At 60.2% G+C, this 113,326-nt stretch carries 101 protein-coding genes, 4 tRNA genes, 3 rRNA genes, 2 pseudogenes and 1 riboswitch (2 of these 111 running past the window's edge); of the genes and pseudogenes, 60 read left to right on the top strand and 50 right to left on the bottom strand.

The window, feature by feature from the left end; all coding sequences use genetic code 11:
• On the bottom strand, positions 1 to 476 hold the 5' end (the start) of the coding sequence (locus J3P95_RS21370; RefSeq protein ID WP_434579757.1) for an AAA family ATPase. It extends 1,081 nt beyond the left edge of the window; the window shows 476 of its 1,557 coding nt (coding positions 1–476); its start codon is at positions 474 to 476; the stop codon falls past the left edge of the window.
• A 129-nt stretch (positions 477 to 605) separates the two neighbouring features.
• On the opposite strand from J3P95_RS21370, the gene mrcB reads away from it, so the two are divergent.
• From mrcB to J3P95_RS21355, 3 genes are read left to right on the top strand one after another with little or no spacing between them, the layout of a single operon-like run.
• On the top strand, positions 606 to 2,924 hold the full coding sequence (mrcB, locus tag J3P95_RS21365; RefSeq protein WP_186613140.1) for a penicillin-binding protein 1B: 2,319 nt from the start codon (positions 606 to 608) through the stop codon (positions 2,922 to 2,924).
• A gap of 16 nt (positions 2,925 to 2,940) precedes the next feature.
• Positions 2,941 to 3,660, top strand: coding sequence for a hypothetical protein (locus J3P95_RS21360; protein WP_186613142.1), 720 nt, complete (start codon positions 2,941 to 2,943; stop codon positions 3,658 to 3,660).
• Positions 3,660 to 3,989 carry a YqcC family protein gene (locus tag J3P95_RS21355; protein WP_434558650.1) on the top strand — a complete coding sequence of 110 codons (330 nt, stop codon included), beginning with the start codon at positions 3,660 to 3,662 and terminating at the stop codon, positions 3,987 to 3,989. The genes J3P95_RS21360 and J3P95_RS21355 overlap by 1 nt, the downstream gene beginning before the upstream one ends.
• A 6-nt stretch (positions 3,990 to 3,995) precedes the next feature.
• On the opposite strand, the gene J3P95_RS21350 is transcribed toward J3P95_RS21355, so the two are convergent.
• The gene (locus tag J3P95_RS21350; protein WP_434558649.1) at positions 3,996 to 4,418 is read right to left on the bottom strand and encodes a DUF4124 domain-containing protein; all 423 of its coding nucleotides are present in this window, start codon (positions 4,416 to 4,418) and stop codon (positions 3,996 to 3,998) included.
• A 400-nt stretch (positions 4,419 to 4,818) separates the two neighbouring features.
• On the opposite strand from J3P95_RS21350, the gene J3P95_RS21345 reads away from it, so the two are divergent.
• The 14 genes from J3P95_RS21345 (at position 4,819) to J3P95_RS21280 (ending at position 20,289) form a co-directional block, all read left to right on the top strand.
• Complete coding sequence (locus J3P95_RS21345; protein WP_434558648.1) at positions 4,819 to 6,543, top strand: acetolactate synthase 3 large subunit; 1,725 nt, start codon at positions 4,819 to 4,821, stop codon at positions 6,541 to 6,543.
• Between the two features lie 2 nt (positions 6,544 to 6,545).
• Complete coding sequence (gene ilvN / locus J3P95_RS21340) at positions 6,546 to 7,037, top strand: acetolactate synthase small subunit (protein WP_003176102.1); 492 nt, start codon at positions 6,546 to 6,548, stop codon at positions 7,035 to 7,037.
• A 48-nt stretch (positions 7,038 to 7,085) separates the two neighbouring features.
• Positions 7,086 to 8,102 carry a ketol-acid reductoisomerase gene (gene ilvC / locus J3P95_RS21335; protein ID WP_003185459.1) on the top strand — a complete coding sequence of 339 codons (1,017 nt, stop codon included), beginning with the start codon at positions 7,086 to 7,088 and terminating at the stop codon, positions 8,100 to 8,102.
• Positions 8,103 to 8,246: 144 nt separating this feature from the next.
• Complete coding sequence (gene pssA / locus J3P95_RS21330) at positions 8,247 to 9,092, top strand: CDP-diacylglycerol--serine O-phosphatidyltransferase (RefSeq protein ID WP_186613151.1); 846 nt, start codon at positions 8,247 to 8,249, stop codon at positions 9,090 to 9,092.
• A 74-nt stretch (positions 9,093 to 9,166) separates the two neighbouring features.
• Entirely contained in the window at positions 9,167 to 10,180 is a 1,014-nt protein-coding gene (gene msrP / locus J3P95_RS21325; RefSeq protein WP_186613153.1) for a protein-methionine-sulfoxide reductase catalytic subunit MsrP, read from the top strand.
• Positions 10,180 to 10,803 carry a protein-methionine-sulfoxide reductase heme-binding subunit MsrQ gene (gene msrQ / locus J3P95_RS21320; RefSeq protein WP_434579761.1) on the top strand — a complete coding sequence of 208 codons (624 nt, stop codon included), beginning with the start codon at positions 10,180 to 10,182 and terminating at the stop codon, positions 10,801 to 10,803. The genes msrP and msrQ overlap by 1 nt, the downstream gene beginning before the upstream one ends.
• 539 nt (positions 10,804 to 11,342) lie before the next feature.
• Positions 11,343 to 12,879: ribosomal RNA gene (locus J3P95_RS21315) — 16S ribosomal RNA — on the top strand.
• 123 nt (positions 12,880 to 13,002) lie between these two features.
• Positions 13,003 to 13,079: transfer RNA gene (locus J3P95_RS21310), tRNA-Ile, on the top strand.
• 10 nt (positions 13,080 to 13,089) lie between these two features.
• Positions 13,090 to 13,165: transfer RNA gene (locus J3P95_RS21305), tRNA-Ala, on the top strand.
• Positions 13,166 to 13,407: 242 nt separating this feature from the next.
• A 23S ribosomal RNA gene (locus tag J3P95_RS21300) occupies positions 13,408 to 16,299 on the top strand.
• 160 nt (positions 16,300 to 16,459) lie between these two features.
• Positions 16,460 to 16,575, top strand: a 5S ribosomal RNA gene (rrf, locus tag J3P95_RS21295).
• Together the 16S, 23S and 5S rRNA genes with 2 tRNA genes alongside form the textbook arrangement of a ribosomal RNA operon.
• 148 nt (positions 16,576 to 16,723) lie before the next feature.
• On the top strand, positions 16,724 to 17,383 hold the full coding sequence (locus J3P95_RS21290) for a paraquat-inducible protein A (protein WP_434579763.1): 660 nt from the start codon (positions 16,724 to 16,726) through the stop codon (positions 17,381 to 17,383).
• Positions 17,370 to 17,993 (top strand): paraquat-inducible protein A, encoded by a 624-nt coding sequence (locus J3P95_RS21285; protein WP_434558643.1) that lies wholly within the window; start codon positions 17,370 to 17,372, stop codon positions 17,991 to 17,993. The genes J3P95_RS21290 and J3P95_RS21285 overlap by 14 nt, the downstream gene beginning before the upstream one ends.
• Positions 17,986 to 20,289, top strand: a complete 2,304-nt coding sequence (locus J3P95_RS21280) for an MlaD family protein (protein WP_434558642.1) — start codon at positions 17,986 to 17,988, stop codon at positions 20,287 to 20,289. Before J3P95_RS21285 ends, J3P95_RS21280 begins: the two co-directional genes overlap by 8 nt.
• Positions 20,290 to 20,388: 99 nt before the next feature.
• Here the strand turns inward: J3P95_RS21280 and mksF are convergent, their stop codons facing one another.
• Genes mksF through mksB form a run of 3 tightly spaced genes read right to left on the bottom strand, consistent with a single transcriptional unit; the run spans position 20,389 to position 25,197 of the window.
• Positions 20,389 to 23,229, bottom strand: a complete 2,841-nt coding sequence (gene mksF, locus J3P95_RS21275) for an Mks condensin complex protein MksF (protein ID WP_434579766.1) — start codon at positions 23,227 to 23,229, stop codon at positions 20,389 to 20,391.
• Positions 23,226 to 23,927: an Mks condensin complex protein MksE gene (mksE, locus tag J3P95_RS21270; RefSeq protein WP_434579768.1), complete on the bottom strand. Its 702-nt coding sequence runs from the start codon at positions 23,925 to 23,927 to the stop codon at positions 23,226 to 23,228. The genes mksF and mksE overlap by 4 nt, the downstream gene beginning before the upstream one ends.
• The gene (gene mksB / locus J3P95_RS21265) at positions 23,917 to 25,197 is read right to left on the bottom strand and encodes an Mks condensin complex protein MksB (RefSeq protein WP_434558640.1); all 1,281 of its coding nucleotides are present in this window, start codon (positions 25,195 to 25,197) and stop codon (positions 23,917 to 23,919) included. The genes mksE and mksB overlap by 11 nt, the downstream gene beginning before the upstream one ends.
• Positions 25,198 to 25,418: 221 nt before the next feature.
• On the opposite strand from mksB, the gene J3P95_RS21260 reads away from it, so the two are divergent.
• Positions 25,419 to 26,159 carry an energy transducer TonB gene (locus J3P95_RS21260; RefSeq protein WP_434581159.1) on the top strand — a complete coding sequence of 247 codons (741 nt, stop codon included), beginning with the start codon at positions 25,419 to 25,421 and terminating at the stop codon, positions 26,157 to 26,159.
• Positions 26,152 to 26,604 carry a ribosomal protein S18-alanine N-acetyltransferase gene (rimI, locus tag J3P95_RS21255; RefSeq protein WP_434579770.1) on the top strand — a complete coding sequence of 151 codons (453 nt, stop codon included), beginning with the start codon at positions 26,152 to 26,154 and terminating at the stop codon, positions 26,602 to 26,604. The genes J3P95_RS21260 and rimI overlap by 8 nt, the downstream gene beginning before the upstream one ends.
• Before the next feature lie 63 nt (positions 26,605 to 26,667).
• On the opposite strand, the gene J3P95_RS21250 is transcribed toward rimI, so the two are convergent.
• Positions 26,668 to 27,084: a serine kinase/phosphatase gene (locus tag J3P95_RS21250; RefSeq protein WP_434558637.1), complete on the bottom strand. Its 417-nt coding sequence runs from the start codon at positions 27,082 to 27,084 to the stop codon at positions 26,668 to 26,670.
• 133 nt (positions 27,085 to 27,217) lie between these two features.
• Between J3P95_RS21250 and can the strand changes: the two genes are divergently transcribed.
• Positions 27,218 to 27,862: a carbonate dehydratase gene (gene can, locus J3P95_RS21245; protein ID WP_434579773.1), complete on the top strand. Its 645-nt coding sequence runs from the start codon at positions 27,218 to 27,220 to the stop codon at positions 27,860 to 27,862.
• 10 nt (positions 27,863 to 27,872) lie between these two features.
• Here can and J3P95_RS21240 read toward each other — a convergent pair whose 3' ends face one another.
• From J3P95_RS21240 to J3P95_RS21230, 3 genes are all read right to left on the bottom strand, one after another.
• Positions 27,873 to 28,400, bottom strand: a complete 528-nt coding sequence (locus J3P95_RS21240) for a lysine methyltransferase (RefSeq protein WP_434579775.1) — start codon at positions 28,398 to 28,400, stop codon at positions 27,873 to 27,875.
• Positions 28,401 to 28,574: 174 nt separating this feature from the next.
• Complete coding sequence (locus J3P95_RS21235) at positions 28,575 to 29,735, bottom strand: hypothetical protein (RefSeq protein ID WP_434579777.1); 1,161 nt, start codon at positions 29,733 to 29,735, stop codon at positions 28,575 to 28,577.
• 112 nt (positions 29,736 to 29,847) lie between these two features.
• A complete protein-coding gene (locus tag J3P95_RS21230) occupies positions 29,848 to 31,266 on the bottom strand; it encodes a short-chain fatty acid transporter (protein WP_434579779.1) in 1,419 nt (472 codons plus the stop codon).
• A gap of 173 nt (positions 31,267 to 31,439) precedes the next feature.
• On the opposite strand from J3P95_RS21230, the pseudogene J3P95_RS21225 reads away from it, so the two are divergent.
• The 4 genes and pseudogenes from J3P95_RS21225 to J3P95_RS21210 form a co-directional block, all read left to right on the top strand.
• A pseudogene (locus J3P95_RS21225) lies at positions 31,440 to 32,264 on the top strand (PAS domain-containing protein); the annotation flags it as partial.
• A 108-nt stretch (positions 32,265 to 32,372) separates the two neighbouring features.
• On the top strand, positions 32,373 to 32,804 hold the full coding sequence (locus J3P95_RS21220) for a methyl-accepting chemotaxis protein (protein WP_434626703.1): 432 nt from the start codon (positions 32,373 to 32,375) through the stop codon (positions 32,802 to 32,804).
• A gap of 89 nt (positions 32,805 to 32,893) precedes the next feature.
• Entirely contained in the window at positions 32,894 to 33,448 is a 555-nt protein-coding gene (locus J3P95_RS21215) for a DUF2975 domain-containing protein (RefSeq protein WP_434579781.1), read from the top strand.
• A gap of 7 nt (positions 33,449 to 33,455) precedes the next feature.
• Positions 33,456 to 33,689 carry a helix-turn-helix domain-containing protein gene (locus J3P95_RS21210; RefSeq protein ID WP_434579783.1) on the top strand — a complete coding sequence of 78 codons (234 nt, stop codon included), beginning with the start codon at positions 33,456 to 33,458 and terminating at the stop codon, positions 33,687 to 33,689.
• On the opposite strand, the gene ggt is transcribed toward J3P95_RS21210, so the two are convergent.
• The 3 genes from ggt to J3P95_RS21195 all read right to left on the bottom strand — a co-directional run bounded on the left by ggt (position 33,671) and on the right by J3P95_RS21195 (position 37,951).
• Positions 33,671 to 35,524: a gamma-glutamyltransferase gene (ggt, locus tag J3P95_RS21205; RefSeq protein ID WP_434626102.1), complete on the bottom strand. Its 1,854-nt coding sequence runs from the start codon at positions 35,522 to 35,524 to the stop codon at positions 33,671 to 33,673. The genes J3P95_RS21210 and ggt overlap by 19 nt on opposite strands.
• A 189-nt stretch (positions 35,525 to 35,713) precedes the next feature.
• Positions 35,714 to 35,790, bottom strand: a tRNA-Met gene (locus J3P95_RS21200).
• Positions 35,791 to 35,893: 103 nt separating this feature from the next.
• Positions 35,894 to 37,951 (bottom strand): methyl-accepting chemotaxis protein, encoded by a 2,058-nt coding sequence (locus J3P95_RS21195; protein ID WP_434579787.1) that lies wholly within the window; start codon positions 37,949 to 37,951, stop codon positions 35,894 to 35,896.
• Between the two features lie 332 nt (positions 37,952 to 38,283).
• Here J3P95_RS21195 and J3P95_RS21190 point away from each other — a divergent pair, with 332 nt between their 5' ends.
• Positions 38,284 to 39,501 (top strand): MFS transporter, encoded by a 1,218-nt coding sequence (locus tag J3P95_RS21190; RefSeq protein ID WP_434558631.1) that lies wholly within the window; start codon positions 38,284 to 38,286, stop codon positions 39,499 to 39,501.
• Positions 39,502 to 39,670: 169 nt separating this feature from the next.
• The gene (locus tag J3P95_RS21185) at positions 39,671 to 41,740 is read left to right on the top strand and encodes a calcium-binding protein (protein ID WP_434579789.1); all 2,070 of its coding nucleotides are present in this window, start codon (positions 39,671 to 39,673) and stop codon (positions 41,738 to 41,740) included.
• Between the two features lie 49 nt (positions 41,741 to 41,789).
• On the opposite strand, the gene ychF is transcribed toward J3P95_RS21185, so the two are convergent.
• From ychF to J3P95_RS21145, 8 genes are all read right to left on the bottom strand, one after another.
• On the bottom strand, positions 41,790 to 42,890 hold the full coding sequence (gene ychF / locus J3P95_RS21180) for a redox-regulated ATPase YchF (RefSeq protein ID WP_434558629.1): 1,101 nt from the start codon (positions 42,888 to 42,890) through the stop codon (positions 41,790 to 41,792).
• Positions 42,891 to 42,911: 21 nt separating this feature from the next.
• Positions 42,912 to 43,496, bottom strand: coding sequence for an aminoacyl-tRNA hydrolase (gene pth, locus J3P95_RS21175; RefSeq protein WP_003185374.1), 585 nt, complete (start codon positions 43,494 to 43,496; stop codon positions 42,912 to 42,914).
• A gap of 167 nt (positions 43,497 to 43,663) precedes the next feature.
• Positions 43,664 to 44,269 (bottom strand): 50S ribosomal protein L25/general stress protein Ctc, encoded by a 606-nt coding sequence (locus tag J3P95_RS21170; RefSeq protein ID WP_434558628.1) that lies wholly within the window; start codon positions 44,267 to 44,269, stop codon positions 43,664 to 43,666.
• A 140-nt stretch (positions 44,270 to 44,409) separates the two neighbouring features.
• Complete coding sequence (locus tag J3P95_RS21165) at positions 44,410 to 45,351, bottom strand: ribose-phosphate pyrophosphokinase (protein WP_003171603.1); 942 nt, start codon at positions 45,349 to 45,351, stop codon at positions 44,410 to 44,412.
• Between the two features lie 47 nt (positions 45,352 to 45,398).
• Positions 45,399 to 45,473: transfer RNA gene (locus J3P95_RS21160), tRNA-Gln, on the bottom strand.
• 37 nt (positions 45,474 to 45,510) lie between these two features.
• Positions 45,511 to 46,362 carry a 4-(cytidine 5'-diphospho)-2-C-methyl-D-erythritol kinase gene (gene ispE, locus J3P95_RS21155; protein ID WP_434579792.1) on the bottom strand — a complete coding sequence of 284 codons (852 nt, stop codon included), beginning with the start codon at positions 46,360 to 46,362 and terminating at the stop codon, positions 45,511 to 45,513.
• Between the two features lies 1 nt (position 46,363).
• Entirely contained in the window at positions 46,364 to 46,981 is a 618-nt protein-coding gene (lolB, locus tag J3P95_RS21150) for a lipoprotein insertase outer membrane protein LolB (RefSeq protein ID WP_434558626.1), read from the bottom strand.
• Positions 46,982 to 46,985: 4 nt separating this feature from the next.
• Positions 46,986 to 48,710: a tetratricopeptide repeat protein gene (locus J3P95_RS21145; RefSeq protein ID WP_434579794.1), complete on the bottom strand. Its 1,725-nt coding sequence runs from the start codon at positions 48,708 to 48,710 to the stop codon at positions 46,986 to 46,988.
• A 181-nt stretch (positions 48,711 to 48,891) separates the two neighbouring features.
• Between J3P95_RS21145 and hemA the strand changes: the two genes are divergently transcribed.
• The 6 genes from hemA to J3P95_RS21115 all read left to right on the top strand — a co-directional run bounded on the left by hemA (position 48,892) and on the right by J3P95_RS21115 (position 54,272).
• Entirely contained in the window at positions 48,892 to 50,181 is a 1,290-nt protein-coding gene (gene hemA / locus J3P95_RS21140) for a glutamyl-tRNA reductase (protein WP_186634526.1), read from the top strand.
• The gene (prfA, locus tag J3P95_RS21135; RefSeq protein WP_186612423.1) at positions 50,178 to 51,260 is read left to right on the top strand and encodes a peptide chain release factor 1; all 1,083 of its coding nucleotides are present in this window, start codon (positions 50,178 to 50,180) and stop codon (positions 51,258 to 51,260) included. Before hemA ends, prfA begins: the two co-directional genes overlap by 4 nt.
• Before the next feature lie 14 nt (positions 51,261 to 51,274).
• A complete protein-coding gene (gene prmC / locus J3P95_RS21130) occupies positions 51,275 to 52,105 on the top strand; it encodes a peptide chain release factor N(5)-glutamine methyltransferase (protein WP_434579797.1) in 831 nt (276 codons plus the stop codon).
• Positions 52,099 to 52,854 carry a molybdopterin-synthase adenylyltransferase MoeB gene (locus J3P95_RS21125; RefSeq protein WP_434558622.1) on the top strand — a complete coding sequence of 252 codons (756 nt, stop codon included), beginning with the start codon at positions 52,099 to 52,101 and terminating at the stop codon, positions 52,852 to 52,854. Before prmC ends, J3P95_RS21125 begins: the two co-directional genes overlap by 7 nt.
• Complete coding sequence (murI, locus tag J3P95_RS21120; protein WP_434558621.1) at positions 52,847 to 53,638, top strand: glutamate racemase; 792 nt, start codon at positions 52,847 to 52,849, stop codon at positions 53,636 to 53,638. Before J3P95_RS21125 ends, murI begins: the two co-directional genes overlap by 8 nt.
• 115 nt (positions 53,639 to 53,753) lie before the next feature.
• Complete coding sequence (locus J3P95_RS21115; protein ID WP_434558620.1) at positions 53,754 to 54,272, top strand: acyloxyacyl hydrolase; 519 nt, start codon at positions 53,754 to 53,756, stop codon at positions 54,270 to 54,272.
• 46 nt (positions 54,273 to 54,318) lie between these two features.
• On the opposite strand, the gene J3P95_RS21110 is transcribed toward J3P95_RS21115, so the two are convergent.
• The 6 genes from J3P95_RS21110 to J3P95_RS21085 form a co-directional block, all read right to left on the bottom strand.
• Positions 54,319 to 54,624, bottom strand: coding sequence for a YkgJ family cysteine cluster protein (locus J3P95_RS21110; RefSeq protein ID WP_186634544.1), 306 nt, complete (start codon positions 54,622 to 54,624; stop codon positions 54,319 to 54,321).
• Between the two features lie 28 nt (positions 54,625 to 54,652).
• Positions 54,653 to 55,408 carry an SDR family NAD(P)-dependent oxidoreductase gene (locus J3P95_RS21105; protein WP_434558619.1) on the bottom strand — a complete coding sequence of 252 codons (756 nt, stop codon included), beginning with the start codon at positions 55,406 to 55,408 and terminating at the stop codon, positions 54,653 to 54,655.
• Between the two features lie 148 nt (positions 55,409 to 55,556).
• Positions 55,557 to 56,987, bottom strand: a complete 1,431-nt coding sequence (phrB, locus tag J3P95_RS21100) for a deoxyribodipyrimidine photo-lyase (RefSeq protein WP_434579801.1) — start codon at positions 56,985 to 56,987, stop codon at positions 55,557 to 55,559.
• Positions 56,988 to 56,995: 8 nt separating this feature from the next.
• Complete coding sequence (locus J3P95_RS21095) at positions 56,996 to 57,934, bottom strand: MerR family transcriptional regulator (RefSeq protein WP_434579803.1); 939 nt, start codon at positions 57,932 to 57,934, stop codon at positions 56,996 to 56,998.
• On the bottom strand, positions 57,934 to 58,896 hold the full coding sequence (locus J3P95_RS21090) for a YbgA family protein (RefSeq protein WP_434558616.1): 963 nt from the start codon (positions 58,894 to 58,896) through the stop codon (positions 57,934 to 57,936). The genes J3P95_RS21095 and J3P95_RS21090 overlap by 1 nt, the downstream gene beginning before the upstream one ends.
• 173 nt (positions 58,897 to 59,069) lie before the next feature.
• The gene (locus J3P95_RS21085; protein ID WP_434558615.1) at positions 59,070 to 60,056 is read right to left on the bottom strand and encodes an NAD(P)/FAD-dependent oxidoreductase; all 987 of its coding nucleotides are present in this window, start codon (positions 60,054 to 60,056) and stop codon (positions 59,070 to 59,072) included.
• A gap of 197 nt (positions 60,057 to 60,253) precedes the next feature.
• Between J3P95_RS21085 and J3P95_RS21080 the strand changes: the two genes are divergently transcribed.
• Both J3P95_RS21080 and hemH read left to right on the top strand, forming a co-directional pair.
• Positions 60,254 to 61,153 (top strand): TIGR01777 family oxidoreductase, encoded by a 900-nt coding sequence (locus J3P95_RS21080; RefSeq protein WP_434558614.1) that lies wholly within the window; start codon positions 60,254 to 60,256, stop codon positions 61,151 to 61,153.
• Between the two features lie 13 nt (positions 61,154 to 61,166).
• Positions 61,167 to 62,192 carry a ferrochelatase gene (hemH, locus tag J3P95_RS21075; RefSeq protein ID WP_434558613.1) on the top strand — a complete coding sequence of 342 codons (1,026 nt, stop codon included), beginning with the start codon at positions 61,167 to 61,169 and terminating at the stop codon, positions 62,190 to 62,192.
• 54 nt (positions 62,193 to 62,246) lie between these two features.
• Here the strand turns inward: hemH and J3P95_RS21070 are convergent, their stop codons facing one another.
• Both J3P95_RS21070 and upp read right to left on the bottom strand, forming a co-directional pair.
• On the bottom strand, positions 62,247 to 63,521 hold the full coding sequence (locus J3P95_RS21070; RefSeq protein ID WP_434558612.1) for a uracil-xanthine permease family protein: 1,275 nt from the start codon (positions 63,519 to 63,521) through the stop codon (positions 62,247 to 62,249).
• Positions 63,522 to 63,523: 2 nt separating this feature from the next.
• Entirely contained in the window at positions 63,524 to 64,162 is a 639-nt protein-coding gene (gene upp, locus J3P95_RS21065) for a uracil phosphoribosyltransferase (RefSeq protein ID WP_434579807.1), read from the bottom strand.
• Between the two features lie 162 nt (positions 64,163 to 64,324).
• On the opposite strand from upp, the gene J3P95_RS21060 reads away from it, so the two are divergent.
• The gene (locus tag J3P95_RS21060; RefSeq protein WP_434558611.1) at positions 64,325 to 64,882 is read left to right on the top strand and encodes a hypoxanthine-guanine phosphoribosyltransferase; all 558 of its coding nucleotides are present in this window, start codon (positions 64,325 to 64,327) and stop codon (positions 64,880 to 64,882) included.
• Between the two features lie 5 nt (positions 64,883 to 64,887).
• Positions 64,888 to 65,361 carry a WbuC family cupin fold metalloprotein gene (locus J3P95_RS21055; protein ID WP_434558610.1) on the top strand — a complete coding sequence of 158 codons (474 nt, stop codon included), beginning with the start codon at positions 64,888 to 64,890 and terminating at the stop codon, positions 65,359 to 65,361.
• Here J3P95_RS21055 and dauA read toward each other — a convergent pair.
• Entirely contained in the window at positions 65,358 to 67,073 is a 1,716-nt protein-coding gene (gene dauA / locus J3P95_RS21050; RefSeq protein WP_434558609.1) for a C4-dicarboxylic acid transporter DauA, read from the bottom strand. The two genes, J3P95_RS21055 and dauA, sit on opposite strands and share 4 nt — an antisense overlap.
• 301 nt (positions 67,074 to 67,374) lie before the next feature.
• On the opposite strand from dauA, the gene J3P95_RS21045 reads away from it, so the two are divergent.
• Both J3P95_RS21045 and J3P95_RS21040 read left to right on the top strand, forming a co-directional pair.
• Positions 67,375 to 67,860: a hypothetical protein gene (locus J3P95_RS21045; protein ID WP_434579810.1), complete on the top strand. Its 486-nt coding sequence runs from the start codon at positions 67,375 to 67,377 to the stop codon at positions 67,858 to 67,860.
• Positions 67,861 to 67,921: 61 nt separating this feature from the next.
• Positions 67,922 to 68,209, top strand: coding sequence for a PA4642 family protein (locus tag J3P95_RS21040; protein ID WP_434579812.1), 288 nt, complete (start codon positions 67,922 to 67,924; stop codon positions 68,207 to 68,209).
• A gap of 113 nt (positions 68,210 to 68,322) precedes the next feature.
• On the opposite strand, the gene mqo is transcribed toward J3P95_RS21040, so the two are convergent.
• Positions 68,323 to 69,831, bottom strand: coding sequence for a malate dehydrogenase (quinone) (mqo, locus tag J3P95_RS21035; protein ID WP_434579814.1), 1,509 nt, complete (start codon positions 69,829 to 69,831; stop codon positions 68,323 to 68,325).
• Between the two features lie 734 nt (positions 69,832 to 70,565).
• Positions 70,566 to 70,799 (bottom strand): hypothetical protein, encoded by a 234-nt coding sequence (locus tag J3P95_RS21030; protein WP_434558605.1) that lies wholly within the window; start codon positions 70,797 to 70,799, stop codon positions 70,566 to 70,568.
• Between the two features lie 206 nt (positions 70,800 to 71,005).
• Here J3P95_RS21030 and J3P95_RS21025 point away from each other — a divergent pair, with 206 nt between their 5' ends.
• Complete coding sequence (locus J3P95_RS21025; protein ID WP_186612372.1) at positions 71,006 to 71,590, top strand: YajG family lipoprotein; 585 nt, start codon at positions 71,006 to 71,008, stop codon at positions 71,588 to 71,590.
• Between the two features lie 53 nt (positions 71,591 to 71,643).
• Here J3P95_RS21025 and J3P95_RS21020 read toward each other — a convergent pair whose 3' ends face one another.
• Positions 71,644 to 71,850: a hypothetical protein gene (locus J3P95_RS21020; protein WP_046063543.1), complete on the bottom strand. Its 207-nt coding sequence runs from the start codon at positions 71,848 to 71,850 to the stop codon at positions 71,644 to 71,646.
• A gap of 217 nt (positions 71,851 to 72,067) precedes the next feature.
• Between J3P95_RS21020 and J3P95_RS21015 the strand changes: the two genes are divergently transcribed.
• Positions 72,068 to 72,349, top strand: a complete 282-nt coding sequence (locus J3P95_RS21015; RefSeq protein ID WP_434558604.1) for a hypothetical protein — start codon at positions 72,068 to 72,070, stop codon at positions 72,347 to 72,349.
• Between the two features lie 4 nt (positions 72,350 to 72,353).
• Here J3P95_RS21015 and J3P95_RS21010 read toward each other — a convergent pair whose 3' ends face one another.
• On the bottom strand, positions 72,354 to 73,520 hold the full coding sequence (locus J3P95_RS21010) for a 1-acyl-sn-glycerol-3-phosphate acyltransferase (protein WP_434579817.1): 1,167 nt from the start codon (positions 73,518 to 73,520) through the stop codon (positions 72,354 to 72,356).
• Between the two features lie 138 nt (positions 73,521 to 73,658).
• Here J3P95_RS21010 and J3P95_RS21005 point away from each other — a divergent pair, with 138 nt between their 5' ends.
• From J3P95_RS21005 to J3P95_RS20995, 3 genes are read left to right on the top strand one after another with little or no spacing between them, the layout of a single operon-like run.
• Complete coding sequence (locus tag J3P95_RS21005; protein WP_434558602.1) at positions 73,659 to 73,841, top strand: CPXCG motif-containing cysteine-rich protein; 183 nt, start codon at positions 73,659 to 73,661, stop codon at positions 73,839 to 73,841.
• A gap of 10 nt (positions 73,842 to 73,851) precedes the next feature.
• Positions 73,852 to 74,112 carry a putative signal transducing protein gene (locus J3P95_RS21000; protein ID WP_434579819.1) on the top strand — a complete coding sequence of 87 codons (261 nt, stop codon included), beginning with the start codon at positions 73,852 to 73,854 and terminating at the stop codon, positions 74,110 to 74,112.
• A gap of 36 nt (positions 74,113 to 74,148) precedes the next feature.
• Positions 74,149 to 74,772: an SOS response-associated peptidase gene (locus J3P95_RS20995; RefSeq protein WP_434579821.1), complete on the top strand. Its 624-nt coding sequence runs from the start codon at positions 74,149 to 74,151 to the stop codon at positions 74,770 to 74,772.
• A 16-nt stretch (positions 74,773 to 74,788) separates the two neighbouring features.
• Here the strand turns inward: J3P95_RS20995 and J3P95_RS20990 are convergent, their stop codons facing one another.
• Positions 74,789 to 75,532 (bottom strand): methyl-accepting chemotaxis protein, encoded by a 744-nt coding sequence (locus J3P95_RS20990; protein WP_434626700.1) that lies wholly within the window; start codon positions 75,530 to 75,532, stop codon positions 74,789 to 74,791.
• Between the two features lie 114 nt (positions 75,533 to 75,646).
• Positions 75,647 to 75,841 (bottom strand): annotated as a pseudogene (locus J3P95_RS20985) (HAMP domain-containing protein); the annotation flags it as partial.
• Positions 75,842 to 77,145: 1,304 nt separating this feature from the next.
• Between J3P95_RS20985 and J3P95_RS20980 the strand changes: the two are divergent.
• Complete coding sequence (locus tag J3P95_RS20980) at positions 77,146 to 77,961, top strand: M48 family metallopeptidase (RefSeq protein WP_434579823.1); 816 nt, start codon at positions 77,146 to 77,148, stop codon at positions 77,959 to 77,961.
• Positions 77,962 to 78,068: 107 nt separating this feature from the next.
• Here the strand turns inward: J3P95_RS20980 and J3P95_RS20975 are convergent, their stop codons facing one another.
• The 3 genes from J3P95_RS20975 to J3P95_RS20965 all read right to left on the bottom strand — a co-directional run bounded on the left by J3P95_RS20975 (position 78,069) and on the right by J3P95_RS20965 (position 80,896).
• Positions 78,069 to 78,635 carry a TMEM165/GDT1 family protein gene (locus J3P95_RS20975; protein WP_434558599.1) on the bottom strand — a complete coding sequence of 189 codons (567 nt, stop codon included), beginning with the start codon at positions 78,633 to 78,635 and terminating at the stop codon, positions 78,069 to 78,071.
• A 90-nt stretch (positions 78,636 to 78,725) separates the two neighbouring features.
• Positions 78,726 to 78,847, bottom strand: a riboswitch (yybP-ykoY riboswitch).
• Positions 78,848 to 78,898: 51 nt separating this feature from the next.
• Entirely contained in the window at positions 78,899 to 79,897 is a 999-nt protein-coding gene (locus tag J3P95_RS20970) for a methyltransferase (protein ID WP_434579826.1), read from the bottom strand.
• 33 nt (positions 79,898 to 79,930) lie between these two features.
• Positions 79,931 to 80,896 (bottom strand): 2-hydroxyacid dehydrogenase, encoded by a 966-nt coding sequence (locus J3P95_RS20965; RefSeq protein WP_434579828.1) that lies wholly within the window; start codon positions 80,894 to 80,896, stop codon positions 79,931 to 79,933.
• A gap of 125 nt (positions 80,897 to 81,021) precedes the next feature.
• Here J3P95_RS20965 and J3P95_RS20960 point away from each other — a divergent pair, with 125 nt between their 5' ends.
• The 6 genes from J3P95_RS20960 (at position 81,022) to J3P95_RS20935 (ending at position 90,515) form a co-directional block, all read left to right on the top strand.
• Positions 81,022 to 81,651, top strand: a complete 630-nt coding sequence (locus J3P95_RS20960) for a LysE family translocator (RefSeq protein ID WP_186612361.1) — start codon at positions 81,022 to 81,024, stop codon at positions 81,649 to 81,651.
• Between the two features lie 145 nt (positions 81,652 to 81,796).
• Positions 81,797 to 83,479 carry a fatty acid--CoA ligase gene (locus J3P95_RS20955; RefSeq protein WP_434579830.1) on the top strand — a complete coding sequence of 561 codons (1,683 nt, stop codon included), beginning with the start codon at positions 81,797 to 81,799 and terminating at the stop codon, positions 83,477 to 83,479.
• 287 nt (positions 83,480 to 83,766) lie between these two features.
• On the top strand, positions 83,767 to 85,623 hold the full coding sequence (locus J3P95_RS20950) for a DUF1302 domain-containing protein (RefSeq protein ID WP_434558594.1): 1,857 nt from the start codon (positions 83,767 to 83,769) through the stop codon (positions 85,621 to 85,623).
• Between the two features lie 24 nt (positions 85,624 to 85,647).
• Complete coding sequence (locus J3P95_RS20945; protein WP_434558593.1) at positions 85,648 to 87,012, top strand: DUF1329 domain-containing protein; 1,365 nt, start codon at positions 85,648 to 85,650, stop codon at positions 87,010 to 87,012.
• 198 nt (positions 87,013 to 87,210) lie between these two features.
• Positions 87,211 to 89,946, top strand: coding sequence for a LuxR C-terminal-related transcriptional regulator (locus tag J3P95_RS20940; RefSeq protein WP_434558592.1), 2,736 nt, complete (start codon positions 87,211 to 87,213; stop codon positions 89,944 to 89,946).
• Between the two features lie 68 nt (positions 89,947 to 90,014).
• Positions 90,015 to 90,515, top strand: a complete 501-nt coding sequence (locus tag J3P95_RS20935) for a methylated-DNA--[protein]-cysteine S-methyltransferase (protein WP_434558591.1) — start codon at positions 90,015 to 90,017, stop codon at positions 90,513 to 90,515.
• Between the two features lie 27 nt (positions 90,516 to 90,542).
• On the opposite strand, the gene J3P95_RS20930 is transcribed toward J3P95_RS20935, so the two are convergent.
• The 6 genes from J3P95_RS20930 to J3P95_RS20905 form a co-directional block, all read right to left on the bottom strand.
• Positions 90,543 to 92,450, bottom strand: a complete 1,908-nt coding sequence (locus J3P95_RS20930) for an alkaline phosphatase D family protein (protein WP_434579835.1) — start codon at positions 92,448 to 92,450, stop codon at positions 90,543 to 90,545.
• Between the two features lie 141 nt (positions 92,451 to 92,591).
• Positions 92,592 to 93,875 (bottom strand): C4-dicarboxylate TRAP transporter large permease protein DctM, encoded by a 1,284-nt coding sequence (gene dctM, locus J3P95_RS20925; RefSeq protein ID WP_434558589.1) that lies wholly within the window; start codon positions 93,873 to 93,875, stop codon positions 92,592 to 92,594.
• Positions 93,872 to 94,504: a TRAP transporter small permease gene (locus tag J3P95_RS20920; protein WP_434558588.1), complete on the bottom strand. Its 633-nt coding sequence runs from the start codon at positions 94,502 to 94,504 to the stop codon at positions 93,872 to 93,874. Before J3P95_RS20920 ends, dctM begins: the two co-directional genes overlap by 4 nt.
• A gap of 66 nt (positions 94,505 to 94,570) precedes the next feature.
• A complete protein-coding gene (gene dctP / locus J3P95_RS20915) occupies positions 94,571 to 95,566 on the bottom strand; it encodes a C4-dicarboxylate TRAP substrate-binding protein DctP (RefSeq protein WP_434558587.1) in 996 nt (331 codons plus the stop codon).
• A 127-nt stretch (positions 95,567 to 95,693) separates the two neighbouring features.
• Positions 95,694 to 96,689, bottom strand: a complete 996-nt coding sequence (locus tag J3P95_RS20910) for a TRAP transporter substrate-binding protein (RefSeq protein WP_434579838.1) — start codon at positions 96,687 to 96,689, stop codon at positions 95,694 to 95,696.
• A gap of 102 nt (positions 96,690 to 96,791) precedes the next feature.
• On the bottom strand, positions 96,792 to 97,208 hold the full coding sequence (locus J3P95_RS20905) for a VOC family protein (protein WP_434579840.1): 417 nt from the start codon (positions 97,206 to 97,208) through the stop codon (positions 96,792 to 96,794).
• Between the two features lie 259 nt (positions 97,209 to 97,467).
• Here J3P95_RS20905 and J3P95_RS20900 point away from each other — a divergent pair, with 259 nt between their 5' ends.
• From J3P95_RS20900 to J3P95_RS20870, 7 genes are all read left to right on the top strand, one after another.
• On the top strand, positions 97,468 to 98,622 hold the full coding sequence (locus J3P95_RS20900) for a mandelate racemase family protein (protein ID WP_434558584.1): 1,155 nt from the start codon (positions 97,468 to 97,470) through the stop codon (positions 98,620 to 98,622).
• A 71-nt stretch (positions 98,623 to 98,693) separates the two neighbouring features.
• Positions 98,694 to 100,316 (top strand): ABC transporter substrate-binding protein, encoded by a 1,623-nt coding sequence (locus tag J3P95_RS20895; protein ID WP_434558583.1) that lies wholly within the window; start codon positions 98,694 to 98,696, stop codon positions 100,314 to 100,316.
• Between the two features lie 34 nt (positions 100,317 to 100,350).
• Entirely contained in the window at positions 100,351 to 101,388 is a 1,038-nt protein-coding gene (locus J3P95_RS20890; RefSeq protein WP_434558582.1) for an ABC transporter permease, read from the top strand.
• A complete protein-coding gene (locus J3P95_RS20885; protein ID WP_186644044.1) occupies positions 101,388 to 102,296 on the top strand; it encodes an ABC transporter permease in 909 nt (302 codons plus the stop codon). The genes J3P95_RS20890 and J3P95_RS20885 overlap by 1 nt, the downstream gene beginning before the upstream one ends.
• Before the next feature lie 10 nt (positions 102,297 to 102,306).
• On the top strand, positions 102,307 to 103,146 hold the full coding sequence (locus J3P95_RS20880; RefSeq protein WP_434558581.1) for an ABC transporter ATP-binding protein: 840 nt from the start codon (positions 102,307 to 102,309) through the stop codon (positions 103,144 to 103,146).
• A gap of 10 nt (positions 103,147 to 103,156) precedes the next feature.
• Positions 103,157 to 103,924, top strand: a complete 768-nt coding sequence (locus J3P95_RS20875) for an ABC transporter ATP-binding protein (protein ID WP_434558580.1) — start codon at positions 103,157 to 103,159, stop codon at positions 103,922 to 103,924.
• Between the two features lie 130 nt (positions 103,925 to 104,054).
• Positions 104,055 to 104,777: an oligogalacturonate-specific porin KdgM family protein gene (locus J3P95_RS20870; protein WP_434558579.1), complete on the top strand. Its 723-nt coding sequence runs from the start codon at positions 104,055 to 104,057 to the stop codon at positions 104,775 to 104,777.
• A 3-nt stretch (positions 104,778 to 104,780) separates the two neighbouring features.
• Here J3P95_RS20870 and J3P95_RS20865 read toward each other — a convergent pair whose 3' ends face one another.
• A complete protein-coding gene (locus J3P95_RS20865) occupies positions 104,781 to 105,524 on the bottom strand; it encodes a FadR/GntR family transcriptional regulator (RefSeq protein ID WP_434558578.1) in 744 nt (247 codons plus the stop codon).
• A gap of 96 nt (positions 105,525 to 105,620) precedes the next feature.
• On the opposite strand from J3P95_RS20865, the gene J3P95_RS20860 reads away from it, so the two are divergent.
• Entirely contained in the window at positions 105,621 to 106,334 is a 714-nt protein-coding gene (locus J3P95_RS20860; RefSeq protein ID WP_434558577.1) for a FadR/GntR family transcriptional regulator, read from the top strand.
• Positions 106,335 to 106,557: 223 nt separating this feature from the next.
• On the opposite strand, the gene J3P95_RS20855 is transcribed toward J3P95_RS20860, so the two are convergent.
• Genes J3P95_RS20855 through J3P95_RS20840 form a run of 4 tightly spaced genes read right to left on the bottom strand, consistent with a single transcriptional unit; the run spans position 106,558 to position 108,389 of the window.
• Entirely contained in the window at positions 106,558 to 106,836 is a 279-nt protein-coding gene (locus J3P95_RS20855; protein ID WP_434558576.1) for a DUF7683 domain-containing protein, read from the bottom strand.
• Positions 106,837 to 106,865: 29 nt separating this feature from the next.
• A complete protein-coding gene (locus J3P95_RS20850) occupies positions 106,866 to 107,105 on the bottom strand; it encodes a pyocin S6 family toxin immunity protein (protein WP_434558575.1) in 240 nt (79 codons plus the stop codon).
• 7 nt (positions 107,106 to 107,112) lie between these two features.
• The gene (locus J3P95_RS20845) at positions 107,113 to 107,817 is read right to left on the bottom strand and encodes an S-type pyocin domain-containing protein (protein WP_434579845.1); all 705 of its coding nucleotides are present in this window, start codon (positions 107,815 to 107,817) and stop codon (positions 107,113 to 107,115) included.
• A complete protein-coding gene (locus J3P95_RS20840) occupies positions 107,772 to 108,389 on the bottom strand; it encodes a hypothetical protein (RefSeq protein ID WP_434579847.1) in 618 nt (205 codons plus the stop codon). The genes J3P95_RS20845 and J3P95_RS20840 overlap by 46 nt, the downstream gene beginning before the upstream one ends.
• Before the next feature lie 167 nt (positions 108,390 to 108,556).
• Between J3P95_RS20840 and J3P95_RS20835 the strand changes: the two genes are divergently transcribed.
• Positions 108,557 to 109,102, top strand: a complete 546-nt coding sequence (locus J3P95_RS20835) for a DUF4256 domain-containing protein (protein WP_434579849.1) — start codon at positions 108,557 to 108,559, stop codon at positions 109,100 to 109,102.
• A 171-nt stretch (positions 109,103 to 109,273) separates the two neighbouring features.
• Here the strand turns inward: J3P95_RS20835 and J3P95_RS20830 are convergent, their stop codons facing one another.
• On the bottom strand, positions 109,274 to 110,776 hold the full coding sequence (locus J3P95_RS20830) for a DUF6630 family protein (protein ID WP_434579850.1): 1,503 nt from the start codon (positions 110,774 to 110,776) through the stop codon (positions 109,274 to 109,276).
• Between the two features lie 350 nt (positions 110,777 to 111,126).
• Here J3P95_RS20830 and J3P95_RS20825 point away from each other — a divergent pair, with 350 nt between their 5' ends.
• Positions 111,127 to 113,326: the 5' portion of a filamentous hemagglutinin N-terminal domain-containing protein gene (locus tag J3P95_RS20825; protein ID WP_434579852.1), read on the top strand. 3,908 nt of this gene lie beyond the right edge of the window; only the first 2,200 of its 6,108 coding nucleotides appear in the window; its start codon is at positions 111,127 to 111,129; its stop codon lies beyond the right edge, outside the window.

Here is a 113,326-nt window from a genome sequence, read left to right as displayed (position 1 = left end):
ATGACGCTGTCCGGTGTACCTGCGGCGTTATCGGTGGGCACCTTGGGCGTCGAGAGGTGGAACTGGGCAATCTGCGCGGCCATTTCGTCGATATGCGCAGTGGTCAGCTCGCCGTTGGCCTGCAGCGTGCTGAGCAATTGACTCTGTGGGAACTGACGCATCTTCAGGGCGTATTCGATGGCCGGGCCGTCACCGCCCAGGCTTGGCGCTTCGGCGCTGCCGGTAATAGGCAGCACTTCCAGGTACAGATCCTGGGTCAAGCGCTGGTTCAGGCGCAACTCTTCGTCACAGAAATGCTTGCGTGCCTCGAGGCTGGTGAAATCAAGGAAGCCGAAGTTGACCGGCTTCTTGAATTTGTAAGCGTAGGGCCCCGTGAGCAATACCCAGGAAATATGGGTCTCGATGACCTGGAACCCTTCGACGGGATGCGTGAAAAGGGCGGGGTTTTGCAGGGCAACGATCAGTGATTGGCTCACGGGCGATCCTTCAGAGTCTGGAAAAATTCAAGGCCGTCATTATGGCGGCAAGCGGCGCTAACGCAAACCGGATGACCTGTGTGGTTGGGCTCATGTTGAAGCGCAGCAAAGTGCGTATAATCCGCCGCCATGACTCGTACCCGATCCCCCCGCACCCCTAAAAAACCACCCGCCAGCCGCTTGCGGCCTTGGCTGGGCTGGGCCCTTAAACTCGGCCTGGTGGGCCTCGTCGTGCTCGCCGGTTTTGCCGTTTACCTTGACGCCGTGGTCCAGGAGAAATTCTCCGGCAAGCGCTGGACCATACCGGCCAAGGTCTACGCTCGGCCGCTGGAGCTGTTTGTCGGACAAAAGCTGAGCCGGGATGATTTCCTGACCGAACTTGATGCTTTGGGTTATCGCCGTGAAAGCGTTGCCAATGGCCCGGGCGCGGCCTCGATCAATGGCAATACCGTCGACCTCAACACTCGCGGCTTCCAGTTTTATGAAGGGATGGAGCAGGCGCAACCAGTGCGGGTGCGCTTCTCCGGCGACTACGTGGCGGCGTTGACCGGCGCCAACAACGCCAAGCTGTCCGTGGTGCGCCTTGAGCCGCTATTGATTGGCGGCTTGTACCCCAAGAACCTCGAAGACCGGATCCTGATCAAGATCGACCAGGTGCCGCCGTTCTTGCTCGAGACCCTGATCGCTGTCGAGGACCGGGATTTCTATCATCACTTTGGCGTATCGCCCAAGTCGATTGCGCGGGCTGTCTGGGTCAATACGTCCGCCGGCCACATGCGCCAGGGCGGTAGTACGCTGACGCAACAGCTGGTCAAGAACTTCTACCTGACCAACGAGCGCAGCCTGACCCGAAAGCTGACCGAAGCCATGATGGCGCTGTTGCTGGAGCTGCACTACAGCAAGCCGGAAATTCTCGAGGCTTACCTCAATGAAGTGTTCGTCGGCCAGGACGGCCAGCGCGCGGTGCACGGTTTCGGCCTGGCCAGCCAGTTCTTCTTCAGCCAGCCGCTGTCCGAGCTCAAGCTGCACCAGGTGGCGTTGCTGGTCGGCATGGTCAAGGGGCCATCTTCCTACAACCCGCGTCGCAATCCGGAACGTGCCCTCGAGCGACGCAACCTGGTGCTCGACCTGTTGCAGCAACAAGGCGTGGCGACAGCCGAGCAGGTCGAGGCAGCGAAAAAGATGCCGCTGGGCGTGACCAAGCGCGGCAGCCTGGCGGACAGCTCGTTTCCCGGTTTCATGGACCTGGTCAAGCGTCAGCTGCGCGAAGACTACCGTGACGAAGACTTGACCGAAGAAGGCCTGCGGATCTTCACCAGTTTCGACCCGATCCTGCAGATGAAGGCCGAGGCTTCGGTCAACGATACCTTCAAGCGATTGGCGGGGCGCAAGGGCTCCGATGAAGTCGAAGCCGCCATGGTGGTGACCAACCCGGAAACCGGCGAAGTCCAGGCGATGATCGGCAGCCGACAGGCCAGTTATGCTGGCTTCAACCGGGCATTGGACGCCGTGCGCCCGATCGGCTCGTTGATCAAGCCGGCGGTTTATCTGACCGCCCTGGAAAAACCGAGCCAATACACGCTGACCAGTTGGCTGTCCGACGAGTCATTCTCGATCAAGGGCGCGGACGGTCAGGTCTGGACGCCACAAAACTATGATCGTCGTCCCCACGGAACGGTGTTCCTGTATCAGGGACTGGCGCATTCGTACAACCTCTCGACCGCTCGGCTCGGGCTGGAAGTTGGCGTGCCAAACGTGCTCAAGACCTTGGCGCGCCTGGGGGTGACTCGCGAGTTCCCGGCGTTCCCATCGATGCTGTTGGGGGCCGGCGGCCTGACTCCGATTGAAGTGGCCGCCATGTACCAGACCCTGGCCAACGGCGGCTTCAATACCCCGATGCGCGGTATTCGCAGTGTGCTCACCGCTGACGGCGAGCCACTCAAGCGATATCCGTTCCAGGTCCAGCAGCGCTTCGATCCTGCTTCCATTTACCTGATCCAGAGCGCCATGCAGCGCGTCATGCGTGAAGGCACCGGCAGCTCGGTCTACAACGTGCTTCCGCGAACCCTGACGCTGGCGGGCAAGACCGGCACCAGTAACGATTCGCGCGACAGTTGGTTCGCCGGGTTCAGCCAGGATTTGCTGGCGGTGGTCTGGCTTGGACGCGACGATAACGGCAAGACGCCGTTCACCGGCGCCACCGGTGCGTTGCAGGTGTGGACCAGTTTCATGCGCAAGGCCGATCCGTTGCCGCTGGATATGCCGCAGCCGGACAACATCGTCCAGGCCTGGGTCGATTCGCGCACCGGACAAGGTTCCGACGCCAATTGCCCGGGCGCCGTCCAGATGCCGTATATTCGCGGCAGCGAACCGCCGCCCGGCCCAGCATGCGGCGGTCAGAATCCCGCCGAATCGGTGATGGATTGGGTCAAGGACTGGATGAATTAAGCAAAGAGGGTTTCAAGTGAACAAGTGGTTGATTCCAGCGGTAACCGCCGTGGCTTTGCTCAGTGGCTGCTCTACCGTACAACGCGGTTCGATTCCGGTAGTCGACTCCGGCACCGCCGTGTCCAATAGCGAGCGCGTCTCGGCCAACGGTGGTTTCCGTCAAACGACGGTGAAGCGGCCAGTGCAGGGCCAGACGCAGGCGATCCCGCAAGGCGACACGGGTGTCGTGGTGATGGTGCCCGGTGGCGGTGCGACAACTTCGGCGCCGATCAGCAGCGCGCCGATTACCCCAGGCCCTATCACGCCGGGGCCTATCGAAACCTCGCCGATCGACCAGGGCAGCTACAACATGCCGTCGACGCCGAGCAGCATTCCTTCGGCCAGTTCGGGTGGTTTGTCAGCCGATGAGCAACTGGACGGCCCGGTGTTGGCACTGTTGACCACCGCTCAACAGCAGCAGGCCGGAGGTGACCTCAATGGCGCTTCTTCCAGCCTCGAGCGCGCCCAGCGTGTAGCGCCGCGTGAACCTCAGGTCCTTTATCGACTGGCGCAGGTGCGCATGGCCCAGGGTGATGCGCCGCAAGCCGAACAACTGGCCCGTCGCGGCCTGACATTCTCCAGCGGTCGCCCGGCACTTCAGGCAAGTCTTTGGGAGCTGATTGCCCAGGCTCGCGAGAAGCAAGGCGATTCCGCAGGCGCGGCATTGGCTCGCCAGAAGGCCAAGGTTTCACTCTGATGGACGTGCGTTTTCCCCAGATCGCCGATCAATTGCTGCTGATTGAGCGTGAACTGCGTGTCCAGGGTTGGTGGAGCGATGTTTCCCCCTCGGCCGAGGCGCTGGCGAGTGTCGAGCCGTTCGCGGTCGATACCTTGGACTTCGAGCAATGGCTGCAATGGATCTTCTTGCCGCGGATGAAGGCTATCCTCGAAAACGACCTGCCGCTGCCCAATGCCTCAGGCATCCTGGCCATGGCGGAAATGGTCTATGCGCAGCGGCCAGGGCAGGGCGTCGAATTGCAGCGACTGTTGGCGCAGTTCGACCAGTTGATCAGTGACGCCAGCTGACTGCCTTTATTGGCAGTGTTCTTCGACCTGGGTACGGGTCTCATCGATGCGCTGGCGCCGTTCTTCATCAGTGAGGCGGCGCATTTCGCCTTCCACGTCCTCCCGCACCCTGGGGTTGTTCTGCAGTTGCGCCAGGTTGGTCCGGGCTTGCTCGCAGAACGCCTTGAGTTGGGCTTCCTGTTCCTCGACTTGCTGTTTCACCTGTTGGTCGATGGCTTTCTGGTCGCCGATTACCCCGCCCGACGCGGGCGCCGGTGGTTTGGGCGCCGGAGGGGAAGATTTGCCCACCGTCGTGGCCTGCACCCCTTCGGGCGGCTGGGCGCCAAAGTGCGTAACGCCTTGGTTATCCACCCATTTATAGATCTGGCCGGCCATGCTCATCGAGCTCAGGCCAACCAGCAGGCTGGCCATCAATAACATCATTCGCATGCTGTTTCCTTGTCCTGGGTTGCGCAATTGAAGCTAACAGAGTAGCCGTTTAAAGGTTTTTTCTTGCGTTCTCATGTGCTTACTTCAATAAAGCACATTGACGACTTGACTTGCAGAGGGCGAAACAGAAGAATCCAAAGTCCGCTGTAGAGGGACTGCCAGAAGCAGACCCACTCGGCAGATCATGAGGCGCACATCCGCGCCGACCTGTTACACCCGCAACGCGTTACCTCGCGCTGGGTGGGAAAGGCCCGCAACACTTGGGACGATCCCAATACTTGCTCAGTCAGTGCTGACGTAGTCGGCGACCACCGTCGCTCATGCTCTGCCGAGAAGTAAACCTATTAAGACCCGTCCCCTTTTCGTGGGTCGGTATTCTGGCGTTTTAGAGGTGAACAACGTGGAGCTTTTATCTGGCGGTGAGATGCTCGTCCGCTTCTTGCGTGACGAAGGCGTCAAGTATATCTACGGGTACCCCGGTGGTGCTCTTCTTCATGTCTACGATGCCCTGTTCAAAGAACCGGAAGTGACCCACATCCTGGTTCGTCATGAGCAAGCGGCCACCCACATGGCTGACGGCTACGCCCGTGCCACCGGCAAGGCCGGCGTGGTTCTGGTGACATCCGGCCCTGGCGCCACGAACGCTATTACCGGTATTGCCACGGCCTACATGGACTCGATTCCCATGGTGATCATTTCCGGCCAGGTGCCTAGCACCATGGTGGGTACCGACGCGTTCCAGGAAACCGACATGATCGGTATCTCCCGGCCAATCGTGAAGCACAGCTTCATGATCAAGCATGCGTCGGAAATCCCGGAAGTCATGAAGAAAGCTTTCTACCTGGCCGAGTCCGGTCGACCAGGCCCGGTCGTGGTCGACGTGCCGAAAGACATGACCAACCCGGCCGAGAAGTTCGAATACATCTACCCGAAAAAAGCCAAGCTGCGCTCTTACAGCCCGGCCGTACGTGGTCACTCGGGGCAAATCCGCAAGGCTGCAGAAATGCTCCTGGCGGCCAAGCGCCCCGTGCTTTATGCCGGTGGTGGTGTAATTCTCGGCGGTGGCTCCGCGCCGCTGACCGAGTTGGCAAAGATGCTCAACCTGCCGGTCACCAACACGCTGATGGGGCTTGGCGCCTACCCGGGCACCGATCGTCAGTTCATCGGTATGCTCGGCATGCATGGCAGCTACACCGCCAACCTGGCGATGCACCATGCCGATGTGATCCTGGCGGTTGGCGCGCGCTTCGATGACCGTGTCATCAACGGCCCGGCGAAATTCTGCCCGAATGCCAAGATCATCCACATCGACATCGACCCGGCGTCGATCTCCAAGACCATCAAGGCAGATGTGCCGATTGTCGGTCCGGTAGAGAGCGTCCTGACCGAGATGGTCGCCATCCTCAAGGAAATCGGCGAGGCCCCGAACAAGGAGTCCGTAGCCGCCTGGTGGAAGCAGGTTGATGAGTGGCGTGGCGATCGAGGCCTGTTCCCTTACGACAAGGGCGACGGCAGCGTGATCAAGCCGCAAACCGTCATCGAGACCCTGTGCGAAGTGACCAATGGCGATGCCTTCGTGACCTCCGACGTGGGTCAGCACCAGATGTTCGCGGCGCAATATTACAAGTTCAACAAACCCAACCGTTGGATCAACTCCGGCGGCCTGGGCACCATGGGCTTCGGCTTCCCGGCGGCCATGGGCGTGAAGTTGAGCTTTCCGGACAGCGATGTCGCCTGCGTCACGGGCGAAGGCAGCATCCAGATGAATATCCAGGAACTGTCGACCTGCCTGCAGTACGGTTTGCCAGTGAAAATCGTCAACCTGAACAACGGTGTGCTGGGAATGGTTCGCCAGTGGCAGGACATGAGCTACGGCAGTCGTCATTCGCATTCCTACATGGAATCGTTGCCGGACTTCGTCAAGCTGGTCGAAGCCTATGGTCACGTGGGTATCCGTATCACCGACCTGAAAGATTTGAAATCCGGGCTTGAAGAAGCATTTGCGATGAAGGATCGCCTGGTATTCCTCGACATCAAGGTCGATACCAGCGAGCACGTCTACCCGATGCAGATCAAAGACGGCTCCATGCGTGATATGTGGCTGAGCAAGACGGAGCGTACCTAATCATGCGACACATTATTTCCTTGCTTCTGGAAAACGAACCGGGTGCGCTGTCTCGTGTTGTGGGCCTGTTCTCGCAGCGCAACTACAACATCGAAAGCCTGACCGTGGCACCGACGGAGGACCCGACCTTGTCGCGCCTGACGTTGACCACCGTAGGTCACGATGAGGTCATCGAGCAGATCACCAAGAACCTGAACAAGCTGATCGAGGTGGTCAAGCTGGTGGACCTGTCGGAAAGCGCTCACATCGAGCGTGAACTGATGCTGGTCAAGGTCAAGGCCACCGGCGCCCAACGCGCCGAGATCAAACGTACTACCGATATTTATCGTGGGCAGATCGTCGATGTCAGCGCCAGCGTCTATACCGTTCAACTGACCGGTACCAGCGACAAGCTCGACAGCTTCATCCAATCGATCGGCACTGCCTCGATTCTCGAAACCGTACGCAGTGGCGTCACCGGGATTGCCCGTGGCGACAAAGTACTGAGCATCTAATAAACCAAATTAGCGAATGGCCTGAACGGCCGGATATAGGGGAAATTCATGAAAGTTTTCTACGATAAAGACTGCGACCTGTCGATCATCCAGGGCAAGAAAGTCGCCATCATCGGCTACGGTTCCCAAGGTCACGCCCAGGCGTGCAACCTGAAGGATTCCGGCGTTGACGTGACTGTCGGCCTGCGTAAAGGCTCGGCCACCGTTGCCAAGGCCGAGGCCCATGGCCTGAAAGTCACCGACGTGGCCTCTGCCGTTGCCGCTGCCGACCTGGTCATGATCCTGACCCCGGACGAGTTCCAGTCCGCCCTGTACAAGAACGAAATCGAGCCGAACATCAAGAAGGGCGCCACCCTGGCCTTCTCCCACGGCTTCGCGATCCACTACAACCAAGTCGTGCCACGTGCCGACCTCGACGTGATCATGATCGCGCCGAAAGCTCCGGGCCACACCGTACGTTCCGAGTTCGTCAAGGGCGGCGGTATCCCTGACCTGATCGCGATCTACCAGGACGCCTCGGGCAACGCCAAGAATGTAGCCTTGTCCTACGCTGCCGGTGTCGGTGGCGGTCGTACCGGCATCATCGAAACCACTTTCAAAGACGAGACTGAAACCGACCTGTTCGGCGAACAAGCCGTTCTGTGCGGTGGTACCGTCGAGCTGGTCAAGGCCGGTTTCGAAACCCTGGTCGAAGCGGGCTACGCGCCAGAAATGGCTTACTTCGAGTGCCTGCACGAACTGAAGCTCATCGTCGACCTCATGTACGAAGGCGGTATCGCCAACATGAACTACTCGATCTCCAACAACGCCGAATACGGCGAGTACGTGACCGGTCCGGAAGTCATCAACGCCGAGTCCCGCCAGGCGATGCGCAACGCCCTGAAACGCATTCAGGACGGCGAATACGCCAAGATGTTCATCAGCGAAGGCGCCACCGGCTATCCTTCGATGACCGCCAAGCGTCGCAACAACGCCGCTCACGGCATCGAAATCATTGGTGAGCAACTGCGCTCCATGATGCCGTGGATCGGTGCCAACAAGATCGTCGACAAAGCCAAGAACTGAGTCGCGAGGTTGTTTGAAGAAACGCGGCCCAGGCCGCGTTTTTTCGTTTGGGCATCGGCTTCTGGTATAAAGCTGCATCGTTTGCGGCCGAACCGTCGGCCCAGGCACCTGTCGAATTTTTCACACCGTTGTAAGGTATTGTCCATGAGCGAACGTCCCGACGAGCCGAACCAGGCTCCTGACGCCGAAAGCCTGTTGCCTATCGACGAGCATGTCGAAGAAGGCCATGACGCTGAAGGCCGTAAGGTCCGGCATCGTGGCATCTATCTGCTGCCGAACCTGTTCACCACCGCGAACCTGTTCGCCGGTTTCTATTCCATCATCAGTTCCATGAGCGCCCAGGCCGCCTTGAGCGCTGGTGACAGCGCAGGGGCGAGCCGTTACTTCGCGTTCGCCGCCATTGCGATATTTGTCGCCATGGTGCTTGATGGCCTGGACGGGCGCGTGGCCCGCATGACCAACACCCAGAGCGCATTTGGCGCCGAATACGATTCGCTGTCCGACATGGTTGCGTTCGGTGTCGCCCCGGCCTTGCTGGCGTTTGGTTGGGCCCTGGGCGACATGGGCAAGGTCGGCTGGATGGTTGCCTTCATCTATGTCGCCGGTGCTGCACTGCGCCTGGCGCGTTTCAACACCCAGGTCGGCACCGCCGACAAGCGTTACTTCATTGGTCTTGCCAGTCCGGCGGCGGCGGGTGTCGTGGCGGGGGTGGTCTGGGCATTCAGCGATTTTGGCATCCAGGGGTCGAAGATGTCCTTCCTGGTGGCTTTATTGGTCGCGGCGGCGGGGATGCTGATGGTCAGTAACATCAAGTACAACAGCTTCAAGGAGCTCGATCTCAAGGGGCGCGTGCCGTTCGTGGCGATCCTGGCGGTGGTGTTGGTCTTTGCCGTGGTATTCAGTGATCCACCGCGTATCTTGTTGTTGGTATTCCTCGCCTATGCGGCTTCCGGCCCGGTGCAATATTTGCTGCGTCTTCGCCGACGCTAAATGTTGCCTTAATGTAATTTCACCCATACTCCGCAGTCTATTGGTGCATCTGCCCCCAACGCTGCGGAGTCGTCATGCTGATCAAGATCCCCAAGTCGTCCGACTGTCGCGAGTCGGACGTCACGCCTGAATCGATCTATCTTTCCCGTCGCCAGATGCTCGGTGCAACCATGGCGGGTCTCGCCGTGAGCAGCTTGCCGCAGTGGGCCAGCGCTGCCGATGCGGCGCGTTATGCCGATGTCGAGCCCGGCAAGGCGCCGTCCTGGTTAGCCGAGAAACTTACTTCTACCCAATGGGGCGCTGTGACGGTCAAGGATGAACCGATCACGCCGTTCAAGGATGCCACCCACTACAACAATTTCTATGAGTTCGGGACCGATAAGGGTGATCCGGCGGCCAATGCTGGATCGCTGCAAACCGAGCCCTGGAGCGTGGTTGTGGACGGTGAGGTAAGCAAGCCGGGGCGCTATGGGTTGGAAGACTTCATGAAGCCTTATCAGTTGGAGGAACGGATTTACCGACTGCGCTGTGTCGAGGCCTGGTCGATGGTTATTCCTTGGGTCGGCTTCCCCATCTCCGCATTGCTCAAGCAAGTCGAGCCTACATCCAGCGCCAAGTACATTCGCTTCGAAACCTTGCAGGACCCCAAGGTCATGCCGGGGCAGCGTTCAGGCTTCGCGTTAATCGACTGGCCATACGTAGAAGGCCTGCGATTGGACGAGGCAATGAACCCGTTGGCTATCCTGGCGGTTGGCATGTACGGGCGGGAGTTGCCGAACCAGAACGGCGCGCCCCTGCGGTTGGTGGTTCCATGGAAGTACGGTTTCAAAAGCGTGAAGTCCATTGTGCGCATCAGTTTGGTGAGCGAGCAGCCGAAGACCACGTGGCAAAGCATTGCGTCTGACGAGTACGGCTTCTATGCCAACGTCAATCCAACAGTCGATCATCCGCGCTGGACCCAGGCGCGCGAACGTCGTCTGCCGAGCGGGCTGCTCCGTCCCAATGTCCGCGATACGTTGATGTTCAACGGCTATCAGGATGAAGTCGCTTCTTTATATGCAGGGATGGATCTGAGGAAGGACTACTGATGCGTTTTCCAGCCTGGCGAATCAGCGTTTTCATCGCGGTGGCGGTCTGGCCTTTGTTCTGGCTTTACGAGGCCTTGATGAATGCGTTGGGTCCTGACCCGGGCAAAGTGCTGGTGGATCGACTCGGGTTGGGGACGCTGATTTTGTTGTTAGTCACCTTGAGCATGACGCCGTTGCAGAAGTTGACGGGGTGGGCGGGGTGGATCGCGGTCAGACGCCAGTCGGGGTTGTGGTGCTTCGCTTATGTTGTGCTGCATTTGAGCGGGTATGCGGCGTTCATACTAGGTTTCGATTGGTCGCAGTTGGGAGTCGAACTGAGTAAGCGGCCTTACATCATCGTTGGGGCGCTTGGGTTCCTCGGTTTGCTGGTGTTGGCGGTCACCTCCAATCGTTATAGCCAGCGGCGACTGGGTGTCCGCTGGAAGAAATTGCATCGCCTGGTTTATCCAATCCTAGGGCTTGGGTTACTGCATATGCTGTGGATCGTGCGTGCGGACCTCAAGGAGTGGGCGATATACGCCTTGATAGGAGCCTTGCTATTAGTGTTGAGGCTCCCTTCGGTTACGCGCCGGATCCCGCGTTTGCTGGGTAAGAAAGTCCCTTCTGCAATAAAAGCGAAATAAAGGGTTGACGGCAAATCCTGGGTGTCTATAATTCGCCCCACTTCCGGCGCAGTCGAAACGAAAAACTCCTTGAGTTTCAATGAGTTAAGTAGGTTTCGATGTGAGCGTGCTTCAGTTCATCGAGGCATGGAAGGAGCGGGTAGAGCGGCGTTGTTTGGCTCTATCGGCGGTTCGATCTTCTCGGTCGAAAGCGGAGAAAAAGAGGTGTTGACAGCAGCGACTAACGCTGTAGAATTCGCCTCCCGCTAACGAGAGATCGGAAGCGCAAGTGGTTGAAGTTGATAAGGAAACTTTGAAAACTTCTAAAAATAACCGCTTGACAGATACACGAGGCGCTGTAGAATGCGCGCCTCGGTTGAGACGAAAGACTCAGCCAACCGCTCTTTAACAACTGAATCAAGCAATTCGTGTGGGTGCTTGTGGAGTCAGACTGCTAGTCAACAGATTATCAGCATCACAAGTTACTCCGCGAGAAATCAAAGATGTAACCAACGATTGCTGAGCCAAGTTTAGGGTTTTCTCAAAACCCAAAGATGTTTGAACTGAAGAGTTTGATCATGGCTCAGATTGAACGCTGGCGGCAGGCCTAACACATGCAAGTCGAGCGGTAGAGAGGTGCTTGCACCTCTTGAGAGCGGCGGACGGGTGAGTAATGCCTAGGAATCTGCCTGGTAGTGGGGGATAACGCTCGGAAACGGACGCTAATACCGCATACGTCCTACGGGAGAAAGCAGGGGACCTTCGGGCCTTGCGCTATCAGATGAGCCTAGGTCGGATTAGCTAGTTGGTGGGGTAATGGCTCACCAAGGCGACGATCCGTAACTGGTCTGAGAGGATGATCAGTCACACTGGAACTGAGACACGGTCCAGACTCCTACGGGAGGCAGCAGTGGGGAATATTGGACAATGGGCGAAAGCCTGATCCAGCCATGCCGCGTGTGTGAAGAAGGTCTTCGGATTGTAAAGCACTTTAAGTTGGGAGGAAGGGCATTAACCTAATACGTTGGTGTCTTGACGTTACCGACAGAATAAGCACCGGCTAACTCTGTGCCAGCAGCCGCGGTAATACAGAGGGTGCAAGCGTTAATCGGAATTACTGGGCGTAAAGCGCGCGTAGGTGGTTCGTTAAGTTGGATGTGAAATCCCCGGGCTCAACCTGGGAACTGCATTCAAAACTGTCGAGCTAGAGTATGGTAGAGGGTGGTGGAATTTCCTGTGTAGCGGTGAAATGCGTAGATATAGGAAGGAACACCAGTGGCGAAGGCGACCACCTGGACTGATACTGACACTGAGGTGCGAAAGCGTGGGGAGCAAACAGGATTAGATACCCTGGTAGTCCACGCCGTAAACGATGTCAACTAGCCGTTGGGAGCCTTGAGCTCTTAGTGGCGCAGCTAACGCATTAAGTTGACCGCCTGGGGAGTACGGCCGCAAGGTTAAAACTCAAATGAATTGACGGGGGCCCGCACAAGCGGTGGAGCATGTGGTTTAATTCGAAGCAACGCGAAGAACCTTACCAGGCCTTGACATCCAATGAACTTTCCAGAGATGGATTGGTGCCTTCGGGAACATTGAGACAGGTGCTGCATGGCTGTCGTCAGCTCGTGTCGTGAGATGTTGGGTTAAGTCCCGTAACGAGCGCAACCCTTGTCCTTAGTTACCAGCACGTTATGGTGGGCACTCTAAGGAGACTGCCGGTGACAAACCGGAGGAAGGTGGGGATGACGTCAAGTCATCATGGCCCTTACGGCCTGGGCTACACACGTGCTACAATGGTCGGTACAGAGGGTTGCCAAGCCGCGAGGTGGAGCTAATCCCACAAAACCGATCGTAGTCCGGATCGCAGTCTGCAACTCGACTGCGTGAAGTCGGAATCGCTAGTAATCGCGAATCAGAATGTCGCGGTGAATACGTTCCCGGGCCTTGTACACACCGCCCGTCACACCATGGGAGTGGGTTGCACCAGAAGTAGCTAGTCTAACCTTCGGGAGGACGGTTACCACGGTGTGATTCATGACTGGGGTGAAGTCGTAACAAGGTAGCCGTAGGGGAACCTGCGGCTGGATCACCTCCTTAATCGACGACCGCAGCTGCTCCATGAGCTCCCACACGAATTGCTTGATTCATTGAAGAAGACGATAGAAGCAGCTTTAAGCTCCAAGCTGATAGCTCACAGCTAACAGTTACAAGCTCGAAATTGGGTCTGTAGCTCAGTTGGTTAGAGCGCACCCCTGATAAGGGTGAGGTCGGCAGTTCGAATCTGCCCAGACCCACCAATTTTGTAATGGGGCCATAGCTCAGCTGGGAGAGCGCCTGCCTTGCACGCAGGAGGTCAGCGGTTCGATCCCGCTTGGCTCCACCATAAACTGCTTCTGAAAGCTTAGAAATGAGCATTCCATCGACGTGATGGTGAATGTTGATTTCTAGTCTTTTGATTAGATCGTTCTTTAAAAATTTGGGTATGTGATAGAAAGATAGACTGGACGTTACTTTCACTGGTAACGGATCAGGCTAAGGTAAAATTTGTGAGTTCTCTTAGTTGAGGAATTCGAATTTTCGGCGAATGTCGTCTTCACAGTATAACCAGATTGCTTGGGGTTATATGGTCAAGTGAAGAAGCGCATACGGTGGATGCCTTGGCAGTCAGAGGCGATGAAAGACGTGGTAGCCTGCGAAAAGCTTCGGGGAGTCGGCAAACAGACTGTGATCCGGAGATGTCTGAATGGGGGAACCCAGCCATCATAAGATGGTTATCTTGTACTGAATACATAGGTGCAAGAGGCGAACCAGGGGAACTGAAACATCTAAGTACCCTGAGGAAAAGAAATCAACCGAGATTCCCTTAGTAGTGGCGAGCGAACGGGGACTAGCCCTTAAGCTTCTTTGATTTTAGCGGAACGCTCTGGAAAGTGCGGCCATAGTGGGTGATAGCCCTGTACGCGAAAGGATCTTAGAAGTGAAATCGAGTAGGACGGAGCACGAGAAACTTTGTCTGAATATGGGGGGACCATCCTCCAAGGCTAAATACTACTGACTGACCGATAGTGAACTAGTACCGTGAGGGAAAGGCGAAAAGAACCCCGGAGAGGGGAGTGAAATAGATCCTGAAACCGTATGCGTACAAGCAGTGGGAGCCCACTTTGTTGGGTGACTGCGTACCTTTTGTATAATGGGTCAGCGACTTATTTTCAGTGGCGAGCTTAACCGAATAGGGGAGGCGTAGCGAAAGCGAGTCTTAATAGGGCGTCTAGTCGCTGGGAATAGACCCGAAACCGGGCGATCTATCCATGGGCAGGTTGAAGGTTGGGTAACACTAACTGGAGGACCGAACCGACTACCGTTGAAAAGTTAGCGGATGACCTGTGGATCGGAGTGAAAGGCTAATCAAGCTCGGAGATAGCTGGTTCTCCTCGAAAGCTATTTAGGTAGCGCCTCATGTATCACTGTAGGGGGTAGAGCACTGTTTCGGCTAGGGGGTCATCCCGACTTACCAAACCGATGCAAACTCCGAATACCTACAAGTGCCGAGCATGGGAGACACACGGCGGGTGCTAACGTCCGTCGTGAAAAGGGAAACAACCCAGACCGTCAGCTAAGGTCCCAAAGTTATGGTTAAGTGGGAAACGATGTGGGAAGGCTTAGACAGCTAGGAGGTTGGCTTAGAAGCAGCCACCCTTTAAAGAAAGCGTAATAGCTCACTAGTCGAGTCGGCCTGCGCGGAAGATGTAACGGGGCTCAAACCATACACCGAAGCTACGGGTATCACGTAAGTGATGCGGTAGAGGAGCGTTCTGTAAGCCTGTGAAGGTGAGTTGAGAAGCTTGCTGGAGGTATCAGAAGTGCGAATGCTGACATGAGTAACGACAATGGGTGTGAAAAACACCCACGCCGAAAGACCAAGGTTTCCTGCGCAACGTTAATCGACGCAGGGTTAGTCGGTCCCTAAGGCGAGGCTGAAAAGCGTAGTCGATGGAAAACAGGTTAATATTCCTGTACTTCTGGTTATTGCGATGGAGGGACGGAGAAGGCTAGGCCAGCTTGGCGTTGGTTGTCCAAGTTTAAGGTGGTAGGCTGAGATCTTAGGTAAATCCGGGATCTTAAGGCCGAGAGCTGATGACGAGTTACCCTTTGGGTGACGAAGTGGTTGATGCCATGCTTCCAAGAAAAGCTTCTAAGCTTCAGGTAACCAGGAACCGTACCCCAAACCGACACAGGTGGTTGGGTAGAGAATACCAAGGCGCTTGAGAGAACTCGGGTGAAGGAACTAGGCAAAATGGCACCGTAACTTCGGGAGAAGGTGCGCCGGTGAGGGTCAAGCACTTGCTGCGTAAGCCCACGCCGGTCGAAGATACCAGGCCGCTGCGACTGTTTATTAAAAACACAGCACTCTGCAAACACGAAAGTGGACGTATAGGGTGTGACGCCTGCCCGGTGCCGGAAGGTTAATTGATGGGGTTAGCTAACGCGAAGCTCTTGATCGAAGCCCCGGTAAACGGCGGCCGTAACTATAACGGTCCTAAGGTAGCGAAATTCCTTGTCGGGTAAGTTCCGACCTGCACGAATGGCGTAACGATGGCGGCGCTGTCTCCACCCGAGACTCAGTGAAATTGAAATCGCTGTGAAGATGCAGTGTATCCGCGGCTAGACGGAAAGACCCCGTGAACCTTTACTATAGCTTTGCACTGGACTTTGAATTTGCTTGTGTAGGATAGGTGGGAGGCTTTGAAGCGTGGACGCCAGTTCGCGTGGAGCCAACCTTGAAATACCACCCTGGCAACTTTGAGGTTCTAACTCAGGTCCGTTATCCGGATCGAGGACAGTGTATGGTGGGTAGTTTGACTGGGGCGGTCTCCTCCTAAAGAGTAACGGAGGAGTACGAAGGTGCGCTCAGACCGGTCGGAAATCGGTCGTAGAGTATAAAGGCAAAAGCGCGCTTGACTGCGAGACAGACACGTCGAGCAGGTACGAAAGTAGGTCTTAGTGATCCGGTGGTTCTGTATGGAAGGGCCATCGCTCAACGGATAAAAGGTACTCCGGGGATAACAGGCTGATACCGCCCAAGAGTTCATATCGACGGCGGTGTTTGGCACCTCGATGTCGGCTCATCACATCCTGGGGCTGAAGCCGGTCCCAAGGGTATGGCTGTTCGCCATTTAAAGTGGTACGCGAGCTGGGTTTAGAACGTCGTGAGACAGTTCGGTCCCTATCTGCCGTGGACGTTTGAGATTTGAGAGGGGCTGCTCCTAGTACGAGAGGACCGGAGTGGACGAACCTCTGGTGTTCCGGTTGTCACGCCAGTGGCATTGCCGGGTAGCTATGTTCGGGAAAGATAACCGCTGAAAGCATCTAAGCGGGAAACTTGCCTCAAGATGAGATCTCACTGGGACCTTGAGTCCCCTGAAGGGCCGTCGAAGACTACGACGTTGATAGGCAGGGTGTGTAAGCGCTGTGAGGCGTTGAGCTAACCTGTACTAATTGCCCGTGAGGCTTGACCATATAACACCCAAGCAATTTGCTGATCCTGCTCGCAGGGCGCCAGATTGCGGTGTGTGAAGACGAAACGAACCGAAAGTTCGAATCTCACAAAACACCGAAGCTATCACATACCCAATTTGCTGAAGCGAGGCCAGCCGGCCACGACTCGGTACCCGAATTTCTTGACGACCATAGAGCATTGGAACCACCTGATCCCATCCCGAACTCAGCAGTGAAACGATGCATCGCCGATGGTAGTGTGGGGTTTCCCCATGTGAGAGTAGGTCATCGTCAAGATTAAATTCCGAAACCCCTATCTGCTGATGCAGGTAGGGGTTTTGTTTTGCCCGCTATAAAAAGCTGCTAACACTCATGATAAATTTGCACAGTTATTTTGGAGCTGGAGCACTAGAATAGCCCCAACTTAGTTGAGCCAGAGCGCTTTATGCCCGATCCGTCAGACATTGATAGGTTGTCAGATCTACCCCTGAGCGATCTGGTGGCGTGTCATGAGTGCGACCTGTTGATGCGCAAGCCTCGGCTGGCCTATGGCGAAAAAGCCGAATGCCCTCGGTGTGGATACGAGCTCTACGCTCACCGGCACAATGTGGTGGAGCGTAGCCTGGCCCTGGTGATCGCCGCTTTGCTGCTATTTGTGCCAGCGAACTTTTTACCCATCATGCAGCTCAATCTGCTCGGGCAGTCCTCTGAAGACACCGTTTGGAGCGGCGTGGTCGGTTTGTTTGATACCGGTATGCAAGGCGTGTCCGTGGTGGTGTTCCTGTGCAGCATGGCTATTCCACTGCTCAAGTTGCTTTGCCAATTGATTGTGTTGCTGACTATTCGCTGGAATATCGGACGAAGCTACGGCCTGCTGTTGTATCGCATTTATCATCATTTAAGGGACTGGGGGATGCTCGAGGTTTATCTCATGGGCGTGCTGGTTGCTATCGTCAAGCTCGCAGACATGGCGGCGGTTACCGTGGGGCTGGGCCTGGTGTGCTTTGTCAGTTTGTTGCTGGTTCAGGTCTGGCTGGAAGTGGTGATGTCACCCCATCAGGTATGGCAGGCGTTATCAGGAGAAGACGCCCATGCGAGCGATTGATGCGGGCATCCTGGTCTGTACCGAATGCCATGAATTGAATCGACAGGACGCAGACGCTGGCAAGCAGGCCTGTACCCGTTGCGGCGCACGAATCCACCCCCGTCGCCCCAACAGTCTCATGCGGACCTGGGCATTGTTGATCACGGCGGCGATTCTCTACATTCCTGCCAATATGCTGCCAATCATGACGATCAACTCGCTCGGTCAGGGAGCGCCAAGCACCATCATGGCCGGCGTGATCGAGTTGGTTCAGCACGGCATGATTCCCATCGCAGCAGTGGTGTTCATCGCCAGTATCCTTGTGCCGACCTTCAAGTTGGTGGGCATCGCCTTGTTGTTGTTTTCCGTGCAACGGCACCAACCCATGTCCGCGCGACAACGCATCCTCATGTACCGCTTCATCGAGTTCATCGGCCGCTGGTCGATGCTGGATATTTTCGTAATCGCCATCTTGGTGGCGGTGGTGAATTTCGGGCGGCTCGCCAGTGTCGAAGCCGGTCTCGGCGCCATCGCCTTTGCCAGCGTAGTGATTTTGACAATGATTGCCGCAGTAACCTTCGATCCCCGACTGATTTGGGATAACACGGAGTCGGATGACGACCATGACTGATTTGCCTACTGCTAAAACCCGGCCAGCTTCAAACTGGTCGGCAATCTGGGTACTGCCGCTGATTGCCTTGATCATCGGCGGATGGCTTGGTTGGCGGGCTTATAACGAGACCGGAATCGAGATCACCGTGCGTTTTGAAAGTGGCGAAGGCATTCAGGTGAGCAAGACTGAGGTCGTCTACAAAGGCATGACGGTCGGCAAGGTAAAAGCCCTCACGCTCGACGATGAAGGGAGCTCCAAGGGCGTCATCGCAACCATCGAAATGAACAAGGACGTCGAGCAATACCTCAAGACCGGAACGCGTTTCTGGCTGGTCAAGCCGAGCGTGACGCTGGCGGGGATCACCGGTCTGGAAACGCTGGTTTCAGGTAACTACGTTGCCATTAGCCCAGGGGAGGGCGAGTCGACCCGTAAATTCAAGGCATTGGCCGAGGAGCCGCCCCTGTCGGATGCTAAACCGGGCCTGCACTTGACGATCAAGGCGGACCGATTGGGATCGCTGAACCGTGGCAGCCCGGTGTTCTATAAGCAGATCCAGGTGGGCCAAGTGAAAAGCTACCTGTTGTCCGAGGATCAACGCACGGTGGAGATCAAGGTCTTCATTGAGCCCACCTACGCCAGCCTGGTCCGCAAACACACGCGGTTCTGGAATGCCAGCGGTATCAGCATCGATGCCAACCTCTCAGGCGTCAAAGTACGCAGCGAGTCCCTGGCGAGTATCGTCGCGGGCGGTATTGCGTTTGCCACGCCAGAAAACCGCAAGGACAGTCCGCCTACGGACCCAAGCCTGCCGTTCCGCCTGTATGAGGATTTCGACGCTGCGGCTGCCGGGCTTCGCGTCAAGGTCAAGCTCAGCGACTTCGACGGATTGCAGGCCGGTCGTACGCCGGTGATGTACAAGGGCATCCAGGTCGGCAGCTTGAAAGCCTTGAAAGTCGACCCGGACCTGTCCAGCGCCAGCGCCGAGCTGACTCTCGATCCGTTGGCCGAAGATTACCTGGTGGCCGGCGCCCAGTTCTGGGTGGTCAAGCCGTCGATTTCCCTGGCGGGTATCACTGGCCTCGAAGCACTGGTCAAGGGCAACTACATTGCCGTGCGCCCGGGCGACAAGGGCGGCGCGCCGCAGCGCGAGTTCGAAGCCCGGGCGAAGGCGCCACCGCTGGATCTGCGCTCGCCCGGTCTGCACCTGGTCCTGTTGACTGAAAACCTCGGTTCGCTGGAGGTCGGCAGTCCGATCCTCTACAAGCAAGTCAAAGTCGGATCAGTTCAGAGCTACCAGTTTTCCCGCAAGAAGAAGCAACTGATCATCGGTGTGCACATCGAGAAGGAATACGAAGGGCTGGTAAACGGCTCGACGCGGTTCTGGAACGCAAGCGGCGTGACGCTCACGGGCGGTTTGACCGGTGGCATCCAGGTCAAGAGCGAATCTCTGCAAAGCCTGATGGCCGGGGGGATTGCCTTCGAAACGCCGGAGCCGAACGTACCGTTGAAACGGCGTATCCCACGGTTCCGTTTGCACGAGGATCGCGAAGCCGCGCAGCAGAAAGGGACGCTGGTGACGATCAAGGTTGATCGTGCCGACGGTTTGCGCAGCGGTACGCCGATCCGTTTCAAAGGGCTGGACGTAGGCAAGATCGAGGACGTCGATCTCAGCGCCGATATGCAGTCGGTTTTGGTTACTGCGCGTATCACCGAAGTGCCGGAGCGTATTGCCCGTGTCGGTTCACTGTTCTGGGTGGTCAAGCCTGAGCTGGGCTTGATGAAAACATCCAACCTGGAAACCCTGGTGACCGGCCAGTACATCGAGGTGCAGCCTGCGGTAAAGAACCTGGGGCCGCAGAAAAACTTCGTGGCCCTTGCCGAACCGCCGGAAAGCGCGGTTCCCGAGGCTGGGTTGAGCCTGGTACTGAGCGCGGCCCGCCGCGGTTCGCTGAAGGTCGGCGTTCCGGTAACTTACCGTGAGATTGCCGTGGGCAAGGTCACGGGCTACGAGCTGGGGCAAACGGCAGACCGGGTATTGATCCATATCCTGATCGAGCCCAAGTACGCGCCGTTGGTGCGCAGTGGTACGCGGTTCTGGAATACCAGTGGGTTCGGCCTGGATTTTGGCCTGTTCAAAGGCGCGACGGTGCGAACCGAGTCGCTGGAAACGCTGATTCAGGGCGGTATCGCTTTTGCCACGCCGGATGGCGAGCGGATGGGCAGCCCGGCACGACCGCAGCAGACGTTTGCGCTGTTCGATCAATTTGAGGATGAATGGCTGACCTGGGCGCCGAAGATCAAAATCAGCCAATAAGATTATTGGGCATAGCTCCCTCGCCCAAGGTTTCACCTGACCATAAAAAAGGCCGCGATCCATCAGGATCGCGGCCTTTTTCATTTCCGGCTATTTACCTCAAACAGGGTCCAACTCCGGCTCATCGGCCTGTACGTTCACCGTGGCTTTCACCGCATCGTGACGACGAATGTACTTCCAGTCCGCCTCGTCGATGTAGATGCCGTTCGGGCCGCTGCCGCCTTCCAGGTCGATGGCGACACTGGCGCAGACTTGCGGCTTCACACTCGCCAGGATCGGCACGAAGCCCAGTTGCAGGCTGGTTTCCAGCAGCGCCGCCTGGTTCTTCTCGTCGATGTCTGCCGCTTCGTCCAGGTAGTACGGCAGGCGCACGCGGCCGGCCTGTTCGCGGTCCATCAGGTGCAGCAACAAGTACATGTTGGTCAGCGCCTTGATGGTCATGGTGGTGCCGTTGGACGCCGCGCCGTCGATGTCGGTGTGAATGACCGGCTGGCCGTTGACCTTGGTGATCTCGAACGCCAGCTCGAAAAGATCCTTCAGGCCGAGCTGGTTGTGGTTCGCCGCCACCAGCCGCGCCAGGTATTCCTTGGCTTCTTCGTTCTTGTTGTCTTGCTCGGCGCTCTGGCTGAGGTCGAACACCGACAACGTCTCGCCTTCTTCGTACTGGCCGGCGCTGTGGATGATCTGGTCGATGTGCTTGAGCGCTTCCTTGTTCGGTGCCAGGACGATACGGAAGCTCTGCAGGTTGGACACCTGGCGCTTGTTGATCTCGCGGTTGAACAGCGCCAGTTGGTGTTCGAGGCTGTCGTAGTCGCTGCGAATGTTGCGCAGGGTCCGGGCGATGTCGGTGACCGCTGCACGGCGGGCCTTGCCCAAGGTCAGGGCTTCATCGGTGCGGTGGGCATAGGCGTTGATCAACAGTTGCAGGCGCCGCTCCATGTCGTCTTCGCTGTCGAACTTGGCCACGCCCCTGAGGCGCACCTGGGCATACAACGCTTCGATCTGGCCATCGACCCGTTGCAGGCCTTGCCAGCTGTCCTGATAGTCATTGAGCAGCGGCAGCAGGTTGTCCATGGAATCATCGACCGGATCCATGAACGGCGTGCCGAACGGCAGGTCCGCCGGCAGCAACTGACGACGGCGCAAGGCATCGTCGAGGGTGCGCTGCTTGGCTTCCATGTCAGCGATCTGCCGGCCCACGAGTTGCAATTTGGCGGACAGTTGCTGGACGCGCTCAGTGAAGGCATCGCTGGAGCGCTTGAGTTCGTCCTGGGCGGCTTCCATCTGCGCCAGTTGCTCAAGCTTCTCGCCTTCCTCGGCGCTCAAGGTCTGGCTGCGGCGGAAGTCTTCCAAGGCTTTCTGCGCGTCGAGGACCTGCTGGTACAGTGCCTCGGTCTGGGTCTTGCTCGCGGCGCGGTCGGCGGCCACGGCTTGCTGGGTCTTGAGCTGCTTGAGCTCTTTTTCCAAGCGCTCTTTCTGATCACGCAGCGCGGCACGGTCGGCCAGGGCTTGCAGCGCCGGCGGCTCGATGTGGGACAGGTCGATGGACAGCCCCGGCACTTCGAAGCGCTCACCCTTGAAGCCGTCGAGGATCAGCTCCATGGATTTGACCCACTCGCCATTCTCGTCCAACGCAATGCCGTGCTCGCCCAGCGGCAGGCTGAACAGGGCGCTATTGAACAGGCGCATCAGGCGTTCGACATCCTGCTGCGAGAATTCCTCGCGCAGGCGGGCGTAGCTGTTGTTGTCGGCGTGGTCGAGTTGCTGCTTGACCGACTTCAGGCGTTTTTCCAGGTCTCGCAGGCGCTCCTCCAAGTCTTCGGCGCTGAACTGCCGGGACTGGGCCAGGGCACCGGCCAATTCATCATGGGCATCCTTGGCGGCGAGCAATTGCTGTTCCAGGATTTTGACGTCATCCACCAAGGCGAAACGGTTCTTGAGCACCGACAGCTCGCCGAGCCAACGCTGGATACCGCTGATTTCCCGTTCCAGGCGCATCAGCTCTTGAGTGCCGCCGCGTTGGTCGTTCTGCAGCGAATCCTGCTCGTTGCGGTAATGTTCGGCCTGGATGGTCAGCTCTTCCTTGCGCGCACTGGCGTAATCCGACCAAGTGCCCAGCAGCGAGTCGAGCAACGGCGAGAGGCGATGCAACTTGCCCCGCAGGATATCGCGCTGGGCCACGCCATTGGCCAATGCTTCCACCAACGGGCCGGCGGCCACCAGGGAGTTGTAGTCCTGTTCCATGCGTCGTACGTCGCGGAAGGCTTCTTCGCACGCGGCGATGTAGTCCACGCTGCCGGAACGCAGGCTGTGCTCGAAAGCATCAAGGAACAGTTGCTTGAGCTTGGCCGCGGTGATTTCGCGCATGTGCAGCAGGTTGATAAACAGCGCGCGGAAGGTCTTGAGGCTTTGCTCGCTGGTGGAGCGCAGCGGGATCAGCGTCAGGTCGAGGGGGATCGATGTGTGACCACCCACCAGCAGACGGCGCAGTTCATCCGGCTTGAGTTCGTAGGCCTTCAGGCCTTCGCGCTCCAGGTTGGTGAACAGTTCTTTCTGGCGCAGGCAGGTGTCGTCTTTCTGATAGTGGGCCAGGTCCAGTTTGCCGGCGTAGGCAAAGAACTGATGGCCGAAGCCGCCGCCCGGGCCGCGTCCGACCACGCCAATCACGTGCGGGCCGTGGGGCAGGGCGACTTCCACGAGGATGTAGCTGGTGTCCGAGGCAAAGTAGAAACGCCGGGATTGCTCCAGGCTGTACTTGCCGAAGCTCATGTCCGACATGCGCGCCAGGATCGGGAATTGCAGGGCGTTGATCGAGGCGGATTTACCCAGGTTGTTCGCGCCGTACACCGACAGTGGTTCCTCCAGCGGGAACAGGCCGAGGCTGTAGCCGGCGGTGTTCAAAAGGGCAAAGCGGCGGATGCCGTAGCGTTCCTTGCTCATGCGTCGGTCTCCTGTTCTTCGGCAATGGCGCGGGCCAGTGCGTCTTCTTCGCTTTCACCGTCGAATTCACTGAGGTCCAGCGGGTCGTCGGTCTGCAGCAGTTTTTCGTCGCTCTCTTCGTCGATCAGTACTGGCGCTGGCAACGGCAGCACGCTGTGCAGGCTGGCGGCCAGGTCGCGGTCCTGCTGGACCGACAGGCAGACGTCGAGGAAGCGGTGCATCGGTGGCAGGAAGCGGTACACGCCGTTTTCTTCGCTGGCAAAACCCAGTTGGGTCATGCGGCGCATGATTTTTTCTTCCAGCTCTTCCTGGGTCTGTACTTCGGCCTGGATGAACAGGTCGCGGTATTTTTCCAGCAACGACGGCAACTCGTCGCGGCCGAGGCTGCCACCGTCGAGCACGGCGATCGGGTCGCGGCCCTGGTCGGCCAGGTGCTCGACGAGGATGAAGGTGAACAGGGCCAGGCGCTGGGCGGTCTTGTTCACCGCGGCGGCGGCCAGGTCCGGCACGAAGTAGTAGAAGCCGCGAGTGTCACACACCAGCTCGAAGCCCAGGGCCTTGAACAGCGTGCGGTACTGGTCCTGGAAGTTCGACAGTTGTGCGTACAGCTCCGGGTCGCGGCGGCTAACGTGATAGCCCTTGAACAGCTCGCGGAAGATCGGCGCCAGCTGGGACAGTTCGGATAGATCAAGATGCATGGGGGATGCTCGCAGAATCCTCGGCGGCGGTGTCGCCGGCCGAGAGCAGGGCGAAGGAGCGCAGGCTGACCTGATGCTCATGGGTGTGGTAATCGCGGCGTTCCAGACGCTCGCGCTTGAAGCGTTTTTCCCGCGACAGGCGCGAGAACCAGTAGAGCAATTCGTCGGTGGCGCCGTCCGGTTCCTGCTCCAGCAGCCAGCTCATCAAGTCCGGCATCGGCAGGGCGTCTTCGCAACGCTCGACCATCTCGCGCACGGTGCGCGGCGCGCGTGGTGCCTCGCCGCCCTTGTGGGTCTTGTGGGACTTGGGGAAGCGCGCCGGTTTCGGTTCGAAACGGGCCAGGGCATAGACGTAGGCTTCGACCTGGCTGGCGCTGCCCAGGAAGGTGCTTTGCGGCCGGGTGAACAGCGGCATGGCAGCTTGCGGCACGGCATCGATACCCTTGCGGCGGATGGCCGCCAGGGCCAGGGCAGCGCCTCGGGTCACGGCGTTATGCCGGCGGGCTTCTTCACGCAGCGGCAGGAGCAGTTCGCGGGCGTGGCGCAGGGTCAGCTGGGCGCTGGTCTGCATCTCGAGGATGCGCGCATGGGTGCGCAGCAGCATGTCGTCGTCGACCAGGTGTCCGAGGCGCTGCTGTTCGGTGAGCATGCGCAACAGCACGTTCTCGACCTTGCGCACGCCTTGCTCGAACGCGCCGTCGGCGTTTACCAACTGGATCATCGGCTCGACGTATTCGTCCCAGGTCGCCAGCACTTCAGCGTAGCGCTGGCGCAGCGGGATCTGCCGGTCGCTGGTCTTGGCCCGTTCGGCAACGGCTACCAAGGCCTGTTCATCGTTGGCGAGCTTCTTGAGCACGTCGCGCACGCGCATGTCCAGCAGCCGCAACTGGCGGGCCAGGTCGTTGCCGTCGCGCACGTCGAAGGCGTCCTGGATGTACCCGGCCAGGCGCTCAAGGTGGCGCAGGTAGGCTTCGATTTCCAGGCACAAGCCCAGGCGATGTTCGCGGCGCAGGTAGGCGAGGAAATCATGGATCTGCGCGTTGAGCTCGAAACGGTTCGGGCTTTTTGCCACCGGCACGAGAATGTCCAGGCGGATCCACACGTCCAGCAGATGGGTGATGTCCTGTGGCGTGCTGTCCAGTTGTTGGGCGGCCAGTTGTGAACGCAATTCGTTGAGGCTCAGGGTGCCCTGGTCGAAGTGCTCGCACAAAGGTTCCAGCAATGCCCAGTGTTCAGCGAGGGCGCGCAAGACGCGCTTGGGTTCGATCATCGCAGTGGCCGTCGGGTTGGCAATTAAAAGCCGCGATTGTACTGCATCGGACCGGTTGCGATTCACCCCTGAGACGGACTGTCGTTGCGTATTGATCAACTAATGAAGCCAACGGGGCAGCGATCCGCGCCGAAGGGCGGTAGAATCCCCCTCACTTTCAGTTATCCACAAGTGGCCGACCCTTGCTTATCGAGTCCCGCCGCCGCGCCTATCTGACCGCCATGCAGGTGGTCAATTGGCTGCCGCGTACCGAATTGCCGTTCGCCGCCCCGTCGCGGCCCGAGCTGCTGGAAGCGCCTGAGCCGGTGGAGATCGAGCCGGTGCAGGTGATGCCGGTCGCCAAGACCGCTGTGCAACCGGTGGCGCCCGCCGTCGAGCGGCCGAAGGTCGAAGTCCCGCGCCCGAGCCTGGCTTCGACCCGCACCAATGCCAAGCCGGCGGAAGAGATTGTCGAGGCGCCGCCCAAGGCACCTTACGTCGCCCCTCCGCGTTTTGCCCTGCAACTGCTGCGTGCCGGGCGTTGCCTGTTGCTGGTGGAATTACCCACAGGCGATCCCTTCCAGAGCCGCGACCCAGCGTACTTGCTGCTCAAGGACATGCTCCGCGCCGCCGGCCTGCCGGACAGCCCGCAAATTATCGGCGAGCCGGTGCGCTGGCCGCTGTTGTCACGCGGCACGATGGACCAAGGGCCTGAGGCCGCCCGGGATTTCGTCCAGGGGTTCGTTTCGGCGCGTCTCGAAGACGAGCCTTGCGTATGCCTCTGGTTGGTTGGCCTGCCGGCGGTGAAGTTTGCTGGCGAGGCGGATGCCGAGGCGTTCAATCGTGAGTTGCAGGTCGAAGGCCTGGGCTCGGCCTGGGCATTGCCCGGGCTGGAACTGTTAATGGAAACGCCACAGCGCAAGGCTGATGTCTGGCAAGCCATGCGCCGGCTGATGGCGCGCTGGAAAGAATCGAATGAGTGACGCTGTATCGTTCCGCCCGATGACCGAGGCGGACCTCGACGCTGTGCTGAAGATCGAATACGCAGCCTACAGCCACCCGTGGACTCGGGGGATATTTCTCGATGGATTGGGTAAATACCAGATCTGGCTGATGTTCGAAGGCCAGCAGCAAGTGGGCCATGGCGTAGTGCAGATCATTCTGGATGAAGCCCATCTGCTCAACATCACCGTCAAGCCGGAAAACCAGGGCCGCGGGCTGGGCTTGCGGCTGTTGGAGCATCTGATGTCGATTGCCTACAAGGCTAAGGCTCGTGAATGCTTCCTGGAAGTGCGCCACAGCAATCGCACCGCGTTCCGGTTGTACGAACGTTATGGCTTCAATGAGATCGGACGGCGGCGTGACTACTATCCGGCGGTGGGAGGCCGCGAGGATGCGGTGGTCATGGCCTGCACCTTGGTCGACTGAATGTTTTCTCGTTGATTGGACTGTTGCTATCGCGAGCGAACTCGCGATAGCAACAACGCTCAATCAGGACCGGCCCCGATCACGGCTTCCATCCAACGGATCGATATCGGCCATTTCCGCTTCGTCCAAGCCATCGCCGCCGCCTATATCGTCTTCGTCGACGATGCTCAGATCCCAATCGGCTTGCTCGCCGTCGCCGGCTTCATGGGCGTCCCGAGAGCCGTCGTCGCGGATCAGCGTTTCGGGGCTCATATCATCCTCGGTCGGCTGGCGGTCATCCATCGAGGCACCGGTCAAGCCCGCTTCACGGACGCGTTCTTCCGGCATCAATTGCTCACGTTCGTCCGCTGGCAATTCGTCGCCGATTTTCGCGCCGGGTTCATCGTCGAAGTCCAACTCATGCATCGAGCCCATGCGATCTTCATTGTCATCGATGGGCTCCGGTTGCGTCGCATCGAAGGGACGTCGTGAATCATTCATGGCAATTCCTCATACTGTGGGCCTTACTAAGAGTCGACCGGCAGCGGGGCCAGGAATTCCAATGCATCGCCAACGTGACCTCGACCGACGGTCGTCTGTCACAGTTGCGCACTCTCTATCGAGGCTGGACAGCATGAATGAATTACAAGATCTGATTGATAACAACGCGCGTTGGGCCGATGCGATCAAGCAGGAGGATCCTGACTTCTTCGCCAAGCTGGCTCGTCAGCAGACCCCTGAGTATTTGTGGATTGGCTGTTCCGATGCGCGGGTGCCGGCCAACGAGATCGTCGGCATGTTGCCGGGCGATCTGTTCGTGCACCGCAACGTCGCCAACGTGGTGCTGCACACTGACTTGAACTGCCTTTCGGTCATTCAGTACGCGGTGGATGTGCTCAAGGTCAAACATATCCTGGTCACCGGCCATTACGGCTGCGGCGGCGTGCGTGCCTCGATGCAGGACCGCCAGTTGGGACTGATCGACGGCTGGCTGCGCTCGATTCGCGACCTGTATTACGAACATCGCGACGCATTGGCCAAGTTGCCAACCGAAGAAGAGCGCGTAGACCGCTTGTGCGAGCTCAACGTGATCCAGCAGGTGGCCAACGTCGGTCACACCAGCATCGTGCAGAACGCCTGGCACCGTGGGCAGAAACTGTCGATTCATGGCTGCATCTACGGCATCAAGGATGGACGCTGGAAGAGCCTGGACACCACGATCAGTGGCTTCGAGCAATTGCCGCCGCAGTATCGGTTGCGCCCGGCAGACGCGCCCTGAGCCCAGCGCCTCAGTTGCGATGACAGCGACGACGCCAGTGCCGCAGGAACTCCATTCCCTGCTCGTTGGGCGGTTCGTCATAGCCGGTGATCCAGCCGTGACAGTTGGACGAACCACACCGGCAAGCGAACTGCCGATACAGCTTCTGTTCGGTACTGGCATAGTCCATCGTCAGGCGGTCGCCTTCGCGGATCTCGGTCAGGGACCACAACCACAGTTCGCTCATGTCCAGGAAGACATTCGGGTTGCATGAATGCAGCAGCAATCCGGCGAAATAGGGGTCGTACATATGCACATTCGGCAGGAGCTGCAGGGTATGCAGGCGTGGGCGGCTCACCAGCAGCCCTGAAACCCTGCACATTCGCGTCATGGGGGTGAACTGCTTGCGGGCGACGATCCCATTGCCGCGTCCGTCTTTCGTCCGATGCACGTCAAAATCGCGCGCAGAGGGATAACCCAGGCGGGTGCTGAGTTGTGTTTCCGGGTAGAGGCAGTCCCGGTTCTGCGGGCTGGCGCCACCAGCAGTCAACTTGGTCATGACAGTCCCTGTCGGTGCTAAACACTCGACGTCCAGAGCTGGCGTCCTGCCAGCGGTCGTTGGAAAGCCTGATAGCTTCCTCCAATCCCAGTAGCGTATCTACTGTCGACTCTGACAGGCGTCAAAGGTGTTTTCCCGTGTGAGCGCAGGCTTACACGGGAAGGCCTATCAGGTTTACACCGCTTCGGCAGGCAACGGCATGGGCACTTTCAGCTGTTGCAGTTCGGACTTGATCGGCGGCGTTTCGCACTTTTTCGCTGCGTCATCCGGGGACAGTTTGCGAATCGAGGTGTAGAACAATTCACAGGTCTGCTCTTTCTGCGTCACCTGCCACGTCTGCGTGCATTGACTCAGCTGCTGGGTAGGATCAGTGTTCGGTTTACTGCCCATCCCGGCTTGCCAGCAAGCAGCAGTCAGGTCCTGGCCCATGACTTTCAGGCCTGCGGCATCTGCCTTGGCTTGGTCACCGTCATAGCTCTCAGGATCGGCGGCATACCAGATATAGCTGGGATGGTTGGAGCCTAGGACTGGAACCTTGACCCCGGCGGTCGGTGTAATGGTCGCCAGGCCGAGCACGCTCACCGTTTGGCCATATTGCGTCTTGATCCAGTCTCGAACGGGCGCGCCGAAGGCCACCATTGGCAACGCGGCGCCGCTTGCGGTTTGGGTGACCTGCGTGACCATAGTGGTCTGGTAATCGTTGAAATAACTGTAGAGCCCTGCAAGCGTGCTGCCGGCATTGGACGGCGCCGCGATGGGCGCGATGTCGATGATGGTCTGGTACGCGGGGGTCTCGTCAGCAGCAATACCGTTGACGGTCAGCAGCGTGGCCCAGCGATCGGTGGTGGCAGACTCCAGGTAATCCTGGGCCTGGGTCAGCGAATAGTCCGGCGGGAAGTGCAGCAACTCGACGCTCTTGCGGTTTTCCAGGGCCATGCCCAACGGCAGGAACAAGTACCAGTTGTAGGCCCATTTCTTATCGTTGTTGAGTTTCGTGGCACCGTCATAAGCAAGGTCGCCGGCCTTGAGCAGCGCAGTCAAAGGTTGACCATAGCTCTTAGGCACGCCGCTGATGCTGGCATACACCGTGTCGTTGTCGCGTTTGACGCTGACCTTGGCCGCGTCGTAGCCATCGCGCTGCACGCTTTGCGTCAGGTAATGCTCGACGGTCTGCTCCAGTGTCCAGTTGCGAAAGCAAATGACGTTGCAGTTGTTGGGATAAGCGAAGAGACGAGTGACGCGCTCGGTGCTGCCCAGGTTTACGTCGATATCAGCGGCTTGGGCGGTGGCGCTCAAGGCCAGTACGGCAAGCGGAAGTACTGCGAGTTTGAACATGCTCAGATCCTTTTCAGCGTGTGGACCCCTCGAAACAGGGTGTATCCATACTGAAACAGACCGAGCCGAAGAAGAAGTGGGCCGAAGGAAATTTCGGCCCTTTTTTATGGCTTTATGGCATCACCGGCGGCAGATAGGTCAGCGTGGTGCCCAAGGCCCACAGTAACGCCAACACCAGCGGTGTGTGCACGAGCAGTTGCACAAAGGAAAAACCGATCAGATCCCGTGCCTTCAATCCCAGCACGCCTAACAGCGGCAGCATGTAGAAGGGATTGATCAGGTTCGGCAAGGCTTCGGCGGCGTTGTAGATCTGCACGGCCCAGCCCAGATGGTAGTTGAGATCGTTGGCCACCTGCATGACGTAGGGCGCCTCGATGATCCACTTGCCGCCGCCGGAAGGAATGAAAAAGCCCAGCACGGCGGAATAGACGCCCATCAGCAAGGCGTAGGTGTCATGGGACGCGATCTGTACGAAAAAGGTCGAAATGTGGTGGGCGAGCGTCTGGGCATCGCTGCCCTTGACCGTAGTCAGCAGCGCGGCGATCGAGCCGTACAGCGGAAACTGAATCAACACGCCTGTGGTGGTTGGCACTGCGCGGGCCACCGCATCGAGAAAGCTCCGTGGTCGCCAGTGAAGCATGGCACCGAGCATGATGAACAGGAAGTTATAAGTGTTGAGCCCGGAGATGGCGCTGATCGCAGGCTTGGTCGAAAACTCGTGGAACAGCCAGCCGGCGGCCAGCAGCACCAGGGCAATGGTCAGCAATGGGCTGTGTTCGAGCCATTCCCCTGGACGCGTGCGAGGCTGTAACGCGGGCATGCTGAAACTCGGGTCGATTCCGCAGGCGGCGGCGTCACGGGCGCTGTTCGGGCCGGGAGCCGTGGCGTAGGCAACGATCAACGAAATCACGATCAGCGCCAGCAGCATTACCCCGGATTGCCAGAGAAAAATCGTCTGGGTGAAAGGAATGACGCCGGTGATCGACAGGATCGAGGGCGGCAGGCTCGCCGGGTTGGCCTGCAGTTGCGCGGCCGACGACGACAACCCCAGCGCCCAGACCGCGCCCAGGCCCAGATAGGCGGCCGCCCCGGCGGCGCGATAGTCCATCTTCAGATCTGTGCGCCGGGCCAGGGCCCGCACCAGCAAACCGCCGAATACCAGCGACAGGCCCCAGTTGAGCAGCGACGCGACCATGGAGATCAGTGCTACCCAGGCCACGGCACTGCGGCCGTTTTTGGGGATACGCGCCAGGCGGTCGATCAGCTTGACGGCCGGTGGCGAGCTGGCGACGACGTAGCCGCCAATCACCACGAAGGCCATTTGCATGGTGAAGGGGATCAGGCTCCAGAACCCGTCGCCGAAAGCCATGGCTGCCGCGGTGGGCTTGGCGCCAATGAACAGCGTCGCCACCGCGACCACCAGCACCGCCAACGCGGCGAAGACCCAGGAGTCGGGAAACCAGCGCTCGGCAAAACTCGAACAGCGCAGCGCGAAGCGGGCGGAACGGCTGTCTTCAATGTCAGTGGTCACGGCAATTACCTCGGTTTTTATGGTTATGGGTATCTGGAGCGACGAAGCATCTGCGGTCAGGTGCCAACAGTAGAACAATCCAATGACCGTGGAAGGCTGGTTGGCGTTCGAGGGCGAGCTGATTATTTTTCAGACCGACAGGTGGCACTCTTTAGAAAGATTTTTCCGGGCCGATGGCAAAGGGATACATAAAAAATTCTCCTGTCTGTCGGAGCATCTCCATGTTCAACAATCGCCTGAAGCAGGAGCTGCTCGCTCTTCGCCAAGAACTCTCCAGTCTCATGCAAGTGAAAGAGAGCCTGGATCGTGAAATGCTCGGCCTAACCCTTGATGCCGAAGGGCGGATACAGTCAGTCAATCAGAACTTCCTCGACGACATGCGCTACAAGAGCCAAGACTTGATTGGCCGGTCTGTCGAGGACTTGGTACCGGCTTACCTGAAGTCCAATGAATTCCAGATTCGCTTCAAGACCGCGCTGACCCGTGGCGAGCACTTCTCGGGCGCAGTGCGCCTGACGCGAGGCGACGGCAAGGAGGCCTGGTTGCGCTCGATCCTCCAGCCGGTACGCAACGCCGAGGGGCGAATTCGTTATTTCTCGATGTACTCCAACGATCTGACGCGAACCATCGAGAATTCCCGCGAACACGAAAACCTCATCGGCGCGCTGGTGCGCTCAACGGCGGTGATCGAGTTCGATCTGGGCGGCCATGTACTGACGGCCAATGATCGCTTCCTCAACGCCATGGGTTACAGCCTTGCGCAAATCAAGGGCAAGCACCACCGCACGTTCTGTGAACCTGAGGAGTACAACAGCGCGACCTACCAACAGTTCTGGAAACGTCTGAACAGCGGTGAGTTCGTGGCCGGCCGCTTCAAGCGTATCGACGCCAACGGCCGCGAAGTATGGTTGGAAGCCTCCTACAACCCGGTGGTCGATGCCAACGATCGGCTTTATAAAGTAGTCAAGTTCGCCACCAACATCACCGATCAGGTCAATCAAGAGAAAGCCGTCGCCGAAGCGGCAAACATCGCTTACAGCACCTCGCTGCAAACTGACAATTGTGCCCAGCGCGGGACGACCGTCGTGACCCAGGCGGTGGATGTGATGCGCGACCTGGCCCGGCACATGCAGACCGCCGGCGAAGGTATCGAGGCGCTGAACGAGCAATCCCTGGTGATCGGCACCATCGTCAAGACCATCAGTGGCATCGCCGAACAGACCAACCTGCTGGCGCTCAACGCAGCCATCGAAGCGGCCCGGGCCGGCGAGCAAGGCCGGGGCTTTGCGGTGGTGGCCGATGAGGTGCGACAACTGGCATCGCGCACCAGCCAGGCGACCGATGAAATCGTCGGCGTGGTCCGCCAGAACCAGGACATGGCCCGCAACGCCGTGGCGTTGATGAGCGACGGCCAGCACCAGGCCGAGCACGGCCTGGCCTTGGCCGCCGAGGCGGGTACGGTGATCGTCGAGATCCAGGACGGGGCGAAGAAGGTGGTCGATGCTGAAAGTCAGTTCGCCAATCAGCTGTCCACTTAGAGATAATTATCGTTTTTTACATATTAATTATTGTTCTGCGATAATTTGTTCGCTATGTTTTGGGCTCCCTTACATTATTGGAGCCTCACATGCATTCGAATCGTCTAGCCCTGTACAGTCAGCGGATGGCAGCCATAACCCTGGTTTTCATGGTCGCGATGATGGTCGTCAACGCCGTGGCCTGGCTGTACCCTGAAGCGGCCTCGCGATACGGCCTGGGATTTGCCCTGACCGAGCGGCAGCTGTCGAGCCTGCCCGAAGGGCTTGTGCAGTTGACGGGCTGGCAGTGCCTGGGGGCGATACTGCTCTCGAGCATTCCCTTGCTGGCCCTGGCGGTCGGGCTCACCAACTTGCGCAGGCTCTTCAAGCACTATGCCCAAGGGCAATACTTTTCCAACGCAGCAGCGGTGTATCTGGGGAATGCGGGGCGCGCTGTGGCGGTGTGGGTGCTGCTGGATTTCATCTGCGAGCCGTTTCTCAGCCTGCTGGTGACGATCAATGCGCCGGTCGGCCAGCGATTGCTTAGCTTCAGTATTACCGCACCATCGTTCGTCGCTTTATTTCTTGCCGCCTGTATTGCGATCATTGCCCGGATTTTGTCCCAGGCCAGTGAAGTCGATTCAGAAAACAGAACGTTCGTTTGAGATCCTCATGCCCATTGTTATCCAACTCGATGTGATGCTGGCCATGCGCAAGGTCAAATCCAAGGACCTTGCAGTTGCAATCGGCATTACCGAAGCCAACCTTTCCTTGTTGAAACAAGGAAAGGTCAAGGGTATCCGCCTGGCAACCCTTGAAGCCATTTGCAGCTACCTGCAATGCCAGCCCGCGGATCTGCTGGTCTACCAACCGCAGGACGAGTTCGATCAGTCGCCCAGTGCTTGACCCTCGCGCCTTGGGTCCGCACCGCCGGCCAGTGAGGTTTTCCCCTGAGCGTCACGTACCCTGACAATGGCCTGGGTGCCGCTGTTCATGTCGATCTCGCTCACGGCGTGGCCCTTGTCTTTCAACGCCTGGACCAGCGCCGGGCTGAACTGCCCCTTTTCCAGTTCAGTGGGACCATTGCGGCTGCCGAAATTGGGGAGGTTGATGGCGGTTTGCGGGTCCAGGTCCCAATCCAGCAGACCAATGACTGACTTGGCGACGTATTCGATGATTTGCGAGCCGCCGGGGGAGCCGACAGCAGCCAGCAGTCTGCCCTGATGATCGAAAATCAGCGTCGGCGCCATGGACGAGCGTGGGCGTTTGCCAGGTTCGACGCGGTTGGCGACTTTTTGCCCATTCTCTTCCGGAATGAACGAGAAATCGGTCATTTGGTTGTTGAGCATGAAACCCTGGACCATCAAGTGCGAGCCGAACGCCGATTCCACCGTCGTGGTCATGGTCACCGCACCACCCTGGTCATCTACCGCCACCACTTGTGAGGTGGAAATACGCAGGGGTGAACGGTCCGGGGCGTAGGCTACCTGGATGCCCGGTGGTGTGCCGGGCTTGGCGACACCCATGCTACGAGGGCCGATCAGGCTAGCTCGGCTGGCAAGGTAACCTCGATCGACCAGTCCTTGGAGTGGCACGGCTACAAAATTCGGGTCGGCGATGTATTGGGCGCGGTCGGCGTAGGCCAGGCGCTCGGCTTCGGCGATCAGGTGCACTGCTTCGGGGGAGGGTTCAATGCCGGCGGGTTTAACGGTCTTGAGGGGTTTCAAGGGGGCGAGGGCCGCGTTGCTGTCGCGCTGTTCCAGGGCCTGCAACGTCCCGAGGATCTGTGCCACGGCAACCCCTCCCGAAGACGGTGGTGGCATGCCGCAGATTTGCCAGCGCTTGTAGTCGGTGCACAACGCGGGCCGCTCCCGTGCGGTGTAGTCCTGAAGGTCTTTTAGCGACAGGCTGCCGGGGTTGGCATGTCCCTGCACCTTGGCGACGATCTCCTCGGCAACCGGCCCTTTGTACAAAACATCGGGACCTTCGTTGGCGATGCGCTTGAGCACGCCTGCCAATGCCGGGTTTTTCAGGACGGTGCCAACTGCCTTCGGGCTGCCATCGGCATTGAGAAAGTAGGCTGCCATGTCGGGCGAGCCCGGTAACGACGGGTCGGAAGCGATCAAGGCGTACAGTCTTGGAGAGATCGCGAAGCCCTGTTCCGCCAGCGCGATGGCCGGCTCGAACAGCCTCGCCCATTCGAGACGGCCATGTTTGCGATGGGCCAGTTCCAGTCCGCGCAATACCCCGGGTGTACCGACTGAACGACCGCCGATCTGCGCGGCGGTAAACGGCATGGGTTTGCCGTCGGCCTGCAGGAAAAGTCTTTCGGTGGCGCCGGCCGGTGCCGTTTCGCGGCCGTCGTAGGTGCGCACGGCCTTGCCATCCCACAGCACAATGAACGCACCGCCGCCAATGCCCGACGATTGCGGCTCCACCAGGGTCAGCACCGCTTGCATCGCAATTGCCGCATCGATGGCCGAGCCGCCGCGCCGCAACATCTCCCGCCCCGCCTCGGCCGCCAGTGGGTTGGCCGCGGCCGCCATGTGCTTGTCGGCGTAACGGGTTTGCAAATCGGTGCGGTAGCCGGAGGTGATTTCCGGCGGGGCGGGCAATGCCGGTGTGGCGGTCGAGGAGGGCGGGGCCTTGCAGGCGCCAAGCGTTAACGCGATAGCCAGCAACGAGACGGCAGACAGGCGATGAAGGTTTGGTTTCAGATCTGTTAGCACGTGTCGCTCCATCCGTGGGCTTGGGATATAGAGATCGACTGTAGCGATGCGAGGCGTATGGCGCAAATCAACACGAGACGGAACAAAGCCCGGTGTTGCCTTATCCCTCATTGCAGGAGGGCAAACAAATCCTGACGGGGCAGGTGTTTTTCTCCAGGCATAAAAAAACGGCCTATCTTTCGATAAGCCGTTTTTAGTACTTGGTGGCTACACAGGGACTTGAACCCCGGACCCCAGCATTATGAATGCTATGCTCTAACCAACTGAGCTATGTAGCCAAGTGGCGCGCATTATTCGCTGGTAGCGGAGATGTGTCAAGCGCAAACCTAAAATATTTCTCTGCACTTTCAACTGCTTATCCGTCCCCGCTGCAAATACCCGTCAACCGAGTTGAAATCTCCCTGTGTTCGCGCTCAAGGCCTGGCTGCCTTGGCTCAAGGTGTCGGCCGCCAGGTTCACGGCGCGGGCGCCTTCGAGCAGGCGCATGGCCGCTTGGTCTACCTGCTGGATATTGCCGCTGACCTCGTCGGCGGTGCTGGCCTGTTCGTCTACGGCCGTGGCGATTTGCGCCAGGGTATCGGTAACACTTTGCACGGCGCTGGCAATTTCGCCCAGCCGTTCGCCAAGGCCGGTGACGGCTTGGGCATCGGTCTGGGCCTGGCCGCAGGCGGCTTCCATCAGGCTTACGGCTTCGTTGACCGTGGCGCGCAAGCTGTCGACGGTACCGGCGATCTGCTGGGTGGAGGTCTGGGTGCGTTGCGACAGGCTGCGCACTTCATCAGCCACTACGGCGAATCCGCGGCCCTGTTCCCCGGCGCGAGCAGCCTCGATGGCGGCGTTGAGCGCCAGCAGGTTGGTCTGCTCGGCCACGCCACGAATGGTGTCTACCACCAATTGGATCTGCTGGCCCTGTTCGCTGACCCGGCCCAGCGCGGCGGCGGTTTCGTTGAGTCGTTGATTGAGCTGCTGGATACTCGCCGTGGTGCGCTGGCTGTCACGGCTGCTGTCGGCGGCGATGCGGCGGGTCTGCTGCGCGCTGTCGGAGGCTTGCTCGCAACTCCTGGCGACGCCTTGGGAGGTCGCGGCCAACTGCGTCGCAGCGGCGGCGATCTGGCTGATCTGTATCTGTTGCGCCTCGACTTCCCCCAGGGCACCGCTGGAATGAGTATTGAGGGTGCGCACGGCGTTGCTCAGTTGCAGCGTTTCGTGGTCCACGCCCAGCAGGCTGTTGCGCAACTGCACCACGGCGACATTGAGGGCGGTGCTGATCGCCGCCAGCTCGTCACGGCCTTGTACCGGCACTTGCAGGCTCAGGTTGCCATCGCGCAAGGCTTCGGCCAGCAGCGTGATGCCGCTGGCGCTGCGCCGGATGGATGCTTGCAGGCAGATGAACAGGTAAAGCGCCGCCAGCAGCAGGCAACCCAGCACGGTGGCCACCAGGGTGAATTGGCGAATCGCCGAGCCGTGATAATGGTCAAGCCGAGAATCCAGCGCCACCAACGATTGTTGGCGCAGGGTGGCTAGATCCAGAAGAAGGCTGTCCATCTGCTTCTCGAAGTCTTCCGGCTTGAGATTGATGGAGCCGCCGAAAACCCCGTCATCGAGGACCTTCAAACCCGCGTCCAGACGCTTGACGCTGCCTTGGAACTGGCCGGCCCAGGTTTGCAATTCGCTGGGCAAGCGTGTTTCCAGCAATGCGCCGGTCTTGACCAACTGATCCCGAGCGTCGCCCATGCGGCTGCGCAAGTCGCGCAATTGCAGGCGACTCTGCAGGGTGAATTGGCCCGAGACTACCGAGGCCTGGCCAACGCTGGCCAGGCGCCCGACCCGTTCGATCAGCTCAGGTGTCTGCTGGGTCGAGATCTGGGTCAGCAGGTAGGTTTCCAGCCAGGAGGCAAGGGTCAGGCGATTGTCCATGACGATCTGCTCGCGCAGGGCTTGCAGCGCGCCGAGTGCCGAGGTGAAGCGATCGTAGCCATCCGGCCACCACCCCACGGTCCCCAGGCTCTTGGAGTCCAGGCCCTTGAGACTGGTCTGCAAGGTTTGGTAGCGGGCGAGGGTGGCGGCTTCGGCGCCTTCGGCCTGAAGGGTCGCGCCCAGGCCGTCGGCGGCCTGGTTGAGCGCCGGCTGCACGGCATCGAACGCGGCCATGGCGGCAAGCGTCGCGGGCGTCGGTTGTCGATTGGTTTCCGTGGCCCGCCAGCGAGCCGCGCGATTGCGCTGGGCGGCGAGCAGGTTGTCCAGGTTATCCAGGGCCAACAACTGACGGACCCCGGCGCGCTCGCCGGAAATCAGGTTGAGCTTGTCGCGGTAGTCCTGGCCGATGAGCCACAGGCTGCCCATGAGGGGCAGGATGAACAACAGGAACAACAATTGGAATTTGCGGGCGAAACCAAAATGCCCCAGCAGCCGGATTCCCGGTGATAAAAAAGCCTGCATGCCCATACTCCCCTGAACACCTCTGCACTGTTTTTGTGCGTTTTTACACAGTGCTGAAGCAGGTGCCCTTTTAAAAGGCCTCGAAAGCTTGTCCAGGCCGGCTCTGTAGGCCTGCTCTGTAGCGAAACTTCCCATTCTCGGTCCCCTTTGTAAGGGGCCGCGTCGTAGAGCATTAGCCAGGCAAGATTCAGACCATGGCGTTGCGCTATCACCTTGTTCGGCGACTATTTTTATAGGTCGATAGCAAGCTAAGGGGATAGCCTTGTCGCACTGAAAAATGGCACATTGATGGACCTGCCCGTGTGCACTCATCTGCCGTATGGAAACTTCCCATGGCTATCAGCAACACCCAGGCCGACACGACGTCGGTAGCCGCCACGCCTCAAAGCAGCCCGCTGGTCATGCGCATCATTGGTGCGGTGGCATTGGCGCACCTGATCAACGACCTGATCCAGGCCGTATTGCCTTCGATCTACCCGATGCTAAAAGAGAGCTACGGCCTGACATTCACCCAGGTCGGCCTGATTACGCTGACCTTCCAGCTCACCGCGTCCCTGCTTCAGCCTTGGGTGGGTTATCACACCGATCGGCATCCCAAGCCTTGGCTTTTGCCGGCGGGAACGGTGTGCACATTGATCGGCATTGTGATGATGTCCATGGTCGGTAGTTTTGCCTTGATCCTGGTGGCGGCGGCGTTGATCGGCATCGGCTCGTCAACCTTCCACCCCGAGGCGTCACGCGTGGCCCGACTGGCCTCTGGCGGTCGCTATGGCTTGGCGCAATCGACGTTCCAGGTAGGCGGGAACGCCGGCTCCGCCTTCGGTCCGTTGTTGGCCGCGGCGATCATCATTCCTTACGGGCAGGGCAATGTGGCCTGGTTTGGGCTGTTCGCGGTGTTTGCGTTGTTCGTGCTGTACCGCATCAGCCGCTGGTACGCCAATCACCTGAACCTGTTCAAGCTCAAGCAAGGCCAGGCGGCGACTCACGGGTTATCCAAGGGGCGCGTGACCTGTGCGCTGGTGGTGCTTGGGCTGTTGGTGTTTTCCAAGTATTTCTACATGGCCAGCTTTACCAGCTACTTCACCTTCTACCTGATCGAGAAGTTCGACCTATCAGTGGCCTCTTCGCAGTTGCACCTATTCCTGTTTCTCGGCGCGGTAGCAGCGGGGACGTTCTTCGGCGGTCCGATCGGCGACAAGATCGGTCGCAAGGCGGTGATCTGGTTCTCGATCCTCGGCGTGGCGCCATTCACCCTGATCCTGCCTCACGTTGACCTGCTGTGGACCAGCATCCTCAGCGTGGTAATCGGCTTTATCCTGGCCTCGGCCTTCTCTGCCATCGTGGTGTACGCCCAGGAGTTGGTACCGGGCAACGTCGGGATGATCGCCGGCGTGTTCTTCGGGCTGATGTTCGGTTTTGGCGGGATTGGTGCCGCGCTGCTAGGGCATCTGGCAGACATCCATGGCATCGAATATGTGTATTGGTTGTGCTCGTTCCTGCCGTTGCTCGGGGCGTTGGCGATATTCCTGCCCCGGACGAAAAAGGCCTGAGACGGCCTAATTGTCGCAGTCGGACTGTGGAAGCACCCATAGAGAAGCCGCGAATCAACGCGGCTCAACAACCATCGGTCGAACTCTGCTTTGCCAACGACGGGACGGCGTGCAAATCCTTACTGCTCTACTAGAGTGACGGATTCAACACCCGTTAAAGGATTAACCCATGGCAACCAGCGATAGCACGATGGCAAGTACCCATACCGTTAGAACTGGCCCCGGCACTGTCCAGGTCGACCTCACCGGCCAGTCCGATGATAACCAGAGCATCATTATCCAGCCGGACGGCAAGATATTGGTTGGCGGCTATACCGAGTACCTGGCGTGGGGATACCCCGGAGCGCCAGGCGAGGAAAGCTACGGCTACGAACAAAACCATTCCGTTATCCGCCTGAACGCCGATGGTAGCCTGGACACCAGCTTCCATGACGGCGGCATTGACATCGTGCCTGCCACGATAGCCCCGGCGTCCCGCTACGAGCTGACGGCGGTGCAGGCCGATGGCAAGGTGCTTGTCGCGGTCGCGCTGAACACCGGCATCCAGGTGGAGCGCTTCAACAGCGACGGGACACGCGATGCGGCCTTTGGTCAAAACGGCGCCGTGACGGTCGCCATCAGCCATGACTTCAAGGACATCGACCTGACGGCCAATAACGATGGCACCTTCCAGGTCAGCGCGCGCGGGTTTGACCAGGCTTCAGTCACCAGGCTCAACAATGACGGGACCTACGTCAACGGCTTTGGCAACGAGGGCGTGCTGACCGTCAACATTGCCGAAGACCCGTATTTCAACGGAGCAATCTCTACTGCGGTCCAGGCAGATGGAGGTGTCGTGGTCGGGGCCGCCTACAATGCCGCCGGTGTGGGCGAGCCGTCGTTCGCCTTGCAGCGCTTCAACCCCGACGGTCAGTTGGATACCCGTTTCGGTGACAACGGTGTCCTGCACTTGAGCGCTGCGATGGGTTTTGGTGAAGACTCGACGGTCACCGTGCAGGCTGACGGCAAGATCATTGTCATGGGCCATGGTCAAGGCGATACCTTGGCGACCATCGCGCGGCTTAACGCTGACGGATCCTTCGACACCCATTTCGGCAACGATGGCAGGGTAACCTTCGAGGCCGACACGCCGGTGGCTTTGACGGTACAGGCAGATGGCAGGATCCTGGCCGCCGGCGCAAACAACGGGGATTTCAGTGTCATCCGCTTGAACGCCGATGGCAGTCTGGACAGCAGTTTCGGCAGCCAGGATGGCAAGCTCCATGTAGATGGATACGTCGGTGAGGAAATCCTGCAGGGTACCGATGCCGCCGAAATCATCCGCGGCCTGGCCGGTGACGATGTGCTCCAAGGCAACGGCGGGCGCGACGTTCTGCAAGGTGGCGATGGCGCGGACATCTTTCGCTTCAGCGAACTGGGCGACAGTTTCCGCACGGCTGCGCTGAACAACAGCGACCGGGTCCGGGACTTCGACGTCTCGCAGGACCGTATCGACCTGATTGGCCTGGGCTTCACCGGGATCGGCGACGGCCATGACGGTACCTTGGCTATCATGGCGAGCGCAGACGGTACTCGCACCTACCTCAAGAACTACGACGCGGATGCCTCTGGGCAACGGTTTGAACTGGCCTTGGACGGTAACCTGGTGGGGCAGTTGGACAGCACCCACCTGGTGTTCACGGCACCCACTGTCGAAGGGACGTCTGCCAACGATAGGATCACCGGTTCTGCCTTGTCGGAAATCATCCATGGACTGGACGGCAATGACCGCATCAACGGTGGCGCTGGGGCTGACGTCATCATAGGCGGTGCGGGCGCAGATCGTCTCAACGGCGGGGACAGGGCCGACATTTCGTTGTGGACAGATAACCGTGAAAACGCCGACGTGTTCCGCTATCTCTCTACCGAGGACAGCTACCGCACCGACAGCCAGAGCTTTGCCGACCTGATCGAAGGCTTTACGGTTGACGACCGGATTGATGTATCGGCTTTGGGTTATACCGGCTTTGGCGACGGTACGGACAGCACGCTGAAGATGGCTTACAACGAGGAACTGGACCGCACTTATCTGAAGGATGCGCAGGTCGACGCACAGGGGCACTGGTTCCAGATTGCGCTTGCTGGGGACTGGCGGGAAAGCCTTGGCGAAGAAAACCTGGTCTTTGCGCCCGCGCCGGATGCCGAGTTAGGGCTGGTTGGGGTAGCGCCAGAAGTCGACCAGTGGCATTTGTTAGGCTGACAGAAAAACACCGCGTGGCAGAGTCGCTGCCACGCGGTGTTTTTTCATCTCAGACGTTGAAGCGGAAGTGCATCACGTCGCCATCCTTGACGATGTATTCCTTGCCTTCCAGACGCCACTTACCCGCTTCCTTGGTTCCGGCTTCGCCCTTGTACTGAATGAAGTCGTCGTAGGCGATGACCTCGGCGCGGATGAAACCTTTCTCGAAATCGGTGTGGATCACGCCAGCAGCCTGCGGGGCGGTGGCGCCGACGCGTACGGTCCAGGCACGGACTTCTTCGACACCAGCGGTGAAGTAGGTCTGCAGGTGCAGCATTTCGTAGCCGGCGCGGATCACGCGGTTCAGGCCAGGCTCTTCCAGGCCCAGGGCCTCGAGGAACATGTCCTTCTCTTCACCGTCGTCCAGCTCGGCGATTTCCGCTTCGATCTTGTTGCAGACGGGAACAACCAAGGCGCCTTCTTCTTCGGCAATGGCCTTGACCACGTCCAGGTGCGGGTTGTTCTCGAAACCATCTTCAGCGACGTTAGCGATGTACATGACCGGTTTGGTGGTCAGCAGGTGGAAGCCCTTGATCACCAACTTTTCGTCGGTGCTCATCTTCTTCATCAGGCTGCGCGCAGGCTTGCCTTCGGTGAAGTGGGCGATCAACTGCTCCAGCAGGCCCTTCTGAACGACTGCATCCTTGTCGCCACCCTTCGCGTTGCGGGCGACTTTCTGCAGTTGTTTTTCACAGCTGTCGAGGTCGGCGAAGATCAGTTCCAGATCGATGATCTCGATGTCGCGTTTCGGGTCGACGCTGTTGGAAACGTGAATCACATTCTCGTCTTCGAAGCAGCGCACCACGTGAGCGATGGCATCGGTTTCACGGATGTTGGCCAGGAATTTGTTACCCAGGCCTTCACCCTTCGAGGCGCCAGCCACCAGGCCGGCGATGTCGACGAATTCCATGGTAGTCGGCAGGATGCGCTTGGGGTTGACGATCGCCGCCAATGCCGCCAGGCGTGGGTCAGGCATCGGGACGATACCGGTGTTCGGCTCGATGGTGCAGAAGGGGAAGTTCTCGGCCGCGATCCCGGATTTGGTCAGGGCGTTGAAAAGGGTGGACTTGCCGACGTTAGGCAGGCCGACGATGCCGCAATTGAATCCCATGGTATTTCCCCTCGGTAAGAGTCAGGCCTTCTGGCTGTGCAGGTTTTTCATCGCGCGGTTCCATTCACCGGCGAGGATATCCGGCAGCACGCCGAGGGCAAAGTCGATGCTGGCATCGAGTTTTTCCTGTTCGGCGCGAGGCGCACGACCCAGGACAAAATTTGAAACCATACTGGCAACGCCCGGGTGGCCGATGCCGAGCCGCAGGCGGTGAAAGGTATTCTGATTACCCAGCTGCGCGATGATGTCGCGCAACCCGTTGTGACCGCCATGGCCGCCGCCCTGCTTGAGCTTGGCAACGCCCGGAGGCAGATCGAGTTCGTCGTGGGCCACCAGGATTTCTTCAGGCTTGATGCGAAAGAAACCGGCCAATGCCGCCACGGCCTGGCCGCTGCGGTTCATGTAGGTGGTGGGGATCAATAGACGAACATCCTGACCCTGATGCGAAAAGCGCCCGGTCAGGCCGAAATATTTGCGATCGGCGGCCAGGCTGACGCCTTGTGCGTGCGCGATGCGCTCAACAAAAAGGGCCCCTGCGTTATGCCGGGTCTGTTCGTATTCAGCGCCTGGATTTCCCAAGCCAACGATCAGTTTGATGGCAGTCACGATAGGGGCCCTTCCTGGAGTGTGGATAACAACGTCGCGCTCAAACGGTGTTGCGACAGTGGACGAAAAGTGCGGATCTTACCGTTAAGTAAACTTCGCGTTCTCGCCCGCTGTCTCGCTACGTTCCAGTCCGCGATGTTTCCGGTCACTCCGGCGACAGAGTGAAATTACTCTGCAGCGCCTTCTTCTTCAGTAGCTTCTGGAGCAACACGTGGAGCGTGGACGTTGGCAACAGCCTTGTCATCGCCGTGCGCCAGGGCAACAAACTCAACGCCTTTAGGAGCCTTGAGGTCGGACAGGTGAATGATCGTGCCGATTTCGGCGTCAGCCAGGTCGACTTCGATGAATTCAGGCAGGTCTTTCGGCAGGCAGGAAACTTCCAGCTCGGAAGTTACGTGCGAGATTTCGCCGCCTTTCTTGATCGGGGCAGCTTCATTGAGGAAGTGCACTGGAACAATGGCAGTCAGCTTCTGACCGGCAACAACGCGGACGAAGTCGGCGTGCATCACGTGGCCTTTGGCCGGGTGACGCTGCAGGGCCTTGATCACGACGTTTTGCTTGGTGCCACCAACGTTCAGCTCGATGATGTGGCTGTAGGCCGCTTCGTTTTCGAGCAGTTTGGCAACTTCTTTGGCCAGCATGCTGATGGACTCAGGGGCTTTGTCGCCACCGTAGACTACAGCTGGAACCAGGCTTGCGAGACGACGCAGGCGGCGGCTCGCACCTTTCCCCAGGTCGGAACGCACTTCAGCATTCAGAGTAAAATCGTTCATGTTGTATCTCCAAAATAGCCATTTCCGAATGACGTCTGCGACCGACGCCAAAGCGGTATGGGCAAAAAAGCCCCGCCCCAACATGAGTGTTGGGGCGGGGCGCTTTTCGTCAACGAGATATCCTGGAAAGGGCAGGGCCCTTAACGGAACATCGCACTGATCGATTCTTCGTTGCTGATGCGGCGAACCGCCTCGGCAACTACCGGTGCGATATCCAGTTGACGGATACGCGCACAGGCTTGTGCTGCAGCGGACAGCGGGATGGTGTTGGTCACCACCAGCTCGTCCAGCACGGAATTTTCAATATTTTCGATCGCTCGACCCGACAGCACAGGGTGTGTGCAGTAGGCAAAGACCTTGGCAGCGCCATGCTCTTTGAGGGCCTTGGCCGCGTGGCACAGGGTGCCGGCGGTATCGACCATGTCATCGACCAGAATACAGGTACGCCCTTCGACGTCGCCGATGATGTGCATCACTTCCGAGTGATTGGCCTTCTCGCGGCGTTTGTCGATGATACCCAGATCCACACCCAGGGATTTGGCAACGGCCCGTGCACGCACGACGCCGCCGATATCCGGGGACACGATCATTAGGTTTTCGAAGCGCTGATCTTCAATGTCATCCACCAGTACCGGGGAGCCGTAGATGTTATCCACGGGAATATCGAAGAAGCCCTGGATCTGGTCAGCATGCAGATCGACCGTGAGGACACGATCGATGCCGACTACGGTCAGCATATCAGCCACGACTTTCGCGCTGATAGCCACACGTGCGGAACGCGGACGGCGATCCTGGCGGGCATAACCAAAGTAAGGAATAACAGCAGTAATACGAGTAGCCGAGGAGCGGCGGAAGGCATCAGCCATCACGACGAGTTCCATCAGGTTATCGTTGGTCGGAGCGCAAGTCGGCTGAATAATGAAGACGTCTTTACCGCGAACGTTTTCATTGATCTCGGCAGTGATTTCGCCGTCGGAGAACTTACCGACAGAAATGTCACCGAGAGGGATATGCAGCTGACGTACTACACGCCGAGCCAGATCGGGGTTGGCGTTCCCCGTAAAGACCATCATCTTGGACACGCGCAGTACCTGAAGGCTGAGGGTATACCTGGATGAGTATAGGAAAATGGCAGGGGCGGCTGGATTCGAACCAACGCATGGCAGGATCAAAACCTGCTGCCTTACCGCTTGGCGACGCCCCTGTATCTGTTGCTGCGAGTGCCCAGCACTCGATTCCTTTTAGAGCAGGCTTTGCAGCTTGCGATGCAACATCGAAACGTTGCTTCCTTTTGCTACAAACCCCGTAAGGGTCTCTGTCAGAAGGGCCGAGACTTTATCAGCTTCAGCTTTGCTTGGGAAGCCCCCAAACACACAACTTCCAGTTCCGGTGAGTTTTGCTTCGGTAAATTTACCTAACAAATTCAATGCGTTACGAACATCTGGATAACGCCTTGCTACCACCGGTAAGCAGTCATTTCGACTGTTTCCCTTGGGAACGGGGCGCACTTTAATGGGCGGAGAGTTACGTGTCAACAGCGGATCTGAAAAAATTTCTGCTGTACTTACAGATACTTGCGGCACCAGCACTAAGTACCAAGGTTCTTCGGGTTCTACCGGAGTGAGTTTTTCCCCGACGCCCTCGGCAAAAGCCGCGTGGCCATGGACGAAAACCGGCACGTCGGCCCCCAGCGTCAGGCCCAGGGCTGCCAGGCGATCCATGTCCCAGCCCAGCTGCCACAAGTGGTTGAGCCCCAGCAGCGTGGTGGCCGCGTTCGAGCTGCCGCCACCGATGCCGCCGCCCATGGGCAGGATTTTTTCAATCCAGATGTCGACACCCAGCGAGGAGCCGGACTGCTCCTGGAGTTTTCTCGCAGCCTTGACGATCAGGTTGCTGTCATGGGGCACACCGTCGAGTTCGGTGTGCAAGTGGATCACGCCGTCATCGCGCACGGCATAGGTGATCTCGTCGCCGTAGTCCAGGAACTGAAAAATCGTCTGCAACTCGTGATAGCCGTCCGGGCGGCGGCCGAGAATGTGCAGCATGAGGTTGAGCTTTGCCGGGGACGGCAGCGTCAGGCGTGTTGCACTCATGTCACTGCCCCAGCTTGCGCGGCTGCCATTGCTTGATGACCAGCGTGACGTCGAGGTTGCTGCCGTGCAGCTTGATGCGCTCGGGCAACCAATAGCCGTTCTGCTGGGCATAGCTGAGGTACTCGATCTGCCAGTCATCCTGTTCCAGGTTGGACAGCCGGCTGTCGGCGTCGAGGGTCAGGCGACTTTTGCTGTCCGGTGCGGGAAGCCCGCGAACCCACCAGGTCAGGTGCGAAACCGGCAGTTTCCAGCCCAGCTGTTCCTCCAGCAGCGCTTCCGGGCTGGGCGCCTCGTAGCGGCCCTGGTTGGCGACTTCCAGCGAAACCTGGCCGGGCCGGCCGGTCAAGCGTGCCGCGCCACGACCCAGCGGGCCGGAGAGGCGAATGTCGTAGTAATCCTGGCGCTGCAGCCAGAACAAAGTGCCGCTGCCCGAGTCTTTTGGCGCGCGGATGCCGATCTTGCCGTCGATCTGCCAGCCGTCGAGGCCGCTCAGTTGTTCTTTGTGTACGCGCCACTGGGCCTGGTTGCCTTGGCCCTGGACGGATTCACGGGCGCCGAAGCCCGCGCAACCGGCGAGCAGGGCGATGAAGCTGAAAACAATGAAATGGCGCAAGAACATAATCTTAAAGAGTCTCTGATCCGGTCAGGCGTTTGATGGTGCTGCGCAAGATCTGGCTGTCGGGCTGTTCCTTGAGGAATCTGCTCCAGATCTGCCGGGCTTCGCGTTGTTTGCCGTTGGCCCACAGGACTTCACCCAGGTGAGCGGCGACTTCCTGGTCGGGGAAGCGCTCCAGGGCCTGGCGCAACAGACGCTCGGCTTCGTCGAGATTGCCCAGGCGGTAATTCACCCAGCCGAGGCTATCGAGCACAGCCGGGTCTTCCGGATTGATCTGGTGGGCCTGTTCGATCAATACCTTGGCTTCGGCGTAGCGGGTGGTGCGATCCGACAACGTGTAGCCGAGCGCGTTGAGGGCCATGGCGTTGTCGGGGTCCCGCTGGATGATCAGGCGCAAATCCTTTTCCATCTGGCCCAGGTCATTGCGTTTTTCCGCCAGCATGGCACGGGTGTACAGCAGGTTCAGATCGTCCGGGTATTGCTTCAAGGCCTGCTGCAGCACGCTCCAGGCTTTGTCGCCCTGGTTGTTGGCCGCCAGGGTCTCGGCCTCGATCAGGTAAAGCTGGATGCCATAGTCTGGCTGCGTGTCGCGCTGGACGGCCAGGCGACTCTGGGCTTCGGCCGTCTTGCCATTGCCTATCAGGATGTCGGCCTGGCGCAATTGTGCAGGCAAATAGTCGTTGCCTGGGCCGACCAGCGCATACTCGATCAGTGCGCTCTCCGGATCGTTGCGTTCTTCGGCGATGCGACCCAGGTTCAAATGGGCCGAATCGACATGGCTTTCCCGGGCGATCAGGTCTTCCAGATAGCCCTTGGCTTCTTCCCAGGCCTTGGCTTCCAGGCAGACCAGCGCCAGGGAATAGCGCAGGTCGTCATCTTCGGGGTACTGCTGCACCAGGCTGGAAAACTCGACCTTGGCATCGTCCATGCGGTTGTTTTCCACCAGCATGCGCGCGTAGGTGAGGCGCAGGCGCTTGTCATTCGGGTATTTCTTGATGCTCTTTTCCAGCAGCGGGAGGGCTTCGTCGCCACGGTTCAGGCCTTGCAGAAGGCGCGCGCGCAGCAGGATAGGGGCCACTTCGCCTGCTTCCGGCGGATTGTCTTCCAGCAGGGTGAGGGCGCCCTGGGTGTCGCCGTCCTGTTGCAGCAGCAGCGCTTTGCCGAAAATCAGCTGGCCGTTGTTCGGATGGCGCTGCAGCAAGCGATCGAAACTCTTCATGAGGCCGTTGCGGGTCTCCTGGTCGGTATCGGCCGCAGACAACGCAAGGAAGTCGAAATGGGTGTCACCCTTGCCCAGCAAGACTTTTTCCATATACATCATGGAATCGTCATAACGCCCGGCACGCGCCAGTTGCACGGCGGCGGCGCGTTGCGCTTCGAGATCGTCCGGGGCGTTCTTGGCCCAGATCAGCGCGGTATCCAGCGCCGGCTGGTCGGCGCCCAGGTATTCGGCAATGCGAAAGGCCCGCTCGGAGATGCCCGGATCCTGGGTGTTGATCGCCTGGGTGACGTAGTTGTCCAGCGCAATATCGAATCGATTGCGTTGGCCTGCCAGCTCGGCGCTCAACAGGCTGAAGATGGTTTCTTCGCTGAACGAGCCGTAGACCTTTGGCTTTTCGGGGGCCGGGGTGCTGCCTTCGACCGGTGGCGTACCCTCCGTCGATACGGGGGCCATGGACTGGCAGCCGCTGAGGAAGGCAAAAGCGAGGAGCAACGCAAAAGATCTATTCATATAGGAAGAGGACGACTTACCTGCGGTCGGATCATCATGACACAAGCCATCGGTCAAACATAACCGAGTCTCGGCGGATGCTTTATAGGCACAGGTAATTGTGACAATAGCCGGTGGTGGTTGTTCTGAATCTGGCGAAGTAGGACAATTGCCGGCTTCACGTCACCATCAGCGACCTTGAATGGCCTTCCTTGCACTTGGTATCAACCACAAGACTGCTTCAGTAGACGTCCGCGAGCGCGTGGCCTTTACGCCTGAGCAACTGGTGGAGGCCCTGCAGCAACTCTGCCGACTCACCGACAGTCGCGAAGCTGCGATCCTTTCCACCTGCAATCGCAGCGAGCTTTATATAGAGCAGGATCACGTTTCGGCCGAGTCAGTGTTGCGCTGGCTGGCTGAATACCATGATTTGAGCCTCGAAGAGCTGCGTGCCAGTGCTTATGTGCACGAAGACGATGCGGCCGTTCGTCACATGATGCGTGTCGCCTCCGGGCTCGATTCGTTGGTGCTGGGCGAGCCGCAGATTCTCGGCCAGATGAAGTCGGCCTACGCCGTGGCCCGCGAGGCCGGAACCGTCGGTCCGCTGCTGGGGCGACTGTTCCAGGCCACCTTCAACGCCGCCAAGCAAGTACGCACCGACACCGCTATCGGCGAAAACCCGGTGTCTGTGGCGTTTGCCGCCGTCAGCCTGGCGAAACAGATTTTCAGTGACTTGCAACGCAGCCAGGCGCTGCTGATTGGCGCCGGCGAGACCATCACCCTGGTCGCCCGCCATCTGCACGAGCTGGGCGTGAAGCGCATCGTTGTCGCCAACCGTACCTTGGAGCGCGCCAGTACCTTGGCCGAGCAGTTCGGTGCACACGCCGTGCTGCTGTCGGATATTCCGGCTGAGCTGGTGCACAGCGACATCGTCATCAGTTCCACCGCCAGCCAATTGCCGATCCTGGGCAAGGGCGCGGTGGAAAGCGCCTTGAAGCTGCGCAAGCACAAGCCGATCTTCATGGTCGACATTGCGGTTCCCCGTGACATCGAGCCCGAAGTTGGCGAACTGGACGACGTTTATCTCTACAGCGTCGACGATTTGCATGAAGTCGTCGCCGAAAACCTGAAGAGCCGGCAAGGCGCGGCGCAGGCGGCGGAGGAAATGATCACCGTCGGCGCCGACGATTTCATGGTGCGCCTGCGCGAACTGGCGGCGGTGGACGTGCTCAAGGCGTATCGTCAGCAAGGCGAACGCCTGCGCGACGAAGAATTGCAAAAAGCCCAGCGCCTGCTCGCCAATGGCGGCAGCGCCGAAGAAGTGCTGGTGCAACTGGCGCGCGGCCTGACCAACAAATTGCTCCACGCCCCCAGTGTCCAGCTCAAGAAGCTGACCGCCGAAGGCCGCCTCGATGCGCTGGCCATGGCCCAGGAACTTTTCGCTCTCGGTGAAGCTTCACCGGATAGCTTTTCGGATAAAAAAACGCAATGAAAGCGTCACTGCTCAATAAGCTGGACATTCTCCAGGACCGTTTCGAGGAACTGACCGCCTTGCTGGGCGATGGCGAAGTCATTTCCGACCAGAACAAATTCCGCACCTATTCCAAGGAGTACGCGGAGGTCGAGCCGATTGTCGCGACCTATAAACAGTTGTTGAAGGTGCAAGGCGACCTTGAGGGCGCCCAGGCGCTGCTCAAGGACAGCGACCCGGACATGCGTGAAATGGCGGTCGAGGAAGTGCGCGAAGCCAAGGACCGGTTGGTCGAGCTGGAAAGCGACCTGCAACGCATGCTGCTTCCCAAGGATCCGAACGACGGGCGTAACGTGTTTCTCGAGATCCGCGCCGGTACCGGCGGCGACGAGGCGGCGATTTTTTCCGGCGACCTGTTTCGCATGTATTCGCGCTACGCCGAACGCCGTGGCTGGCGGGTGGAAATCCTCTCGGAGAACGAAGGCGAACATGGCGGCTATAAAGAAGTTATCGCCCGGGTCGAAGGCGACAACGTCTACGGCAAGCTGAAGTTCGAGTCCGGCGCCCACCGCGTGCAACGTGTGCCGGCCACCGAATCCCAGGGCCGCATCCATACGTCGGCCTGCACCGTGGCGGTATTGCCCGAGCCGGACGAACAGGAAGCCATCGAGATCAACCCGGCGGACCTGCGCGTCGATACTTACCGTTCTTCCGGGGCGGGCGGCCAGCACGTCAACAAGACCGATTCGGCGATCCGCATCACCCACTTACCCTCGGGCATCGTGGTCGAGTGCCAGGAAGAACGTTCCCAGCACAAGAACCGCGCACGAGCCATGGCCTGGTTGTCGGCCAAGCTCAACGATCAGCAGACCAGCGCCGCCGCCAACGCCATCGCCAGCGAGCGCAAGCTGCTGGTGGGCTCGGGCGACCGCTCCGAGCGGATCCGCACTTACAACTTTGCCCAGGGCCGGGTCACTGACCACCGCGTCAACCTGACCCTGTACTCCCTCGACGAAATTCTTGCCGGTGGTGTCGACGCCGTCATCGAGCCTCTGCTCGCTGAATACCAGGCCGACCAACTGGCCGCGATTGGCGAGTAAGCACAGGTGAATAAATGACCATCATCGCCAGTTTGCTACGCGCCGCCGAATTACCGGACTCGCCCACGTCACGCCTGGACGCCGAGTTGCTGCTGGCCGCTGCGCTGGGCAAGTCCCGCAGCTTCCTGCACACCTGGCCCGAGCGAATCGTGCCGAGCGAGGCGGCGCTGCTGTTTTCCGAATACTTGCGCCGCCGTCGTTCCGGCGAGCCGGTGGCCTACATCCTCGGGCAACAGGGCTTCTGGAAGCTCGACCTGGAAGTGGCGCCCCATACGCTGATCCCGCGTCCCGACACTGAACTGCTGGTGGAAACCGCGTTGGCCTTGTTGCCTGCGACACCAGCCCGGGTCCTGGACCTGGGCACCGGCAGCGGCGCGATTGCCCTGGCACTGGCCAGCGAGCGCCCGACCTGGCAGGTCACGGCGGTTGATCGCGTGCTGGAAGCCGTGGCCCTGGCCGAACGCAATCGCCAGCGCCTGGGCCTGCGCAATGTCACGGTACTGAGCAGTCACTGGTTCAGTGCACTGGACGGCGAACGTTTCGAACTGATCATCAGCAATCCGCCGTACATCGCCGCCAGCGATCCGCACCTGGCCAAAGGCGACGTGCGTTTCGAGCCGGCCAGTGCGCTGGTGGCGGGGCCGGACGGCCTTGACGACTTGCGCTCAATCATTGCCCAGGCCCCCCAGCATCTCGTAGCGGATGGCTGGTTGATGCTCGAGCACGGTTACGATCAAGCCGACGCGGTGCGTGGGCTGCTGCAGGACCAGGGATTTGTCGAAGTCCATAGCCGCAAGGACCTGGGCAATCACGAGCGCATCAGCCTGGGACGCCTGCCGTGCTGAATGATCAAGAGCTGCTGCGCTACAGTCGCCAGATCCTGTTGCAGCACATCGACATCGACGGGCAACTGCGCCTCAAGCAGGGCCGCGTACTGATCATCGGCCTGGGTGGCCTGGGCGCGCCGGTCGCGTTGTACCTGGCCGCCGCAGGCGTCGGCGAGTTGCACCTGGCGGATTTCGACACGGTCGACCTGACCAATCTCCAACGGCAGATCATCCATGACACCGATAGCGTCGGCCTGACCAAGGTCGATTCGGCGCTGCGACGCCTGACGGCCATCAATCCTGAGGTTCGACTGGTTCCGCATCCGGCGGCAATGGATGAAGATTCCCTGGAAAGTGCAGTGTCGGCAGTGGATGTGGTGCTGGACTGTTCTGACAATTTCTCCACCCGCGAAGCGGTGAACGCAGCCTGTGTCGCCGCAGGCAAGCCACTGGTCAGCGGCGCGGCGATTCGTCTGGAGGGGCAGCTGTCGGTATTCGACCCGCGTCGTCCCGAAAGTCCTTGTTATCACTGCCTCTATGGGCACGGCAGCGAAGCCGAACTGACCTGCAGCGAAGCCGGTGTGCTTGGCCCGCTGGTGGGGCTGGTGGGCAGCCTGCAGGCGCTCGAAGCCTTGAAACTGTTGGCGGGGTTCGGCGAGCCGCTGGTGGGGCGCTTGCTGCTGATCGATGCGCTGGGCACGCGCTTCCGGGAATTGCGAGTCAAGCGCGATCCGGGTTGCAGTGTCTGCGGTAGCCGACATGAGTGAAGCGCCGGTCGGTGTGTTCGATTCGGGCGTCGGCGGGCTGTCGGTGCTGGGAGAAATCCGTCGGCTGCTGCCCAATGAGTCCCTGCTGTACGTTGCCGACTGCGGGCATATTCCCTACGGGGAAAAAAGCCCGGAATTTATCCGACAGCGATGCACGATCATTGCCGATTTTCTTCGGCGTGAGGGGGCCAAGGCGCTTGTAGTGGCGTGCAACACCGCAACCGTCGCCGGGGTGGCTGAGCTGCGGCGCGATTATCCCAACTGGCCCATCGTCGGCATGGAGCCGGCGGTCAAGCCGGCTGCCGCCGCCACGCGAAGCGGCATCGTCGGTGTGCTGGCGACGACAGGCACCTTGCAGAGCGCCAAATTCGCCGCGCTACTGGACCGGTTCGCCTCGGACGTGCGCGTGATCACGCAGCCCTGCCCGGGGCTGGTGGAACTGATCGAGGCGGGCGACTTGCACAGTCCGGCCTTGCACCAACTGCTGCTAGGCTACGTCACGCCGCTGTTGGCGGCCGGCTGCGACACATTGATCCTGGGCTGTACGCACTATCCCTTTCTCAAGCCGCTGCTCAGACAGATGGTTCCCGAGTCTGTCATTCTGATCGATACCGGCGCCGCAGTGGCTCGTCAACTTCAGCGGCTCTTGGCTGAACGAGCGCTATCGGCAGACGGGCCCGCCAGCGAAACCCAGTTCTGGACCAGCGCTGATCCGATACATTTAAGAAAAATCCTACCGATGCTATGGAATTCGTCTGACATTGTGCGAAGCTTCGGTCTGTAAAGAAATCGTGAAAATTGTGTAAATCGTGCTGAACTTCTGGTTTATCGCGGATTTCTATAGCTGTGTCTGTTTGTAAGAAAAAACTAACTAAGTCTGTCGGAAAAGGATGTTTCTAATGAAGCGCTTATTCTGCTTTGCCGCGATTGCGGCTGCATTGCTGGGGCACACTTACACTGCACAGGCAGCGGGCGTGGAGTTTGGAGTTGGCCAGACCGGCGACTCGACCATGACCTATCGCCTGGGCATGCAGTTCGACTGGGACAAAAGCTGGCTGCAGAGCGATGTCGGTCGCCTGACGGGGTATTGGAGCGGGGCCTACACTTACTGGGAGGGTGATGAGACCTCCAGCAATCACAGTTTGTCGTTCTCGCCTGTCCTTGTGTATGAGTTCGCTGGCCAGAACGTCAAACCCTACATCGAGGCGGGTGTGGGTGTTGCGTTGTTTGAAAACACCGAGGTGGAATCCAACAAACTCGGCACGGCGTTCCAGTTCGAGGACCGAATCGGTTTTGGCCTGCGCTTCAACGGTGGACATGAAGTTGGCATCCGCGCCACTCACTACTCCAACGCCGGCATCAAGTCGACCAATGACGGTGTGGAAAGCTACGCGCTGCACTACACGATGCCGCTGTAACACTCGAAATAGTGGGAGCGAGCAGTCTCGCTCCCACTATGGACACCTAGCGATACGCCGTCGCAATCCCCAAGCGCTCTTCGATGCATTCCGGCGCACCCATTTCGAACTCCCGGCAGATCAGCGGGCGCTTTTCGTAGATCGTGCACATCATGCTGTCGCGATCCAGAGCCGCGCACCAGCCATCGTCAAGCCTCAGCATGACTTCCCCACCCCAATCGTCGGTATCGATAAAACGCTCCGGAACGCCAGTATCGGTGATCAGCAGCACTTCAAGCTGGCAGCAGCAGGCTGCGCATGTCGAACAGGTAACGACCGGCGCGGGAAGCTCAACAAGGGGAATGGTTTTCATGGTGCGCAGTGTAAGGCAACCGGACGGCTCAAGGTTGGCCCTTGATCGGGGACCCGTTTCTCGCCCTGCCTGAAGCGGTGCCTGTCTGGCCTGCCTCGGTCGATGAAGGCAGTGGCCAGAGATTCGTCATGGCGGCGGCTGGGAAGGCCAGTTCTTGAGGATGGTCGCCCAGTCGCGTCAATATGTGGTTCGCTGCTGTTTCGGCTGACCAATGAACCGGGGCGACGAAACAATCATCGAGATTTGGCGACGGGATGTCGAAGGCGGGGTGCACCAATGTCACATCGATACCGTCACCCGCCAGGTCGGCGCGAGCCGTCTCGAACAGATAGCGTATCCCGTTGCCACCGGCCTCGATGTGCGACGGAGGTAAATGAGTGAGCGGGCTGGTAATGCCCACCAGATGGGGCGTTGTTCCGGCGCGCAGCAACGGCAAGGCCGCGTCGATGCACAGGCTGGTCGCCAACACGTTGCTGCGCACGATGTGTTCGATAACCGTGTGGTCAACCAACTGTTCAGCAACATATTCAGCGGTACCGGCATTGATGATGACGGTGTCCAACGCGCCCCACTGCTGGGTAATCTGCTGGCAGACTTCCCGGACAGTCTGGCTGTCGGTCAGATTGCCGGGCACCGCCAGCACCTGTCCTGGATAACGCTGGGAAAGGGCTTGGTAGGATTGGAGCGCACTGATGGCCAACCTGGCGCCGGTTTCAAGCAGCGCCTCGGCCAGCGATTCGCCCAAGCCGTTTCCTGCACCGGTCAGCCAATACCTCCGCCCCATTTTCTTCCCCCATTCCAATTGCGACAGCGCTCTAGCACGCCGCCTGCATGGTAAAGACCCTGATACTAATAGGACTATATCGGGCCATCGTGGATTTGCACCCAATCTTCAGCAATTTCATGTTCGGTAAGCGCCCATTCGTTCGGTTTCATCCTTGCTGACGTGGCGCAAGTCGCTTGAAGGCCTCCAATGCTCGTGCCCGAGACTGAGGCAGTTTGACGATCGGCGCCGGGTAATCCGTTACCCCAAACAATTCTTGCTGGGCATTGGGATTGTGGACCCGCTGCGTATCCAGATCGTTCAATTGCGGTAACCAGCGTCTGATGAATAATCCTTCTCGATCGAATTTTTCCGATTGGCTCAACGGATTGAAGATGCGAAACCAAGGCGCCGAGTCCGTCCCGGTGGAGGCGCTCCACTGCCATCCGCCATTGTTGGCGGCCAGGTCGCCATCGATCAGGTGTTGCATGAAAAAACGCTCGCCCTCGCGCCAGTCGATCAGCAAGTTCTTGGTCAGGAACATGGCAACTACCATTCGCAGACGGTTATGCATCCAGCCGGTTTCGAGCAGCTGGCGCATGGCCGCATCAATGATCGGCAGGCCGGTGCGCGCCTGTTGCCAAGCCGCCAGTTCATCGGGGGCGTTGCGCCAGGCCAGCGCTTCGGTCTCCGGGCGGAAGGCGCGGTGTCGTGAGACGCGTGGATATCCCACCAATACGTGTTTATAGAATTCGCGCCAGAGCAATTCGTTGATCCATGTCACCGCCCCGGCGCTACCGCTTTCGAACTCGCCCTGATTGGCTCGCAGCGCGGCGTGCAGGCATTGGCGGGGGGAAATGACTCCAGCCACCAGATAAGCCGAAAGCTGGCTCGTGCCTGGCCTGGCCGGGAAATCCCGCTCACTTTGGTAATAGTCCAGATGCTGTTCGGCAAAAGTGTCAAGACGCCGGCGGGCTTCAGCTTCACCGGCGGGCCAGAGCGCGCGCAGTGCTTCGCTGGGCGGGGCGAACCCTTCGACCCGGGTCGGCACCGGGTCACTGGCAATCGGGACGGGCGCCTGCGTCGTGGGTGCAGGGACGAGACCAGGCACAGAGAAATGCAGGCGGCTGTAACAGACCTTGCGGAACTGGCTGAACACCTGGAAGTAGCTGCCAGACTTGGTCAGAACGCTGCCGGGCTTGAACAGCAGTTGGTCGAGATGGCTATGAAACTCAACGCCTTGATCATTCAGTGCCCGAGCCACTTCGGCATCGCGTCGGGTTTCGTTCAGGCCATACTCTTCGTTGACGTGCACGGCGCTGATGTTCAACTCCTGACACAGGGTGGCCAGTACCTGCGGCGCGTGGTTCCAATGCGACGCATGACGGATCAGCAGCGGTATGTTCAACAGGCCCAGGGCCGTGTTCAACGATGCGAGGTTGCGCAGCCAGAAGTCGATTTTGCACGGCGCGTCATCGTGGGCACGCCATTGCCCGGGGCTGGGCAAATACACCGCGACACATGAGCCGCGGGCCGCAGCAGCTGCCAGGGCGGTATTGTCGTGCAGGCGCAAATCGCTGCGCAGCCAGATCAGTTGCATTGGCTTGCTCATTGGAGAAGTGCTCTGCGGCTCAGTTCGCGGTGAGCTGCGAGCGGGTCTTCGGCCCAACTGACGTTCATCATCGAGACGCCTGTGGATAACTTTGCGTGATGGATCGATACCGCCGGGCCGGCAATGACGATTGGGCAGTCTATGGCGCTCAGCAGCTTGGGCAGTTGGGAAAGGTTCATGGCGTTGCTGGAATACAACAGCACGGCGCGAGGCTTCATACGCTCGGCGGCCAAGGCCAACTCGCCCGCAGGCAGAGGCCCATCGAATATTTCCACCGGACAATCGGCACTGCTGGCGAGCCAGGCGATGAGCCACAAGTGAGGCTCCTGCGATTGCGAGTGATTGACCAGCAGCAACGGCGCCCCATGCAGCTGGCGGTTGTTGTGGTAGATCCGGCTGCCGAATTTGCTGCGCAACCAGGTATAAAAGAATACCTGCTCCATTTGCGCGCCGAACTGGCCCTGCCAACGCATTTGCAATTCGACCAGCAAAGGCAACAGCAGCTGCTCGCATACGGTCCACGGCGGGTACAGGGCCATGGCCTGGTTGACCAGGTCATCGATCTGGCGCTCGGCCAGTTGGCTTACCGCCAACACAAGCGCATGGCGCTGGCGCTGCCAATCGTCTTCCAAGGGTTCGCCGGGCGGCTGTGGTGTGTCGAGCAACGGCTTGATCTTACTCACCGCCACGCCACGATTGATCCAGGTGAGGATGCTCTGGATGCGTTGCACGTGCTCGGGGCTGAACAACCGGTGGCCCTTGGGCGTGCGGTGCGGCACGACCAAGCCATAACGGCGCTCCCACGCCCGCAGCGTGACGGCGTTGACGCCGGTTTGCCGGGCGACTTCCCGTATGGGAAGCCAGCCCTGCGCCAGCGCCTTGGCAAAGTCGGCGCCGAGGTCTTCGCTGGCGCTGGAGTCGGGTTTGCTGTTCATCAAATGGCGTTTCGCAAGCTGAGGTTTTCCGGGTGGGGTTGAAGGTAGACCTGCTGCGCGAGATAGGCGTCGGGATGTCGGCGCAAGTGGTGCTTGAGTAAGGTCAGCGGTACCACCAATGGCACGATGCCGAGCCGATACTGACCAATGAGCTCTTGGACCTCCTGCTTGTCCTGCGCATTGATGACGCGCTTGAGGTAGCCGCTCAGGTGCTGAAGGACATTGGCATGGGTGCGACGGGTGGCGCATTTCTTCAGGGCCGCCATCAGTGCGCTGAAATAACGTGGGCCCAACTCGTTGGGGTCGGTCTTGCCCATGTTGCCCAACAGGTAGCCAAGGGCCTTGTACTGAACCGGGTTGTGCGCCATCAGCAAGTATTTGTAGCGCGAGTGGAATTGCGTCAGGTCGCGTCGGGTGAGGCCGCGTTGGCGAAGTGATTGCCAGGCGGCATAGGCGAATACCCGCGTCAGGAAGTTTTCCCTCAGGACCGGATCGTTGAGGCGGCCGTCTTCCTCCACCGGCAGGTCAGGATGGCGCTCGCAAAAGGCCTGGGCATAAATACCGCGCCCGCCACCGTCCTGGGGAGCGCCGTTGTGACCATAGACCTTGACCCGTTCCAGCCCGCAAGAAGGGGATTTCTGCATGAAGATATAACCGCATACATCGTCCAGCTCGCCGGCCATTTGCTGTCCGTACTCGGCCAACGGCCGCGTCACGTCGAGGTCGCGATTCACTGTTCCCAGAGCGTTGGGGTGTTCAGGGTCGCCCACCAGCCGGATCGGCTCGCGAGGGATGCCCAGGCCAATGGCAACTTCAGGGCACACCGGGACGAAATCGAAGTATTCGATGAGCGTGCGGCTGCACAACAGCGATTGCTTGTGCCCGCCATTGAAGCGAACTTCTGCCCCCATCAAGCAGGCGCTGACGGCGATTCTGGGTTTGGCGATCGTTTCGCTGGGCATGGGCTACCTCTGATGAGTAAATCTTGTACATGTTCTAATTTATGTACAATATTTTCATCATAGGTCCGAATGCGTGCATGTCAACCGGGAAATACGTAGTGAGGCGCGGTGGATGCGTTCGCAGAGGGGCTGCTGTCTGACTCGACAGCAGCGAACAACGCAGGTGACACGATTTACTGAAGGCTGGCGTGCAAACGACGGGCGGCATCCTGGCCACTGAGCCAAGCCCCTTCGACCCGGCCGGACAAGCACCAATCGCCGCATACGTACAAGCCCAGGTCGGCATCGGCCAGCGCTCCCCATTCATGGCTGCCGGCAGGGCGAGCGTACAGCCATCGGTGAGCCACGCTGAAGCTCGGTGCAGGCATCGCGCTGTGCAGCAGTTCGGCGAAGGCGCCGTGCAGGTGTTCGATGACGGCTTCCTTGGACATGTCGATGTGCTGGCGACTCCAGTCGCTGGTGGCGTGCAGCACCCAGGTATCGAGCCGGGTGTCGCGCCCCGGCTTGCTGCGGTTGCGCGCCAGCCAGTCGAGGGGACTGTCCTGTACGAAGCAGCCTTCCATGGGCGTATCCAACGGTGTTTCGAAGGCCAGCGCCACGGCCCAGGTGGGGTCCATCTTTACCCCGGCGGCAACGCCGGCCAACTTCGGCACGGCCGCGAGCAATGCCGTGGCCTGGGGCGCAGGCGTAGCAATCACGACTTGGCCGAAGGGACCGTGGGTGAAACCTTCCGCGTCCTGCAAATGCCAATGTTCCTGGCCGCGAAACACTTCCGTGATGCGGCAGGAAAACTGCACCTGCAGGTCGCCAAGCAGGGCGCGGGTAATCGCACTCATGCGCGGGGTGCCAACCCAGCGGGTCTGCTCGTCGGGCGAGGGGCTCATCTGCCCGTCCTGGAAGTGATAGAGCTGCGGATTCCATTCAGCCGCCCAGCCGTTGGCTTGCCAGCGCTGCACTTCCGTGACGAAGCGTCGGTCGCGGGCGGTGAAGTATTGCGCGCCCATGTCCAGGGCGCCGGCGTCGCTGCGTTTGCTCGACATGCGTCCGCCGCTGCCGTGGCTTTTATCGAAGAGTTGGATGACATGCCCAGCCTCCGTCAGGGCCTGGGCGGCTGATAAACCGGCGATGCCGGTGCCGATGATTGCGATAGGTACAGTCATGAGCGCCTCGTTTACCTTTCTGTACAGACTACGCCGTCGTTTAATCCTGTACAATTTTGGTTTTTGGTATAAGTTTTACCGTTCGCGTTTTGGCAGGTTGTCCTATTGTTTAAACACAGACCCTGTCCGATATGAAAAATGCCTACTTATAAAAATAGACTAATGGGCCGGGTAAAACGCGATGCGAGGAACACCTCATGCACATATTGCTGACCGGCGGTACTGGTTTGATCGGACGTCAGCTCTGCCGGCACTGGCTGGAGCAGGGACACCGCTTGACAGTATGGAGTCGTCGACCCGAACAAGTGGCAGAAATCTGCGGGGCGCAGGTGCAAGGCATTGCCAAGCTCGACGAGATTGGCGAGCCGGTCGATGCGGTGGTCAACCTGGCTGGCGCGCCCATCGGCGATCGGCCTTGGACGCACAAGCGCAAGATGTTGCTGTGGAGCAGCCGCGTCACGCTGACTGAGGTTTTGCTCGCTTGGCTGGAGCGTTGTGAGCAAAAGCCGCAGGTGTTGATCTCCGGTTCCGCCGTGGGCTGGTACGGCGACGGTGGCGAGCGAGAATTGACGGAGGAGTCGGGGCCGGTCAGCGAGGATTTCGCCAGCCAGCTGTGCATCGCCTGGGAAGAGACCGCACAGCGAGCCGAGGCCATGGGCATACGCGTGGTGCTGATTCGCACGGGTCTGGTCCTGTCCGCCGAGGGCGGCTTTTTGTCGCGGCTGTTGCTGCCGTTCAAACTGGCGCTGGGCGGGCGTATCGGCAATGGGCGGCAGTGGATGCCGTGGGTTCATATCGACGATCAAATCGCTTTGATTGATTTTCTTCTGCACCGCAGTGACGCCAGCGGTCCTTATAATGCGTGCGCGCCGAACCCGGTGCGCAACCGAGATTTTGCCAAGGCCCTGGGGCACGTGTTGCATCGGCCGGCCGTGGTGCCGATGCCGGAGCTGGCGCTGAAAATTGCGCTGGGTGAGTTGTCATTGCTGTTGCTGGGCGGCCAGCGCGCCACGCCGGCCCGATTGCAGGCGGCGGGGTTTTCATTCCGGTTCACTGATTTGCCTGCGGCCCTGGAAGATTTGTCGGGTCGCCTTTGAAATAGGACGTTGCATGACCGATCACGCGTTGCTTCTGGTGAATCTGGGTTCGCCGGCCTCCACCTCGGTGGCCGATGTGCGCCGCTATCTCAACCAATTCCTGATGGACCCGTACGTCATCGACCTGCCATGGCCGGTGCGACGGTTGTTGGTGTCGCTGATCCTGATCAAGCGCCCCGAGCAGTCGGCCCACGCTTATGCGTCGATCTGGTGGGAAGAGGGCTCGCCGCTGGTGGTGCTCAGTCGCCGCTTGCAACAGGCCATGACCGCCCAATGGACGCAGGGTCCGGTAGAACTGGCGATGCGTTACGGCGAGCCGTCCATTGAATCAACCCTGGTGCGCCTGGCGAGCCAGGGCCACAAGCGCATCACGCTGGCGCCGTTGTATCCACAGTTTGCCGACAGCACCGTCACGACGGTCATCGAAGAAGCCAAGCGGGTCGTGGCTGAGAAGAAGCTCGATGTCGAGTTTTCGATTCTCCAGCCTTTTTATGATCAACCGGAATACCTCGATGCGCTGGTTGCCAGCGCCAAGCCGTACCTGATGCAGGATTACGATCACTTGTTGCTGAGCTTCCACGGCCTGCCGGAACGGCACCTGACCAAACTCGATCCCACGGGTTTTCATTGTTTCAAGGACGCCGATTGCTGCAAGAATGCGCCGCCGCAAGTCATGGCGACGTGTTACCGCGCCCAGTGCATTCGCACCGCCGAGCTGTTCGCCCAGCGCATGGGATTGGCCGATGGCAAATGGTCGGTGTCGTTCCAGTCGCGACTGGGCCGCGCCAAGTGGATCGAACCCTATACCGAAGCGCGCCTGGACGAGCTGGCCAAGAGCGGCGTGAAGAAAATCCTGGTGATGTGCCCGGCGTTCGTCGCTGATTGCATCGAAACCCTGGAAGAAATCGGCGACCGTGGACGCGAGCAGTTCCGCGAAGCGGGAGGGGAGGAGTTGGTGCTGGTGCCGTGCCTCAATGACGATCCGCAGTGGGCGCAGGCGTTGAGCACCTTGTGCGAGCGAGCACCGATCGCGCTGTAATACAAACCTGTGGCGAGGGAGCAAGCTCCCTCGCCACATTAGGTACTGGTTGATTTACAGCAGCGGCTCATCCGCCTTCTTCTGCTTCCAACCATCATTGCCCGGCAAGATCAGGTTCAGCGCAATCGCCACCACGGCGCACAACGCGATGCCCTTCAGGCCGAAATCGTCCGGGCCCGTGCCGGTGCCCACCAGCACGCCGCCAATGCCGAACACCAGCGTCACCGAAACGATCACCAGGTTGCGGGCTTCGCCCAGGTCGATCTTATGACGGATCAGGGTGTTCATGCCCACCGCCGCGATCGAGCCGAACAGCAGGCACAAGATGCCGCCCATCACCGGCACCGGGATGCTTTGCAGCAGCGCACCGAACTTGCCGATGAACGCCAGGCTGATGGCGAAAATAGACGCCCAGGTCATGATCTTCGGGTTGTAGTTCTTGGTCAGCATCACCGCGCCAGTGACTTCGGCATAGGTGGTGTTGGGCGGGCCGCCGAACAGGCCGGCGGCAGTGGTGGCGATGCCGTCGCCAAACAGCGTGCGATGCAGCCCGGGCTTCTTCAAGTAATCGCGACCGGTCACGCTGCCCACGGCAATTACTCCGCCGATGTGCTCGATGGCCGGCGCGAGGGCTACCGGCACGATGAACAGGATGGCTTGCCAGTTGAACTCCGGCGCGGTGAAGGCCGGCACGGCGAACCAGGGCGCGGCGGCGATTTTCGCGGTGTCCACCACGCCGAAATAAAACGCCATGGCAAAGCCCACCAGTACGCCGGAGATGATCGGCACCAGGCGGAAAATACCTTTGCCGAACACTGCCACGATCAGGGTGGTGAGCAACGCCGGCATCGAAATCAGCATCGCGGTTTGATAAGGAATCAGCTCGGAACCGTCGCCGGCCTTGCCCATCGCCATGTTGGCGGCGATCGGCGCCATTGCCAGGCCGATGGAAATAATCACCGGGCCGATGACTACCGGCGGCAGCAGCCGATCAATGAACCCGGTGCCCTTGATCTTCACCGCCAGGCCCAGGAACGTATAGACGAAACCCGCCGCCATGACGCCGCCCATGGTCGCCGCCAGGCCAAATTGGCCCTTGGCGAGGATGATCGGCGTGATAAAGGCAAAACTCGACGCCAGGAACACCGGCACCTGGCGCCCGGTGACGATCTGGAACAGGATCGTCCCCAGGCCCGCCGTGAACAGCGCCACGTTCGGGTCCAGGCCGGTGATCAACGGCATCAGCACCAGCGCGCCAAAGGCGACGAAGAGCATCTGCGCACCGGACAGCACTTGGCGCCAGAGCGGATCGTTGAATTCGTCCTGCATGCTCAAGCGTCCTTCTGCTTGGTGCCGAAGATCTTGTCGCCGGCGTCGCCCAGGCCGGGGATGATGTAGCCGTGCTCGTTGAGTTTCTCATCGATGGACGCGGTGTAGATGGTCACGTCGGGGTGGGCATCTTCGACGGCCTTGATGCCTTCGGGCGCAGCGACCAGCACCATGGCGCGGATGTCCCGGCAGCCGGCCTTCTTCAACAGGTCGATGGTGGCGACCATCGAGCTGCCCGTGGCGAGCATCGGGTCGATGATCATCGCCAGGCGCTCGTCGATCTCGGGCACCAGTTTTTCCAGGTAGGTGTGGGCCCGCAGGGTCTGCTCATTGCGAGCCACGCCGACAGCGCTGACCTTGGCGCCTGGGATCAGGCTGAGCACGCCTTCGAGCATGCCGATGCCGGCGCGCAGGATCGGCACCACGGTGATTTTCTTCCCGGCTATTTTTTCCACTTGTACCGTGCCGGCCCAACCGGCGATCTCGTAGGATTCCAGCGGCAGGTCCTTGGTGGCTTCGTAGGTGAGCAGGGCACCGACTTCCTGGGCGAGTTCGCGGAAGTTCTTCGTGCTGATGTCAGCGCGGCGCATCAGGCCGAGTTTATGTCTGATCAGCGGGTGGCGGATCTCGAGGATGGGCATGGGGAAGGCTCCGGCGGCGGGCAAAAAACCGGCCTAGATTAATCTATCCGAGGGTGTTGTCCTATAGACAATACAGAACGTTAGTCCACAAACGCTTGATCTGGCCGGGCGGGATGCGTACCTTTGCCGGCTTTTCCGCAAACGCCACCCTTGGAGAGCGCCATGTCCGCTGATCTCGAGCATATCCGTCAAGTCATGCGAGAGGCTGACTGCCTGTACACCGAAGCTGAAGTCGAAGCGGCCATCGCCCGTGTCGGTGCGCAAATCAACGATCAGTTGGCCGAGAGCAATCCGGTGGTGTTCTGTGTCATGAACGGCGGGCTGATTTTCTCCGGCAAGCTGCTGACCTACCTGAATTTCCCATTGGAAGCGTCCTACCTGCACGCCACCCGTTATCGCAACGAAACCAGCGGCGGCGATCTGTTCTGGAAAGCCAAGCCGGAAGTCTCGTTCATCGACCGCGACGTGCTGATCATCGATGACATCCTCGACGAAGGGCATACCTTGGGCGCGATCATCGATTTCTGCAGACACGCCGGCGCTCGCGCGGTGCACACTGCTGTGCTGATCGACAAGGACCACGACCGCAAGGCCCGTCCCGACCTGAAGGCCGATTTCGTCGGCTTGCCATGCATCGATCGCTACATCTTCGGCTACGGCATGGACTACAAAGGCTACTGGCGCAACGCTAACGGTATTTTCGCCGTCAAAGGGATGTAAATCCAATGACTGCGCCGGCCTTCCTGGATCAAGCCTTGTTCGATGAGTTGGCCGGGAAAGCCGCGGCCAGTCCTCGCGGGCGACAGCACCATAACTTCCATGAGATGGATGAGCCATGCCATCGCCTGGCGGTTGGCTTGCAACCGTCGACCTACATCCCGCCGCATCGCCACTTGAGCGCCGACAAGGCGGAAACCCTGCTGGTGCTCAAGGGCCGGCTCGGTGTGTTGATTTTTGACCAAGCCGGGACGGTAATCGACAAGCGAATCCTCCAGGCCGGCGGCGATTGCCTCGGTGTCGACCTGCCGGCAGGCGTGTATCACGGCCTGGTGGTGCTCGAAGCGGACAGCCTGATGTTCGAATGCAAGGCCGGCCCTTACCGGCCCGTCGGCGACGGCGAACTGGCCCACTGGGCGCCGCGCGAAGGCGAAGCGGGCGTGGCGCAGTACCAAGCCTGGATGCGCGCCCAGTTCGACTAGGCGGCGAGCCATTTCTCGCTCTTGACCCGCGCCTGCTCCAGGCTCTGTACATACACCAATTGACGCTGTTCGCGATGAAGCCCCGCGCGGCGCAGCTTCAGGCGCACCCGTGGCGCTGTCCCCACCAGGATCAGGCCGATGCCCTGCTTGCGATAATCGCGCAGGATATTTTCCAGCGCGACCAGGGCAGTCATGTCCAGCATCGGCACGGCGCTCATGTCCACGATCACCACCCGAACGCCGGGGTCGAACCGGCGCAATACGTCCAAGGCCTTTTCCGCCGCGCCAAAAAACAGCGGCCCGCGAATGGCGTAGCAACGAACGTGTTCGGGCAGGTTCAGCAGGGCCTGGTGGGCATGGCGTGGCAACTCGGCGCTGTCGGTCAGTTCGCTCATGCGCTTGATGAACAGCCCGGCGGCCAGCAACAGGCCGACAGCGACGGCCAGCACCATGTCGAACAGCACAGTCAGGCTCAGGCAGGTCAGCAGCACCAGTACGTCGCTGCGCGGAGCGATGCGCAGCGTATGCAGCACATGCCCGGCCTCGCTCATGTTCCACGCGACTATCACCAGCAGCGCCGCCAATGCAGCCATGGGCAAATAACTGAACAGCGGCGCCAACAGCACAATCGCCACCAGCACCACCAGGCTGTGAATGATCGCCGCCAGCGGTGACGACGCGCCGCTGCGCACGTTGGTGGCGCTGCGGGCAATGGCGGCGGTGGCGGTAATGCCGCCGAACAGCGGGGCGACGAGATTGCCCAGGCCCTGGCCTATCAGTTCGGCGTTGGGATCGTGTTTGCTGCCGGTCATGCCATCCGCCACCACGGCGCACAACAGCGATTCGATGGCGCCGAGCATGGCGATGGCGAAGGCGGGCGCCAGCAATTGGCGGAGCAGGTCATAGGACAGGATCAACGGCCGGCCTTGGCCATCCGGCAGATTCCAGGGCCAGTCGAAGCTCGGTAAGAATGGCGGGATGCCGGGATAGGCGACGCCATCGACGATATAACTGAAGCGTTCGCCCAGCGTCGCGATCGGCCATCCCGCGCGCTCCATCGCCAGGCCCAACAGTGTGCCGACCAGCAACGCCACTAAATGCCCGGGAACCCGTGGCACCCAGCGCGGCCAGGCAATCAGCACCGCCAGGCACACGACGCCGATGACCCCATCGCCAAGACGGGCACCGGGCAGCGCCACGATCAACTCGCCCAATTGCTCGATGTAGTGTTTGGCGTGGCCTGCGGTGCTCAGGCCGAGCAAATCCTTCAGTTGCAGGGTCGCGATGACCACGCCGATGCCTGCGGTGAAACCGAGGATCACTGGATAAGGAATGTACTGGATCAATCGCCCCGCGCGCACCAGGCCCAGGGCGATCAGGATCAGGCCGGCAAGCATGGTGCACAACAGCAGGCCGCCCAGCCCGTATTGCTGAGTGATAGGCAGCAGGATGACGACGAATGCCGCCGTTGGCCCGCTCACGTTGAAGCGCGAGCCGCCGGTCAGCGCAATCAAGGGGGCGGCCACCAGCACCGTGTACAGGCCATGCTGCGGTGGCACGCCAACGGCGATTGCCAGGGCCATGGCCAGGGGGATGGCGATGATGCCGACCGTAAGCCCGGCCACCAGATCGCCGCGCAAGCGTTCCAGGGTGTAACCGGCACGCCAGGCTTGGCGCCAGGCGGAGAATAACGGAGGGGCGGAGAAAGACATGAATACTCCTCGCAAGGGGGGTGGCACTGGCCCCGTGGCGAGGGAGCTTGCTCCCGCTCGGCGGCGCAGCCGTCGTAAAACCGGTTGACGCGTTCCGTCTGGGGAATCGCGTCAGGCTTTTTGGGGCTGCTGCGCAACCCAGCGGGAGCAAGCTCCCTCGCCACAACGGCATCTGTTCGGCGCCGGGGCTGATGGCACATCGAGTATGCCGCGCCCGCTGCCCGGATGTATTGATCCGGGTCGCTTATTTTTACCGTCCGTGCGCATGCTAGAGTGCCCGCCCAAGACTCCGGAGCCTGTCATGCGTGTATCGATCCGCCGCTGCGCCACTTTGCTGCTGCTAACCAGCTTGCCGTTGCTGGCCATTGCCGCGCCGATGCACAGCCAGTTCCTGCCTCCCGATGATCTGGTGGCGCGCCAGGAACAGCCTGAACAGCAGCAGTTGCTGCAAGTCACCGATTACTCGGTGGTGCTGGGCAACCAGCGGCCGTCCAACCAGCAGCCGATCCCGGTCACGTCGCCGTTGATGGTGCGCCTCAAGGGCAAGCCGTTGAACAAGGGGGCCACCATCAGCCAGGTGATCCTCAATTTCGACGGTGAAAGCAAAAGCCTGAAGAAACCGGTCTACGACGAGGCGAGCAAGACCCTGACGCTGTCTTATCCACAGGCCCAGTACCGGGTGGTGATCGATCTGTTGCGCAACGACACGGTGTACGTGCAGTTTCTCAGCTACGCCAACGGCCATATCTGGGCGGACCTGCACACCGGCGCCGCACGCCCGCGTTGAGCCGCGAGGCCCGCCGGGGGTAAACTGCCCGCCCCGTGAACTGTGCGAGCTGGAGCCGGCAATGCGTAAAGACAAGAAACAAGTGATTGGTGACGAGATTGGCGACGAACAGATCAAGCTGTTCCTCAATTTCGAGCCGGTCGATGCCACTTCGCCGTCGCTGCACAAACTGATCAAGGCCTACCGTGGGCTGCGTGTCGACGACTTCGAGCGCTTCCTGACGTTCTTCGTCGAGGCCGGTCACGACCTCAACGGCAGGGATGAGCACGGTAATGATTTCGTTGCGTTGACCCAGGACCAGCGTAATGCCGAGGAATACATCGAGTTGATCAAGAAGGCGCGTGGCTGATTGATTCAGGGCCTGCTTCGCAGGCCAGCGGGAGCAAGCTCCCTCGCCACGAAAGCGTCTAAAAAAAACGCCCCGCTCTCAAGGAGAACGGGGCGTTTTTTTATCCAGTCGAATCAAGCGTAGCTTTGGGTCTCGCTACTTTCTTCAACCAGTTCCAGCGCAACGTTGTTTTGCGCGCTGACCTTGCGATACAGCGCCGCATCGGTTTCCAGCACTTTTTCCCGGGCCGGGAAGATCTCCGCGAGCTTGGCCGCCCACTCACCCTTGGCTTTGTCCGGGAAGCAGCGCTCGATCAGTTCCAGCATGATCGAAACGGTGACCGAAGCGCCTGGCGAGGCGCCGAGCAGGGCGGCGAGGCTGCCGTCCTTGGCCGCGACCAGTTCGGTACCGAATTGCAAGACGCCGCCTTTCTTCGGGTCTTTCTTGATGATCTGTACCCGCTGGCCGGCCACTTCCAGGCGCCAGTCTTCGGCTTTCGCCTCGGGGTAGAAGCGACGCAGGGATTCCAGGCGTTGCTCCATCGACTGCATCACTTCGCTGATCAGGTACTTGGTCAGGTCCATATTGTCCCGGGCCACGGCCAGCATCGGGCCGATGTTGCCGGCGCGTACCGACAATGGCAGGTCCATGATCGAGCCGTGCTTGAGGAACTTGGTGGTGAAACCGGCGTATGGCCCGAACAGCAGGGATTTCTTGCCGTCGACCACGCGGGTGTCCAGGTGCGGCACCGACATCGGCGGCGAGCCTACCGCGGCTTGGCTGTAGACCTTGGCCTGGTGGTGCTTGACCACTTCCGGATTGTCGCAACGCAGCCACTGGCCGCTGACCGGGAAGCCGCCGAAGCCCTTGCTTTCTTCAATGCCCGAGGCTTGCAGCAGCGGCAATGCCGCCCCACCGGCGCCGAGGAACACGAACTTGGCGTCCACTTCCCGGGTGTTGCCGCTGTTGACGTCCTTGATGCTGACGGTCCAACCGCTGCCGTTGCGCTTGAGGCCGGTAACGCGCTTGCAGTATTTGATCTGGGTGTCCGGTGCGCTACCCAGGTGCTGGAGCAACTGATTGGTCAGGGCGCCGAAGTTGACGTCGGTGCCGTTCATGACGCGTGTGGCGGCGATGACTTCGTCAGCCGGGCGGCCTGGCATCATCAGCGGCATCCACTCGGCCATCTGGTCGCGGTCTTCGGTGTATTCCATGTCGGCGAAGGCGTGATGCTGGCTCATCAGCTCGAAGCGCTTCTTCAGGAACTCAACGCCTTTTTTGCCCTGCACGAAGCTCAGGTGCGGCACCGGGGCAATGAAGGATTTCGAGGAGCCGAACGTGCCTTTCCTGGTCAAGTACGTCCAGAACTGCTTCGACACTTCAAACTGGGTGTTGATGTGCACGGCTTTCTTGATGTCGACACTGCCATCGGCGGCCTGGGGCGTGTAATTGAGCTCACACAGCCCGGCGTGGCCGGTACCGGCGTTGTTCCAGGGATTGGAACTCTCCGCGGCACCCGAGTCCATCAGCTCGACGACTTCCAGCGAAATCGCGGGGTCGAGCTCCTTGAGCAGCACGGCCAGGGTGGCACTCATGATGCCGGCCCCTACCAGAACTACATCGACTGCTTCGTTATGCGCCATTTAACGCGTCTCCAAAATCTGCAGCACCAAATTGTCGGCATAGCGGCCAGGAAGCGGGGCAGGTCAGTTGCGCCCCAGGTATCCATGGCCAGGATCGCCATGTCCGAATCTTCGCAATTCTTCGCAACACTGCGGATGCATGCAGCCTGGCCTCAAGAGTCCCATGAACTCATTTAAGCGCCGGGCAGGCAATTCGACTTATGGCCGAGACATCCGTTCGTGCAACCAAATCCGTAGCGGACAGGCTTCAGGCGCCGGTTCTTGAGCGATATCCGGTCCTGTGTCGTTGGGCTGTTCCAGACGCCAATGGTGCTTGTTCAGACGCAAAACTCTTCATTTGCTCGCCACACTCTTGTGAAGTTGTGAAAACCCGTTTTTTCACGCTCTTTTGAAGACGTGAACCTCAAAAAAGGGCTGTCCCAGCCTGGCACCGTGCCCGGTTTGGTTGCCCCCATGAAGTACATGACAGGCAAAACGGGCAGACAGCTCAGTGACCGAGCGTAATGACAGCTCTGCAGATTCGCGAAAAGTGGTGATTTGCCAGGGAAACAGCAAGCGCGCCAGCTTCACTCGATCTGTGTGGGCGGCTCTCTGTGGGCGGTGCGGGGTGCCAATACAAGCGCATCAGCGGCGTTGCGGGGCCCGATCAGGAGACGTCCTTATAATCGGGGGGAGATTGTAACGAAGAAACGCGCGGAAATGGTCGGGTTTTATGACTTTTATTAGCCTTGCGGTCAGACGGCCAACAGTTGCCGGCTACGCGAACGAGCGCGGGGGGCTTGTACCAAGGCGCTGGCGGGCAATGGTTGATGCAGCCAGTTGAGACGGATCTCTTCGATTTCCACCCAGCCATCGCCCATGGGCTGCAAGCTGCATTGCTTGAATGCCTGGCAACGACCGCTGCGGTCCAGCAGGGCAAAGCAGCGGTGATGTGGGCGTGGGGTGAACAGGGAGATGAGATAGCGCATGGTCGGATACCGTGTCGAAGGAGCTTGAGGACAGCCTGACAGCCGGCCATGACACACCGGTGTAAGGACCATGACAACCGGGTGACAGGAACCGCCCGGCGCGGCCCATGTCAGACTTTGCAGTATTCATGCTGCGACGCTAGTTCGCCGCGATGGCGCACCGCTATACTGCCGGCCTGTCTGTGCCCGATTCTGGAGAGAAAAGCATGTTGCAACGCCTGTTGTTCGGTTTGATCGCCGTGACCAGTCTGACCCTTGTCGGCTGTGCCCACAGCCCGCAACAACTTAACCCGGAACCCAAGCTCAACGCCCAGCTGGCACCGGTGGGTCGTGGCCAGCCGGTGGTGGTGCGGGTTGTCGACGGTCGTCCGTCGCCGACCCTGGGTACCCGTGGCGGGTTGTACCCGGAAACCAGCGTGATCACGGTGCAGGGCGCGCAGATCCTGCCCAAGTTGCAGGCCCAGGCCGAGGCGGCCGTGCGTTTGCTGGGCTTCACCCCGACCGCCAACGCAATGAACGCGCCGCAACTGACCGTGACCCTGGCCGAGCTGAAATATCAGTCGCCCAAGGAAGGCATGTACGTGACCGAAGCGACGATCGGTGCGACCTTCCGCTCCGACGTGCAGAACGCGAGCCGCCGCTACAGCGGTCGCTACGGTGCTTCGCTGGACCAGCGCTTCGGCATGGCGCCCAACCAGGACACCAACACCAAGTTGGTCAGCGATGTATTGAGCGACGCCCTGACCCGTCTGTTCAAGGACCCGACCATCGGTCAGGTGCTGGCTGAGTAAGTTCTGCCTCATGAAAAAGCCCGCTTACGCGGGCTTTTTTGTCGACGCGATCTTCACGCCGCCTGGGAATAGAATTCGAGCACGCTGATCCCGGTCAACAGGTCGGTCTCGGGAAGATCGGCATGTTGATGACCGCCGAGGGCGCAATACACCAGCCAGTGCCGATCCTGTACGTTGAAGGACAGACTGCCGACGAGGTTTTGTTGCTCATCGCTCGGGCTGATGAGGTAGAGGCGGTCCTGGTTTTCGGCGTGCAGCATGACGGATTCCGTGTGGGTTTGGAGGGCGACAGGGTGGCCTATCCATATGACGAAACCGTGACGGCTGAAATTAGAAAAATGAGCCCGACCCCTGGGGCGTGGCGGGGATCGTTATTGGTCGGAAAAAACGGCGCAGGGCGGCGGGCTTTCGGTAGAATCCGCGCCCTGTTCGTAGGTCCCCGGGCGCCAGGCGTCCGTTTTTCCCTTGAGGTTTGTGATGTCGTTGCAACTGTTCTCGTTGTTCGCTGCCCACCCCGCCAAACTGATCAACCTGCTTGCGCTGCTGTTTGCCTGCCCGGGTGGCTGGGTGCTGCATGCAACGCGTCGCCGCGAACAGCGGGCGCGGGCCTGTCTCCAAGCGCGTAGCAGCGAAAGCAATGAACGATTCGAAGCGCTGCTGGACCTGGCCACCCAGCGCATGAACCGGTTTTTCTATCGGTTCGGTTTTGCCTGCCTGGGGTTGGCACTGCTGATGTCGTGGATCAGCACTCAGCTCTGACTCCCTAAAGCGCCAACCCCGCCTTGACCCGATACTGATTGCGCACCGGCGTCGCGTATTGCAGCACCAGGAACGGTCGGTGTTCCTCCGGGCAAGCGTCCAATCGGCGCTGCCATTCTTCTTCAGCCTTGGCCAGTTCCTCTGCGCCAAATACCTCGGCCGCCGTCGGCACCTGCAACTGCGGGTCGGCATCGGCCCATTGGGCGTAGGCCAGGTAGTGCGCCGGAAACAGGCGATAGCCGCCGAGAATCTGCCGGTCCATCTCCAAGGCCAGCTGCTTGGTGTCCTCGAACAACTCGCTGATCGGCGGGGCGAAATTCACGTGGACCCGGCCCTTGTAGCCGGTGATGCCCTTGGCGATGCTGACGTCGTCCTCGCCTGGCGCCTTCGTGTACGTGCCGGTGGTGGCGCGGATGTACAGCTCGCGCGCCTTGGCCTGGTCGCACGGGTCATATTCGTAGCTGATCGACACCGGAGTGAGGTTCAGCGAGCGGATGACTTCGCCGAATGGCTCGTCCTTGCGGCTCATGTGGAACATCTTCAGGATCGCCGACTCGGTCCGGTCATCACCGTCCTTGGCGCGGCCCTCGGCCTGGGCGATCCAGATCGACGCGCAATCGTTGCGAATCGAGTGGTTGATGTACGCCGACAGCAATTGGTACGCCGCCATTTTTTCCCGGCGCCCGGTGATGGAGCGGTGCACGATGAAGCTCTTGTTCAGGCGCATCAGGTCGCTGACAAACGGCTTCTGCAGCAGGTTGTCGCCAATCGCGATGCGCGGCGTCGGCAGGCCGGCGTGGTACACGGCGTAATTGACGAAGGCCGGGTCCATCACGATGTCGCGGTGGTTGGCGATGAACAGGTAGGCATTGCCGGACTTGAATTGCTCCACCCCGGTGTATGTCACGCCATCGGTGGCGCGTTCGATAGTGTGGTCGACATAGAACTCCACTTTGTCCTGCAAGGTGGCGACCGATGTCACACCGGCGAACTCTCGACGCAATTTCTGCGCTATAAGAGGTTTGAGCATCCAGCCAAAAGCGCCGGCCAGGCGCGGGAAGCGGAAGTGAGTGAGGATATCTAGAAACGCCTTGTCGCTGAGCAGCCGCGCCAGCACTGCTGGTACTTCGCTGTCGTCGTAAGGTCGGATGGCATCGAATTCGCCCATCATGCTCTCTTGTTGGAAACGGCTAGGGTAAGTAAAGGTTCGATCGAAAACCCGACAGGGCACGGTCTGGAAGTAAGCCAGACAAAAATAGCCCTGCAAATAGACCGGCGATTATACGCACAAGTCACTTGGGAGACCGCGATGCTGGAAGCTGCTCATTATGAATGTCCGTATTGTGGGGAAGAGGTGGAGTCTTCCGTGGATTTGTCCGGCGGCGACCAGACCTACATCGAAGACTGCCAGGTCTGCTGCCGACCGATTACCTTCGTCCTGCAGGTCCACGAAGACGAATGGCACCTTGAGGTCTTCAGCGAAAACGAGTGATGGGGCGGCCATGCAGCGAATCTACGAGTTGGAAAACCTGATGGAAGGCGAGTTGCTCCAAGGCATGCTTGCCAGCGAAGGGATCACGGCGCACCTGGTCGGCCGCGACCTGGTGGGTGGCGCGGGTGAGTTGCCGATGTACGGCCTGCTGGGGCTGGCGGTTGAGGACGAGCAGGCGCAATACGCCCGGGAATTGATCAGCGCCTACAATGCCGCGCTGCCGGTGCCTGGCGATGAACCGGACAGTTACCCCGGTACGCTGGTCTGTTAGGCTGGCCGCCGTTTGATACAAGAGTCGTGTTGCCCCATGTGTGGACGTTATGCCCTGTTTCGTTGGAACCCCGCCTTTGCGGCCTTGCCCGGCTTCCCTGCCGACCAGAAGGCCCAATGGAACATCTCGCCCAATGACTCGGTGCTGATGCTGCGCGCCGGCGCCGACGGCCAGCGCGAGTTGGCCCGGGCGCGTTGGGGGCTGACGCCGCCGTGGCTGACCGATCTGTCCCGCACGCCGGCTCACGCCCGGGCCGAAACCGTCGCCGAGCAGCCCATGTTCCGCGAAGCCTTGCGTTTGCGGCGTTGCCTGCTGCCCGCCAACGGGTTTTATGAATGGCGCGGCGGCACCCGCAAGCGTCCGTACTGGCTGACGCCAGGCGAGGGTTCGTCGCTGTTTTTCGCGGCGATCTGGGAAGCCTATCCGGTGCAGGAGCAAGTGTGGCTGAGCACCGCTGTCATCACTCAACCGGCGACCGGTCAACGCCGGCCACTGATTCTCGATGAAGAGGGCCAGCGCCAGTGGCTCGACCCCGAGACACCGCTGCATGTCTTGCAAGGACTGCTGGCGAGCGAGCCGGGGCAACTGCGCGAACGGGTGCTGGCGAACATGGTCAACGACCCGAAACTCAATGGACCGGAGTGCCTGACTCCGGCTTGAGCCCTGCAACTGCCCATCAGACCTTGAACTGATTGATCAACCGCCGCTGCTGCTCCGCCAGCTTGGTCAGCCCGGCGCTGGCCGCGCTGGATTCGTCGGCGCCGCTAGCCACCTCGTTCGCCACCTGCCCGATGTTGATCACGTTACGGTTGATGTCATCGGCCACGGCGCTTTGCTCCTCGGCGGCGCTGGCGATCTGGGTGTTCATGTCGTTGATCACCGACACGGCCTGGGTAATCGTCTCCAAGGCCTGGGCTGCTTTCGCCGCGTGCTGCACGCTTTCATCGGTACGGTGCTGGCTGTCCTCCATCACGCGCACCACGTCCCGTGTGCCTTGCTGCAATTGCTGGATCATCGACTGAATCTCTTCAGTGGCCTGCTGCGTCTTTTGTGCCAGGTTGCGCACTTCATCGGCGACCACCGCAAAACCACGGCCCTGTTCACCGGCACGGGCGGCTTCGATGGCCGCGTTGAGCGCCAACAGGTTGGTCTGCTCGGCGATCCCGCGAATGGCGGTGAGGATTGCGTTGATGTTCTCGCTGTCCTTGGCCAGGGTCTGCACCACGCCCACCGCCTTGCCGATTTCCACGGCCAGTGCGCCGATGGACGTCGAGGTATCCCGGACAATTTGCATGCCCTGGCTGGCAGCCTGGTCGGCGTGACTGGCGGCTTGGGCGGCCTGGGTTGCGTTGCGCGCCACATCCTGCGCAGTGGCAGTCATTTCCTGCACGGCGGTGGCGACCTGGTCGATCTCCGACATTTGCTTGTGCACACCTTGGTTGGTGCGGATCGCGATGTCGGCCGTGTGCTCCGATGAGTCACTGACGCTCTGCACCGACGTCACCACTTGGGTGATCATCCCCTGCAACTTGCTCAGGAACGTATTGAAGCCCTTGGCGATGGCCCCCAGTTCATCGGCGCGGTCGCTGGTCAGACGGCGGGTCAGGTCGCCTTCGCCCTGGGCGATGTCATCGAGCATTGCCACCATTTGCTTGAGCGGTCGGGCGATGCCGTGGCCCACCAGCCAAATCACCAGCAGGCCGAGCGCGGCAATCGCCAGCCCGACCATCGCCATGCCGAAAATATCGGTCTCGCGCTGATCGTCCAAGTCCTTCTGCAAGGCTTGCAAGTCAGCCATGACCGCACTCAGCGGCAGTTGCATCATCAGCGTCCAGCGCGCTTCGGCCTGGCCGATGCCGAAGGGCATGTACACCTCAATGTGGCCGTGCTCTTCATCGATGTCGTAACGCACTTCGCCAATGCCGAGCTTGGTCAGGTTGTCCAACTCGCTGGCGTCCAGCAGGTCGCTGGCTTTCTCGCCGAGCTTGCTCGGGTCTTTGGTGAAGGCCACCAACCGGTTGTTGCTAGAGAGCAAGGCCATTTCCCCGGCGCCGTCATACAGCTTGGCGTCGGCGGCAACGAGCATGTCCTGGATGAAGTTCACCGACAGGTCGGCGCCGACGATGCCCTGGAACTTGCCATCGACCAGGATCGGTTCGATGAACGAGGCGAGCATGGTCATGGTATTGCCGACGCGGTAGGGCGCCGGGTCGATCACGCAGGCTTTCTTGCTGTCCCGGGAGCACAGGTAGTACTCACTGGCGCGAATACCCGTGGACAGCAGCTTTTGGTCGGTCACGTCGGCGAGCTTTTCCAGGCCCAGGGTGCCGTCCTGATTGCGAAACCACCACGGCAGGAAGCGCCCGTTGGTTTCCATGCCCAGCACTTGGCTGTTCACGTAGTTGGCGTCGTCGTGGTCGATGGCGTTCGGTTCCCAGGCGATGTAGGCACCGAGGATTTTCGGGTTGCGCACCACGCTTTCCCGCAGCAGGCTGATCATTTGTTCACGAGGGATCTTCAACTGCGGGCTGCCATCCGCGCCGCTCATGCCCATCAAGGCGTTGGAAGTTGCCAGGCCCCGGGCAAGCAACAGTGGCGCTTCGAGCTCGCGTTGGATCAAGCTGGCCTGGGTATGGGCGAGGGCGCTGAGGCGTTGCTCGATGAGTTGTTCGAACTGCGCCTTGGTCCGCTGTTGCACCATCTCCTGAGTACGGGCGCCGGCGAATAATGCGTACAGCACCAGGGCGCCGACTACGCTGAGCACAATGGCTCCGGCCAGGGCGGCGACGGAAAACTGGATCGATTTGAATTTCATAAAGGCTCCGGACGCGGAAATGACGTCTGGAATTTTTATCGGCGTTTCCCGGGCCGGACATGAGGCGCTGTTCGTCGGATGACTGTTTTGGCTTCGTCGGTGTCGCAAATGGCCGCGTTGGAAACTGACTGAAAAATTTGTAATCCGCCTCTGTGTATCTGGCGCGGATACCAATCAACGCCTAGGATACGCCCACGATTCCATGGAGCTTCTTTTGTATGAACAAGACTTTGATCGTGAGTGCCTTGAGCGCGGGCCTGCTGCTCGCCGGTTGCCAGTCGGTCAACACCACCAGCGGCGGAGCCGTGGGCGTGGAGCGCAAGCAGTACATGTTCAGCATGCTGTCGACCGCTGAGGTCAACCAGATGTATGCGCAGTCCTATCAAAAGACGATGGGAGAGGCGAAAGCCCAGGGCGTGTTGGACAAGACCAGCAGCGATGCCAAGCGCGTCCAGGCCATCTCCAGCCGGTTGATCGCCCAGGCGCCGGTGTTCCGTCCGGATTCGGCGCAGTGGAACTGGGAAGTGAACCTGATCAAGAGCGACGAGCTCAACGCCAGCTGCGGCCCTGGTGGGAAAATCATTTTCTACACCGGCTTGATCGAAAAGCTGAAGCTCAACGACGATGAAATCGCCGCGATCATCGGCCATGAAATCGCCCATGCCTTGCGCGAACACGGCCGTGAAGCGATGTCCAAGGCCTATGGCATCGAAATGGCCAAGCAGGGTGCCGGTGCCATATTCGGCCTGGGCCAGGACAGCCTGGCGCTGGCCGATACCGTGGCCAACTACGGCATGACCTTGCCCAACAGTCGTGGCAACGAGAACGAAGCCGACCTGATCGGCCTCGAACTGGCCGCCCGGGCCGGCTACGACCCGAACGCCGCAATCACCCTGTGGAATAAGATGGCCAAGGCTTCGGAGGGGGCGCCACCAGAGTTCATGAGCACCCACCCTGCGTCGAGCAGCCGGATCGCTTCGTTGCAGGCGGCGATTCCGAAGGTTATGCCGCTTTATCAGCAGGCCAAGAAATAAGCTTCGAGCTGCAAGCTACAAGCTACAAGCTACAAGCTACAAGCTACAAGCTACAAGCGAAGTAGAACCGCCTTTGCTTGCAGCTCGCAGCTTGAAGCTTGCCGCTGCTACAACGCCCTATACACCGCCACGATCGCCAGGATGAAGAACGCCGAGGCGGCCAGGCGGCGGATGAGGGTAAGCGGCAGTTTCTCGGCAGCGAAGTTGCCGGCCAGTACCACCGGAACGTTGGCAATCAACATGCCCACGGTGGTACCAATGATCACCAGCCAGAGTTCAGGGTATTGCGCAGCGAGCATGACTGTGGCGATCTGGGTCTTGTCGCCGATTTCCGCCAGGAAGAAGGCGATTAGCGTGGTCAGGAAAGGGCCGAACTTGCGGGCGGTATTGGCTTCTTCGTCGTCCAGCTTGTCCGGCACCAGGGTCCACAGCGCCGTGGCCGCGAAGCTGGCCGCCAATATCCAGTGCAACACCGAGTCCGAGAAGAACCCGCCGACCCAGGCGCCGACCGCGCCAGCCGCCGCATGGTTGGCCAGGGTCGCGGCGACGATGCCGGCGATGATCGGCCAGGGTTTACGAAAACGAGCGGCAAGGATCAGGGCGAGCAGTTGCGTCTTGTCGCCGATTTCGGCCAGCGCAACGATAGCGGTCGGTACGAGGAAAGAGTCCAGCATCAGGGGATTCCTAAGAGGGGCGGGTCGACACGGCTATGACACGTACAGCCTCCCCGCCCCGGGTAAGGTGTGCGTGTCATAGGTCTTGTCAAACCCAGCGACCCTCTATGGGGACGCTTGGGCCGCATACGCCATGGTCTGCTGACCAAGTATGTTGACGTATGCCGGGCGAGCGTGGCGCTCGCGGGAGACTACTCCCCTAGGACGGGGCGGATTCTGCCTAGGCAAATCCGATTGGGCAAGCGATGTTTTTCACAAACGCATCAGCCGCGCTTGGCCCGATAGATGCGAAAACCCTGGCCTTCGGCCTTGATTGCGCAGATGCCCAGATGCTCTTCGATCAGTGGCTGGTACTTGAGGAAACTGTTCGCCACCAGGCGCAGTTCGCCGCCGTTTTTCAGATGTTTGGCTGCTTTTCGCAGCAGGTTTTCCGTAGCGTGGTAATCGGTGTGGACGCCGACATGGAACGGCGGATTGCTCAGGATCGCGCTTAAGCCCATGGGCGCGGCATCGATGCCATCGCCGGCCAAAACCTCGGCTTCCAGGCCGTTGGCGGCCAGGGTCAGGCGACTGCTGGCGGCCGCAAAAGCGTCGACGTCGAGCAGCGTCACCGTGTTGTGCGGGTAGCGGCGCTTGACTGCTGCTCCCAGCACCCCGGCGCCGCAGCCGAAATCCAGCAAATGGCCGCTGGGTAGTTTGTCCAGGTGTTCCAGCAGCAGCGCACTGCCGCGATCCAAGCGACCGTGACTGAACACGCCCGGCAGGCTGATCACCGTCAGCGGGCCCTCGGCGAGCGGCAATTGGTAACTTTGGGCCAAACTTTCCAGGGGCTTGGCTTCGGGCGCATTGGCGACCGTGACCTGCCAGAGTTGGCAATGGCGCGCGCTGTCGAGCTTGCGAGGCTTGCCAAACGGGTTTAGCTGCTTGGAGGCGCCTTCGATGCCGCTGCGCTTTTCGCCCACCAGGTACACTTCGCGACCGGCCAAGCGTGACGCCACGGCATTGAGAACGTAGTCGGTGAGGTCCTTGGCCTTGGGCAGGAACACCACGGCGGTGTCGAATTCGCGCTCCGGAACGTTCACGCCAAACTGGCTGCGTTCCGGGAACCGCGCGTCCAGCGCCGCCTGGTCGCCGGCGTGCCAGCACCAGCCATGAGCCTCGGGCAAGCGGCCGAGCAGATCATCGGCGGGCAGGCCGGCCAGCAGGACCGAACCCTGGAATAACTCGGCCTGACGAAGCAGTACTTCACTGCGCGGATCCATGGGCTGCTCCTTGAAAAAAAGTGCGGCAGTTTATCAACTGACGACACGTCGTGCTGTACCGCTGAAGAACCCTTGGGCGTTTTCCGTCAGTTGGCCGACGATCCGCTGGCGTGCCTCGCGGCTGCCCCAGGCATTGTGGGGCGTGACGATCAATCGGGGGATGTCGCCGGCCAACAGCGGATTGCCCTGGGTCGGCGGCTCGACGCTCAGCACGTCGGTGGCGGCGCCTCCCAAGTGACCGCTGCGCAAGGCCGCGGCGAGGGCCTGTTCGTCCACCAGTCCGCCGCGTGCGGTGTTGACCAGGAACGCGCCGGGCTTGAGCAATGCCAGTTCGCGGGCGCCGATGAAATGGCGGGTGTGCTCGGTGAGCGGGCAGTGCAGGGTCAGGGCGTCAATTTGCGGCAGCAGCTCGTCCAGCGGCACGCGGTCGGGGCGGGCAGGGCGACCTGGAATCTGCCCCAGCAGCACGCGCATGCCAAAGGCTTCGGCCAGCCGCGCGACGGCACCGCCCAGCTCGCCATGACCCAGCAAGCCGAGGGTCTTGCCCATAAGTTCGACAATTGGGAAATCCAACAGGCAGAACTGCGGAGCCTGTTGCCAACGGCCTTCGCCAACGGCTTTTTGGTAGTCGGCCAACCGCGTCGCCAGGTTCAGCAACAACATGATCGTGTGCTGTGCCACCGATGGCGTGCCATAGCCCTGGCAGTTGCACACGGTGATGCCATGCTGGCGGGCGGCGGCCAGGTCGACGTTGTTGGTGCCGGTGGCGCTGATCAGGATCAGTTTGAGTTCCGGGCTGGCGGCCATGGCGGCGGCATCGATCACCACTTTGTTAGTGATTGCCACCGTGGCGCCCTTGAGCCGCTCCGTCACTTGATCCTGGGTGGTCCGGGCGAACAGTTGCAGCTCACTGAAACATTGGCGCAACGGGCTCAAGTCAAGGTCGCCGAGGTCCAGGGAAGGATGGTCGAGGAAAACGGCGCGGGCGGTGTTCGTCATCAGCTGTACCTGTTATCTAAAAGACCGAAGGCGTAATGTGGCGAGCCTATCAGATGCGTTGCGGCCGTGGCGCCGCATACCTGTGGGATTGCATTTAACACAAGACTGTCGCAAGGAGCCCCATCATGTACCTCGCCGAATTTCTTACCGTCGCCCTGATCCACCTGTTGGCGGTTGCCAGTCCCGGTCCGGACTTTGCCGTGGTGGTACGGGAAAGCGTGACCCACGGTCGTCGTGCCGGGACGTGGACGGCGCTGGGCGTGGGGACGGCGATTTTCCTGCACGTGGGCTATTCGCTGCTGGGCATCGGCCTGATCGTGTCCCAATCGATCGTACTGTTCAACGCACTGAAGTGGGCCGCCGCCGCGTACCTGTTGTACATCGGCTTCAAGGCATTGCGAGCGCAACCGGCCAAGGCCACCGAGGAAAACCTGCACAAGGAAGTGGGCGAGCGTACCGCCCGCGGCGCGTTCACGGCGGGCTTCATCACCAACGGCCTGAACCCCAAGGCGACGTTGTTCTTCCTGTCCCTGTTCACCGTGGTGATCAATCCCCATACGCCGCTGGCGGTCCAGGCCGGCTACGGCGTTTACCTGGCCGTCGCCACGGCGGCCTGGTTCTGCATGGTGGCGATGCTGTTTAGCCAGGCGCGGGTGCGCGCCGGTTTCGCCCGCATGGGCCATTGGTTCGACCGGACCATGGGCGCGGTGCTGATTGCCATTGGCGTGAAGCTGGCGTTTACCGAGGCGCATTGACCGGGTAGGACAGCGTCCCTGGGATGGCTCAAGGCTAGTATTTACGGGTGGATCAAATCATTCCTTTGGCTGATTTGATCGTCATATAAGCCCTCTAGAGTGCTTACCTTCCAGCCAAGACCGTGCAGTCAGAAAAGGGACTCCTATGTTGCAGACTCGCGTTATTCCGCCAGCCGAGGGCGCTTATCAATACCCGTTGCTGATCAAGCGGCTGCTGATGTCCGGGGCGCGCTATGAGAAGACCCGCGAGATCATCTACCGCGACCAGATACGCTACAGCTATCCGACGCTGATCGAGCGTGTCGCGCGCCTGGCCAATGTGCTGACCGAGGCGGGGGTGAAGGCCGGTGACACGGTAGCGGTGATGGACTGGGACAGCCATCGCTACCTGGAATGCATGTTCGCGATCCCGATGATCGGCGCGGTCATCCACACCATCAACGTGCGCCTGTCACCGGAGCAGATCCTCTACACCATGAACCACGCCGAGGACCGCTTCGTGCTGGTCAACAGCGAGTTTATCGGCCTGTACCAGGCGATCGCCGGCCAGCTGAGTACGGTAAAGAAAACGTTGTTGCTGACCGACCTGCCGGACAAGACCGCCGACCTGCCGAACCTCGTGGGCGAGTACGAAGAATTGCTGGCCGCCGCCGCTCCCACCTACGACTTCCAGGACTTCGACGAGAACTCCGTCGCCACCACGTTCTATACCACCGGCACCACGGGCAATCCCAAGGGCGTGTACTTCACCCATCGGCAACTGGTGCTGCACACCATGGGCGTGTCGACCATCATGGGGTCCATCGACAGCGTGCGGCTGCTGGGCACCAACGATGTGTACATGCCGATCACGCCGATGTTCCATGTCCACGCGTGGGGCTTGCCGTATGTTGCGACCATGCTCGGGCTCAAGCAGGTCTACCCGGGCCGTTACGATCCGGAGCTCCTGATCGAGCTGTGGCGCAAGGAAAAAGTCACTTTCTCCCATTGCGTGCCGACCATCCTGCAAATGGTCCTCAACGCCAAGGGCGCCCAGGACACCGATTTTGACGGTTGGAAAATCGTCATCGGAGGCAGCGCGCTCAACCGCAGCCTGTACGAGGCTGCGAAGGCCAAGGGCATCCAGCTCACCGCCGCCTATGGCATGTCGGAAACCGGCCCGCTGGTGTCGTGCGCTCATCTCAACGACGAGCTGATGGCCGGCAGCGAAGACGAGCGCATCACTTACCGGATCAAGGCCGGCGTGCCGGGGCCGCTGGTGGAAGCGGCGATCGTCGACGGCGAAGGGCGTTTCCTGCCGGCGGACGGCGAGACCCAGGGCGAACTGGTGCTGCGCGCGCCGTGGCTCACCGAAGGTTACTTCAACGAACCGCAGAAAGGCGCCGAGCTCTGGAAGGGCGGCTGGCTGCACACCGGCGACGTCGCCACGCTCGACGGCATGGGTTTCATCGACATCCGCGACCGCATCAAGGACGTGATCAAGACTGGCGGCGAATGGATCTCGTCCCTGGACCTGGAAGACCTCATCAGCCGGCATGCAGCGGTACGCGAGGTAGCAGTGGTCGGCATCCCCGATCCGCAGTGGGGCGAGCGGCCGTTTGCCTTGCTGGTCATCCGCGAAGGGCATCAGATCGGGGCTCGCGAGCTCAAGGAACACCTCAAGCCGTTTGTCGAACTGGGGCACCTGAGCAAGTGGGCGATTCCGAGTCAGATCGCCCTTGTTACGGAAATTCCCAAGACCAGCGTCGGCAAGCTCGACAAGAAGCGCATCCGGGCCGACGTCACCGAATGGCAGAGCAACAACAGCACCTTCCTCTCGACGCTCTAAGCGTCCCCGCCGTGCCCGAAAAGGGCACGGCAGCCCCACCAAGCAAGCGCTTGTCTTGTCAAAACCGAAAATTCAGCCATCCTTGCCGTGCCGACAACCGTCGGCCTGGCGAAGGACTGTTCCAGAGTGGTCGAAGGCTGCAAATCACACTTTAGAGGGATCAAGCCGTACTACCTGCTGGCTATAGTCCGCTCAAGGATTTTCGGAATGGGACGCGCGTGCCAGCACGGCGAAGGGTTTCCGGAAACGCCCACTGCCATAACAATAAAACACATGGAGTTGCGTCGATGACCTCAGCAAACACTTTCTGGCGCCGGGCAAAATTGCCTCTGGCCGTCAGTCTTGCCTCCTCGCTCGCCGGCCCGGCATTCGGCGTCAGCTTCAACATCGGTGAAATCGAGGGCCAGTTCGATTCGTCCCTGTCGGTGGGCGCGAGCTGGTCCACGTCCAAGGCCAACCGCGACCTGATCGGGGTGAACAACGGCGGCGAGGGCCTGTCCCAGACCTCCGATGACGGCCACCTGAACTTCAAGCGTGGGGAGACGTTCTCGAAGATCTTCAAGGGCATCCATGACCTGGAACTGAAGTACGGCGACACCGGTGTGTTTGTCCGAGGCAAGTACTGGTATGACTTCGAGCTCAAGGACGAAGACCGCCTGTACAAGGACATCAGCGACAGCAACCGCAAGGAAGGCGCGAAGTCGTCCGGCGTACAGCTCCTCGATGCGTTCGTCTACCACAACTACGCCATCGCCGATCAACCGGGCTCGGTCCGCCTGGGCAAGCAGGTGGTCAGCTGGGGTGAGAGCACCTTCATCCAGGGGGGCATCAACTCCATCAACCCGGTCGATGTGTCCGCGTTCCGTCGTCCAGGCGCCGAGGTCAAGGAAGGTCTGATCCCGGTCAACATGTTCTACGTGTCCCAGAGCCTGACCGATAACCTGTCGGCCGAAGCGTTCTACCAGATTGAGTGGGACCAGACGGTTGTGGATAACTGCGGGACGTTCTTCTCCCAGCCGGATGTGATTGCCGACGGTTGTGACGACAACCTGCGCGTGCTGAACAAACGTTCGCGCATTCCAGCCGCCGCCTTGCCAACCTTGACCGCCCTGGGCGTGAACGTAAACGAGGAAGGCGTCCTGGTTCGTCGTGGTCCCGACCGTGATGCCCGTGACAGCGGCCAGTGGGGCGCTTCCCTGAAGTACATGTTCGAGCCGCTGGACACCGAGTTCGGTGCCTATTTCATGAACTACCACAGCCGTGCGCCGATCTTCAGCGCCACGGGCGCGGCGGCACGTTTCTATAACCAGCCGCTGGGTCCACTGGCTGCATTGCGTCCCGTGATCGTGGCGGGCAATTCCAACTACTTCGTCGAATACCCGGAAGACATCCGGCTCTACGGCCTGAGCTTTTCCACCACACTGCCCACCGGCACCGCGTGGAGCGGTGAGCTGAGCTACCGTCCGAACGCTCCGGTTCAACTGAGCACCACCGATATTCTGTTCGCCGGTGTGACGCCAATCCCGGGCTTTGGCAACGCCTCCGTGCTGGACGGCGCGCCGGGCCAGGACCTGCACGGCTATCGCCGCAAGGAAATCACCCAGTTCCAGACCACGTTCACCCACTTCCTCGATCAAGTCATGGGCGCCAGCCGCCTGACCCTCGTCGGCGAAATCGGCGTGACTCACGTGGGCGGCCTGGAAAGCCGTTCCGAGGCGCGCTATGGCCGTGACCCCGTGTTCGGGCCAGGCGAACTGCCCGGCGGCTTCTGCAACACCCTCAACACGTCGACGGCGGCCGGTGGCGGCCAGACCATCAGTGGCGTGAACAGCAACTGCAACAACGACGGCTTCACCACTTCCACTTCCTGGGGCTATCGCACCCGTGCCATCTGGGAATACCCGGACGTTTTCGCCGGCGTGAATCTCAAGCCCAACGTGGCTTGGTCCCATGACGTAAAAGGCTACTCGCCAGGCCCTGGCGCCAACTTCGAGGAAGGTCGCAAGGCTGTCAGCCTCGGGCTGGATGCCGAGTACCAGAACACCTACAACGCGAGCCTGGCCTACACCAACTTCTTTGGTGGTGACTTCAGCACCGTGGACGATCGCGACTTCCTGGCGCTCAGCGTCGGCGTGACCTTCTAAGCACCGTATTTCAGGACGAACACTATGAAAATAACAAAAAATCTGTTGCAAGTCGGTGCGCTGGGATTATCCCTGCTGGCGACCAGCATCATGGCCGCCGTGCCTGCCGCCGAGGCCGACAAGCTGGGCAAAAGCCTGACGCCGATGGGCGCCGAGATGGCTGGCAATGCCGATGGGTCGATTTCCGCCTGGAAACCCATGGCCAAGAACGCCGGCAGCGTGGACGGCAAGGGGTTCCTCGCCGACCCGTACGCCAGTGAGAAACCTGTATTCACCATCACGTCGCAGAACGTCGACCAGTACAAGGCCAAGCTCGCCCCAGGCCAGTACGCGATGTTCAAGCGCTACCCGGAAACCTTCAAGATGCCGGTCTACCCGACCCATCGCGGCGCCACCGTGCCGGATGAAGTCTTGGCCTCCATCAAGAAAAATGCCGTGAACACCAAGCTGGTGGGCGCTGGCAACGGCCTGGAGAATTTCGAGACGGCCGTGCCGTTCCCGATTCCCCAGAGCGGGCTGGAAGTGATCTGGAACCACATCACCCGCTATCGCGGCGGCAGCGTGACCCGCCTGGTGACCCAGGCCACGCCGCAGCCCAACGGTTCGTACAACCTGGTGTACTTCCAGGACCAGTTCGTGTTCCGCGACAAGATCAAGGGCTTCGATCCGGCCAACCCAGGCAACGTGCTGTTCTACTTCAAGCAACAAGTGACCGCACCGGCGCGTCTGGCCGGTACCGTGCTGCTGGTGCACGAGACCCTCGACCAGGTGAAGGAGCCGCGCAAGGCCTGGATCTACAACGCCGGCCAGCGTCGTGTGCGCCAGGCACCGCAAGTCGCCTACGACGGCCCGGGTACTGCCGCCGACGGCTTGCGTACATCCGACAACCTGGACATGTACAACGGCGCGCCGGACCGTTACGACTGGAAGCTTGAAGGCAAGAAAGAACTCTATATTGCCGCCAACAGCCACAAGATCGATTCGCCGCAGCTCAAGTACGCCGACATCCTCAAGGCCGGCCACATCAACCAGGACCTGGCGCGCTATGAACTGCGTCGTGTCTGGCACGTGACCGCGACCCTGAAGGAAGGCCAGCGTCACATCTACGCCAAGCGTGACTTCTACATCGACGAAGACACCTGGCAAGCGGCGGTCATCGATCACTACGACGGTCGTGGCCAACTGTGGCGCGTCGCCGAGGCCCATGCCGAGAACTACTACGACAAGCAAGTGCCGTGGTACGCCCTGGAAACCCTCTACGACTTGCAGTCTGGACGCTACCTGGCCCTGGGCATGAAGAACGAAGAGAAATCGGCCTACGACTTCGGCTTCACCGCGTCCACCAGCGACTTCACCCCGGCGGCATTGCGCCAGGAAGGCGTTCGCTAAGCAGCGCTACCCCGAGGCCGCATCCTCGAAAAAACGCCCCGACTGGTTCGGGGCGTTTTTTTTGGAAACTACAACAGAGATTGACCACTTGTAGCCTTTTTGTAGCCATTTGTAGCACTCGCTTCAATACCTCTCCGTTTACGGCTAGTCTGCGGACATCTGCAACGCCGCCATCCGCATTTCAAACAAGAGCCGGCCATGACTGATTTGTCTTCACCCCCGGATTCTTCCCGTGCAGCCATCGCGGTACAGGAAGGGCGTTTCTACCGCCCACCTCTGCCCGACGGGCATGTCGTGCGGCCGCGGTTGTGCGAGCGTCTGAGCGCCGGGCTGGGTGGGCGGTTGCTGCTGGTGAGCGCGCCGGCGGGGTTCGGTAAAAGTTCGCTGGCGGTGGAGTTCTGCCAGGGGTTGCCGGCCCATTGGCGAAGCCTCTGGTTGGGACTCAGTGCCAGGGACAACGATCCGGGGCGTTTCCTGGAGCGGCTGCTCGAAGGACTCCAGGCGTTTTATCCCCAGTTGGGTGGCCGCGCTTTGGGCTTGCTGAAAATGCGCCAGCGCCACCAACCCTTCGCGTTCGAAGAATGGCTCGACGGCTTGCTGGATGAGCTGTCCGCGCATTTATCAGCTAGCGCGCCCTTGCTGCTGGTGCTCGACGATTACCACCTTGCCCAGAGCCCGGTGCTGGATCGCTGCCTGCAATTTTTCCTCAATCACCTGCCCGAGGGGTTGCTGGTGCTGGTCACCAGCCGTCAGCGGCCTGACTGGCACTTGGCGCGCCTGCGCCTGTCGCGCCAATTGCTCGAACTCAACGAGCAGGACTTGCGTCTGACCCACGACGAAGCGTTGACCTTGCTCCAGCATCACAGCAGCGCGTTGCGTGGCGAGGCGTTGGAAAGCCTGATCCAGCGCAGCGAAGGCTGGGTCGCCGGGCTGCGCTTCTGGTTGCTGGCCGCTTCCGAAGCCGGTAGCGAAGGGCGACTGCCCCAAGCGTTGCACGGCGGTGAAGGGCTGATCCGCGATTATCTACTGGAGGAAGTCATCGACTGCCTGCCCGCCGAGGTGCAGGCGTTTCTCTACGACATCGCCCCCCAGGATCGCTTTTGCAGCGAGCTGTGCGATGCGGTGCGCGACGCCCATGACAGTCACGAAATCCTCAAATTTCTCGCCGCCCACCAAGTGTTCCTGGTGCCGCTGGATGAACATGGGCATTGGCATCGCTTCCATCATCTGTTTTCCGACCTGCTGCGCAGTCGCCCGAGCGCGCCGGCCATGGTGCCGGCCGGGACCCTGCATTTGCGTGCCTGCCGCTGGTTCAACGCCCAGGGCCTGATCGACGAAGCCGTGGAGCAGGCCCTGCGCGCCGGGCATCTGGACGTGGCGGCGAATTTGGTACAGAACCTCTCGGAGGAGCAACTGCTGGCCGAACAGAACGTCGGCATGTTGCTGCGCTGGAAAATGGACTTGCCCGACAGCCTGCTCATCAGCAGCCCACGGCTGATCGTGCTGTACAGCTGGGCGCTGGGGCTGGCCTGTCAATTGGATGCCGCCGAAGAGCTGGCCGCCCATTTGAGCCGCTTCCTGCCGGCGCCGTCAGCCACCGCGCATAAATCCATGCTCGCCCAGTGGCTGGCGCTGAGCGGCATTGTTGCCCGCGGTCGTGGTGATCGTGAGGCCACGCTGCGCTATTGCACCGAGGCGCTGGAAAGCCTGCCGCAAAAACGCTACGGCCAGCGCCTGATGTGTTTGTCCACCTTGTCGAACCTGGCGATTGCCGACGGGGACCTCTGGCGCGCCCGGACTTTGAACCGCGAGTCCCTGGAGTTGGCGCAGCGGGTTGGCAACCCACTTTTCGAAGCCCTGGCCCATTACGATCGCGCCCGGGTCTTGCAGGCGCGAGGAGAGATCCTGCGGGCACTTGAGGAGGTCAAGCAGGGACTGCAACGCTTGCACCCACTGCCACCCCAACGGCTGTACGCGGTGCGGGCACGGTTGGTCTTGTATGAGGGATTTTTGCTGACGTTGCGCATGCAAAACCAGACCGGGCTGGCGCGGTTGCAGGCGGGGCTGACCGAAGCCCGGGCCTGCCGCGATATCAGCGTGTTGATCGGCCATTGTGTGATTGCCCGCGTCGAAGGCCAGGGCGGCGAGTTCGCCCGGGCCTTTGCCGAACTGGCCGAAGCCGAGCGCTTGATGCATATCTGGGACGTCCCGCCGGTTTATTACCTGGCGATGATTACCTTGGTCAAATGCGAGCTCTGGCTGGCCCAGGGGCGCACCGAACTGGCCGAAGCCTGGCTGGTGCGGCTGGGGCAGACCTACACGGGCGAACGGGCTGCCGCCCCGCCGGAATTCCATCCGCAACTGCCGCTGCACGTCGAACTGCAACAGGCACTGCTCGAGTCGATCCGCGGCCAACCGATGCAGGCCGAAGGACGGCTCAATGCGTTGCTCGAACATTCGCAGCAGACCGGGCGGCAGATGCTCAGCGTGATGGTGCTCAACCAGAAAGTCGCCTTGCTGTTGAGCGCCGGGCGCGAGCCGCAAGCCCGCGTGGCCTTGGCCCAGGCGTTCGATGCCGCTGTTGGCGGCGCGCTGCAGCCCTTCGAGTGGCTGCTGCAAAAGCATCACGAATGGTTGCGCGAGCAACTGCTCCAGGCGCCGCCCGGCGGCCTGCGCGAGCACTTGCTCGAACGCTTGCCCACGGCGGCGCTGCAACCGACCGAGTCCTGCGCGCATGTCGAAGCCCTCAGCAGCCGGGAGCGTGCAGTGCTACAACTGATCGCCCAAGGATGTTCGAATCAGGAAATCAGCGAACAATTGTTCATTTCGCTGCACACGGTGAAAACCCACGCCAGCCATATCAACAGTAAACTGGGCGTGGAACGCCGTACCCAGGCCGTGGCGCGAGCGAAGACGTTGGGGTTGCTGGGCTGAGCAAGATTTTTGCTCAGTGAGCACCCTCTCCACAAAAGCCATTGGGTGTGAATCAAGGAAATAGTGGAATGTTGCCCCTCTACAAAACCATCCCATCCCCTGTCGGCGAACTGATCCTCGTGGCCCGAGGCCCGAAGCTGGCCGCTATCCTGTGGGAAAACGAACGGCTCAACCGCGTGCGCCTCGGGCCTTTGGAGCAAGACAACGCTCACCCGACCCTCAAGGAAACCGAGCGCCAGCTGCTTGAATACTTCACGGGTCAGCGGCGTGGTTTTGAACTGGATCTGGATTTCGCCGGTACCGATTTCCAGGTGCGGGTCTGGCAGGCATTACTGACCATTCCGTTCGGCGAAACCCGCAGTTACCGCGACATCGCCATCCAGATCGGCCAACCGACCGCAACCCGCGCGGTCGGCGCTGCCAATGGACGCAACCCGATCTCGATCATCGCTCCCTGCCACCGCGTCATCGGCACCTCCGGCAGCCTTACCGGTTTCGCCGGCGGCCTCGCGGCGAAACAGTTCCTGCTAAGCCTCGAAGGCCAGCAGAGCCTGCAACTGGCGTTCTGAACCCCGTGCCCGGTTCCGAGTGGTCGCTCAGGTTGGGGGTAACTTGGGCGCCAGCATGCGGGTTGGCGGCTTGCCGTTGGCGTTGTGCTGGACGATGTCCGTCGGCTGTCCCTGTTCGTTGAAAAATACCTGGCCGATCCCCGCCGAATTCCACAACCGCTCCCCGGCCTCGGCGTGCTCGGGGGTGTGAGGCACGATGCGCATGCTGCGACGCTTGGTGAACCAGTTCAGCGGCGAGCGTGGGGAATAGAGCCAACGGTTCAAGCGATCGAACCATTCCAGCAGCGCCGGCGGGAATTCATTCTTGATGCCACTGCTGGTGATTTGCCAGATGCGCGGGCCGCCCTTGCGATGTGGGATAAGTACCTCGTAGACGAAGGAGTAGTGCACGTCGCCGGACAGCACCACGTAGCTGCCAGGCGTGCGCGAGTGGCGGAAGATATTAAGGATCACCTGGGCCGCGCCACGGTGGGCCATCCAGTTTTCCGCATCCACCAGCAGCGGGAATCCGCACCAGCTGAACACCCGCTGCACGGTCTCGATCAGCTTTACGCCGAAGATCGGCGCCGGCGAGACGATGATCGCCGAAGGATGGTCCAGCAATTCCTGTTGCAGTTCGCTCAGGGCTTCCCAGTCCAGCAGGCCTGACGGTTGCTTGAGGTTGTTCTCGCTGCGCCAGCGCCGGGTGCGAGTGTCGAGCACCACCAGCGCCGGAGAGCTTGGCAATACGTAATGCCAGCGTTGGAAACCGAGCAGCGTGTCGATCAACCGGTCCTGGGGCTCGCTGTCAAGGTAGCGGTCGTCGGCGGTGCCGCACAAGGCCACGGTTTGTTCGACCACTTCGTCGAACGCGTCCGGGTTGTTGCCCCAGCCCTGGCAGAGCATGTAGGCAATCAGCGCATTACCGATGATGCGCTTGGAGAATGGATGACCGTAGGCCGTCTCCTCCCATTGAGCGGATAAATTCCAGTCATCGGTGATGTCGTGGTCGTCGAAAATCATCAGGCAGGACAAATGCGCAAACACCCGGGCGACGCCGTCCAGCCCGGTCTTGAAGGCGTCGATGCGTTGCTGTTCCAAGTCGTAGCGCTGGCGTCGCTCGGCGGTCAGCTCGGGAGGTTGCGGGGCGATCAAGGTCCAGGGCACCGGCGACCAGACCAGCAGATACATCGCCATGACTTCGGCGAAGGTCACCAAGTGATTGTCGGCGCTGCTGCTGGTGAAAATCGGCTTGCGTGCGCCGCCGAAAAATCGCTCGCGCAGGGTTTCGTTGCTCTCGAGCGCCGGTAGCAGATCCGCGCGATGGTAATAGCTGGCTGGGTGTTGGTAGAGCCTGGCGCTGTCTTCCACCACTGCGCCATCGAGACATTCCTCGAACAACCCCAGGCGCTCGATCAAAGCGTGAATCGCCCGCAACATCGGTCCGGCGACGTCATCGGCATACACCTGGTCGCCGCTCATCATCAACAAGGCTGGCCGCTGCTCGGGGGCTTGCGCCAACAATCGATCGACACACAGCAATCCGTCATTGGCCGGGTAATGGGGTTTGCGGCAGGAGCCGTGGACCAGTTGCTCGATACGCGCATGCAATACGAAACTCGGGCGTTGCGCGCCGTCATACAACAGATGCGGCGCCCATTCGGCGATAGGAGCACTGTCCACCAGCAGGTCGTATTCGATCGCCACATCCAAGGGCAGGGCGGCGTCGAGTCGCACGTCGATCAGGTGCACGAACGCCTGCTGCCCCACTGGGACCACGGTGCAACGCGTGGCATCCAGTGCAAGATCGCCCATGCCGTCCAGCCGCAAGGTCAATTTCAGCGGTCGCGACCCCACCAGCCACATCACCAGCCGCGTGGCTTCCAGTCGGCGCAACAGCGGACCGACGAGGACGGGGGGTGGGGAGGTGAGCGTGTCGGAAGAAGACGGCAACATGCGTGGGAAAAGCTCTGCTTCAGAATGAGGCAGCGATCATAACGTAATGTGCTGGGTACTGGAGAAGGTACGGCCAGGGCGGATGACCCCGCGCTTGTGGCGAGGGAGCAAGCTCCCTCGCCACGGTTCACGCCCGAATAGTCAGCTCATCCCTAACCAGTTCGGCAGCGCCAGCGAGATCCATGGCACATAGGTAATCAGCACCAGGAACGCCAGTAGAATCATCAACCACGGCATGGCCGCGCGGATGGTCGCGGGCAAGGACATGCCGGTCACCGCCGAGGTGACGAACAGGTTCAGCCCCACCGGCGGCGTGATCAGCCCGATCTCCAGGTTCACCACCATGATGATGCCCAGATGGATCGGGTCAATGCCCAGCTTCATGGCAATCGGGAACAGGATCGGCGCCAGGATCAGGATAATCGCCGAAGGCTCCATGAACGCGCCGGCAATCAGCAGCACGATGTTCACCACCAGCAAGAACGTCACCGGCGTCAGTCCGGCATCGATCACCCACGCGGTGATTTGCTGTGGCAATTGCTCCGTGGTCAGCACATGGGCGAAGAGCATGGCGTTGGCGATGATGAACATCAGCATGATGCTCAGCTTGGCCGACTCCAGCAGCACCTTCGGCGTCTCGCGGAACGTCAGGTCCTTGTAGACGAACAAGGCGATAAACGCTGAATAGACCGCCGCCACCGCGGCCGCTTCGGTCGGTGTGAACATCCCGGAATAGATCCCGCCGAGGATGATGACCATCAACAGCAGGCCCCAGATGGCCTGGCGTGCCGTGCTCAACCATTCCCGCAGCGTCGCCCGGGGCATTGCCGGCAGGTTTTTTTTCACCGCGACGATGTAGATCGCCACCATCAGGAAAAAACCCAACAGCAAGCCGGGGATCACGCCGGCCATGAACAGCTTGCCCACCGAGGTTTCGGTTGCCGCGGCATACACCACCATCACGATTGATGGCGGGATCAGGATGCCCAACGTGCCGGCGTTGCAGACGATGCCCGCGCCGAACGCCTGTGGATAACCGGAGCGCACCATGCCGGCAATCGCGATGGAGCCGACCGCCGCCACCGTCGCCGGGCTCGAGCCGGACAACGCCGCAAACAGCATGCACGCCAGCACCGCGGCAATCGCCAGGCCGCCCCGGACGTGGCCGACGCAGGCGTTGGCAAAGTCGATCAACCGTCGCGCCACGCCACCGGTGGTCATGAACGCACCGGCCAGCAGGAAGAACGGAATCGCCAGCAGGGTATAGTGCTCGGAGGTTTCGAACAGCTTGATCGCCAGGGAACGTACCGAGTCGGGGCTGAAGAAAATAATCGTCAGCGATCCGGCCAACCCCAGCGAAATGGCGATGGGCACGCCGATGAACATCAGCACGAACAACGCAATGAACAGGAAGGCAATGGTCATGGCTTGTCTTCCTCGATCTCGGTCAGTTTGATCGCTTCGGCCGCTTCATCGGCCAGGCCAAGACCGGTCTGGCGATTCATCAGGATGCGCACGAGGATTTCCGCAAAGCGGATGAACACCAAGGCAAAACCCACCGGCACGATCAGCCCGATGTGCCATTGCATGACGCCGAAATGGCCGAGGTCTTCGGCGCCGATCTGGGCAATCATCAAGGTATTGATCCATTCATAACTCGCCACGGCCAATAACCCGGCGTAGGCGAGGCAGCACAGGCAAGCGATGACGCCAATGAAGCGTTGCACCGGTTTGCTTGCCAGTTTCACCAGCGCGTCCACGCCGATGTGCCCGGCGGTGCGCACGCCGTACGACAGACCGAAGAAAATCAGCCAGCCGAACAGCGCCTTGGTCAGCGAACTGCTCCAGGTCATCGCCTGGGCCATGCCCATGATGCCGTCGCCGATGGCGAACATCGGTTCGCTGGCGGCGGGCCAGTTGTCACCGAGGCTGTAGAAAACCGCGTAGAGATTATTGAGGACCACATAGACGAACGTCACGAGCGTCATGGCGGCCAGGAGGAAGGCAATGAACCCTTCCTCGAAATGTTCCCAGGTGCGCCGAAGGGCGTTCATGGATGGCATCTCCTGCAGGGAGGACAACAGGTCGGCGCTGCCATGTCGGCAGCGCCGGCCAACCCATTACTGAGCCTTGTTGGAGGCTTCGGCGGCTTTGATCAAATCGGCGCCGATGTCACCTTCGAACTTCTTCCATACCGGTTTCATCTTGTCGCGCCATTCGTTGCGCTCTTCAGGCGTGAGGGTAATGATTTCCGTGGTCTTGGCATCGAGAATGCGCTGCTTGTCGTTCTGGTTCAGTTGCGCCGCTTCTTTGTTTACGTGGGCGGTGACCTCCACCAGGATTTTGTCCAGTTCGGTGCGAATGTCTGGCGACAGGCCGTTCCAGAATTTGGTATTGGTGATCAGCATGTAGTCGAGTACACCGTGGTTGGATTCGGTGATGAACTTCTGCACTTCATGCATCTTCTGGCTGTAGATGTTCGAGTAGGGGTTCTCGGCACCGTTGACCACGCCGGTCTGCAAGCCTTGGTACACCTCGGCGAAGCTCATCTTGCGCGGGTTGGCGTTGACGGCCTTGAACTGTTCTTCCAGCACCGCCGATGCCTGTACGCGGAACTTCAAACCACGGGCATCCTTGGGTTCGCGCAGCGCTTTGTTGGCCGACAGCTGCTTCATGCCGTTGTGCCAATAGGCCAGGCCGGTGATGTTCTTGCTTTCCATCGACTTTAGCAGTTTCTGGCCTTCGGGGCTCAACTGGAAGCGGTCCACGGCGCTGATGTCATCGAACAGGAAAGGCAGGTCGAACAACTGCACGCTCTTGGTGTAATGCTCGAACTTGGCGAGCGACGGCGCGATCATCTGCACGTCGCCCAGTAGTAAGGCTTCCATCTCCTTGCCATCGCCGAACAACGAAGAGTTCGGGTAGACCTCGACTTTGACTTTGCCCGGCAGACGTTCTTCCACCAGCTTCTTGAACAGCAACGCACCTTGGCCTTTAGGGGTTTGCTCGGCCACTACGTGCGAGAACTTGATGATCACCGGATCAGCCGCCATGGCGGTGCTCAACGCACTGAGGGCCAGCGCGCAGACGAGTGCTTTCCACATAGGTTTAAACATTGGGGGTTTCCTTTTATTTTTAGTTTTTCTCGTGCGGGCTCATTCAAAACACAACGCACGGTGGGACAGTTGCAAGTCTAGGCAGAAAATTAGCTTGCCGGACGATTGTTACATTAAACGCGCCGCATTACTGCGCCTGATTGGAAGCCTCGGCAGCCCTCACCAGGTCCGGCCCGATAGCTTTTTCAAACTTCGCCCATACCGGCTTCATCTTGTCGCGCCAGGCGTTGCGCTCCTCCGGCGTGAGGGAAATGATTTCGGTGGTCTTGGCTGCAAGCACGCGTTGTTTGTCCTGTTCGTTCAACTGATCGGCCTGGTTGTTCACGTCGGCGGTGACTTCAATCACGATCTTGTCCAGTTCGCTGCGGATATCCGGCGGCAGGCCGTTCCAGAAATCGGACGTGGAAATCAGCATGTAATCCAACACGCCGTGATTGGTCTCGGTGACGTACTTCTGCACTTCATGCAGCTTTTGGTTGTAGAAGTTCGAATAAGGGTTTTCCGTCGCGTTGATCACGCCGGTCACCAACCCTTGGTAGACCACTGAAAAGATCATCTTTTGCGCTTTGGCATCGACGGCCTTGAACTGTTCTTCCAGCACGGCGGAAGTCTGCACCCGGAACGTAAGGCCACGGGCGTCCTCGGGCTTGCGCAATGGTCGATTAGCCGACAATTGCTTCATGCCGTTGTGCCAATAAGCCAGGCCCTTGATGTTATTGCGCTCCATGGAGCGCAATAGATTCTGGCCTTCAGGACTCGTTTGAAAACGGTCGACCGCGGCAATGTCCTGAAACAAAAATGGCAAGTCGAACAACTGCACGGTTTTTGTGTATTGCTCGAACTTGGCCAGCGAACGCGCAATGATCTGTACATCTCCCAGCAGCATCGCTTCCATTTCCTTGTCATCGCCGAACAGCGTGGAGTTGGGGTAGACCTCGACCTTTACCTTTCCCGGCAAACGCTCCTCAACGAGTTTCTTGAATAGCAACGCACCCTGGCCCTTGGGTGTCTGCTCGCCGACCACATGGGAAAAGTTGATCACGATAGGGTCAGCCGCCGTGGCCGTGCCCAGCGTGGTGAAAGCCAGCGTGCACGCGAGCGCTTTGCAAAAAAGTTTGAGCATGGTGGATCCCTTCGGGTCATGTTTATCGTACGGGGCCATCCCGGCCCCGGCGAACTGCAAACACTGGCAAGTCTAGGAGAAAAACTGCGGACTGCCGGAGTGTTAGGAATCCAGCGCTGGCCCCTTCAGCTCGATCTGATTGCCGTCCGGATCGAAGCAGTAGATCGACCAGCCTTCGCCTTCCGCGCCGTAACGCTTCTGCGCTTTCTCGACCTTCAATCCGGCTGCGCCCAGATGAGCGAGCAGGGCGGGTTCGTCAAACGGCTCGATGCGCAGGCAGACGTGGTCGACGTTATGCCCCTGCTTGCCGGGCGCCGCACCGCCTTGATGGCCGAGCGGCCCTTCGACATCCACCAGATCGATCATCGATGCACCCGCGCCGAGGTGGATCAAGCCCAGATCGTCCCGACGCTTCTTGAGTTCGCAGCCGAGCACTGATGTGTAGAAGGCGATGCTGCGCTCGATGTCTTTTACACGCAGTACGACGTGGTCGATGCGGTGAAGGGTGAAGTGCGTCATGGAGGCCTCCGCATGGGTGCTGCGCCATTAGGTCCTGACACTGTAGTGGACAATTGCGCAGCGGTGCAGTCGCCTTGGTTCTTATCTGTGTGGTATGACGACATTTCAAGATGTCATCCTTCTCAAAAGGCTGTTGCGTCGAGGTAAGGCTAATTTTTACTGAGTACAGGGGTTGACAGCCCCGATGAAACGTTCAAATAATCCGCGACGTTGTATGACGACATACAAATAAAAAATAACAACACGGTGGCTCCTCCCTATGAGAATCACAGGCGTTCACGTCGAAATCTTTTCCACCCCGTCGCGCCGCGCCCAGGACAGTGCGGGCCACGCCCATCCGGGTGACGAGGTCATGATCAAGATGGCCCTGCTGCGAATCAGCTGCGACGATGGCTCGCAAGGTTATGCCTTCGGTACGCCTGAATTGATCCGTCCACACATCATCGAATCGTTCGTTCGCAAGGTGCTGATCGGTCGCAACCCGATGGACCGTGAAAGCATCTGGCAGGACCTGGCGCACTGGCAGCGCGGCAGCGCCGGACAGTTCACCGACCGGGCGCTGGCGTTGGTGGAGCAAGCCTTGTGGGATTTGGCCGGGCGCACGTTGCAGTTGCCGGTGCACAAGCTCATTGGCGGCTACCGCGACAAAGTCCTGGCCTACGGCTCGACCATGTGTGGCGACGATTTGCCGGGCGGTTTGTCCACCCCGGATGAGTACGGCCAGTTCGCCGAAAAGCTCGTCAAGCGTGGCTACAAGGCCATCAAGCTGCACACTTGGATGCCACCGATTTCCTTCGCGCCAAATCCGCAAATGGACATCCAGGCTTGCGCCGCCGTGCGCGAGGCGGTTGGCCCGGACATCGCGCTGATGCTCGATGGTTATCACTGGTACAGCCGCATGGACGCGCTGACCATCGGCAAGGCGCTGGAGCAGCTGAATTTCGCCTGGTTCGAAGAGCCGATGATGGAAGACTCCGCCGAGTCATACGCCTGGCTCGCCGCCAACCTGGACATTCCGGTGCTGGGCCCGGAGAGCATTGCCGGTAAATTCCACAGCCGCGCCAGTTGGGTGACGCAGAAGTCCTGTGACATTCTGCGCGCGGGCGTGGCCGGGGTGGGCGGCATCGGGCCGTGCCTGAAAGTGGCGCACCTGGCCGAGTCGTTCGGCATGGACTGCGAAGTCCACGGCAATGGCGCGGCGAACCTGGCGGTGGTCGGGGCGATCAGCAACTGCCGCTGGTATGAGCGCGGCTTGCTGCACCCGTTCCTCGACTATGAAGAAGTGCCCGCGCACCTCAACAGCATCGTCGATCCCATGGATGCCGACGGTTATGTGCACCTGTCCGACCGGCCGGGGTTGGGCGAGGACATCAATTTTGCGTATATCGAGGCCAACACTTTGTCCCGACATTGATCCTGTTCCACGCCCGAGGCCGATGACTGCCCGGGCGACAAGTCTTTATAAATATAAGAAAGGACTGAACCATGAATCTCTGGCCCAAGCGCCTGACCAGGCTGCTGTGTGTCACCGTGGCCCTGTGCGCAGTGCAGGTGCCCGTCAGCCTGGCCCAAGGCGAAACGCCCGCCGACCAATTGGTGGTAGGCATGAGCATGATCAACCTGCTGTCCCTGGACCCCGCCGCCGCGACGGGGCTGGAGGTCGCCGAAGTCAACGCCAACGTCTATGACATGCTCCTGGAGCAGGACGCGGCGCAGCCGGACACGCTGGTTCCGGCCCTGGCGAAAAGCTGGGAAGTCAGTCCGGATCGCATGCGCCTGACCTTCCAGTTGCGCGACGACGTACGGTTTCACTCCGGTGTACCGCTCACCGCCCAAGACGTCGCCTGGTCGTTGCAACGCGTAGTCACCCTCAACCGCGCCCTGGCTTCCACCTGGAAAGCCTACGGGTTTACCGCCGACAACGTCGTCAAACTGATGCGTGCCGAAGGGCCACATACGTTTGTCATGGAACTGCCGCGCAGCACCGACCCGCTGTTGGTGCTCAACACCCTGGCAACCTCGCCCAGTGCCTTCATCGTTGATCGTTCGGTGGCCTTGCAGCATCAGGTCGGCGACGATCAGGGCGCGGCCTGGCTGGCGACGCATACCGCCGGATCCGGTGCGTTCAAGCTCGACATCTGGCGCGCCAACGATGTGATCCTGATGAGTCGTAATGAGGATTACTGGCGCGGCGCGCCGAAGTTGCGCCGGGTGATCATGCGCAACATGACCGAGTCCCAGGCCTTGCGCCTGATGGTCGAGCGCGGTGATTTGGACGTCGCCCGCGGCATGGCCGCGACCGACATCAAGGCGCTGGGCAAGGTCGATGAGGTGCGCATCCAGAGCATTGCCCGCGGCACGCTGTACTACGTGGCGATGAGCATGCAACAGCCGCTATTCCAGGACATCCGCGTGCGCCAAGCCATCCGCCTGCTGATCGACTACCAGGGCATCAATGACGTGGTGATGCCGCACTATGGCGTGATCAATCAGCGGCCCTTGCAGTTGGGACTGCCGGCACGCCTTGACGATCCGGGCTATCGCCTGGACGTGGCCGAGGCCAAGCGCCTGCTGGCGGCGGCCGGACATGCCGAGGGCTTCAAGGTGACCATCCGTTCGTTGACCGATCCGCCGTTTATCAACATCGCCACCAGCCTGCAAGCGACGCTGGCCCAGGCGGGGATCCAGGCGACAATCATCACCGGCACCGGCAACCAGATCTACGGGGCGATGCGCGACCGTCAGTTCGACATCCTCGTCGGGCGTGGCGGCGGCGGGGCGGAGCGCCATCCGCATTCGAGCCTGCGGGCCCTGGTGTACAACCCGGACAACCGCACCGAAGCCAAATTGAGCAACTTCCAAGGCTGGCGCACCTCGTTCTTCAATCCGCAGCTCAATCAACTGATCGAGCAAGCCGAGCGCGAGCGTGACCCCGAGCGCCAGCGTGAAATCTACGCGCAGATCCAGACCCTCTATGACCAACAGGCCGGGGCCATCATGCCGGTCTCGCAGATGGTGGATGAGGTGGTGATCCATGCCGATGTGCGCAACTACATCGGGCATACCGCCGCTACCACGCGTCTTCGCGACGTCTACAAGCAGCGTTGAAATCGACGGCCACCCGGCCAAGGCAGGAATGAACATGTCGACTGCAATTTATTCAATCTGGACCACCCGGGCCGCTTCGGCGACCCGGCGCGGCGGCTCGGTGGCGGTGACGCTGCTGGGGTTGCTGCTGCTGACGTTTTTTATCGGGCGAGTAATGCCCCTGGACCCGGTGCTGGCCATCGTCGGCCCGGACGCCGACGCCTCGGCCTACGCCCAGGTGTACAAAGAGCTGGGCCTGGACAAACCGCTATGGACCCAGTTTGCGATCTACCTCGGCGACCTGTTGCACGGTGATTTCGGCATGGCGTTGTTGACCGGCAACCCGGTCATCACCGACATCGCCCGGGTCTTCCCGGCCACTTTGGAACTGGCCACCCTGGCCATTCTGTTCGGTGTGCTGGCGGGCTTGCCGCTGGGTGTCTACGCGGCGACGCATCAGGGGCGGGCCGGTGACCATGTGGCGCGGCTGATCACCTTGTTCGGTTACTCCACGCCGATTTTCTGGATCGGCATGATGGCCTTCCTGGTGTTCTACGCCTGGCTGGGTTGGGCCGGCGGCGTCGGACGGATCGGCCTGGCCTATGACGGGCTGATCCCGAGACACACCGGCCTGCTGTTGATCGACACCGCCTGGTCCGGCGATTGGGAAGCCTTTCGCAGCGCGTTGCGCCACATCCTGTTACCGGCGGTGATCCTCAGCTTCAACTCGGTCGCCTACATCAGTCGCATGACCCGCAGCTTCATGCTCGAACAACTCTCCCAGGAGTACATCATCACCGCCCGGGTCAAGGGGTTGTCCCAGCGCAAGATTGTCTGGGGCCATGCCTTCGGCAACATTCGCGTGCAACTGCTGACCATCGTCGCGCTGGCCTACGGCGGGCTGCTGGAAGGCGCCGTGCTGATCGAAACCGTGTTCGCCTGGCCGGGGTTTGGCCAGTACCTGACGAGCAGTTTGTTGCTCGGTGACATGAACGCGGTGATGGCCTGTGTGTTGCTGATCGGCCTCATTTTCGTGACGCTGAACCTGATCAGCGATGCGCTGTACAAGATCTTCGACCCGAGGACTCGCTAATGAATCTGCCCCTTGCTTCCAGCGCAGCCGGCAGTGCCGCGCTGCCCGCTTCGAGTACGGCAGCGCTGGTCGCCAGCAGCCTGCGCCTGTTGCGTTTTTTACTGCGCAACCCGATGACCTTCGCCGGCCTGGTCGTCGTCGCGACCCTGATGTTGGTCGCGATCTTTGCGCCGTGGATCGCCGGTCACGACCCGCTGCTGCAAAACCTTGCCGGCGCATTGCAGGCGCCCAGCAGCGTGCACTGGTTCGGCACGGATGAGTACGGTCGCGATGTCTTCGCCCGGTTGGTGTATGGCTCGCGCATCACGCTTTACATCGTCTTGCTGGTGACGGTGATCGTCGGCCCCATCGGCCTGTTGGTCGGGACCATTTCCGGCTACTTCGGCGGCTGGGTCGACAGCCTGTTCATGCGCATCACCGATATCTTCATTTCATTCCCCAGCCTGGTGTTGGCGTTGGCCTTCATCGCCGCTCTCGGCCCGGGGCTGGAGCATGCGGTGATTGCCATCGCGCTCACCGCTTGGCCGCCGATTGCCCGGTTGGCTCGGGCTGAAACCCTGCCGCTGCGCAACGCCGACTTCGTCGTCGCGGTGCAGCTTCAGGGCGCGTCGAGTACGCGGATCATCCTGCGCCACATCATCCCGATGTGCCTGTCGTCGGTGATCATCCGCCTGACCATGAACATGGCGAGCATCATCCTCACGGCCGCTGCCCTGGGCTTCCTCGGGCTCGGCGCCCAGGCACCCCTGCCGGAATGGGGCGCGATGATCTCCACCGGGCGACGCTACATGCTCGAAAGCTGGTGGCTGGTGGCGGCACCGGGTGCGGCGATCATGCTGGTCAGCCTGGCCTTCAACCTGTTGGGCGACGGTTTGCGCGACGTCCTCGACCCACGCAGCCAATCCTGAGGAACAGCCCATGACTGAGATAAAACTTGCGGTACAGGACTTGTGCGTGGAGTTTCGCAACGCCGGCAAAACTTCCATGGCGGTGCGTGACGTGTCGTTCAACCTGGGGCGGGAAAAGCTCGCCATAGTCGGCGAATCCGGCTCGGGAAAATCCACCGTCGGCCGCAGCCTGTTACGCCTGCATCCGCCGACAGCGAAGGTCACCGCCAAGACCCTGCGCTTCGCCGATATCGACTTGCTCAAGGCCAGCGAAAAGCAGATCCAGGCAATTCGCGGCGCGCGCATGTCGATGATCATGCAAGACCCCAAGTACTCGCTGAATCCGGTGGTGCGCGTGGGCGAACAAATCGCCGAGGCGTACCTGGCCCATCACAAGGTGCCCCATCGCGAAGCCCGCGAACGCGCCTTGGACATGCTCGCCAAGGTGCACATTCGTGATCCTCGACGGGTCTATGACCTGTACCCCCACGAAGTCTCGGGCGGCATGGGCCAGCGGATCATGATCGCCATGATGGTGATCACCGATCCCCAGGTGATCATCGCCGACGAACCCACTTCGGCGCTGGACGTGTCGGTGCGCCGACAGGTGCTCAACGTGCTGGAAGAATTGGTCAGCGAGCGTGACCTGGGGCTGATTTTCATCAGCCACGACCTGAACCTGGTGCGGCATTTCTGCGACCGTGTGCTGGTGATGTACGCCGGCCGCGTGGTCGAGTCGATTGCCGCCGCCGACCTGGATAACGCCATCCATCCCTACACCCAAGGTCTGCTGGCCGCATTGCCGAGCCTGGACCATCCGCGCGCCACGCTGCCGGTGTTGCAGCGCGACCCACACTGGTTGAACGCTTGAGGAGCCTGTCATGAGCATGATCGAAATCGCCGGGCTGAACCTCAGCTTCGGCACCGGCGCGGCACTGAACGCGGTACTGCATGACGTCGATTTGAGCGTCGGCGAAGGTGAGGCATTCGGCTTGGTCGGGGAATCCGGCTCGGGCAAGACCACCGTGCTGCGTTGCCTGGCCGGGCAGTACCAGCACTGGACGGGACGGTTGCAAATTGCCGGTCAGGCGGTGACGCGCAAGCTGCCGCTGGACCACTACCGCACCGTGCAGATGGTTTTCCAGGATCCCTATGCCTCGCTGCATCCGCGCTACACCATCGACGCCGCGTTGCAGGAACCGCTGCGCATCCATGGCATCGATGGGCGTGTTCGAAAGGTCAGCGAGATCCTGCGCAAGGTCGGCTTGAACGACAGCTTTCGCTTTCGTTATCCGCACCAGTTGTCCGGTGGCCAGCGCCAGCGCGTGGCGATTGCCCGCGCGCTGATCCTGCGCCCACGCGTGCTGCTGTTGGACGAGCCGACCTCGGCGCTGGACGTCTCGGTGCAGGCAGAAATCCTCAACCTGCTGGCCGACTTGCGCCGCCAGGAAGGATTGACCTACCTGATGGTCACTCATGACCTGGCCGTCGTTGCGCATTTGTGTGATCGGCTGGCGGTGATGCAGCAGGGCAGGGTGGTGGAGACACTCGACAGTCATCTGTTGGCAAGCGATGGCGCCGCCCACGAATACACACGCCTGTTGGTGCAAGCCAGCCGCGACATACAACGAATACCTATCGCCGTCTGAAGTAATCAACCCGCTGTACCCGTTTTAAACCGCAGAACTCGTTGAATCGCATGTTTCAACGCGCGCACGCGCTCGCCTGCGATTTGGCGTTTCACCCAACTAATTATTTCAACCAACAAGAATAAAAAACATGAAAAAGACCCTCGTAGTGTTGTCGATCGCTTCGTTGTTCACCTCCATCGTTGCCGTGGCCGATACTGGCTATATCAACGTACGCCACCAGTACGCGGAAAAAACTCGCATGCACGCTGACCGCGCCAAGTTTGGCATAAGGCTGGATAACGGCGTGGGCCTGGAAGGCGAACTCAAATACAAGACTGCCGGCGACCGCGAAGACGTTGCCTTTGACAATACCGTCGGCAGCGGCCATGAGTTCACCGTCAACTACCAGCACAAGATCGATGATCGCTGGATGTTGACGCCGTCGTTCGCCATGGAGAGCGACGAGGAATCCACCACTTACAAGATGGGCATGCGCCTGGGCTACAAGATCACCAAGGAACTGAGCATCGCCGGTCGCTACCGCTACGACGTCAGCAAGCTGGACCGCGACAAGGTCGATCACGACGTACCGGATAATGGCCAGGACGACCAGAAAATCCATCGCTATGACGTCTATATCAATTATGCGAACCAGGGGCCGTGGGCCTATGAGTATCAACTGACTTACTTCGATGCCGATTACATCCGTTACAACGGCGGCACCGACGACTATGAGCAAAATGCCGTGGTCAAGTACAAATGGGATAAGCGCTGGGCGCCGTTCTTCGAAGTGGGCGACATCAAGGTCAACTCCGTCGACAGTGATCGCCAACTGCGTCTGCGGGTCGGTATCCAGTACAACTTTTTCTAGAAGTTATTCGTTGTAGAACGCCTGGCGTTGCTGCGTTTCGCACAGGCGCATGCGGCTGTTGCTCAAGTGCAAGTACATGGCCGCCCGCGCCGCATCGACGTTACCACTGGCGATGGCGTCGAAGATTTGCTGGTGTTCGGCGTTGATGCCTTGCAGATAGGCGCTGCGATCGCTTTGCCCCGAGTAGGCGGAGTTCATCCGGGTACGCGGAATCAGCTTCGTGCCCAGGTGCTTCATGATGTCGATCAGGTAGTAATTGCCGGCCGCCTTGGCGATTTTCAGATGGAACTGAAAGTCAGCGTTGATGGTGGTGCCGGATTTTTCCGGACCTTGCAGCAGCGCCTCCAGCGCCTGGGCCAGTTCGGCCAGGGCTTGGGGCGTGGCGCGTTCGGCGGCCATGCCGGTGGCCTGGACTTCCAGGCTCAGGCGAAACTCCAGCAGGTTGAGCACATCCGACAACGTGGCAATCGTCGCCGGCCCGAGGGTAAAACCTTCGGGCGCCGGCATGTCCAGCACAAACGTGCCGACGCCATGGCGCGTCTCCACCAATCCCGCCGCTTGCAAGCGCGACAGCGCCTCGCGCACCACCGAGCGGCTGACGCCTTCGGCCTCCATGATGTGCACTTCGGTGGGGAGCTTTTCGCCGCACTTGAGGATGCCGTCGCGCATGCGCTGGGCAAAACGGTCGACCAGGGTTTCGGCGAGGCGGCGCGGTTTATTCAGTGGAGATAACGCTTGGTCCGTCATCGGCGTGCTCTTGGGTGATCAGCGGGCATTATAGTGAGTTTTAGCGCAAGGTCGCGGCTATAATGCCGCGATCGTCTGGCTTGATGGATAGGTGCAATGGAGCGTGTCACAACCGATCGACGCCTGAGCATGACTCAGCAACTGGTGGTCGACCTGACGCAGCAGATACTCGCCGGCGAACTGCCCGCAGGCAGCAAGTTGCCGACCGAACAGGTGATCATCAAGGAACGCGGCGTCAGTCGGACCGTGGTGCGTGAAGCCATGTCCCGGCTCCAGGCCGAAGGCTTGGTCGAAACCCGTCATGGCATCGGCACCTTCGTCGTCGACACCGCCCGCCCAGGCGATTTCCAAGGCAGCAAACACGTCAAGGGCGGCGCCTACGACGCGCTGGCGGTCATCGAACTGCGCCTGAGCCTGGAAGTGGAGGCCGCCGCCATCGCCGCGCAACGCGCCACGCCGGAGCAGTTACAGGCAATGCGTGAAGCGCTCGACGTCGCGAACGCTATTGACGCGATGGATGAGGAAAGCGCCAGGATGGATTTCGAATTCCACCTGCAAATTGCCCAGTGCACCGGCAACAGCTTTTTTATCGACGCGATGACACACGTGGGCAACACGCTGATCGCGGTAGTGCAACAGGCCGGGCCGGCTGTGACGTTGGAAAATCGAGCGCTGGTGGTGCGTGAGCGCGAGCAGATCTACGCGGCACTGGCGCGACAGGATGGCGAAGCAGCGCGGGCTTCGATGCGGTTGCACTTGATCAATATGCTGCAGCGGGTTCGGGGTGGGGTGGAGTCGAAGGCGGGTTAAAGCTGCGACAGTTCGGTTTGACCCAGAACCCGCACGCTATCAACGCGGCTGATATCGCGTAAAAAAAAAGCTGACCAGCAAAGGCCTGCCGCAACATCTGAATGTCTAGATATCCCGTGGCAAGTGCGCTTGCTCTCGCTGGGCTGCACAGCAGCCTTAGGGGTTGGCTGGCTAGTCTTCAAGACCGATCGATCATCTCCAGTTTCACTCCGCGCGCCTCTCCTCAACCAATGTTGCAGGTGAGCTGAAAAATATTATCGTCATCGTAAAAAAGCCTACCGGCCAATGCCTCAATGGCAGCAGCTTGGCTGCGGCTCAGGTTATAACCTTCATCGCCACGCTGGGGTGTAGACCATCCCATGATCTGCTTAAGTTGTGCATCGCAACCAGCAGGCAGTTCCACTTCAAAGGCTAACGTCTCGCTTTTTTTGCTGAAGGCCTCGACGACATGGAAAACGAGCGGTTCGACACTTTTGTCGAAGGCGAGGATCTCGTGCTTCATGTTATGTTTCTCCGATATTTTGAGGCCCGCTAGACCAGTACTCCGATGAATAAATCCAGATCCGTCGGAAGAGGTTTGCCGATGATGTCGGATATCTCTCTTATCTGATCCTTCGTTAACAACCATTCCCCCACAGCCATTGCGTTCAGGCTGCTATGGCCTAAAAGCTGTATGATTCGGTCGTTAAAATATTCATCCAGATCGAGATCAAATTTAAGCGAATCATCTTCATCCTCGTCTGGCAGGAACCCGCTAATACATAGATACATAAGCTTCCTATTTCTCTACTCTGCGGCCCGGTTTGGCCGGTTTAGTTTGGGCGCCAGTCTCAGCATCGTATTCACCCAAGTGCGCGCCTTGTCTGTCATACACTTCCACTCTCCCATTCTCGGAATCCCATTCGTAGATCCGTCCCTTTTTGTCTTGCCACCTTCTGCGAGAAGAGCCACCTCCCTGCACTCGTGATTTGAACTTAACATTGCGGGCTTCAGGAAAAGCAGTCAGCAACTTAGGCGCCGGATGATAACTATGATCCCCCCCAAAAGGCCTCGCAAACACCACATAAAGCGACTTCAGCCCCGTATCCGCCGGAAACACCAAAATATAGTCTTCGGCCGTGATGTCTTCCCCCGGCAGCCCATCAATCTGGCTGTCGACATCCTCCGCGATCGGATGGACGAGGATCGTACCCAGCTGTTTGCCGATATCGTCCGGATAGGTCAGCGGCGGAAGTGAACCGAGCGGGCTTTGCTGCGGCGTCCATATAATTGTGATGCCGTTGAGTTTGGCCTCCATTGCGGTGTGGTCGGCGTTCCATGTCACTTGCACGGTGCGCACCGAGTCGTCGCCCGATGGACCACTGTGGATGCCGTATACCTGGAGCACACCTTCGGCGTCGCGGCGGAATTGGAAGCGCACTCGGGTAGTGGCGTGGCTCATGCGGCGTAGCTGGTCGTCGGTGTGAAGCGTGCCGTCGGCCATTTGGTGGGGAGCATGCCGAGGACGAAGACGCTGGCCGGTCCGCCCGCGCCGCGTATGGCCCAGGTGAGGCGCTGCTGCATGATGCCGCCGCCAGCGATGCGACCCAGCGCCAGATCCGCGCCGAGGGCTGAGGCAATCGCGGTGCTTGCCGAGGGCATGAGCATGGCGCCCGCCACCATGATCCGGCCGAAATTCGAGGCCGCTTCGGTGGTCGTACCGACGCCCGTTTGGCACCAGTTTTCGGCGGTGCAGGATTTGGCGAACACCAAGTCATCCCGGGGCTTGGGCAATGGCCATTGCTCCGGGGCCCTGTCGACCGATTCTGGCGCAGACCTCGACCGAGGCATGAAGCTGCCACCTACGCCGGCGGAACTTGGCTTCACCAGCAACAAATCGCCGTTCCTGACGGCTTCGACGATATCGCTGTCACGGGGGATCTTCGACAGCGTTCCAAACTGATCCAGCCCGTCGATGGGGTGACCGCGCATCAGCGCGTCATCGACCAAACGTGCGGCCGTATCGGGAAGCTCCGTCGGTTCGAGCCCCTGATCCGCACTCCTTATCAAGCGCATTGCGTTCCTTGCGTTCAGTTAGGCGGGCTATTCTGGTGATGCGCGCTACGGCCAGCAACGCAAGGACCTTTGCGGCATATGTCTGGCCTGGGAGCCGGGACGTGGCGAGATTTCAGCGACCAGTCTTCGGAAAAGACGCTTAACGGATTACCAGGGATTTCACGGTCATGAAAAAACAAGAACAAGACATCCTCATCCAAACCTTGAAAAAACGCTTCGAAGACCACTTGAACCGTCACCCGGACATCCCATGGGCCGACGTCCTGACCCGACTGGAAAACCAGCCAGGTGCCCTGAAATCACTCCAGGCGATGGAGGCCACCGACGGCGAGCCCGACGTGATCGGCCATGAGCCGAAGACGGGCGTGATCACCTTCTGCGATTGCGCCAAGGAAAGCCCGACCGGCCGCCGCAGCCTTTGCTACGACCGCGCGGCGCTGGATGCGCGCAAGGAGAACAAGCCCAAAGGCAGCGCCATGGAAATGGCTGAGGAAATGGGCATCAGCCTGTTGACCGAAGACCAGTACCGAGCCCTGCAGACGCTGGGCGAGTTCGATGCGAAGACGTCCACATGGCTGGCGACACCTCCCGAACTTCGCGCCGTCGGCGGGGCGTTGTTTGGTGACTACCGCTATGGACGGGTGTTCATCTACCACAACGGCGTGCAGTCGTATTACGCGGCGCGTGGGTTTCGCGGGTTGCTGCGTGTCTAAGCAAGTCCGTGGCGAGGGAGCTTGCTCCCGCTGGGCTGCGCAGCAGCCCTCCTGCGGTGTGCCAGGGGAAAACGGTCGCAGATTTTACGACTGCTGCGCAGCCGAGCGGGAGCAAGCTCCCTCGCCACGAAAATTCATGCGTTCGAAGCGCCGCCATGCAACAGAACCATCTCACTCAAAAACCAAAACCTCACTTCCCTTGGTCTCGACCATCTCGGCAAACCCTGGCAGCCGCGCCACAAATTCGGTCTCGAACGCCAGATAGCGATCCTGCCCCGCCACATAACGAACCTCCGGCTTGATCCGCGGGATGTCCTTGGTCGACAGCTTCACCACCTCATTGCTGACCTGATTCCAAAACCACGCCAAGGTTTGCGTGCCAAACGTGTTGGCGCGATAACTCCACACCCACCAATCCCCATGCCCGCGTGCAACTTGAAGCTGCCCATGAAACGTGCGCAACGTGATGACCTGCTTGGGCTGCGTGACGAGCATGCGCGTGTCTTGGCGCAGTTCACTGCCGAATCCGTCCAGCGTTGATTGGGTCGTGGCGCCGGTGATGAAGTTAAAGCGCCACGCCAACAGAACCGTCTCCTGATAACCCGAATGCTCGACGTTCTGCCGCGCGCCCTCGCTGAACAGCAAAATCTCATCGCCACCCAAATACGCCGTTGCGGCCCGCAGCTTGTAGGCCTCGGCGGGCATTGGCTTGGCGATGACGGCCTGGTGCGGCGGGTCTTGATTCCAGATCCAGCATTTTGAGCCGTTGTGCTGCATGAACAGCAAACGACGAGGGCCAACAGGCAGGATCGCCAGTTCGTCCGAATCCTCGAAAATCACCTCGCTGCTGTCCGCCGTGATCCGCCAGATCCGCGTCAAATGCTCGGGTTCGTAGATGCGTTTGCGTTCGAATATCTCCGAGCCCACCACCACGCAAGGCTGTTCAAATTCCGGCCATTGCACTCCGGCAGGCCCGAACGCTGTGATCTCATCGCCTTGCCGAATTTCGTATTGGTAACGGTCGTCCGCACTGTAATCGCCGCGCACGACCCGATGTTTCCACAGGCTGCGCTGGGCATTGGCATCGATGAGCTGCAAGTCCGCGGCGTCCACGCCATCGGTACGATGTTCGAGCATGTCCTGCTCGGCGGGCGGCCACTGGTTGTAATCGATCAGGAAGCACAACCACTGGTCTTCGTCCTGCTCGGTGATGGCCGCCCAACCGTTGCGATAGTTGTATTCATGCACATAGGTGGGCCCGGGATAATCATGGACTTCCTGCAGCCACTTCAACTTGCTGCGCTTGGGTTTGGCCGGTTTGCGTTCTTTTACCGCCGGCGGCTCGATCAACGTGGCCGTGAACCTCGGTTCCCTACGCGGTATTTGCCAATGTCGGGCAAACGCCTCGCGCTGATCCGAGGGGACAACCACCGGCCGATAGTCATCGCCACCGGCATCCAGATTCCACAAGTCATAACCCTGGCCCGCCAACACCGACGCCAACACCTCGAAACAGACCTCGGGCATCTCGTTGGATAGCTCATCCAACAGCGCCTCGAACCCCGGCCCGGCAAACACACCGATGTCGGGATAGTAATGCTGCAACAGCCCGAGCAACTCACCGCCGGGTGTTTTCCAATCGATATGAACCAACGGATCAAATGGCGATTGCATCGCGGCTGTCTTCCTGTGATTTCGCTGGGGCCATCTTACCTATACACCACCGAGCTTAAGCGAACGAACAACCCCGTGGCGAGGGAGCTTGCTCCCGCTGGGCTGCGCAGCAGCGCCAATCCCACTCAATTTCACCGTCCATCGAAAAAAAAGCACCTGATCCGCTTAATCAAAGGCCTCAGGCGCTCCAGCAAAAGCGCGATCAACACCCCGCAGAGATGATGGCGCGGAGCACTGTGGGGATTTTCGAGCCGCTATCCGTCCGGATGCGCTTTTCCATTTGATTTGTCGACAGCGAACCGCCTGGTCGTCATGGCACGGCCCGCCGTATTAAGGATGAGTGAACAAAAATGAACAGAGTTTACCGAGTCGTCTGGAATGCCGTGATGGGCGCGTGGCAGGTGGCATCTGAGTTGGTCAAGAGCCACGGCAAGGACAAAAGCCGTACCTCGCTCAGCCTCGTCATCGGCGTGGGCGGCGGTCTTTTCGCCTCGGTAGCGGCGGCGGGAGCGTTGCCCACTGGCGGCAACATCGTGGCGGGTAACGGCAGCATTCAGCAGAATGGCAACAACATGGCCATTCATCAGGGCAGCGACAAGCTCGCCATCGACTGGCAGGGCTTTTCCGTCGGCAAAGGCAATACCGTCCAATTCATCCAGCCTGGCAAGGCGTCGGTCGCCTTGAACCGTGTGCTGGGCTCGGATGTGTCGGTGATCCAGGGCGCGTTGAAAGCCAACGGTCAGGTGTTTCTGGTCAACCCCAACGGCGTGCTCTTTACCCCCAGCGCACAGGTTGATGTGGGCGGCCTGGTGGCCTCCACGCTCAACTTATCCACAGAAGATTTCCTCGCCGGCAACTACCGTTTCAGTGGCGACAGCGCCGCCTCGGTGGTCAACCAGGGCAACATCAATGCCGCACAGGGCGGCACCATTGCCCTGATCGCCGCAAAAATCGTCAACGAAGGCAACATCACCGCGCACAAGGGCAATGTGCTGCTGGGCGCCGGCCGTGTCGTGACGCTCGACTTGGGCGGGCCGGTGCAATTGGAAGTGAAAGAAGGCGCGCTCCAAGCCTTGATCGAAAACGGCGGTGCCATTCGTGCCGATGCCGGCCGAATCCTGCTGACCGCGCGGGCGGCGGAAACCCTGGCGAGCACCGTCATCAACAACACCGGTTTGATCGAAGCCCGTTCCCTGGATATCGGTGAAAACGGTCTGGTCACGCTGATGGGCGACCACGGCGATGTGCAAGTCGCTGGGCGTATCGATGTGTCCTCCGATACCGCCAAGGGTGGCAAGATCGTCGTGACGGGCGACCGCGTGGCGATCAAAGGCGGCGCTGAGCTCGACGCCACCGGGGCCAAGGGCGGCGGTGAAATTTATGTGGGCGGTAGCTGGCAAGGCAAGGACCCGGCGATCAAACAGGCCAGCCAGACCACCATCGCCGCCGGTGCCGTGCTTGATGCATCGGCGACCGACAACGGCAAGGGCGGGACCGTGGTGGCCTGGTCGGATATCAAGAAACCGGGCAGCATGACCCGCGTGGACGGCACGCTGAAAGCCACCGGCGGCGCCAAGGGCGGCGACGGCGGCAAGATCGAGACCAGCGGCGCCAAGCTGGCGGTCAGCAAAGCCGCCGATGCGTCAGCCAAAAACGGCAAGGGTGGCTTATGGTTGCTTGACCCCGACAGCGTCACGGTGGCGCCGGGTAACGGAGGCTTGACCGGCGGCACCAACGGGACAGATGCCACGGTCGGTTTCAACGCGATCAATACGGCCCTGGCCGGCGGCACCGATGTGGCGATCAAGGCCGACAATTCTATCCACTGGAACGGTGACTACACCCCGACGAGCATCAGCGGTGAGCGGACGCTGACCTTGCAGTCTGGGCACGACGACGTCGGAACAGGTCGCTACGTGTTCGGCAATATTTTCCTCAACGGTGACATCGACGCCAGTGGCGCAGGCAATGGCAACAGCCTGGCGTTGATCCTCAACGGCAAGATCGCGCTCAACACCGACGTCAGTTTGAAGAGCAACGGTGGCAACATCGTGTTCGCCGGCGTGGTGGATTCCGATGCGGCGGCCAACAACCGCCAACTGCGGGTCGACGCCGGTTCAGGCTCGATCATCTTCAGTGACATGGTCGGCGGTAATAGCGCGCTGGGCGCGCTGTACGCGACTACCAGCGGCGCCGGCAAGACGTTCATCAACGGCGCCAGAGTCTTGACCAGCGGCGAGCAGGTCTACAGCGGCGCCGTCGAGCTGGGCACGTCACAATTCCTGAACGCCGACTTCGAAAACGGCCTGGTCGGCTGGAAGACCTCCATCGCCCAGTTCTTCACCGGCGTCACCGTGGTCGAAGGCGTGGTCTCGCCGGATGATCCAACGTTGCCGACCACCTCGCCAACCAATGGTAATGCGCCAAGCGTTTCGCCTGGCGACCAGGGCGACATGACCTACAAACCCCTCACTCCGGTCGCCGCGGCTGGCCAGGGCAAGGACGGCGGCGCTGCGCTGCTGCTGGGTACCGAAAACAATTCCAACTGCC

The organism is Pseudomonas sp. Z5-35 (assembly GCF_051131945.1).
Lineage (GTDB): Bacteria > Pseudomonadota > Gammaproteobacteria > Pseudomonadales > Pseudomonadaceae > Aquipseudomonas > Aquipseudomonas marvdashtae.
This window is presented reverse-complemented; position numbering and strand designations above follow the sequence as displayed.

Bases quoted from the DNA above. Each gene is read 5' to 3' on its own strand.
- J3P95_RS21220 (WP_434626703.1), top strand. From the start codon at position 32,373: ATGCGCGACCTGGCCCGGCACATGCAGACCGCCGGCGAAGGTATCGAG.
- J3P95_RS21210 (WP_434579783.1), top strand. From the start codon at position 33,456: ATGCCCATTGTTATCCAACTCGATGTGATGCTGGCCATGCGCAAGGTC.
- hemA (WP_186634526.1), top strand. From the start codon at position 48,892: ATGGCCTTCCTTGCACTTGGTATCAACCACAAGACTGCTTCAGTAGAC.
- J3P95_RS20945 (WP_434558593.1), top strand. From the start codon at position 85,648: ATGAAAATAACAAAAAATCTGTTGCAAGTCGGTGCGCTGGGATTATCC.
- J3P95_RS21045 (WP_434579810.1), top strand. From the start codon at position 67,375: ATGCGTGTATCGATCCGCCGCTGCGCCACTTTGCTGCTGCTAACCAGC.
- J3P95_RS21115 (WP_434558620.1), top strand. From the start codon at position 53,754: ATGAAGCGCTTATTCTGCTTTGCCGCGATTGCGGCTGCATTGCTGGGG.
- J3P95_RS21055 (WP_434558610.1), top strand. From the start codon at position 64,888: ATGACTGCGCCGGCCTTCCTGGATCAAGCCTTGTTCGATGAGTTGGCC.
- J3P95_RS20935 (WP_434558591.1), top strand. From the start codon at position 90,015: ATGTTGCCCCTCTACAAAACCATCCCATCCCCTGTCGGCGAACTGATC.
- mrcB (WP_186613140.1), top strand. From the start codon at position 606: ATGACTCGTACCCGATCCCCCCGCACCCCTAAAAAACCACCCGCCAGC.
- J3P95_RS20840 (WP_434579847.1), bottom strand. From the start codon at position 108,389: ATGCGCTTGATAAGGAGTGCGGATCAGGGGCTCGAACCGACGGAGCTT.
- J3P95_RS21185 (WP_434579789.1), top strand. From the start codon at position 39,671: ATGGCAACCAGCGATAGCACGATGGCAAGTACCCATACCGTTAGAACT.
- ggt (WP_434626102.1), bottom strand. From the start codon at position 35,524: ATGGAGCGACACGTGCTAACAGATCTGAAACCAAACCTTCATCGCCTG.
- J3P95_RS20975 (WP_434558599.1), bottom strand. From the start codon at position 78,635: ATGCTGGACTCTTTCCTCGTACCGACCGCTATCGTTGCGCTGGCCGAA.
- dctM (WP_434558589.1), bottom strand. From the start codon at position 93,875: ATGACCATTGCCTTCCTGTTCATTGCGTTGTTCGTGCTGATGTTCATC.
- J3P95_RS20905 (WP_434579840.1), bottom strand. From the start codon at position 97,208: ATGACGCACTTCACCCTTCACCGCATCGACCACGTCGTACTGCGTGTA.
- J3P95_RS20930 (WP_434579835.1), bottom strand. From the start codon at position 92,450: ATGTTGCCGTCTTCTTCCGACACGCTCACCTCCCCACCCCCCGTCCTC.
- lolB (WP_434558626.1), bottom strand. From the start codon at position 46,981: ATGTTCTTGCGCCATTTCATTGTTTTCAGCTTCATCGCCCTGCTCGCC.
- phrB (WP_434579801.1), bottom strand. From the start codon at position 56,987: ATGCAACTGATCTGGCTGCGCAGCGATTTGCGCCTGCACGACAATACC.
- J3P95_RS21280 (WP_434558642.1), top strand. From the start codon at position 17,986: ATGACTGATTTGCCTACTGCTAAAACCCGGCCAGCTTCAAACTGGTCG.
- msrQ (WP_434579761.1), top strand. From the start codon at position 10,180: ATGCGTTTTCCAGCCTGGCGAATCAGCGTTTTCATCGCGGTGGCGGTC.
- J3P95_RS20955 (WP_434579830.1), top strand. From the start codon at position 81,797: ATGTTGCAGACTCGCGTTATTCCGCCAGCCGAGGGCGCTTATCAATAC.
- mksE (WP_434579768.1), bottom strand. From the start codon at position 23,927: ATGCATCTTGATCTATCCGAACTGTCCCAGCTGGCGCCGATCTTCCGC.
- J3P95_RS21235 (WP_434579777.1), bottom strand. From the start codon at position 29,735: ATGTTCAAACTCGCAGTACTTCCGCTTGCCGTACTGGCCTTGAGCGCC.
- J3P95_RS20835 (WP_434579849.1), top strand. From the start codon at position 108,557: ATGAAAAAACAAGAACAAGACATCCTCATCCAAACCTTGAAAAAACGC.
- J3P95_RS21025 (WP_186612372.1), top strand. From the start codon at position 71,006: ATGTTGCAACGCCTGTTGTTCGGTTTGATCGCCGTGACCAGTCTGACC.
- J3P95_RS21290 (WP_434579763.1), top strand. From the start codon at position 16,724: ATGCCCGATCCGTCAGACATTGATAGGTTGTCAGATCTACCCCTGAGC.
- rimI (WP_434579770.1), top strand. From the start codon at position 26,152: ATGAGTGACGCTGTATCGTTCCGCCCGATGACCGAGGCGGACCTCGAC.
- J3P95_RS20950 (WP_434558594.1), top strand. From the start codon at position 83,767: ATGACCTCAGCAAACACTTTCTGGCGCCGGGCAAAATTGCCTCTGGCC.
- J3P95_RS20875 (WP_434558580.1), top strand. From the start codon at position 103,157: ATGAGCATGATCGAAATCGCCGGGCTGAACCTCAGCTTCGGCACCGGC.
- J3P95_RS21085 (WP_434558615.1), bottom strand. From the start codon at position 60,056: ATGACTGTACCTATCGCAATCATCGGCACCGGCATCGCCGGTTTATCA.
- J3P95_RS21090 (WP_434558616.1), bottom strand. From the start codon at position 58,896: ATGCCCAGCGAAACGATCGCCAAACCCAGAATCGCCGTCAGCGCCTGC.
- J3P95_RS21095 (WP_434579803.1), bottom strand. From the start codon at position 57,934: ATGAACAGCAAACCCGACTCCAGCGCCAGCGAAGACCTCGGCGCCGAC.
- J3P95_RS21005 (WP_434558602.1), top strand. From the start codon at position 73,659: ATGCTGGAAGCTGCTCATTATGAATGTCCGTATTGTGGGGAAGAGGTG.
- J3P95_RS21080 (WP_434558614.1), top strand. From the start codon at position 60,254: ATGCACATATTGCTGACCGGCGGTACTGGTTTGATCGGACGTCAGCTC.
- J3P95_RS20965 (WP_434579828.1), bottom strand. From the start codon at position 80,896: ATGACGAACACCGCCCGCGCCGTTTTCCTCGACCATCCTTCCCTGGAC.
- J3P95_RS20845 (WP_434579845.1), bottom strand. From the start codon at position 107,817: ATGGCCGACGGCACGCTTCACACCGACGACCAGCTACGCCGCATGAGC.
- J3P95_RS20900 (WP_434558584.1), top strand. From the start codon at position 97,468: ATGAGAATCACAGGCGTTCACGTCGAAATCTTTTCCACCCCGTCGCGC.
- prmC (WP_434579797.1), top strand. From the start codon at position 51,275: ATGACCATCATCGCCAGTTTGCTACGCGCCGCCGAATTACCGGACTCG.
- J3P95_RS20970 (WP_434579826.1), bottom strand. From the start codon at position 79,897: ATGGATCCGCGCAGTGAAGTACTGCTTCGTCAGGCCGAGTTATTCCAG.
- J3P95_RS21350 (WP_434558649.1), bottom strand. From the start codon at position 4,418: ATGCGAATGATGTTATTGATGGCCAGCCTGCTGGTTGGCCTGAGCTCG.
- J3P95_RS21060 (WP_434558611.1), top strand. From the start codon at position 64,325: ATGTCCGCTGATCTCGAGCATATCCGTCAAGTCATGCGAGAGGCTGAC.
- J3P95_RS20995 (WP_434579821.1), top strand. From the start codon at position 74,149: ATGTGTGGACGTTATGCCCTGTTTCGTTGGAACCCCGCCTTTGCGGCC.
- J3P95_RS21145 (WP_434579794.1), bottom strand. From the start codon at position 48,710: ATGAATAGATCTTTTGCGTTGCTCCTCGCTTTTGCCTTCCTCAGCGGC.
- pssA (WP_186613151.1), top strand. From the start codon at position 8,247: ATGAGCGAACGTCCCGACGAGCCGAACCAGGCTCCTGACGCCGAAAGC.
- msrP (WP_186613153.1), top strand. From the start codon at position 9,167: ATGCTGATCAAGATCCCCAAGTCGTCCGACTGTCGCGAGTCGGACGTC.
- ychF (WP_434558629.1), bottom strand. From the start codon at position 42,890: ATGGGATTCAATTGCGGCATCGTCGGCCTGCCTAACGTCGGCAAGTCC.
- J3P95_RS20910 (WP_434579838.1), bottom strand. From the start codon at position 96,689: ATGCTCAAACTTTTTTGCAAAGCGCTCGCGTGCACGCTGGCTTTCACC.
- J3P95_RS21190 (WP_434558631.1), top strand. From the start codon at position 38,284: ATGGCTATCAGCAACACCCAGGCCGACACGACGTCGGTAGCCGCCACG.
- ispE (WP_434579792.1), bottom strand. From the start codon at position 46,362: ATGAGTGCAACACGCCTGACGCTGCCGTCCCCGGCAAAGCTCAACCTC.
- prfA (WP_186612423.1), top strand. From the start codon at position 50,178: ATGAAAGCGTCACTGCTCAATAAGCTGGACATTCTCCAGGACCGTTTC.
- ilvN (WP_003176102.1), top strand. From the start codon at position 6,546: ATGCGACACATTATTTCCTTGCTTCTGGAAAACGAACCGGGTGCGCTG.
- J3P95_RS20880 (WP_434558581.1), top strand. From the start codon at position 102,307: ATGACTGAGATAAAACTTGCGGTACAGGACTTGTGCGTGGAGTTTCGC.
- J3P95_RS21215 (WP_434579781.1), top strand. From the start codon at position 32,894: ATGCATTCGAATCGTCTAGCCCTGTACAGTCAGCGGATGGCAGCCATA.
- J3P95_RS21030 (WP_434558605.1), bottom strand. From the start codon at position 70,799: ATGCGCTATCTCATCTCCCTGTTCACCCCACGCCCACATCACCGCTGC.
- J3P95_RS21195 (WP_434579787.1), bottom strand. From the start codon at position 37,951: ATGCAGGCTTTTTTATCACCGGGAATCCGGCTGCTGGGGCATTTTGGT.
- J3P95_RS20885 (WP_186644044.1), top strand. From the start codon at position 101,388: ATGAATCTGCCCCTTGCTTCCAGCGCAGCCGGCAGTGCCGCGCTGCCC.
- J3P95_RS20855 (WP_434558576.1), bottom strand. From the start codon at position 106,836: ATGAAGCACGAGATCCTCGCCTTCGACAAAAGTGTCGAACCGCTCGTT.
- J3P95_RS20980 (WP_434579823.1), top strand. From the start codon at position 77,146: ATGAACAAGACTTTGATCGTGAGTGCCTTGAGCGCGGGCCTGCTGCTC.
- mksB (WP_434558640.1), bottom strand. From the start codon at position 25,197: ATGATCGAACCCAAGCGCGTCTTGCGCGCCCTCGCTGAACACTGGGCA.
- J3P95_RS21285 (WP_434558643.1), top strand. From the start codon at position 17,370: ATGCGAGCGATTGATGCGGGCATCCTGGTCTGTACCGAATGCCATGAA.
- dctP (WP_434558587.1), bottom strand. From the start codon at position 95,566: ATGTTTAAACCTATGTGGAAAGCACTCGTCTGCGCGCTGGCCCTCAGT.
- J3P95_RS20850 (WP_434558575.1), bottom strand. From the start codon at position 107,105: ATGTATCTATGTATTAGCGGGTTCCTGCCAGACGAGGATGAAGATGAT.
- upp (WP_434579807.1), bottom strand. From the start codon at position 64,162: ATGCCCATCCTCGAGATCCGCCACCCGCTGATCAGACATAAACTCGGC.
- J3P95_RS21000 (WP_434579819.1), top strand. From the start codon at position 73,852: ATGCAGCGAATCTACGAGTTGGAAAACCTGATGGAAGGCGAGTTGCTC.
- J3P95_RS20860 (WP_434558577.1), top strand. From the start codon at position 105,621: ATGGAGCGTGTCACAACCGATCGACGCCTGAGCATGACTCAGCAACTG.
- J3P95_RS21250 (WP_434558637.1), bottom strand. From the start codon at position 27,084: ATGAATGATTCACGACGTCCCTTCGATGCGACGCAACCGGAGCCCATC.
- J3P95_RS20830 (WP_434579850.1), bottom strand. From the start codon at position 110,776: ATGCAATCGCCATTTGATCCGTTGGTTCATATCGATTGGAAAACACCC.
- J3P95_RS20920 (WP_434558588.1), bottom strand. From the start codon at position 94,504: ATGAACGCCCTTCGGCGCACCTGGGAACATTTCGAGGAAGGGTTCATT.
- J3P95_RS20940 (WP_434558592.1), top strand. From the start codon at position 87,211: ATGACTGATTTGTCTTCACCCCCGGATTCTTCCCGTGCAGCCATCGCG.
- J3P95_RS21110 (WP_186634544.1), bottom strand. From the start codon at position 54,624: ATGAAAACCATTCCCCTTGTTGAGCTTCCCGCGCCGGTCGTTACCTGT.
- J3P95_RS21240 (WP_434579775.1), bottom strand. From the start codon at position 28,400: ATGACCAAGTTGACTGCTGGTGGCGCCAGCCCGCAGAACCGGGACTGC.
- mksF (WP_434579766.1), bottom strand. From the start codon at position 23,229: ATGAGCAAGGAACGCTACGGCATCCGCCGCTTTGCCCTTTTGAACACC.
- can (WP_434579773.1), top strand. From the start codon at position 27,218: ATGAATGAATTACAAGATCTGATTGATAACAACGCGCGTTGGGCCGAT.
- J3P95_RS21020 (WP_046063543.1), bottom strand. From the start codon at position 71,850: ATGCTGCACGCCGAAAACCAGGACCGCCTCTACCTCATCAGCCCGAGC.
- mqo (WP_434579814.1), bottom strand. From the start codon at position 69,831: ATGGCGCATAACGAAGCAGTCGATGTAGTTCTGGTAGGGGCCGGCATC.
- J3P95_RS21015 (WP_434558604.1), top strand. From the start codon at position 72,068: ATGTCGTTGCAACTGTTCTCGTTGTTCGCTGCCCACCCCGCCAAACTG.
- J3P95_RS20895 (WP_434558583.1), top strand. From the start codon at position 98,694: ATGAATCTCTGGCCCAAGCGCCTGACCAGGCTGCTGTGTGTCACCGTG.
- J3P95_RS21040 (WP_434579812.1), top strand. From the start codon at position 67,922: ATGCGTAAAGACAAGAAACAAGTGATTGGTGACGAGATTGGCGACGAA.
- J3P95_RS21260 (WP_434581159.1), top strand. From the start codon at position 25,419: ATGCAGGTGGTCAATTGGCTGCCGCGTACCGAATTGCCGTTCGCCGCC.
- hemH (WP_434558613.1), top strand. From the start codon at position 61,167: ATGACCGATCACGCGTTGCTTCTGGTGAATCTGGGTTCGCCGGCCTCC.
- J3P95_RS20990 (WP_434626700.1), bottom strand. From the start codon at position 75,532: ATGTCGGAGATCGACCAGGTCGCCACCGCCGTGCAGGAAATGACTGCC.
- J3P95_RS20865 (WP_434558578.1), bottom strand. From the start codon at position 105,524: ATGACGGACCAAGCGTTATCTCCACTGAATAAACCGCGCCGCCTCGCC.
- J3P95_RS21010 (WP_434579817.1), bottom strand. From the start codon at position 73,520: ATGATGGGCGAATTCGATGCCATCCGACCTTACGACGACAGCGAAGTA.
- murI (WP_434558621.1), top strand. From the start codon at position 52,847: ATGAGTGAAGCGCCGGTCGGTGTGTTCGATTCGGGCGTCGGCGGGCTG.
- J3P95_RS21170 (WP_434558628.1), bottom strand. From the start codon at position 44,269: ATGAACGATTTTACTCTGAATGCTGAAGTGCGTTCCGACCTGGGGAAA.
- dauA (WP_434558609.1), bottom strand. From the start codon at position 67,073: ATGTCTTTCTCCGCCCCTCCGTTATTCTCCGCCTGGCGCCAAGCCTGG.
- J3P95_RS21355 (WP_434558650.1), top strand. From the start codon at position 3,660: ATGGACGTGCGTTTTCCCCAGATCGCCGATCAATTGCTGCTGATTGAG.
- J3P95_RS20960 (WP_186612361.1), top strand. From the start codon at position 81,022: ATGTACCTCGCCGAATTTCTTACCGTCGCCCTGATCCACCTGTTGGCG.
- J3P95_RS21070 (WP_434558612.1), bottom strand. From the start codon at position 63,521: ATGCAGGACGAATTCAACGATCCGCTCTGGCGCCAAGTGCTGTCCGGT.
- J3P95_RS21105 (WP_434558619.1), bottom strand. From the start codon at position 55,408: ATGGGGCGGAGGTATTGGCTGACCGGTGCAGGAAACGGCTTGGGCGAA.
- J3P95_RS20890 (WP_434558582.1), top strand. From the start codon at position 100,351: ATGTCGACTGCAATTTATTCAATCTGGACCACCCGGGCCGCTTCGGCG.
- ilvC (WP_003185459.1), top strand. From the start codon at position 7,086: ATGAAAGTTTTCTACGATAAAGACTGCGACCTGTCGATCATCCAGGGC.
- J3P95_RS20870 (WP_434558579.1), top strand. From the start codon at position 104,055: ATGAAAAAGACCCTCGTAGTGTTGTCGATCGCTTCGTTGTTCACCTCC.